The following is a 93511-nucleotide window of genomic DNA, read 5'->3' on the forward strand; positions in this document are numbered from 1 at the left end:
GTAGAGGCCGGTGCGCCGCAGCAGCTTCCCCGCGGCGATCCGATGCAGCCGGGCGACCCGGGAGATGGCGTGGCTGAGCGGGCCGCCGCGCGCGGCGGCGGGCAGTCTGTCGGGACAGGCGGGGGTGTCAGAGGTCGCGGGCGGGTCCGAGGTCATGTCAGCGAGTTTAGCTTGGTTGGCCAATAATCGACCCCGGGAATGGACCCGGGTGACTCGCGGTTGATTACTTGGCCGACCGCATAATGTGTCGGCCGTATGTTGCCATGCCCTTGTAGCCGCCCTCTTCACGACCGCTATGGAGCCCCTATGACCACCGCGTTCGACCCGATCGATCTGTCCGGTACGCAGCTCACCAACCGCATCGCCATGGCCCCGATGACCCGCAGCCGGGCCTTCGGCCCCGGTAACTCGCCCACCGACTCGATGGTGGAGTACTACGCGCAGCGGGCCTCCGCCGGGCTGATCATCACCGAGGGCACCCAGCCTTCCGTCGTCGGCCAGGGCTACCCCGACACCCCCGGACTGCACAGCACGGAGCAGATCGCGGCCTGGCGCAGGGTCACCGACGCCGTGCACGCCAAGGGCGGCAAGATCTTCGCGCAGATCATGCACGCCGGCCGGATCGGCCACCCGGTCCTGCTGCCGGACGGCCTCGTCCCGGTCGGCGCCTCCGCCGTCGCCGCGCCGGGGCAGGTCTTCACCCATGACGGACCCAAGGACTTCATCGCCCCGCGCGAGCTGACCTCCGACGAAGTACGGGAGACGATCGCGGACTTCGCCGCGGCGGCCCGCAACGCGGTCGAGGCCGGCTTCGACGGCGTCGAGCTGCACGGCGCCAACGGCTATCTGATCCACCAGTTCCTGGCCCCCAACTCCAATCTGCGCACCGACGAGTGGGGCGGCTCCGACGAGGCCCGGATCCGCTTCGCGGTCGAGGTGACCCGCGCGGTCGCCGCGGAGATCGGCGCCGAGCGGACCGCGATCCGGATCTCGCCCGGCAACCCCTACAACGGGGTGTCGGAGCCCGACCCGGAGCCCGTGTACACCTCTCTGGTCAAGCAGCTGGAGCCGATCGGCCTCGCCTATCTGCATCTGATCGAGAACAACCGCGAACTGACGGTCGCCCTGCGCAAGCTGTTCTCCGGGACGTTCATCCTCAACGCCGCGACCGACGGCTTCACCGGCGCCGGCGAGCTGGCGCTGATCGAGGACGGCACCGCCGATCTGCTCTCCTTCGGCGCGCTCTTCCTCGCCAACCCCGATCTGCCGGCCCGGCTCAAGACGGACGGCCCGTACAACACCCCCGACCCGGCGTCGTTCTTCGGCGGCGACGACAAGGGCTACCTCGACTACCCGGCCCTGGAGAGCTGACCGGGACCGGCCGACGGAAAGGGGCGCGGGGCCGGTCGTGACGACCGGCCCCGCGCCCCGCGCGTTCACGACGTATCAGCGCACCGGGGTGAAGTCCCTGGCCCCGATGAAGTCCGGCCGCGGCACCGGCGCCGCGAACGGCGCCACCGCCGCGTTCTCCACGCTGTTGAACACGATGAAGACATTGCTGCGCGGGTACGGCGTGATGTTGTCGCCCGAGCCGTGCATGCAGTTGCAGTCGAACCAGGTCGCCGAACCGGCCTTGCCCGTGAAGAGCTTGATCCCGTGCTGGCCGGCCAGAGCCGTCAGCGCCTCGTGCGAGGGCGTGCCGGCGTCCTGCATCTTCAGCGACTGCTTGTAGTTGTCCTGCGGGGTCTCGCCCGCGCAGCCCAGGAACGACTTGTGCGACCCGGGCATGATCATCAGGCCGCCGTTGGTGTCGAAGTTCTCGGTCAGCGCGATGGAGACCGATACGGTCCGCATGTTCGGCAGCCCGTCCTCCGCGTGCCAGGTCTCGAAGTCCGAGTGCCAGTAGAAGCCCGAGGCGCCGAAGCCCGGCTTGACGTTGATCCGGGACTGGTGCACATAGACCTCGGAGCCGAGGATCTGCCGTGCGCGTCCTACCACCCGCTCGTCGCGTACGAGTCCGGCGAAGATCTCGCTGATGCGGTGGACCTCGAAGACGGACCGTACGTCCTGGGACTTGGGCTCGATGATCGAGCGCTCGTCCGCCCGTACCGCCGGGTCGGTGATCAGCCGCTCCAGCTCGGCGCGGTAGAGCGCCACCTCGTCCGGGCCGATCAGCTGCTCGACCGAGAGGAAACCGTCCCGCTCGAAGCGTCCGAGATCGTCCGGCGCGATCGGGCCCGGCGCGCCGGGTGCGGACCAGACGACGGGGTCCTGTCGAGGAGTGGTCACCTCGCCGAGGCCGCGCGTGGGGTACAGATCGGCCCGTACGGGGGTGGTGGTCATGGTCAGCCCTCCTCTGTCAGCAGCGGGTAGACACCGTTCTCGTCGTGGTCCTCCCGCCCGGTCACCGGTGGATTGAAGACACAGACGCAGCGGAAGTCGGTCTTCGGGCGCAGCGTGTGGTGCTCGTGCCCGTTCAGCAGATACATCGTGCCGGGGGCGATCCAGTGGGTCTCACCGGTCTCGTCGTTGGTGAGCTCGGCCTCGCCCTCGACGCACAGCACGGCCTCGATGTGGTTGGCGTACCACATCGATGTCTCCGTACCCGCGTACAGGATGGTCTCGTGGAGGGAGAAGCCGACCTTCTCCTTGGCGAGCACGATGCGCTTGCTCTCCCAGGTGCCCGAGGCCGACTTCACATGGCGGTCGGTGTTCTCGATGTCCTTGAACGATCGGACGATCACGGTGCCTCCGGTGCCTTTCTCTCAGGTGGCGATGGGTTGGGGCGGGCCGTACGGGGTGTACGGGGGGACGAGTTCAGGCGGTCTCGCGGACCGCGCGTTCCACGGTGCGCAGACCCTCGTCCAGCTCCTCCGCGGTGATGGTGAGCGGCGGCAGCAGCTTGACGACCTCGCTCTGCGGGCCCGAGGTCTCCAGCAGCAGCCCCAGCTCGAAGGCGCGGGCGCAGACGGCGGACGCGCGGCTCTTGTCCTCGAACTCCAGGCCCCAGACCAGGCCGCGGCCCCGGACATCAGGGACATCGCCGCTGCTCTCGGCGCGGATCGCCAGCAGTGCCTGTTCCACCTGCTCACCGCGGGCGATGGTCTGCTTCTCCATCTGGCCGTCGGCCCAGTACGTGGTGAGCGCGGCGGCGGCGGTGACGAACGCCGGGTTGTTGCCCCGGAAGGTGCCGTTGTGCTCACCGGGCTCCCAGACGTCCAGCTCCGGGTTGAACAGGCAGAGCGACATGGGGAGCCCGTACCCGCTGATGGACTTCGAAAGCGTGACGATGTCCGGTGTGATGCCCGCCTCCTCGAACGAGAAGAAGGCGCCGGTACGGCCGCAGCCCATCTGGATGTCGTCGACGATCAGCAGCATGTCCTGGCGGTGGCAGAGATCGGCCAGCGCGCGCAGCCACTCGGGCCTGGCGACATTGATGCCGCCCTCGCCCTGGATGGTCTCGACGATGACGGCGGCGGGCTTGTTCAGCCCGGAGCCCTGGTCCTCCAGCAGCCGTTCGAACCAGAGGAAGTCGGGGGTCTGGCCGTCCAGATAGTTGTCGAACGGCATCGGGGTGCCGTGCACCAGCGGGATACCGGCCCCGGCGCGCTTGAACGCGTTGCCGGTGACGGCGAGCGAGCCCAGCGACATGCCGTGGAAGGCGTTGGTGAAGGAGACGATCGACTCGCGGCCCTTCACCTTGCGGGCGAGCTTGAGGGCGGACTCGACCGCGTTGGTGCCGGTGGGCCCGGGGAACATGACCTTGTACGGCAGGTCACGCGGCCGGAGCACCACGTTCTGGAAGGACTCCAGGAACGCGCGTTTCGCGGTCGTCGCCATGTCGAGGCCGTGGGTGATGCCGTCACGCTCGATGTAGTCGATCAGCGCGCGTTTCAGCACCGGGTTGTTGTGGCCGTAGTTGAGTGAGCCGGCGCCGGCGAAGAAGTCGAGGTAGCCATGACCGTCCTCGTCGGTGAGGCGGGCGCCCTGCGCGCGGTCGAACACGGCGGGCCAGCCGCGGCAGTAGCTGCGCACCTCGGACTCAAGGGTCTCGAAAACGCTCAGTGCGGGCGGGGTGATGGTCACGGGGATCTCCTGCCGATTCGGGTGTGCGAGTGCGGTGATGGGAGAGAGCGGGAGTGTGCTCGGGGCTCGGACGCTCCTGCGCGGCGTACGTGTCATGACATGGCGCGACATGGCTCAGCGCGCTTCAGCGTTGTTCAGCGCGGCGTGGATGTACGCGGGCGCGGCGGCGCGGGAGCCCTCGGCGGGCTCCCGCGCGGGCGTGCTCAGGGCGAGAGCGGTCCGATGCGGTAGAGCACCTCCGGCTGGTGCACCCCGTCGGGGAACAGTCCGCCGTCGAAGAGGACCTCGCGTTCGAGCACCGCGCCGTGACGTGCGGCGTACGCGGTGAACAGCCGGTCCGAGGCGGTGTTGTCGGGGGTCACGGTCGTCTCGACGGCCGTGATGCCCCGCTCCTCGGTGACCCGGGCGGTCAGCTCGTCGAGCAGGGTGCCGGCGAGGCCGCGGCCGCGGTGGCTCGCGTCGACGGCCACCTGCCAGACGACCAGCGCCTCGGGGCGCTCCGGCCGTACGTACCCCGTGACGAAGGCGATCGGGGATCCCGTCTCGTCACGGGCTACGAGGGAGGTGGCGGCGAAGTCACGACACCAGAGCAAGTAGCTGTACGAGGAGTTGAGGTCCAGGACCTCGGAGTCGCGGGCGATGCGCCAGATCGCGGCTCCGTCCTCCACTCGTGGGGCGTCGATCGTGAAGGATCGGGGGAATTCGCTTCGGGCGCCTGCAAGGTCTGCTTGTGCGGCGGTCATACGGATTGAATTTACCCAGCAAATTCAAAAGATGCATCTTGGCCAGGGGTTGGGTGAGACGCCGGGCTGTGTTATCGCGCGGGCAGGTGACACCGGGTGCGCCGCCCGGAAAACAGGGTAAAATGTAGCGATATGGTGGGGTGAAGCGGGCGGATTTGTGGACTCGGTCACATATCCGTAACGCTCGGGAGACCGCCCGGAATCACACCGGGGACCCTGATGAAATCTTGGTGTTTAGGGCAGGGAAATGGGGGCAGACGAATACGGGAAGCTGCTCGCAATAAAATATCTTCCCGTATTCGCGAATTAATGCCCTCTTCAATTTATGGATACCGCAACCACATATGATCCGAAGGCCGGGGCGGCCATGGGGCCGGCACCCGCGGGTCCGGTGTGCCTAGGACGCGGCCCGGCTCCGCCATGCCTCGTCGGCCGCCCGTACCGCCGCCTCCGGGTCCACCGCGCCGCCGGAGCCGTCGAGCGCCGCGCCCAGCGCCAGCAGCGAGGACCGCACCGCGCCCGGGGTCGCGTCGGCGCCGTAGTGGTTGACCCGGATCATCTCCGAGGCGAGCGCCCCGCCGCCCGCGACCAGCGGCAGCGCCGGATCGGCGGCCAGCGCCTTCGCCACCACATCGGCGGCGTCCACCCCGGCCGGGGTACGGAGCGTCGTGGCCACCGGAGCGGCCTCGGCGGCCTCGTGGACGTACGGCGTCAGCCCGCCGCCCAGTGCCAGCGCGCCCGCGCGGGTGGCCGCCGCCGCCGAGGCGTGCCGGGCCATGACGGTCTCCGGGCCGGCCGCCTCGATGCGCTCCACACACGCCTCCAGCGCCAGCATCTCCAGCTGGGCGGGCGCGTGCGGCAGCGCCCGGCGCTCGCCGTCGATCCAGCGCTCCTTCCAGTCGAGGAGCGAGAGGTACGAGCGGCGCGGGGCCCGGGGGTTGGCGGCGAACCGCTCCCAGGCGCGCCCGCTCACGGACACCGCGGAGACCCCGGCGGGGCCGCCCATCGCCTTCTGCGCGCCGATCACGCACAGATCCACCCCCCAGGCGTCGGTGAGCAGCGGCTCGGCGGCCACCGACGCCACGGCGTCCAGCATGAACAGCGCGCCATGGGCCCGTACCACCTCGCCGATCTCCGCGACCGGGTTGGTGTTGCCGGTCGCCGCCTCCGCGTGCACCAGCGAGACGAAGTCGATCTCGGGGTGGGCGGCCAGCGTCCGTTCGACCGCCTCCGCGGTCACGGCCGTATGGAACGGCACCTCCAGGTCCACGACCACCGCGCCGCAGTCGCGCAGCCAGTCCCCGAAGGTCTGCCCGTACGGCCCCGTGACGACGTTCAGCGCGGTGGAACCGGGCCCCGCGCCGCCGCGGATGCAGCCCTCCAGCGGCAGCAGCGCCTCGCCCTGCATGATCACGACATCGTTCTCGGTGGCGAGGAGCGAGGCCACGCGGCGCTCGATGGCGGCGAAGTGCGCGGCGGTCAGCGGGGGCAGGTCCAGCAGCGGGTGTGTCACGGCGGTGCTCTCTTCGGTGGGCCGCCCCGCGTGGGCGGGGCTTCGGGACGGGCGGGGGGCGGGGGCCGGACCGTTGTGCGGAACTCCCCGGTCGAGGGTACTCACGGCCTCGTACAGTGCTGCTCATGAGTGATCACACGGTGCTGCGGGTGAAGGGGCGGGTGCTCGTCGGCCCCGAGGAGGCCAGGGACGAGCTGTGGGTCGTGGACGGCAGGATCACCTACGAGCGGCCGGCCGGCGTCCGCGATGTCCTCACGGTCGAGGGCTGGGCGCTGCCCGGCCTGGTCGACGCCCACTGCCATGTCGGCCTCGACCACCACGGCGCGGTCGACGAGGCGACCAGCGAGAAGCAGGCGCTCGACGAGCGCGAGGCGGGCGCCCTGCTGCTCAGGGACGCCGGATCGCCCGCGGACACCCGCTGGATCGACGACCGCGAGGATCTGCCGAAGATCATCAGAGCGGGCCGCCATATCGCCCGCACCCGCCGCTACATCCGCAACTACGCCCATGAGATCGAGCCGGAGGACCTGGTCGCGTATGTCGCCAGGGAGGCCGGGCGCGGCGACGGCTGGGTGAAGCTCGTCGGTGACTGGATCGACCGCGACGCGGGCGATCTCACCGCCTGCTGGCCGCGCGCCGAGGTCGAGGAGGCCATCGCGGAGGCGCACCGGCTCGGGGCCAGGGTCACCGCGCACTGCTTCGCCGAGGCCGCCCTCCGCGATCTCGTCGAGGCGGGCATCGACTGCGTCGAGCACGCGACCGGGCTCACCGAGGACACCGTCCCGCTCTTCGCGGAGCGTGGCGTCGCGATCGTCCCGACGCTGGTCAACATCGCCACGTTCCCGCGGCTCGCGGCCGGCGGGCAGGACAAGTTCCCGCGCTGGTCGGCGCATATGAACCGGCTGTACGAGCGCCGCTACGACACCGTGCGCGCGGCCTACGACGCGGGCGTCCCGGTCTTCGTCGGCACGGACGCGGGCGGCGGTCTGGCCCATGGTCTGGTGGCGGGCGAGGTCGAGGAGCTGACGAAGGCCGGGATCCCCCCGCTGGCGGCGCTCTCGGCGACCACCTGGGGTGCGCGCGAGTGGCTGGGCCGCCCGTCGCTGGAGGAGGGCGCTCCCGGCGACCTGGTGGTGTACGGCGAGGATCCGCGCGCGGACGTACGGGTCCTGGCGGCGCCGCGGCGGATCGTGCTGAACGGACAGATCGTCGGCTGACCTGGGCGCGGTGACGGCCGGCCCGACCCGGCCCGACCCGGGCCGGCTCGATCCGGGCGGGGCGGCGCTCGGTTGACGGAGGCGTGACGCGGGGCGGCCGGTGTCGTTGAACTTCCTTACGCGCTCCCGGGCGGAGGGAGCGGCGTACCGCTCCTGCCCTCTGACGCGCCGTCACCGTGGGGGCCCGAGGAACTCATGTGCCACAAGAATCGAATATGAACCCGGAAACCCCACTTTGGAGTGAACTCACCCCAGGTGTCTGCCAGTTCACTCTCCGTGCGTAAAGATTCCGGTGTCTCGGTCGCCACCGCCCCGTGTCCCCGTTGGGCGGGCCGGCGACGCCAAATCTCTTGTGGGGGTTCCACATCTTGAACAGCAACACCTTCCGCATGCCCGCACGCCGTGCCGCCGCCCTGATGGCCGCCGGCGCACTGACGGCGGGCCCTCTGCTCCTCGCCGCTCCGGCGCGGGCCACCGAGGGCGCGGGCGACGGGCGGGCGACCGCGGTCGTGCTCAGGACCGGCCTCGACGTGTCCCTGCTCAACAAGACCCTCAACGTGCCCCTGCGGGCCGCCCTGAATGAGGTGTCGGCGCCCGCGAGCGCGGACAAGACGACGCTGAGCGTCCAGCTCGACGGGGTCGACCAGGGCAGGGCCGTCACCGTGCTGCGCGCCGACGTGGCCACCGCGAGGGCGACGGCCGACGCGCACAGGGCGGAGGGATACAGCAACCTCGCCCACGCGAAGGTGCATGTGCCCGGACTGCCGCTGCTCTCGCTCATCGAGATCCAGGAGGTCACCTCCAAGGCGGTCTGCGCGGCGGGGAAGCGGCCGGTCGCCGAGTCGGAACTGCTCGGCCAGGTGACCGTGCTCGGCAAGCGCGTCACGCTCTCCGCGGGCGGTCCCACCCGCGTCGAGGTGCCGGGTGTGGGCGAGGTGACGCTCGATCTGTCGAAGACGCACACCACGTCCCGCACGGCCGCGGCCAGCGCGCTCGAACTGCGGGTGTCGATCAACCCGCTCAAGCTGAATGTCGCCGAGGTCGAGGGCACCGTCACGCTCGCCGGGGCCACCTGCGAGTCGCCGAATGCGCCCGCGGCCACGGCGACGCCGGAACCGGAGAAGTCCGCGCCCGCGAAGGCCGATACGAAGCCGCAGACCGTGGCGGAGCCGGTCGAGGAGAACCTCGCGGAGACGGGCGGCAACTCCATGACGCCGTATCTGGCGGGCGGTGCGGTGGCGCTGCTCGGGGCGGGCGGCGGAGCGCTGCTGCTGGCGAGGGCGGCCCGCCGGCGCTGACCGCCGGACTTACTCGTCCAGGTCCGGGGGCCCGGGGGCGGTCCGGGGGCTGGGAGCGGGAGGCGCTTCCGGCCCCCGGGTCTTCGGCCGGGGCATCGGCGCCCGGGCGGCTACCCGATGGCCCGGGTGGCGGACCGCACCGACTCCGTGAGGTTCAGGAGGTCGGTGCTGTCCGCCCACTGGTCCACGCTGCCCGTCAGCGGCCGTCCCCGTAGCTCCGGATCCGTGACCGTCGCCGCCAGCGCCCGCGCGAACCGTTCGGCGTGCAGCACCTGGAACGGCCGGCTGTGATAGCTCCGGCACGCCGGATCCACCGGTTCGGCGAGCCCGGAGTCGTTCTGCAGCGCGGCCACCGTCTCGTACGCCTCGCACAGCCCGCGTTCCCGCTCCGGGTACTCCGCCGCCGCCAGCGCGCTCCGCAGCGACGGCAGCAGGCCGCCGGCCACGTCCAGCCGTCCGAACGCACTGCCCAGCCACTTGCCGTACGGCGCGTACCGCCGCTCCAGGAGCAGACACAGCCGCATGAGATCGCGCACCAGCCGGCCCGCGACCACCGCCGAGCCGCGTCAGCCGACCGCCATCAGCGCCTGGTCCAGGGCCTGAAGGAAACGGTTCGTCGTGGCCCGGTCGCGGACCGCGAGCCGCAGCCAGTCGTGGTCGAGCCCCGGGAACGTGTCCCCGCGCCGGGCGGCGAAGCCCAGCGTGCGCAGCCTGGCCCGCACCGCGTCCGCGCGCTTCACCCGTATCAGCACGAACGGCCCCTCCGCCGCCTCCACCGCCCGGACCTCCTCGAACTCCGCGAGCCCGGCCAGCAGATGCGCGCGTTCCACCGCGATCCGGCACGCCGCCCGCTCCGCCTCCGCGAGCGCGGCGGGGGACATGCACGCCTCCGCCGCCGCCAGCGCGGGCGTCGAGACGGGCCACAGCGGCTGCGCGCGCTCCAGCGCCGCGACCGTGCACGGCTCGGCCAGCACATAGCCGATCCGCAGGCCCGCCAGGCCCCAGGTCTTGGTGAGGCTGCGCAGCACGACCAGCCCCGGCACGTCCATACGCCCGGCCAGCGCCTCCGGCTCGCCCGGCACCGCGTCCATGAACGCCTCGTCCACCACCAGCGTCCGGCCGGGACGGGCCAGCTTCGCTATCGCCTCGGCCGGGTGGAGCACGGACGTCGGATTGGTCGGATTCCCGAGCACCACCAGATCCGCTTCGTCGGGCACGGCCTCCGGATCCAGCCGGAAGCCGTCCGCCGCGCGCAGCAGCACCCGCCGTACCTCATGCCCCGCGTCCCGCAGCGCCGCCTCCGGTTCGGTGAACTGCGGATGGACCACCACGGGCCGACGGGCCGGCAGCGCGCGGGCCAGCAGCACGAACGCCTCCGCCGCCCCCGCCGTCAGCAGCACCCGCTCCACCGGCAGTCCGTGCCGCGCCGCGACCGCCGCGCGGGCCGCCCGCCCGTCGGGATACGCGGCGAGCCCGGCCAGCGAGTCGGCGATGCACGCGCGCAGCCAGTCCGGGGGAGTGCCCGTACGGACGTTGACCGCGAGATCGATCAGCCCCGCGGCCCCGTCCCGTACTTCGGCGTCGCCGTGATGGCGCAGGTCGTGGCTGTCAGCGCGCGTAGACATGGCCGTCACGGGGGTCGTCGCCGGATATGGCGTCCGGCGTGTGCGACGGGGCCGACGACGGCCGCGAAAGCGACAGCCAGGGAAGCGACCGCGATCCCCGCTGCCGGGACGTCACTCCCCGGCTGTTCTCGATGGACTGGACGACGCGGATCACCGGGCTCCTCTCCCTTTCTCCCGCCACCGGTGTCCCGGGGCGTCACCACACGGTCCGCGCTCTGCCGCGAGGCCGCTGCTCTCTGTCTGCTCTGTCTGCTCTCTCTGCTCTCTGTCTACCGCCAACACCGACATCATTTCCGCCCGGGCCGGTTCCACTCCGACTGGCTCCTATCCGCCACGGCACAGGTGACCGACCCGGGGCCGGCGCCGGAGCCGGACTTCCGTTTCGGTACGAGGAGTTCGCCCCCGCCCGCGAGCGCGGCGGCCTCGGCGACGGACGGTGTCCCCAGCGCCGCCAGCGGCGCACCGGACGGATTCGGTACGGGGACCGCCGCCAGCAGCGCGGCCGGATACCCCCTCAGGGGGACGCCGAGCCGCGCCGCCGCCCCGGCGATCCCGGCCTCACCGGTCCTGCTCTCGACCGTCGCCAGCTCGACGACGGAGCGCGGCGAGAGCCCGGCGTCCCGCAGCGTGGTCCCGATCAGCCCGAGCACCTCCGCCAGGGCCACCCCGGAGCGCGCTCCGACCCCCACGACAAGCCTCGGCTCCAGGTCGCGCCTTGGGTGTTCCGGCTCGTGCCCCGGATGTGCGAAGTACCGCTCCGATCGGCTATGCAGGGGCCCATGGCGGTGTTCGTCGCGCTCGGCGCGTTCCTCATGACGCTGTTCGGCGGCTGGACGGCGCAGCGCGTCACCGACCGCCGCCATCTCGTGCTGGGCCTGGCCGGGGGGCTGATGCTCGGCGTGGTCGGACTGGATCTGCTGCCCGAGGCGATGCACGCCGCGGGCAGCGAGATCCTGGGAGTGCCCCAGGCACTGCTGCTGTTCGTCGGCGGCTTTCTCGTAGCCCATCTGGTGGAACGTTTGCTCGCCGTCCGCCGCGCGTCCCACGGCGGCGACCCGCACGGCCCGGGCCACCCGGCCGGCGAGCGGGTGCCCCAGGTGGGGCTGACGGCCGCGGCGGCCATGGTCGGCCACAGCCTGATGGACGGCATCGCGCTCGGCGCGGCCTTCCAGGTCGGCGGCGGCATGGGCACCGCCGTCGCCCTCGCCGTCATCGCCCATGACTTCGCCGACGGCTTCAACACGTACACGATCACCAGCCTGTACGGGAACGACCGGCGCAGGGCGGTCACGATGCTGGTCGCGGACGCGATCGCGCCGGTGCTCGGCGCCGCGTCCACCCTGCTGTTCACCCTCCCGGCCGAAGCGCTCGGCAGCTACCTCGGCTTCTTCGGCGGCGTCCTGCTCTATCTCGCCGCCGCCGAGATCCTGCCCGAGGCGCACCACGACCACCCGGCGCGCTCCACGCTGCTGTGCACGGTCCTCGGCGTGGGCTTCATCTGGGTGGTGGTCGGCGTCGCCGACTGAGCCGCGGCGCGCGTTCCCCCGGGGCCCGTCCGTCACGTCGTACATCGCTCCACGAGACATCTCTCCACGAACCGCCGCGCCAGCTCCGGCGCCGCCGCCCAGTGCGTATGCAGATAGCTCGCGTGCACGCCCTGCTGGACGAACCCCTCCACCCGGCGCTCCGGGTGCACCACCCCCCACGCCGGAGCCGCCCCGGCGCCCGGCTCCAGCACCGTCCGGTGGAACTCATGCCCCCGTACGCGCGTACCGGCCCGCGCCAGCGCGCTGTCGCCGACCGCCACCGCCTCCCGGTAGCCCAGCGTCAGCCGCCCCGACATCCGCGCGTCGGCCGCCAGCACCCCGCACATCGGCGCCCCGTCCAGGGAGCGCGCCAGATACAGCAGCCCGGCGCACTCCGCGGCCACCGGAGCGCCGGAGTGCGCCAGCTCCGCCACGGCCTTGCGCAGCGGCTCATTGGCGGACAGCTCCGGCGCGTACACCTCGGGGAAGCCGCCGCCGATCACCAGACCCCGGGTGCCTTCCGGGAGTTCCTCGTCACGCAGCGGATCGAACGGGACGACATCCGCGCCCGCGGCCGTCAGCAGCTCGGTGTGCTCCGCGTACGAGAAGGTGAAGGCGGACCCGCCGGCCACCGCGACCACCGGCCGGCCGGCGCCCGCCACGGGGGCTACCGGCTCGACCGCCGGCTCCCACGGCGTCACATCGAGCGCCGGCGCACTGCGCGCGAGCGCCAGCAGCGCCTCCAGATCGCACCCCGCCCGCACCCGCGCGGCCAGCTCCCGCATCGAGCCGACCGCCTCCGCGCGCCGCTCCGCGACCGGCACCAGACCCAGATGGCGCGAGGGAGCGGTGACCCCGTCGGCGCGCCGCAGCACCCCCATGACCGGTACGCCCGACTCGTCCAGCGCGTCGCGCAGCAGCCGTTCATGCCGGTCGGTGGCGACCTTGTTGAGGATCACCCCGCCGATCCGTACCTCCGGATCCCAGGAGGCGAAGCCATGCACCAGCGCCGCCACCGAACGCGACTGCGACGAGGCGTCCACCACCAGGACCACCGGCGCGCGCAGCAGCTTCGACACCTGTGCGGTGGAGGCCAGTTCGCCCTGGCCCGAGGCGCCGTCGTAGAGCCCCATCACGCCCTCGACGACCGCCAGGTCACAGCCCGCGGCGCCATGCGCGAACAGTGGCCCGATCAGACCGGGACCGCACATGTACGCGTCGAGATTGCGGCCGGGCCGGACGCGGTCGGCCGATCCCGCCGCGCCGGCCGCTCCGGAGGCGCCGGACGCCCCCGGCGACACGGCCAGCGCGTGATACCCCGGATCGATGTAGTCGGGCCCGACCTTGTGCGGGGACACGGCCAGACCGCGTTCCGAGAAGGCCGCCATCAGCCCCGTCGCGACCGTGGTCTTGCCGCTCCCGGAGGCGGGGGCGGCGATGACCAGCCGCGGGACGTTCACCACTCGATACCCCTCTGGCCCTTCTGGCCCGCGTCCATCGGATGCTTGACTTTTGTCATCTCCGTCACGAGATCCGCGAAGTCCAGCAGCTTCTCCGGGGCGTTGCGCCCGGTGATCACCACATGCTGGGTGCCGGGACGCTCCCGCAGCACCTCGATCACCTCGTCGGTGTCCACCCACCCCCAGTGCAGCGGATAGGCGAACTCGTCCAGCACGTACAGCTTGTGCGTCTCGGCCGCCAGATCGCGCTTGACCTGCTCCCAGCCCTCGCGCGCCGCCTCCTCGTTGGAGTACTGCGCGTCGCGCTGCACCCAGGACCAGCCCTCGCCCATCTTGTGCCAGGCGACCGGACCGCCCTCGCCGCTCGCCCCCAGCACCTTCAGCGCCCGCTCCTCGCCGACCTTCCACTTCGCTGATTTCACGAACTGGAACACCCCGACCGGCCACCCCTGCGTCCAGGCGCGCAGCGCGAGCCCGAACGCCGCCGTCGACTTGCCCTTGCCGGTGCCCGTGTGGACGAGGACGAGCGGACGGTTGCGGCGCTGGCGGGTGGTGAGCCCGTCGTCCGGTACGGATTCCGGCTGTCCCTGTGGCATTAAGCGGCCCTCCTGGGTCGTCCGTTGTGTGCCCGGTCCTGCTGTACATCCCGCTGTACGTCCCTGACCAGGCCGGCGATGCTGTCCGCGCGCAGTTCGTCGAGCGTGATGGCCGTGCCCTCCAGATCCGCCGCGAGCGACGCGGCCAGACCGAGCCGTACCGGACCCGACTCGCAGTCCACGACCACCGAGGCCGTCCCCTCCGAGGCGTGCAGCCGCGCCGCGCGCGCCGCCAGTGCCACCGGGTCCGCGCCGCCCGCCGTCCGTGCGCCGGTCGCCCGGCCGTCCGTCACCACGAGCAGCAGCGGACGCCGCGCCGGGTCCCGCATCCGCTCCACCCGCAGTACGTCATGCGCCTTGAGCAGCCCGGCGGCGAGCGGCGTACGCCCGCCCGTCGGCAGCGACTCCAGCCGGGCAGCCGCCGCGTCCACGGACGAGGTGGGCGGCAGCGCCACCTCCGCCTCCTTGCCCCGGAAGGTGATCAGTCCGACCTTGTCGCGCCGCTGGTACGCGTCCAGCAGCAGCGAGAGCACCGCCCCCTTCACCGCGCTCATCCGCCGCCTGGCCGCCATCGAACCGGACGCGTCGACCACGAACAGCACGAGGTTCCCCTCGCGCCCCTCCCGGGTCGCCTGCCGCAGATCGTCCTTGCGCACCACCAGACCGGGACCGCTGCGGCCCCGCGCCCGCTGGTGCGGCGCCGCCGCCTGTACGGTCGCCGCCAGATGCAGCTTGGTGAGCGCGCCCCTGGGCTGCCGGGACCCGGTCGTCCTGCCGTGCTCGGTACGGGCCCGGGAGCGCCGCCCGGCCGCCCCCTCGCCCAGACCCGGCACGCTCAGCGTCTTCGTACGGAACGGCTCGGCGGCCCGTACGGCGGACTGCTCACCGGCGCCGCCGCGCCGCGGCTGTCCCTGGGGCTCGGGCTCCGCTTCCACGGGCGTGTCGTCCTGACCGGACCCGGACTCGGGCGGCGTGTCGGGGCCCTCGGACCCTTCGGATCCCTCCGGACCGGACTGCGGCGGGATGCCACCGCCACCGCCGGGCCCGTCCGGACCCGGGTCGTCGTCCCCGCCGTCGCCGTCCTCGCCCTTGAACTCGTCCAGCGTGTCGTCGAGCTTGTCCTCGTCGAGCCCCGGCGCGTCGAAGGGGTTACGGCGCCGCCGGTGCGGCAGCGCGAGCAGCGCGGCCTGCCGTACGTCCTCGGCGAGCACGTCCGTACGCCCCGCCCACGCGGCCAGCGCGGTCGCGGTCCGCGCCATCACGATGTCCGCCCGCATCCCGTCCACCTCGAACGCGGCGCAGGTCGCGGCGATCCGGAGCAGCGCCGCGTCCCCGAGCCGCACCTCGGGCAGCAGCGCCCGCGCGGCGACGATCCGGGCCCGCAGCGCGGTCTCCTCCTCGGCCCAGCGCGCCGCGAACCCGGCCGGCTCGTCGTCGTACGCCAGCCGCCGCCGTACGACCTCCACCCGCTGCTCCGGCTCGCGCGAGGCCGCGACCTCCACGGTCAGCCCGAAGCGGTCCAGCAACTGCGGCCGCAGCTCGCCCTCCTCGGGATTCATCGTCCCGACGAGCAGGAAGCGCGCCGCGTGCCGTACGGAGACGCCCTCGCGCTCGACGTACGAGGCACCCATGGCGGCGGCGTCCAGCAGCAGGTCGACCAGGTGGTCATGGAGGAGGTTGACCTCGTCGACGTAGAGCACCCCTCGGTGCGCGTCGGCGAGCAGGCCGGGCTCGAAGGCCTTCACGCCCTCGGACAGCGCCCGTTCGATGTCCAGCGCGCCGACGAGCCGGTCCTCCGAGGCGCCCACGGGCAGCTCGACCATCCGGGCGGGCCGGGACGTACCGGGCGCCGTCTCGTGCGGCCCGTCCGGGCACCGCGGATCGGGCGCGGCGGGATCGCAGCTGAACCGGCACCCGGCGACGACCGGCACCTCCGGCAGGAGCGCCGAAAGGGCGCGTACGGCCGTGGACTTGGCGGTGCCCTTCTCACCCCGGACGAGAACACCGCCCACGGCGGGGCTCACCGCGTTGAGCAACAGGGCGAGCCGCAGATCGTCCATTCCCACCACGGCGGTGAACGGAAAAGGGGTGCTCATATGCTGATCGCTCCTTCGAAGATGGTCGTCATGGCGCTCCCGGCGGAATGAAGGGCAGCCCCACGGGCGCCCCCTCCTCGATCAGGCGCATCAGCGCGTCCGTGTCGGCGTGCTCCTCGATGAGGTCACCGAGCAGGTCGAGCTGTTCCTCCCGCAACGCGCCGAAGCTCGTGCCGGGCGCGGGGACGAAACGCCGGCCCGCGGTCCGCGCCACCTCCGTCAGGAACCGCCGCCGGAACGCGTCGCTCTCCAGCGCCCCGTGCCAGTGCGTGCCCGTGACGGCCCCCACGCGGCAGCCGTCCAGCGCCCGCCCGTCGGCGTCGGAGACAAACGCGTCGCCCCCTCGTACCTCGGCGACACCGTGATGGATCTCGTACCCCTCCACCGCCTCACCGAGGGCCAGGCCCACCGGTCTGGCCAGGGTCTTCTCACGGGCGAACCGCACGCGTACGGGCAGCAGTCCGAGGCCGGGCACCGCGCCCGCCCTGGACTCCACCTCGTCGTCGATGTGCTCGCCCAGGAGCTGGTAGCCGCCGCAGATCCCCAGCACGGGGCGCCCCTCGGCGGCCCGCCGGGCGAGCGCGTCGGCGAGCCCGCGCTCGCGCAGCCACGCCAGCGCCTTGACCGTGCCGCGGGTGCCGGGCACCACCACGAGATCGGCGTCGGCCAGCTCCTCGGGCCGGTCCACGAACCGCACGACGACCCCCGGCTCCGCCGCCAGCGCGTCCACATCGGTGAAGTTGGACATCAGCGGTACGGCGCAGACCGCGACCCGCAGCACGTCCTCGCCGTACGGGGGAGCCGCCGGCGACTCACGGACGGCACCGCGCACCGACACGCGCAGCCCGTCCTCCTCGTCGATGCCCAGACCGTGCCGGAACGGCAGTACGCCGAGCGTGGACCGTCCCGTGAGCCCGCGGAGCATCTCAAGACCCGGCTCCAGCAGCGAGACATCGCCCCGGAACTTGTTGACCAGATAGCCCGCGATCAGCTCCTGGTCCTCGGGGGACAGCAGCGCGGTCGTCCCGAAGAACGAGGCGAAGACGCCGCCGCGGTCGATGTCCCCGACCACCACCACCGGGAGCCGCGCGGCCCGCGCGATGCCCATGTTCACGATGTCGGTACGGCGGAGGTTGATCTCGGCGGGGCTGCCGGCCCCCTCGCAGATCACGGCGTCGTATGTGCCGCGCAGCTGCTCCAGACACTCCAGGACCGGCCCGAGCAGGGACTGCTGCCGCCCCCCGTGCAGCGTCTTCCCGGGGGACGCACCCCCAGACCCCCCGAAGAAACCCCTGGCACTCATCTCGCCCACGGGCCGCCCCATCAGCACCACTTGGCTGCTGCGGTCACCGCCCGGCTTCAGCAGGACCGGGTTCATCAGCGCCGTCGGCTCGACCCGGGCCGCCTGGGCCTGCATCGCCTGGGCCCGGCCGATCTCCGCGCCCTCGCGCGTCACGAACGAGTTCAGCGACATGTTCTGTCCCTTGAAGGGCGCGACCTTCACCCCACGGCGCACCAGCCAGCGGCAGATCCCCGCCGTGACCACGCTCTTGCCCGCGTCGGAGGTCGTGCCCGCTATCAGCAGCCCCCCGCCGCGCCCGCCCCGGCTCATCCGCGTCCCCTTCTCGAAGCCCCACGGCGTATCGCGCGGCGCGCGAAGCCGTATCCGAAACGGCCCGCCACACAGACCGCGAGCGCGGCCCCGGTCACCCGGCGCGACAGCCGCACGGCCCGCTCGATGTCCCCGACCTCGACCGACCGCCCCTCGCCGTTCAGTACGGGCCGGTGCTCCACCCGTCCGCCGTACGCGAGCGTCCCGCCCAGCCGTACGCCCAGCGCGCCGGCGAACGACGCCTCCACCGGGCCCGCGTTGGGGCTCGGATGCTTACGGGCGTCCCGCCGTACCGCCCGCAGGGCCGCGCGCGGCTCGCCGCCGACCCCGCCGGCCAGCGCACCGGCGAGTACGGCGGTCAGCCGGGCGCCCGGCCATCCCGCGACATCGTCGAGCCGGGCCGAGGCCCAGCCGAACCGGCGGTACCGGGGCGAGAGATGACCCACCATCGCGTCCAGCGTGTTCACGGCGCGGAACCCGGCGAGCCCCGGCACCCCCGCCACCGCCCCCCACACCAGCGCGCCCACGACCGCGTCGGAGGTGTTCTCGGCGACCGACTCCACGACGGCCCGCGCGATCTGCTGTCCGTCCAGCGCCTGCGGGTCACGGCCGCACAGATGCGGCAGCCGCTCCCTGGCCCGTTCGATGTCCCCGGCGGCGAGCGCCGCGCCGATGGCCCCTGCCTCCCGCCCCAGTGACGTGCCGCCGACCACGGCCCAGGTGGCGGCGGCGGTCAGCGTCACGGAGGCGGTGCGACGGTCCCGTACACCCCGGGCCGCCAGCGCCGCGAGCCCGACGGCTCCTCCGGCGCACACGGCGGTGTGCAGTGCGCCCCAGCCCCGGTGGTCACGCCAGAGCGTCCGCTCGACGGCCGTCGCCGCCCGGCCGAACGCCGCGACGGGATGGCCCCGGCGCGGATCGCCGAACAGCAGGTCGCCCAGGAGGCCCACGGCGGCGCCGTAGGCGAAAACACGCTCGGCGGCCGGACCCCGGCCGCGCACGACGGCCGAACGGCGGCCAGGCATGGCGAAATGTCCTCACTCAGGGTCCGCGCCCCGGCTCGACGTGATGCGGCGGCGAGAGTTCCTGGCTCCTGGAGACGGGGCTCGCAGTGACAGTGGCGGGACCGCGCCGGATTCGCACCGGCTTCCTCTTCTGCCGTCGTAAATGGCCCCGGAAGTCCACCACGCAGCGCGAACACCCGTCAACTCATCCCTGACCAGCGACGGGACAGTGTGCCGAGCCCCACACGGCACGCCCGCCCCGCGGACACCGAAGAACCCGCGGACACCGAAGAACCGGCCCCGGCGCGTGACGGACGCGCCGGGGCCGGCCCGGGTCGAGGTATTCCGGTCGTTCCGGTCGTTTCCCGTCGCCCGGTCAGGCGACGATCAGATAGATCCCGTACGCGACGGCCGCCACGCAGAGCGCGAAGCAGGTGTACGCGCCGACGCGCGCCAGCGCCACGGAGCCGGTCGCGCCCTGCGCGCTCGCCGACTCCTGCTTGGCGAGGCCCACGATGCCGAGGGTGAACAGGCCCACGAGAGCGACGGTGGCCACGAGGCTGACCCCGAAGACGGAACCGAGTGCTGCCCAGTCGATGTTCATGCGGTTTCTCTTCCTTGCGCCGTGGTGGTCGTTACACCGTGGCGGTTCGCGCGGGCTCGCCCGCGGGGTCCGTGGGGCCCGGGGCCGGGATGGTGGTCGACAGTTCCTGCGCGGCACCGGCCGTGGGCGGCGGGGTGACGGCCGCGATGGCGGTGGTGACGACGCCCGCCGGCTCGCCGGTCCCGGCGCCTTCCGTCATGCCGTCGGCCGCGGCCTCGTTCTCGTTCACATTGGTGTGGTCGACCGGACGGCGGCGCGAGGCGAGCCAGATCGCCCCGGAGATCGCGACCAGCAGGACGGCGACGACCGCGATGCCCCAAGTGCCCTGGCCGGTCAGGAACTCGGCCCCGGCGGCGACCAGGCCCGCGGCGGGCAGGGTCAGCCCCCAGGCGATGAACATCCGGCTGGCGGTCGACCAGCGGACCACACCGCCCTTGCGGCCGAGGCCCGCGCCCATCACGGCGCCGGAGCAGGACTGGGTGGTGGAGAGCGAGAAGCCCAGGTGCGAGGAGGCCAGGATGACGGTCGCGGCGCTGGTCTGGGCGGCGAAGCCCTGCTGCGGACGGAGATCGGTGAGGCCGGTGCCCATGGTGCGGATGATGCGCCAGCCGCCGAGATACGTACCGAGCGCGATCGCCATTCCGGCCGAGACGATGACCCACATCGGGGGGTTGGAGCCGGGGGCGAGGACGCCGCCGGTGACCAGCGCGAGGGTGATGACGCCCATGGTCTTCTGCGCGTCGTTGGTGCCGTGGGCGAGGGAGACGAGTCCGGCGGAGGCGATCTGCCCGGCGCGGTAGCCCTTGGCGGTCGCCTTGTCGTCCGTACGGCGGCCGATGCGGTACGTCAGCCTCGTCGCGAGCAGCGCCGCGAGACCGGCGACGACCGGCGCGGCGAGCGCCGGGATCAGCACCTTCGTGATGACGACGCCGCCGTTGACCCCGGAGGTGCCGACCGACATCAGGGTGGCGCCGATCAGGCCGCCGAAGAGTGCGTGGGAGGAGCTCGACGGAAGGCCGAGCAGCCAGGTGAAGAGATTCCACAGGATGGCGCCGACGAGCGCCGCGAAGATCACTTCGGTTCTGATGCCCTGTTCGTTGATGAGTCCGCCGGAGATCGTCTTGGCGACCTCCACGGACAGGAACGCGCCGACGAGATTCAGGACGGCGGACATGCCCACCGCGACCTTGGGCTTGAGAGCGCCGGTCGAGATGGTCGTCGCCATCGCGTTCGCGGTGTCGTGGAAACCGTTCGTGAAATCGAACACGAGAGCCGTCACGATCACGATCGCGAGCAGCAGCGTGATGTGTTCCATTGACCCAGGACCCAGGCAATCTTTTGACGTCGGTGGCCTCGGTGAACGTAAGGAGTCAGGGTGAACGGAAGGTGAACTGGGCTCGTCTTTGCGGTGTCCCCATGTGTGGAGAAATCGACCGCCTGTTCCGTGGGAGTGCCCTGGGCGCTGTCGCTCCCGCCTGACAGGATTCTCTTATGACTGATCAGCAGAGTCGGGACGCGATAGCCGAGGCCTGGTGTGAACTCATCACCACCGCCCGGAGAACAGCAGGTGAAGGGCTCGTCGTTGGTACATCGGGCAATGTGTCGGTACGGATCGGCGAGCTGATCCTCGTCACGCCGAGCGGGGTCCCGTATGACCAGCTCACTTCCGACGACACCGTCGGCGTCGACCTCGACGGACAGCAGGTCCTCGGCGATTTCACCGCAACGAGTGAGCTGCCGCTGCACCTCGCCGTTTACCGGAACACCTCCGCGACGGCCGTGGTCCACACCCACGCGGTGCACGCCACCGCCGTCTCCACCCTCGTCCCCGAACTGCCCCTGATCCACTACATGGCGGCGGCCCACGGCGGCCCCGTCCGGGTCGCGCCCTACGCGCTGTACGGCTCGGACGAACTGGCCGCCCATATGCTGCACGCCCTGCGCGACCGGAACGCCTGTCTGCTCCAGAACCACGGCACGGTCGCCTACGGCGACAGCCTCGCCCAGGCTTACGACCGCACGGCCCAGCTGGAGTGGATGTGCCGCCTCTGGCTCACCGCGAGCTCGCTCCCCGGTCGTACCCCGACGCTGCTGACCGAGGCTGAGCTGGATGAGGTCGGACAGAAGCTGAAGGGGTACGGGCAGCGGGGCTGACCAGCGCTTTCGGCGGGGCGTTCGGCAGGGCCCCGGCACTCCGACGGACGCCGCCGGCTGGCCGGGCGCGGCCGGGGTGACCACACTGGGAACGTGCGCCCCGCCAAAGCGACGGCAGCGGCCGTCTCCACACTGATCGGCGTCGGCGCGGCCGCGTTCGCGGCCGGCCGGTACGCCAGTGACGCCGCGCTCAAGACGCCGCCAGGCCGTCCGCTGCCGGGCGACCCCCGCCTCACCGTGCATGCCACGGCCGCCGGACAGATCACCCTGACCCGCTGTCTCGCCTCCCTGCGCCCCGGTACGTACGGGATCGAGGGCCCCGGCGTCCACGCGGTCGTCGGGCCCGTCCTGGACGATGTGGAGCACGCCGCGGACACCGTGGTGCGCCGGCTGGAGCGCGTCAGCCACGGCACGCTCGCCCCCGGCGCGCGCGTACGCCTCACCCCGCAGGTCCACAGCGGCGATCCCACCTCCGCTCTCGGCCTCGACCACAAGGACGTGATGATCCCGGGCGAACTCGGCGCCCTCCCCGCCTGGTTCGTGCCCGGGGTGCGCGACACCTGGGTGATCACCGCGCACGGCCTCGGCACCACCCGCGAACACCCCATGAACATCATGGAATTCCTCGCGGAACAGGAACTTCCGGTACTCGACCTCGCCTACCGCGGCGATCCCGGAGCGCCCCGCTCCCCGGACGGCCTCGGCCACCTCGGCGAGTCCGAATGGCGCGACCTCGACGCGGCGATCCGCTACGCGGTCCGGTACGGCGCCGAGCGCGTCGTGCTGCACGGCTGGTCCACCGGCGCCTCGATGGCCCTGGGCGCGGCGGCCGGCTCCGCGCTCCGCGCCCGGATCGCCGGGCTCGTGCTCGACTCGCCGGTGCTGGACTGGGAGGCCACCCTGCGGGCGCTGGCCACCGCCCACCGCGTCCCCGCGCCGCTGCTGCCGCTCGCGGTCCGGTCGGCCCAGGGCAGGGCCGGACTCGACGGCGACCGGCTGCGCCAGGCCGCCGACCCCGGCAACCTGAACATCCCGACGCTGATCTTCCACGGCCCCGACGACACCCTCGCGTCCTGGAACCCCTCCCGCGAACTCGCCGCCCACCGCTCCGGTCTGATCAGCCTGCACGCCGTCGCGCACGCCCCCCACGCCGCCATGTGGAACGCGGATCCGGCCGGCTACGAAGAGGTGCTCCGCCGCTTCCTCACCCCCCTGATGTAGCGCCTGACGGGGCTTGTGCGGCGCCGGACGCGGCGGGCGCGCCCCAGGGGTGCCGTGCCCAGGGGTGCCTTACGGGTGACTAACGGATCTTTCCGGCATGCGGCGCCGCGGTGGAATCCGATACGGCGCCCGACGCTCCGCTTCGCCTCCTTCACGCACACCTTGCGGCCCACCGGGTCCACGTGTCGCGGAGTGCTACATCAGCTGTCCTCTCCCTTTCCAGCAGGCATCTTCCTTCCCTTCCGTGCCCTCCGGCACCCCCGTGGAACGGGCCCCTTCCGCCCTTCCCGTACCGCTGGAACAGGTTCCGTTTGGGCTTTCGGGCGGTCACCGGGAAGACTGCCCCCGTGACGTCCCGAAAGCCTGATGAGCAATTGGCGCGCAACTCCAGACTCCGACTCGTCCGCCCGCGGCCGTTGACCACGGCCCGACGGGCTGTGACCGACGGGCGCAGCCGGCCGGCACCCCGGCCGCCCGAGGGCACTCCGCCCCCGGCGGAGCTGGCCCGTCAGGCGAGAGCGGTCCTCGCCGACGCGGTACGGATCGCCCGCTGGGCGGCCGGCGACCGGGACCCCGGCGCGGGTCCGCTCGACGCGGCGACGGCCGAACGGGCCGCCGAGGCGCTGGAGTTGACGCCCGACCAGGTGCGCGCGGGCTGGGACCGCGCGCGGCTGGCCGGACTCGTCGAGCTGCACGGCACCGCCGTACGGCCCGGCTGGCGGCTCCAGGCATGGGACCGCGACGACAGCGCCGTCCAGCGCGGCTGGGTGGCCCTCTTCGACGCCTGGTCGCTCGTGCACCCGGCCCCCGACGATGTCGCCGCCTCCACGGTCGCGGAGGTCGTCGAGGCCGTCCCCCAGGTACTCTCCCTTCTCCAGCTCTCCGCGGGCCCCGTGCTCGTACCGGCCCTGCTCGACCTTCTCCAGCAGCGGGTCGCGGAACTCCACGAGGAGCGCTGCGAGGTGCCCTACGGCCCGCGGCCCGCCCCCGTCGAGCCCCCGGCGCCCGAACCGCCGGCCGACGAACTCCTGCCTCCACTCCTCGACTGGGCCCTGGAAGGGCTGGCCGCCGTGGGCGCGCTGACCCTGGGGAAGGGTCAGGCGACCCTGACCCCGCTCGGCAACTGGGCGGTCTGGGTCAAGCTGGAGCAGATCTGCGTCGCCGCCCAGAGCCCCGCGGGCAATATCGAGCAGTCCGCCCAGCACATGCTGCGCGGCTGCGCCCGGCTCACCCCCGGCCCCGCCCGCGCCGAATACCGCGCCTGGCTCGCCGCCCGCACCGTCGGCAGCGCGGTCACCGAACTGCTCGCCGTCGCCCGGGGAGAGGACGCGCTGCTGCGCGGGCTCGCCTTCGAGGCGCTGCGCGTCGTCGGCGCCCCAGCCGAGGGGGAGGTACGGGCCGCGGCGACGGACTCCTCACTGCGCCCCTACGCCCTGCTCTGGCTGGCGGAGTACGAGGGCGCCGACCCGGAGGACGCCGCCGACGTCCTCACCCGCGAGGAGTCCACCTGGCTCTGGGTGGACACCGCGGCGGCCGTCGCCGACCACGGCGAGAGCGATCTGCTGGTCCGTCACCTGGACTCCGCCGTGCAGGGCAACGTGCCCGCGCTGCTCGACGAGGTCAGGGCCGTCGGCCACCCCCGTACCGTCCAGGTCCTGGTCGCCCTCGCCGCCGCGCACCCGGATCCGGCCCTCGCCAAGGCGGTCCGCCGGGCGGCCTTCCAGGTGCACACCGGAGGAGCCTGACCCGGCCGGCGGGCCACGCGCCGCACGACGGAGGCAGGGACCGGCCCCGCCGGCCCTGTCCCGCCCGCCGTGGCCGCGGTCCGCCACGACCTAGCCGCCCGCGCCCGGCGCGTACGTCCCGAAGCTCCATATGTTTCCCTCGGCGTCGCGGGCCATATAGTCCCGCGAGCCGTAGTCCTGGTCCGTGGGCACCATCAGGATCTCGACGCCGTGCTTCGCCGCCCGCGCGTGGTGCGCGTCGACGTCCTCGACGACCACGTAGACGCCCGCCGGGCCCGCGTCGCCCATTGCCTTGGCGAAGATGCCCGCCCGGCCCTTCGAGCCCAGCATCACCACGCCGTTGCCGGACGCCAGCTCGGCATGGAGGACCTCGCCGTCCTCGCCCTCGTACACCCTCAGCTCGGTGAACCCGAAGGCGTCCGTCAGTGTCCGGATGGCCGCCTTCGCGTCCCTGTACAGGATGGTCGGGTAGATGCTCGGTACTCCGGCGCTCGCTGCTCCGGTCATTTTGATCACTCCTTCGCGGGCTCGAATGTGACGCGGATCTCAGTCTCGCACCGGCCACTGACAATCGGCCTCGGATGCCGTTCCGGCCCCGCCCGGCCCGCATCCGAGGCCGAACGGGGGATGTGCCCCGCCGCCCCCGCCGTGTCGCGGGGCGCCCCCGCCCCGCCCGCGCGGCCCGTGGCTACGCTCGCGCCTGATCGAGGCCACGTCCTGGTGATCTACCAGTGGTACCGAGGGAGAACAGTGACGGCTCTGCCGACGACCACGGCGCCGGACCTGCTGCCCGGCGCGAGAACGGGCGGCGGTCCCCAGGACGACGCCGATTCCCCGCCCGCCGATTCCCCGCATGACGGCCTCCCGTCCGGCAGTGCCCGGCGCCCAGGCCCCCGGTCCGGCGGGCAGGGCCGTCCCCGGTACAGCCCGCGGCGCCGCGCCCGCCTCCTCCGCGCGGCCCTCTCCGCCGCACTCGCCGTCCCGCTGGTGACCGCCGCCCACCAGTCCAGGCACCCCTTCGACGACCGCCTCACCGTGCACACCACTGCGGCGCCCGGACCCCCCGCCGCCCAGGAGCCCGTCCTGCGCACCTCGGGCCCCCGCGTCGAGGCGCGCGACCCGCGCTCGGGCACGCTCCGCTGGGTCCATGAGCGCACCGGCAGCCGCCCGCTCGCCTTGGCCGCGGGGCCCGGCCACGCCTTCGCCCTCTGGAGCGACGGCCTGGTCACCGACACCGAGCGCGTCACCGGCTCCGCCGTCCGCTGGCACCGCGCCCTGCCCGGTCTCGCCGACTGGCTGGCCGCGGGATCCGGCCGCGCGGCGGGAGTCCTCCAGCCCCTCGCGCCCGGCGCGCGCATGCTCGCCGTCGTCACCCCGCAGCGCATCGCCGCCTTCCGGGCCGGCGACGGCGATCTGCGCTGGGTGCTGCCCGCCGCCCGCGGCTGCGCCTTCGATCCGGGCCGGTACGTCCGTACGGCCGGGATCCTGCTGGTCGCCCAGCCCTGCCCCGGACACACGAACTGGACCGCCGAATTGATGGCGGTCGACGACCTCGGCCGGATCGTGCCGGGCCGCACCCCGCTCCGTAACGATCTCCCGCACGATCCTCCGAACGATCCCCCGAGCGGTGTCTCGAAGGATCTCTCGGACGATGTCCCGGGGGACCGGCCAGAGAAAGCAGTTGCGCGACCCAGTTAGACTGGCCCGCATGGCATTTCTCCTTGTGCATTAGCCGGCGTCGAAGAATCTCCTCCGCCTGCCCTCTTCCGCCGTCCATACCGCCCTGGAGTCTTTCCGTGATCACCGCAACCGGCGTAGAGCTGCGCGCCGGCGCCCGTGTCCTCATCGAGTCCGCCTCATTCCGTATCGCCAAGGGCGACCGCATCGGTCTGGTCGGCCGCAACGGAGCCGGCAAGACCACGCTCACCAAGTGCCTCGCCGGCGAGGGCGTCCCCGCCGCGGGCACCATCACCCGCTCCGGCGAGGTGGGTTATCTGCCGCAGGACCCGCGCACCGGCGACCTCGACGTCCTCGCCCGGGACCGCATCCTGTCCGCGCGCGACCTCGACTCCGTACTGAAGAAGATGCGCGAGAACGAGGACCGGATGGCGAACGGTCAGGGCGCCACCCGCGAGAAGGCGATGCGGAAGTACGAGCGCCTGGAGACGGAGTTCCTCACCAAGGGCGGGTACGCCGCCGAGGCCGAGGCCGCCACCATCGCCGCCGCGCTCGGCCTGCCCGACCGGGTGCTCGGCCAGCCCCTCCATACGCTCTCCGGCGGTCAGCGCCGCCGTGTCGAGCTGGCGCGCATCCTCTTCTCGGACGCCGACACCCTGCTGCTCGACGAGCCCACGAACCACCTCGACGCGGACTCGATCGTCTGGCTGCGCGATTACCTCAAGACGTACCGCGGCGGCTTCATCGTCATCTCCCACGATGTCGAACTGGTCGAGACCGTCGTCAACAAGGTCTTCTACCTGGACGCCAACCGCTCGCACATCGACGTGTACAACATGGGCTGGAAGCTCTACCAGCAGCAGCGCGAGGCCGACGAGAAGCGCCGCAAGCGCGAGCGCGCCAACGCGGAGAAGAAGGCGTCCGCCCTGAACTCCCAGGCCGACAAGATGCGCGCCAAGGCCACCAAGACCGTCGCCGCGCAGAACATGGCCCGCCGCGCCGAGCGGCTGCTGTCCGGCCTTGAGGAAGTGCGCCAGTCCGACAAGGTCGCCAAGCTGCGCTTCCCCGAGCCCGCGCCCTGCGGCAAGACCCCGCTGACGGCCGAGGGACTGTCGAAGTCGTACGGCTCCCTGGAGATCTTCACCGATGTCGATCTCGCCATCGACAAGGGCTCCCGGGTCGTCATCCTCGGCCTCAACGGCGCGGGCAAGACCACGCTCCTGCGGCTGCTGGCCGGGGTCGAGAAGCCGGACACCGGCCAGGTGACCCCCGGTCACGGCCTCAAGCTCGGCTATTACGCGCAGGAGCACGAGACCCTCGACCCGGAGCGCTCCGTCCTGGAGAACATGCGCTCCTCGGCCCCCGACCTCGACTTGGTCCAGGTCCGCAAGACGCTGGGCTCCTTCCTCTTCTCCGGGGACGATGTCGACAAGCCGGCCGGGGTGCTCTCCGGTGGCGAGAAGACCCGGCTGGCCCTGGCCACCCTGGTCGTCTCCTCCGCGAACGTCCTGCTGCTCGACGAGCCGACGAACAACCTGGACCCGGCCAGCCGTGAGGAGATCCTCGGCGCGCTCCGTACGTACAAGGGAGCGGTCATCCTCGTCACCCACGACGAGGGCGCGGTCCACGCGCTGGAACCGGAGCGGATCATTCTGCTGCCCGACGGGGTCGAGGACCTCTGGGGAGCGGACTACGCGGACCTGGTCGCGCTCGCCTGAGTACCCCCTGCGAGTGGGGGTGCCCGGGGCCCGGTGATGAGCTGTCGCCACATGATCCACGCGCTTGATCGACTCCGTATGGATCATTTCGGCTCAACAGTGATCCCTCATCTGTGTGAGTGCGTCTCGTACCACGGCGTGGTGCGCGGCGGATCGGGCCGATCGCACCATGATCCGCGCCGTCTCCCGCGCGGTGGCCCTGACCTGGCACTTCGCCCGGAGCTTTGGGTAAAGGTGGCGATGATCGCGTAAGGAATACGCGATTCCGGTCGTGTTCCAAGCCTGGAGCCGGGTAAAGCTTGTCGTGCGGACCTTGCCGAATGGGTGGCCAGGAAGCCCGCGAGGGGTGATCATGAGAAGTCCAGAGCGCACTTCCCATGAGGAGGCACGGGTGGCCGAGACTCTGAAGAAGGGCAGCCGGGTAACCGGCGCCGCGCGCGACAAGCTCGCGGCAGACCTGAAGAAGAAATACGACAGCGGTGCGAGCATCCGGGCGCTGGCCGAGGAAACCGGCCGCTCCTACGGATTCGTCCACCGGATGCTCAGCGAGTCCGGAGTCAATCTGCGGGGACGCGGCGGAGCGACGCGAGGCAAGAAGGCCGCATCGGCCTGACGACCGAGCGCGACTCCTCCTGGCCACCGGTTCGGATGGTGGCCACCCGGGTCGATCGGACGATCGCCCAGGTGGTTACTGTGCAGTCACTTAGCTCAGCTTTCCCGACTGCCCGAACCGGAGGCGCCCCATGACTTCGCTCGAACCAGTACTCGACAAGGACGGCGTACGGCTCACCATCGAGGACGCGGTTGCCACGGTCACACTGGCCAACCCGGCGAAGCGCAACGCCCAGTCTCCCGCTCTGTGGCGGGCGTTGACGGAAGCCGGAAGGTCACTGCCGGGCAGCGTGCGGGTCGTTGTGCTGCGGGGCGAAGGGAAGTCCTTCTCCGCGGGACTCGACCGGCAGGCGTTCACCCCCGAGGGGTTCGACGGCGAGCCGTCCTTCCTCGATCTCGCGCGGGAGTCCGACCAGGACCTCGACGCGGCGATCGCCGAGTACCAGGACGGGTTCGTCTGGCTGCGCCGCCCCGACCTCGTCTCGATCGCCGCCGTTCAGGGGCATGCGATCGGGGCCGGCTTCCAGCTGGCTCTCGCCTGCGATCTGCGAGTCGTCGCGTCCGACGTGCAGTTCGCCATGCGCGAGACGAGCCTCGGCCTGGTCCCCGACCTCACCGGCACCCATCCGCTCGTCGGACTGGTCGGCTACGCCCGCGCGTTGGAGATCTGCGCCACGGGCCGGTTCGTGCAGGCCGAGGAGGCGGAGCGTACGGGGCTCGCCAATCTGGTGGTGCCCGCGGACGAACTCGACGCGGCGGTGAGCGATCTGGCGGGCGCGCTGCTGGCCGCGCCTCGGGACGCGCTGATCGAGACCAAGGCGCTCCTTCAGGGCGCGGCCGGTCGTACCTTCGAGGCCCAGCGTGCCGCCGAGCGCGCCGCGCAGGCGCGCCGGCTCCGCGACCTGGCGGGCCTCGCGGACTGAGGGTCCCGTACGCGCGCCCTCACGAGGTCTCGCGGATCGACGGCCTGCTCGCGCGCCCCCACGCGGTTTCGTCACGGTACTGGCTCAGCCCTTCCGACCCACTGCCGTGACCAGGACGGCCACCGAAGGCGCGCCCGGCAGCTCCGCCGTGAGTCTTGCCCGTACCGCCCGCGCCACCTCCAGCGGGCGGTGCCCGGCCGCCGTCGCCAACTCCAGCCGGACATGTCCCGGAGTGGTGACCACCGCGCCGCCCAGCGTTCTGGTCGGATACGCGACGCCCGGGACCGCTGCCGCCAGCAGCTCCGGCTCGCCCTCCGGGGCGGCGGCCCGTACGTCGGCCGGCCGTCCCTCGTCCGGCCCAGCGGGCGCGGCTCCGTCCCGCGGTCTCTCCAGGGCTTCTCCGGAGGGATCGAGCAGGGCCGTCACCCGTAGATCGACCTCCTCGACCCGTAGCCCCAGCCGCTCCGTCGCACAGGCGAACAACACCCCGCGCAACCGCTCCGCCACAGCGGGCAGCGGCTCGGCGGGGCCCGCCGCGAACTCCCCGTCGATCCGTAGCGGACCGGGCGGCAGAGCGCTGGGCGGGGGCGGTACGGCGGGGAGACCGGCTCCGTCCGGATCGGTCAGCGAGAGCCGCAGCCGGCCGAGCACGGCACCCGCCACCCCCGCCGCTGCCAGACGCAATTCGTCCGTCGCCGCGCGCTCCGACAGCCACGCGCCGTCCCGCGCCCCGCCCAGCGGAAGCAGCCTGCCCAGGCCGAGTCGTTGTCGTACGGCGGCCGCCCATCCGCCGGTGCCGAGCCCATCGGAACTGTGCGCAGTCGTCATTCCTCCAGCCTGCCGCATCCATGGGGCGGGACGGGGCAAGCGCACCTAGTGTGGGCAGCGGAGTCCACCACCGCCCGGGAAGGAACGAATGGCGATGTCAGACACCGCACCCCGTAACCAGTCCACGCCGTCAGGCAGAAAGCTGTCGGCCGACGAGGGGGGTAGTAGCCCCGTCACCAAGCGTGGCGGCGGACCCCCCGCATCCCGCGGCCGAACCACCATCGCCGACGGCGTGGTGGAGAAGATCGCCGGCCTCGCGGCCCGCGACGTTCTCGGCGTCCACGCCATGGGCAGCGGCATGTCCCGCACCTTCGGCGCCGTACGCGAACGGGTCCCCGGCAGTGCAAAGTCCGTCAGCCGGGGCGTGAAGGCCGAGGTCGGAGAGGTACAGACGGCGCTCGACCTGGAGATCGTCGTCGACTACGGCGTCTCGATCACCGAAGTCGCCGCCGCCGTACGGGAGAACGTCATCTCGTCGGTCGAGCGGATGACGGGACTGGAGGTCGTCGAGGTCAACATCGCGGTCATCGACGTGAAGTTGCCCGACGAGGAAGAGGACGAGGAGTCGGAAACACGGCTCCAGTAACGTCCGTACGCGGAGTTACGTACCGTACGCGACCGGCAGCGGAGTGGAAGAGGAGCGGCACATGAGCATGGCGGTGGTCGGCCTGTTGGCCGGTATGGCGCTCGGATTCGCCGGGTACTTCGGTGGCTTCGGGGCCTTTGTGCTGGTGGCCGCGCTGGGCGTGATCGGGTTCGTGGCCGGGCGCTTCCTGGATGGCGATCTCGAACCCGGCGATCTCTTCCGCAGTCGCGACCGCGACGACCGGCGGCGGTGACGTGCGTGGCCGTTGAGCGGGTGGCGGCCGGCGAGCGCGGGGCGACCACGATCGCCGACCGGGTCATCGCGAAGATCGCCGCACAGGCGGCCAGGGAGGCGCTGGACGCCGTACCGGAAGGCGGCGCCGCGCCGCACGCCACCGTCACGGTGCACCACGACAGCGCGCGCGTACGGATCGGTGTCGAGCTGGAGTATCCGACCGACATCGGCCGGCAGTGCGGGGCCGTACGTCTCCGCGTCGTCCAGCGGGTCAAGGCGTTGGCGGACATGGATGTGCCGGAGGTGGTGGTGCGGGTGGAGCGGCTGCACTCCGACCGGTCGCGTCTCGCGGCGCGGGGGAGGCTCCGATGAGCGGACCCGCGCCCGAGGGGCGAGCCGGGGGTACGGAGCGGGGCGGCGGCGTGGAGGAACGGGACCCGCCGGACCCCGCCACGCGCTACGAGCCCAGGCCCACGCTGTCGGACGACGACGGCGAACGGGCCGGACGCTTCTGGTCCACGCGCCGGATCCCCGCGGGGCTGGCCGCGCTGGTCGTTCTCGGCGCGGCGGGACTGCTGCTGTACGACGTCGCGGCGGTACGGGCCGGCCAGCACGCGATGTACTGGCGCCGCGCGCTCGCCGCGCAACTGGCCAGGCAGCCGCTCGACGAGCCCTGGGTGCTGGTGGCCGCGGGCGTCGCGATGGCGCTCGGCCTGTGGCTCCTCGCGCTCGCCCTCACCCCCGGCCTGCGCGGACTGCTGCCCATGCGGCGCCACTCCCCGCTGGTACGGGCCGGCATCGACCGCGACGCCGCCGCGCTGACGCTGCGCGACCGGGCCATGGAGGTCTCGGGCGTGCAGTCCGCGCGGGTACGGATGGGCCGTTCCAAGGTGAGGCTGCGGGCCGTCTCCCACTTCCGCGAACTCGACGAGGTACGGGACGACTTGGACACGGCGCTCAGAGCCGGCATCCGCGAACTGGGCCTCGACCGGGCGCCGGCGCTGACGATGCGTGTCCGCAGGCCCGTCAAGAAGAGGTGAGGTGACGGGGATGATCCGGGTCGTCAACCGCGTACTGCTGGCTCTGCTCGGTCTGGCGCTGCTCTGCGCGGGCGGCGCGGTGCTGGCGCGCGGGCTGGACTGGGCGGTGCCGTCCTGGTGGCCGTACAGCGGCCGGCACGATGTGCTGCTGAGCCGCGCCGACCGCGAGCGCTGGCGCGATCAGGGCTGGTGGTGGCCGGTCGTGATCGCGATCCTGGCGGTGCTGGTCGTGCTGGCTCTGTGGTGGTTCTTCGCCCAGCTGCGCCGGGCCAGGATGGCCGAGGTGCTGGTCGACAGCGGCGACGGCGAGGGCGCGTTGCTGCGGGCGCGGGCGCTGGAGAGCGCGATCGAGGACGACGCCGAGTCCCTGGACGGCGTGGCCCGCGCCCGCGTACGCCTGACGGGCCGCCGCACCGCCCCGTCGGCCCGCGTACGCCTCCTCATGGAGCCCCACGCGGCCCCGGGCGAGACGCTGAACCTGCTGATGGAGGAGGCGCTGGAGCGTGGGCGGAGGTCGGCGGGGCTGGGGGAGTTGGGGGCGGAGGTGCGGTTGCGGGCGGTGAGGCATGGGGCGGAGAGGGTGAGCTGACGGCGTGCGCCGTGGCCCGCTGCGCGGTGCGTTTTCCCCACCCCGCCCCTTCCCGAATCCGGGGCGCTTGAGGCCGGGCTTCGCCCGGGGCCCGGAGGTGTTGGCCCCCGGCCGGGGGGTGCCGTTCCGCTGCCCCGCCGTTGCCCGGAACCCGGGGCCATAGGACCGGGCGTCGCCCGTACTCGGGCGGCCGGGGCCGCGCCCACCGGCCCGGGGCCGGCGTTGGGCTTCGCCCTGCGACAGCGGTTGTACCGGCTTGCCCCCGCAACGCCTGGTAGCGGGTGAGGGACGCAGTCCCGGTTGGTCCCGCGCAGCGGAGCGCCGGGGCGGCCGGGGCCGCGCCCACCGGCCCGGGGCTCGCGTTGGGCTTCGCCCTGCGACAGCGGTTGTAGCGGCTCGCCCCCGGCAAGGCCGGGCAGCGGGTCCGGGGCGGAGCCCCGGTTTCGGGAAGGGGCGGGGTGGGGGAAACGCCCCGCGCAGCGGTCAACGGGCCCCGCCCCGCCCTAGAAGCCCCGCCGCGCCCCGCCATCCACCGGCACCATCACCCCCGTCAGATACGACGCCGCCGGCGACAGCAAAAACGCCGCCGTCCTGCCGAACTCCTCCGGCCTCCCATACCTCCGCAGCGGAATCCGCGACTCGTTCGCCGCCCGCGCCGCCTCCCCGTCGCCCGACAGCGCGTCGAGTTCACGGACCCGGTCCGTGTCGATACGGGACGGCAGCAGGCCAAGCACCCGGATCCCGCGCGGGCCGACCTCGTTCGCGAGGGACTTCGCGAAGCCGGCCAGGCCCGGGCGCAGGCCGTTGGAGATGGTGAGGCCGGGGACCGGCTCGTGGACCGAGGAGGAGAGGACGAGGCCGATGACACCGCCCTCGCCCAGCTCGGCCGCCGACGCGCGGGCGAGTCGTATCGCGCCGAGGAAGACGGACTCGAACGCCGTCCGCCACTGCTCGTCCGTGTTGTCCGCGGCGGACCCCGGCGCCGGGCCGCCCACGCTGATCAAGACGCCGTCGAAGCGGCCGAACCGCTCTTTGGCGGTGGCGATCAGACGTTCCGCCACCGCCGGATCGGCGTTGTCGGCGGCCAGCCCGTACGCGCCGGGGCCGATCTCCGCGGCCGTCTCCGCGACGCGCTTCTCGTCGCGGCCCGAGATGACGACCTTCGCCCCGTCCGCTGCGAGCGCCTCAGCCGCCGCGCGGCCCAGCCCCCGCGATCCACCGGTGACAACGTATACGCGGTCCTTCAGTCCCAGATCCATGGTCCTATCCTGCCGTGCCGGTCCCGGCGAGGGTCAAGGCGGTCACCACCAGCCCGAGATGGCTGAACGCCTGCGGATAGTTGCCGAGGTGCCGCCGCGCCACCGGGTCGTACTCCTCCGCCAGCAGCCCGACGTCATTGCGCAGCGCGAGCAGCCGCTCGAACAGCTCCGCCGCCTCCTCCGTACGCCCCGTCATATGGAGCGCGTCGGCCAGCCAGAACGAGCAGACCAGGAACGTTCCCTCGCCGCCCGGCAGCCCGTCCACCGAAGGGCCCGTCGTGGTGTAGCGCCGCAGGAAGCCGCCTTGCTCCAGCTCGGTCCGTACCGCGTCGACCGTGCCGATGACCCGGGGATCGTCCGGCGGCAGAAAACCGACCCGGGGGATCAGGAGCGTCGCCGCGTCCAGCTCGGCGGAGCCGTACGACTGCGTGAAGGTGTTGCGCTCCGGGTCGTAACCCCGTTCGCACACCTCCCGGTGCACCTCGTCCCGCATCGCGCGCCAGCGCGTCACGTCCCCGCGGAGCGACGGATCGTCCTCCAGCGTCTGGACGGCACGGTCGGCGGCGACCCATGCCATCACCTTGGAGTGCACGAAGTGCTGGCGCGGCCCGCGCACCTCCCACAGGCCCTCGTCCGGCTCGCGCCACTTCGACTCCAGGAAGCCCAGCAGGCTGAGCTGGAGGCTCCAGGCGTGCGGCTGCGCGGGGAGACCCGCGGTCCGTGCCACATTGAACGAGTCCATCACCTCGCCGTACACATCCAGCTGGAGCTGATCGACCGCGTTGTTGCCGGTACGGACCGGGGCGGAGCCCGCGTACCCCCGCAGCCACGGCAGTTCGCTCTCCGGCAGCCGGCGCTCGCCGCCGAGTCCGTACATGATCTGAAGATCGGCCGGGTCGCCCGCGACCGCGCGCAGCAGCCAGTCGCGCCAGGCCGCCGCCTCCTCCAGATAGCCGGCCGACAGCAGCGCCTCCAGCACCAGCGTGGAGTCACGCAGCCAGCAGTAGCGGTAGTCCCAGTTCCGTACGCCGCCCAGATCCTCCGGCAGGGAGGTGGTGGGCGCGGCGACGATCCCGCCGGTCGGGCCGTACGTGAGCGCCTTGAGCGTGATGAGGGAGCGCATGACGGCCGCGCGGTGCGGACCCTGGTAGCGGCAGCGCTCCGCCCAGCTCTTCCAGTCCTCCAGACTGCGCGCCAGCGCCCTGTGCGGATCGACACGCCTCGGGCGCGGCTTGTGCGAGGGGTGCCAGGTGAGGACGAACGCCACCTTCTCGCCCGCGCCGACGGTGAACGACGACCGTGTGCTGAAGTGCTGACCCCACGTCTTGACCGGGGGCTCGCTGCGCAGCCAGACGGAGTCGGGGCCCGCGACCGCCACCCGGTGGCCCTCCGCCCGGCGCATCCAGGGCACCACCGAGCCGAAGTCGAAGCGCAGCCGGATCGTGGCACTCATGTCCACCGACCCGCTGACCCCCTCCACGATCCGCATGATCTCGGGAGCCCTGTCGCGCTGTGGCATGAAGTCGACGACCTTGACGGTGCCGGTCCGGGTCTCCCACACGGATTCCAGCACGAGCGAGTCACCCACATAGGCGCGCCGCGTGCACTCGCGCCCGTCGGTGGGGGCGAGCCGCCAGTGGCCGTTCTCCTCGCCCCCGAGCAGCGCGGCGAAGCAGGCCGCCGAGTCGAAGCGAGGAAGGCACAGCCAGTCGATGGAGCCGTTCCGGCCGACCAGGGCGGCGGTCTGGAGATCGCCGATAAGTGCGTAGTCCTCGATGCGTTGGGTCACGCCAGGGCTGTTCCCGTACGGCGCGGGCGTTAAGCAGCGGTCTCAGACGGCCGCGGGCTCCTGCGCGGATTCGGCGTCGGCGGCGCTCCGCTCGGCCTTCGCCGCCGCGCGGTCGCGGAGCTCACGGCGTACGAGAATCACCCAGCCGACGGGTACGGCGGCCACGAACAGCCACCACTGGACCGCGTACGCCATATGGGGGCCGATCGAGCTGTCGTCGGGGTCCGGGATCTGCTCGGGACTGCCACCGGCCGGTTCGGGTGAGATCTGCTCGACATAGCCGCCGAGGACGGTACGGCCCAGCTCTTCCCGCTGCTGCGCGCTGTTGATCAGCATGACCTGGCGGGGCGGAAGATCCCGCAGGTCCTTGATACCGCTGGCCGCCGAGGTCTCGTCCGCCTTCAGCCGGCCGGTGATGGTGACCTCGCCCTTGGGCGCCGCCGGGATGTCGGGGAAGGCCCGCTGGTCGCCGCCGAAGGGGATCCAGCCGCGGTTCACGAGGAGCGCGCGGCCGTCCTTCAGGATGAAAGGGGTCAGAACGTGGAAGCCGACCTGGTCGTCGATCGAAGTCCTGCGGCGTACGACGACCTCGTGCGCGGGGTCGAACGTGCCGGTGGCGGTGACACGGCGCCAGTAGTCGTCACGCGGGACGGTGTGCCCGGGGGCCGTCAGATCCGTGACCGGGACGGGCTTCGCCGCGAGGTTGCCCGAGATCAGTGAGTTCTGGGCGACCTTGTGCTCATGGCGGTGGTACTGCCAGAAACCCAGCTCGATCATCGCGGGGATGAGGGCGAGGGCCAGGAGGGTGAGGATCACCCACTGCCGGGACAACAGGAAGCGGTACACGCCTTTGACGGTACCCGGCGCGGGCCGACGGATCTGACGGGGGGTGGCGGACCTGACGGGGGTGGTGGACCTGAGGGGGCTGGCTGACGGGAGAGGGAGGCGGACCCGGGCCCGGTCCGTCAGACGTGGTCGATGACCCCCGCCCTGCCGTCGGCGCGCGCGCAGTGCGCACCGCAGTACCAGTGGCCCTCGGCCTCGACGCCCTGTCCGATGATCTGGACCCGGCAGTGTTCACAGATGGGCGCCATGCGGTGGATGGCGCAGGAGAAGCAGTCGAAGACATGCACCGCGCCCTGCGCGTGCACCTCGAAGGACATCCCGTAATCGTTTCCGCAGACCTCGCAACGTGCCATGCGCCACAGAGTGGGACGGGGGGCGGTGGTACGCGAGCGGCCCGCTGGCGCGTCGCCCGCCAATCACCCGTCTGCGGGGGTGGAAGCGCGGACGGAGGTGGACGCGCGGACCGAGGCGGACGCGGGGACGGAGGCGGACGCGGGGACGGACGGCGCGGGCGAGGCGGGCGCCGGGACGGACGCGCCGGGCGCCGGGGCCACGTCCCGCAGCAGCTGGGTGAACGCGGCCTCGTCGATGACCGGCGTCCCGTACGACGCGGCCTTGACCGTCTTGGAGGTGGAGGACCCCGGGTCGTTGGTCACCAGCAGGCTGGTCAGCCGGGACACACTCGTCGCGACATGCAGCCCCGCCTCCACGGCCCGGTCCTCCAGCAGTTCGCGGTCGACGGAGGTGTCGCCGGAGAACGCCACCCGCATCCCCTGCACCAGCCGCTCGCCCGGCACATACCGGCCCGGGTTCGGATACGGGCACGCGGGCCGCTTGCGCGAGGGCCGCCAGCCCGTCTGCCGGTACGAGGACTGATAGCCGACCCGGGGCAGCGCCGGGGCGTCCGACCACTCCGTGAGCGGCCGGCACTCCAGCAGCGGCAGCCGTACGCCGTCCCTGGCCGCGGCGTGCAGACTCGGGCGGAACGCCTCGGCCAGCACGCGCGCGTCGTCGAGCGCGTGGTGCGCGCGCTGCTGTACGACGCCGAAGTGCGCGGCGAGCGACTCCAGCTTGTGGTTGGGCAGTGGCAGGCCCAGCTCCTTGGAGAGCGCGATGGTGCACAGCCGCTGCCGGGTGGGCGCGGTCCGCTCCGCGCGGGCGTACTCCCGGGCGATCATCGACCAGTCGAAGATCGCGTTGTGCGCCACGAGCACCCGCCCGTCGAGCCGCGCGGCCAGCTCACCGGCGATCTCGGGAAAGAGCGGGGCGCTCTCCAGGACATCGCTCGTCAGCCCATGGATCCACACGGGCCCCGGGTCGCGCTCCGGATTGACCAGCGTGTACCAGTGGTCCTCGACATTGCCCCGGGCGTCCAGGCGATAGACGGCAGCAGACACTATCCGGTCGTCGCGGGCGAGTCCGGTGGTCTCGACGTCGACGACCGCGTACCCCTCGGGGTAGGCGGTCGGCCATGTCGCTGCAGTCGTATGGTCGTCGAGCATGGTCACAGAGAATACGGGCCGCGACTGACAGTCCCACAGCCCGGTCGGCCGAGACCGGCCACGGGGGGCTTCCGAGCCGTCGTTCCGTCAAGACCCTTACGGTGAGAGGGGAAGAGCCGTGCAGGGGGCGGTGTCGGTGCTGACGGAGGCTTCTGCTACGTCGACCGGGCAGACGGGACAGGGGAAAGCACTCGGGGTTGCGTTCGACGCGTGTGCGCGGGGGACGGCGGGCCGTCATGAGAACCTCCCCGGGTGACCGACAGCACTCATATCCCGTCCCACAACGAGCCGCACGGCGATTCCCTCGGCGACCGCCTCAACTGGCTGCGCGCCGCGGTCCTCGGGGCCAATGACGGCATCGTCTCCACCGCGGGCATCGTGGTCGGTGTCGCGGGAGCGACGGACTCCCGCGCCACCCTGCTCACGGCGGGACTCGCCGGACTGCTGGCCGGATCGATGTCGATGGCCGCCGGGGAGTACGTCTCGGTGTCCACGCAACGCGACTCGGAGAAGGCGGCGCTGGCCCTGGAACGGCGCGAACTGCGCGAACAGCCGCGGGAAGAACTCGAAGAACTGACCGAACTGCTGGCGGCGCGCGGCCTGTCGGAGAAGGTCGCCCGCGAGGCCGCGGAACAGCTCACCCGGCGCGACGCCCTGCGCGCCCACGCGAGCGTGGAACTGGGCATCGACCCCGACGCCCTGACCAACCCCTGGCACGCGGCGGGAGCCAGCTTCCTCGCCTTCACCGCGGGCGCGCTGCTCCCGCTGCTCGCGATGGTGCTCACGCCGCTGTCCCTGCGGCTGCTGGTGACGGTCGTCTCCGTACTGGCGGCGCTGGCGCTGACCGGCTGGTGGAGCGCGAGACTGGGCGCGGCGACGGTGGGACCCGCGCTGCTGCGGAACGTGGGCGGGGGAGCGCTGGCGATGGGGGTCACGTACGCGGCGGGCGCGCTGTTGAGGGCGGCGGGGGTTTAATTCCGGACGAACTCGATCCGGCCGGGGGTGAAGGCATCCTCCCCGCGCACCGGGGTGCCGTTCGCCACTGTGATGACCAGGTTCTCCCGGGCGGCCAGTGGGGACAGGTCGATTGGGCCTTCTCGGTGGGTGCAGACCGACAGCCGGAGACGCTCCAGCTTCGGGAGTTCCGCCAGAGGATCGAGTCCTCCGGCCAAGGAGCAATCCGTCAAGTTGAGATCGGTGAGCGATTCCCAGTCGCTGATCCAGTCGAGACATTGGGCTCTCAGCCAGCGCAGATTGAGGGCCCACCACCTCGCGCTCGGTGTCCCGGCGTACGAGCAGCGGGTCCAGGGCCGCGTCGTACAACTCCTTGCGCGCTCGCGGCAGTCGTATCCGGCGGTCGCGGTTGAGTGCGCACAGCAGCGCGCACATCAGCGGATTGGTCGCCGGCCTGCCCAGGTCCCGCCGTCCCGTGACGGCCTGGATGAGGGACTGTTCGTACGTGTCGAGGACTGAGGCGTCCGGCGGGCACTCCTGGCGCGCCGCGTCGTGCCAGTGGGCGACGAAGGCGCGGATGTCGTCCCGTTCCATCGGAAGCAGTGAGTGCGCCGTGAAACCGTGGCCCGTCAGCCAGTCCTCGGGCACCGCCGAGGGGCGCGTCGTCGCCATGTACCGCGCCTCGGGGAAGGCCGCGATGAGTGATCTGAGCCAGGTCTCCGTACGGCTGCGCAGCCGCGTCGGGACCTCGTCCACGCCGTCCACCAGCACCAGCGCCCGGCCGCCGGTCAGCAGCCGCTCCGCCCATCCCGCCGGTGCGGAACCGTGCAGCGGCACGCCCGAGGCGCGCAAGAAGTCCTCCGGCAGGGGGAGTTCGTCGGCCGTCGTGAACGCGCGCAGTCGCAGGACGAACGGTAGAAAACTCCTCGCGCAGGCGCGCCGGGTCCAGTTCCAGGGCGAAGAGCCGGTCCGCGCCGATCTCGCCCGCCGCCGCGAAGGCGGACCGTACGGCCTCGACCGCCGCCGGCCGCTCGTTCTCCGGCAGCCGCGCGTGGGCATCCTTGAGCCGGCGGGCCAGCACCTTCGCCGGCCGGTCGGGTGACGCGGGTTTCGGCAGGGGGCGTACGGGGGCGTCCACGAGGCCCGCGCCCGGCTTCGGGGTCAGCAGCGACTTGGCGATCGCGCCCATGACCGTACCCGCGAGACGTGCCACCACAACTTCGGCTCCGGCGACAGCGCGCCCCGCGCGACGCGGCGCCGTCTGACCTCCTCCTCCTCGACGCACGAACGCGGGCCGCCCCGGAGGACGGCCCGCGCTCGGTACAGCGGTCGGTGCTCACGCACCCAGGTGCTTACTTGCGCACCGCCGCCAGGGCGTCGACAATGCCCGCCCCGTAGAAGCTGTTGTAGCCCTTGCCGCCCTCGCAGACGGCGTCGGCCTCTCCGTCACCGTCGATGTCGTACGGCGCCGGGCAGGCGGTGTCATCGGCCTGGACCGACAGGAGCGCCTTGATCGCCTGCGGCGAGGCGTGCGGGTGGGTCGACTTCAGCAGCGCCGCGACGCCCGCGACATGCGGGGAGGCCATCGACGTACCGGCCATGTAGCCGTAGTTTCCGCCCGGCAGCGGGCCGAGGATCAGGCCGCTGACCGCCGGCGGGGCCGGGGTCTGGTAGCGCGTGGAGTCGCCGCCCGGGGCCGCGATGTCGATGACACCGAGACCGTAGTTGGAGAACGAGGACTTCAGACCCTTGGCGCCGGTGGACGCGACGGTCACCACACCCGGCAGCTGGGTGGGGATGTCGAGGCACTCGGACGGGTCGATGACGCGGTCGCCCGGAGTGGTGTCGTTCGGGCTGGACGGGTCGGTGATCGAGTCGGACGCGAGATCGTAGTTCTCGTTGCCCGCGGCGGCGACGTTGACCGCGCCCTTCTTCTCCGCGTACCGCGTGGCCCGCGAGACCGCCTCGACCAGAGCCTTCTGGTCGGGGTCGTTCTTGCAGTTGAAGTACCACGGGTCGGTGTAATAGCTGTTGTTCGTCACATCGACGCCGTGCTCGGCGGCCCACACGAAGCCGCAGACGACGGCCTCGGTGTAGAAGAACCCGGCCGGCGTGGACACCTTGATGCCGGAGACCTTCACGCCCGGCGCGACACCGGTGACACCGATGCCGTTCTTGGCCGCGGCTATCTCACCGGCGACATGCGTGCCGTGCGGGCTCTCGCCCGTGCCCGGCCGCCAGGCGCCCTCGGTCGTGTCCGGCTTGCCGCCGACACAGTTCACCGAGGCCGCGCGGTCGAAGTTCGGCGCTATGTCCGGGTGGGTGTCGTCGACACCCGTGTCGATGACGGCGACAGTGACGTTCCTGCTGCCGAGCGTCTTCTCGTGCGCCTTGTCCGCCTTGATGGCGGGCAGGTCCCACTGCAACGGCTCCAGCGGGTCCTGGTCGGCGGCCTTGTTCGCCTTCGCCTTCGCGGTGGCGGCGGCGACCTCCTCGGCGGACAGCACCTTCGGGGCGCCGATGTCCGTCGTGGACTGCGCGGACAGCGGCGCGGTGCGGGTGGCACCGGCCGAGTCGACGCCCTTGACCTTGCGGACGGTCTTCGCGAACTCGGGGTTCTGCGAGGTGACGACTATGACGCCTATCTGGTCATAGGAGGTCACGACCGTGCCGCCCGCCTCGGCGATCGCCTTCTTGACCGACGAGACGGTGGAACGTCCACCGCGGGTGTTGACGACGTACGACAGCTTCGGGCCGTCCGTCGCGACCGCGGCGGCGGGGACACTGCCCGCCGCCGTCGCGGCCGTGGCCGTACCGGTCGGCAGGAAGCCGAGCGAGACGGTGAGCGCCAGACCTGCGGGCAGAGCGAGCGCGCGCCGCCGTCTGGATCCCAGATGAGCCATGGGTTCTCCACATCATCCGTGAAAGAACCGTCCCCGCGCAGGCGTGCGCGCGGACGGGTACATGACCAGTGAAGTTATCGCTGATCATCCCCGGTCTTCAATCACTTCCCGAATCATTTTTGGAAGAAACTGGAAGAAAAAGGCCGGTGTTGAACCGCGTCGCCACGCCCTCCGTGCCGTTGTCAGGGGGACCAGCACATCCGCACCCCCCGTGAGGTTTTCCCTGATGCCCCACCCCACCGCACCCGCGTCACGAGGAGATTCCGTGGCTTCCGATGCACCGCCGCCCAAGGGCGGTACGGACACCAGCCCCGCCCAGTCAACGCCGGACCGGTCCACGACGGCGCAGCCCACGACGGCCCAGTTCGTCGAGGTGCAGGAGAGCGCGGAATTCGGCGAACTGCGCCGTGCGTACCGCTCCTTCGCCTTCCCGCTGACCATCGCGTTCATCGCCTGGTACCTGCTGTACGTCCTGCTGTCCAACTACGCGGGCGGCTTCATGGGCACCAAGCTCTTCGGCAACATCAACGTGGCCCTGATCCTCGGCCTCGCGCAGTTCGTCACCACCTTCCTCATCGCCTGGTTCTACGCGCGGCACGCGTCGCGCAAGCTCGACCCGAAGGCGGACGTCATCAAGTCCCGTATGGAGGCCGACGCATGAGCCAGTCGCTCCCACACATGAGTCACCCGGTCCAGCAGCTCGCCGCCGCCGCGGACGCGAGCGAGCACCGGCCGCTGATCATCACGCTCTTCGGCCTCTTCGTCGTGGCGACGCTGTTCATCACCGTCTGGGCCGGCCGCCAGACCAAGAGCGCGTCCGACTTCTACGCGGGCGGCCGGCAGTTCACCGGTTTCCAGAACGGCCTCGCGGTCTCCGGCGACTACATGTCCGCCGCGTCCTTCCTGGGCATCGCGGGCGCCATCGCGCTCTTCGGATACGACGGCTTCCTGTACTCCATCGGCTTCCTGGTCGCCTGGCTGGTCGCGCTGCTGCTCGTCGCCGAGCCGCTGCGCAACTCCGGCCGGTACACGATGGGTGACGTCCTCGCGTACCGCATGCGCCAGCGTCCGGTCCGTACCGCCGCGGGCACGTCCACCATCGTGGTCTCGATCTTCTATCTGCTGGCGCAGATGGCCGGCGCGGGCGTGCTGGTCTCCCTGCTGCTCGGGATCACCAGCGACGCCGGGAAGATCGCCATCGTCGCGCTGGTCGGTCTGCTGATGATCGTGTACGTCACGATCGGCGGGATGAAGGGCACCACCTGGGTCCAGATGGTCAAGGCCGTGCTGCTCATCGCGGGCACCCTGCTGATCACCTTCCTGATCCTGTGGAAGTTCAGCTTCAACCTCTCCGACCTGCTGGGCACGGCGGCGAGCAACAGCGGCAAGGGCGCGGCCTTCCTGGAGCCCGGCCTCAAGTACGGCGCCACCGCGACCTCGAAGCTGGACTTCATCTCGCTGGGCATCGCGCTCGTGCTCGGTACGGCGGGGCTGCCGCACATCCTGATCCGCTTCTACACCGTGCCGACCGCCAAGGCCGCCCGCAAGTCGGTCATCTGGGCCATCGGCATCATCGGCGCCTTCTATCTGATGACCATCGTGCTCGGCTTCGGCGCCGCCGCCCTGCTCAAGCCCGGCGACATCATCGCCTCCAACAAGGCCGGCAATACGGCGGCGCCGCTGGCCGCCCTGGAGATCGGCGGCGGAGCCGACTCGACCGGGGGCGCGATCCTGCTCGCCGTGATCTCCGCGGTCGCGTTCGCCACCATCCTCGCGGTGGTCGCCGGGCTGACCCTGGCGTCCTCGTCGTCGTTCGCGCACGACATCTACGCCAATGTCATCCGCAAGGGAGAGGCGACCGAGAAGGAGGAGGTCCGCGCGGCCCGCTGGGCGACCGTCGCCATCGGCATCGTCTCGATCGCGCTCGGCGCCCTCGCCCGCGATCTGAATGTGGCCGGACTGGTCGCGCTCGCCTTCGCCGTCGCCGCCTCGGCCAATCTGCCGACGATCCTCTACAGCCTGTTCTGGAAGCGGTTCACCACCCAGGGCGCCCTGTGGTCGATTTATGGCGGTCTGGCCTCGTCCGTGCTGCTGGTGTTGTTCTCCCCCGTCGTCTCGGGCAAGCCGACCTCGATGTTCCCGGGTGTGGACTTCCACTTCTTCCCGCTGGAGAACCCGGGGCTGATCTCGATCCCGCTGGGCTTTCTGCTGGGCTGGCTGGGCACCGTGCTGTCGAAGGAGGAGCCGGACAAGGGCAAGTACGCCGAGCTGGAGGTCAAGTCCCTCACCGGCACGGGAGCGCACTGAATCCCGGGAGTGCGCTGAACCCTGGGAGTGCACTGAATCCTGTAGACGGTATACAGATCCATGGCCGCATCGTAGAGTCCTACGATGCGGCCATGCCGCTCCTCGTAACATGCAGGCCCTGTTGATGTCAGTGGTCTGACGTAGGCTCGATCGAGTCGGATCCGATCAGGGAGGGGGGCCTGAGTGCTCATCGACACCTTTGGCCGTGTCGCCACCGACCTGCGCGTCTCGCTCACGGACCGGTGCAATCTCAGGTGTACGTACTGCATGCCCGAAGAGGGGCTCCAGTGGCTCACCAAATCGGATCTGCTCAGCGACGACGAGATCGTCCGGCTGATCCATATCGCCGTGACGCGGCTGGGGATCACGGAAGTCCGCTTCACCGGCGGTGAGCCGCTGCTCAGGCCCGGTCTCGTCGGGATCGTGGAGCGGTGTGCGGCGCTGGAGCCACGCCCGCGGATGTCACTGACCACCAATGGCATCGGCCTCAAGCGGACGGCCGCCGCGCTGCGGGAGGCCGGTCTCGACCGGGTCAATGTCTCGCTCGACACGCTGCGCCCCGATGTTTTCAAGACCCTCACCCGCCGCGACCGGCACCAGGACGTGCTGGACGGTCTGCGCGCGGCCCATGACGCCGGGCTGACCCCGGTCAAGGTCAACGCCGTCCTGATGCCGGGGCTCAACGGCGACGAGGCGCCCGATCTGCTGGCCTGGGCCGTGGAGCACGGCTACGAGCTGCGCTTCATCGAGCAGATGCCCCTCGACGCCCAGCACGGCTGGAAGCGCGACGGCATGATAACGGCCGGTGACATCCTCGACTCGCTGCGTACGCGCTTCGGGCTGACCGAGGAGGGCGAGTCCGTACGGGGCTCGGCGCCCGCCGAGCGCTGGGTCGTCGACGGCGGTCCGCACCGCGTGGGCGTGATCGCGTCCGTCACCCGCCCGTTCTGCCAGGCCTGCGACCGTACGCGGCTGACCGCCGACGGACAGGTGCGTACGTGCCTGTTCGCCCAGGAGGAGACGGATCTGCGGGGCGCGCTGCGCTCCGACGCGCCCGACGACGAGATCGCCGCGCTCTGGAAGACAGCGATGTGGGGCAAGAAGGCCGGTTCCGGGCTGGACGATCCGGCGGCGTTCCTCCAGCCCGAGCGGCCGATGTCAGCGATCGGTGGCTGAGTTCCGCTCCCACTCGGTCAGCTCCACCACGTCCTTCAGAAAGCCGCGCATCCCCAGGAACGAGGAGAGATGCTCGCGGTGTTCGTCGCAGGCCAGCCAGGTCTTGCGGCGCTCGGGCGTGTGCAGCTTGGGGTTGTTCCAGGCGAGGACCCAGACGGCGGGCGCGCGGCACCCCTTGGCGGAACAGATCGGGGCCGCGTCGTCGGCGGGTCCCTCGGGAGAGCCGGGAGCGCCCGGAAAGCCTGGGGAGCCGGGGAAGCTGGGAGAGCCGGGGAAGTTCACCCGACCACCCTAGGACACATTCCGTAACCGGAAATGGCGACGCCGGGCAGCCACGGGGGGAGCTGCCCGGCGTCGGTCCGTCGCTCCGACGGGGGATGCGGAGCGCCCTTAAAGTATGTCACGGGCAACGGGGTGCCGTGCACCGGAACTTCACGATTGATCTGAGCTTTTCTTGAGCCTTGCGGAGCGTCACGGACCGCTTGGCCGGTCCCCCTCGGTCGCCGCGGCGCCGGTTTCCGCCACGACAGGTTCCGCAGGGGGCGCGATCATTGTACGGGCCGGCGGGGCGAGATGGGCCGAGGGAAGCGAAGTGCCGTTCTCCCGGCCGCCGTTGGCGATCACCACCGCCACGTACGGCAGCAGCACCCCCAGCACGAGCGTCACGATCGCGACCGGCCGCTGCACATTCCACAGGGCCACGGTCGCGATCACCGCGAGCGTCCGTACGGACATCGAGATCACATACCGGCGCTGCCGGCCGCGCACATCCTCGGCGAGTCCCTGCCGGGCCCCCGTGATCCGGAAGACCTCCGTGCCGCCCCGCTTCCGCACCACGTTCCCACCACCCGATTCTGTGCCGGACTCTCCCCGGACCGGACCCGCACAACGGTACGCCGGGACCCGGGCGCCCACGAGAGCGGGGGCACTCCCATCCTGGCCGATGTCCCCCGCGTCCCGCCACGTACGGCTGTGTCCGACATGCGCCGAATGGCGGAACACTTCAGACTGGCGATCACGCGCAGATCGCGCCGCGTGAGGAGGCGACCATGGGCTGGTTGTGGGTCATCATCGTGGGTCTGGTGCTCGGCCTGATCGCCCGGGCCATCATCCCGGGCAAGCAGCACATCCCGCTGTGGCTGACGATCCTGTTCGGCATGCTCGGCAGCTTCCTCGGCAACGCGGTCGCGGGCTGGATCGGTGTCGCGGAGACCAAGGGAGTGGACTGGACCCGGCATGTGCTCCAGTTGATCGGGGCCATCGTCATCGTCTACCTCGGCAGCCTGCTCTGGAACTCGATCCGCAGCGACAAGCGGGGCAGCAGGCAGAGAGCCTGAACCGGGCGCCGACCCGGACAGGGCGGGACGGTTACGGCCGGGCACGCGTGCGCGTTGCCCGGCCGCAGCCGTGTGCCGTAGGCGCTGTTCCACGAGCCGTACGGGTCCGGAGTTGTCAGCCGGAGGCGGAGACCTCCACCGCGGCCAGGTTCCTCTTGCCCCTGCGCAGCACCAGCCAGCGGCCGTGCAGCAGCTCCGAACGGTCCGGTACCGCGTCCGCGTCGGAGACCTTGACGTTGTTCACGTAGGCCCCGCCCTCCTTGACCGTACGGCGAGCCGCCGACTTGCTCGGCGCCAGACCCGTCTCGGCGAAGAGGTCGACCACCGACGCCGGCTCCGCGACCTCGGCACGCGGCAGCTCGGAGAGCGCCGCGCTCAGCGTCGCCTCGTCGAGTTCCGCCAGCTCACCCTGGCCGAACAGCGCCCGGGACGCCGCGACGACCGCCGCGCACTGCTCGGCGCCGTGGACGAGCGTCGTCAGCTCCTCCGCCAGCGCCCGCTGCGCCGCGCGGGCCTGCGGACGCTCCGCGGTCGCCCGCTCCAGCTCCTCCAGCTCCGCCTGGGTCTTGAAGCTGAGGATGCGGCTGTACGCGGAGATGTCACGGTCGTCCACGTTCAGCCAGAACTGGTAGAAGGCGTACGGCGTGGTCATCTCGGGGTCGAGCCACACCGCACCGCCCTCGGTCTTGCCGAACTTGGTGCCGTCCGCCTTCGTCATCAGCGGCGTCGCCAGCGCGTGCACGGTGGCGCCCGGCTCCAGGCGGTGGATCAGATCGAGACCGGCGGTGAGATTGCCCCACTGGTCGCTGCCGCCCTGCTGGAGGACACAGCCGTAGCGGCGGTACAGCTCCAGGAAGTCCATGCTCTGGAGCAGCTGGTAGCTGAACTCGGTGTAGCTGATGCCCTCGTCGGACTCCAGCCGGCGGGCGATGGAGTCCTTCGTGAGCATCTTGTTCACCCGGAAGTGCTTGCCGACGTCCCGCAGGAACTCGATCGCGGACATGCCCGCGGTCCAGTCCAGGTTGTTGACCATGGTCGCGGCGTTCGGACCCTCGAAGTCCAGGAACGGCTCGATCTGGGACCGCAGCCGCCGCACCCAGCCGGCGACCGTCTCCGGGTCGTTCAGCGTCCGCTCGGCGGTCGGCCGGGGATCACCGATCTGACCGGTGGCCCCGCCCACCAGCGCCAGCGGCCGGTGCCCAGCCCGCTGGAGCCTGCGTACGGTCAGCACCTGCACGAGGTGTCCGACATGCAGGCTGGGCGCCGTGGGATCGAAACCGCAATAGAACGTGACGGGACCGTCCGCGAGCGCCTTGCGCAAAGCGTCCTCGTCAGTGGACTGGGCGAACAGCCCGCGCCACTTCAGCTCGTCGACGATGTCCGTCGTGTCCGTCACGGTCGTTTCTCTCCTCGAACGGTTCACCGGTATGTACTACCGGGGGATGTACTACCGGCCAGTGTATGGGGGTCATACTCCGCGGCTGACCGAGCTCATATTGAAATCGGGGATACGCAGGGCGGGCATCGCGGCCCGGGTGAACCAGTCGCCCCACTCGCGCGGCAGCGTCTTCTCCGTACGCCCGGCCTCCGAGGCCCGCGACAGCAGATCGACCGGCGACTCGTTGAACCGGAAGTTGTTCACCTCGCCGACGACCTCGCCGTTCTCGACGAGATAGACGCCGTCCCTGGTCAGCCCGGTGAGCAGCAGCGTCGCCGGATCGACCTCGCGGATGTACCACAGACAGGTCAGCAGCAGCCCGCGCTCGGTGCCGGCGACCATCTCCTCCAGCGAGCGCTCGCCCCCGCCGTCCAGGATCAGATTGCCGATGCCGGGCGCGACCGGCAGCCCGGTCAGCCCGGCGCTGTGCCGGGTGGTGATCAGATGCGCCAGCTCGCCGTCCCGTACCCAGTCCGTCGCCGCCAGCGGCAGACCGTTGTCGAAGACGGAGGCGTCGTCCCCGGAGGAGTGCGCGATCACGAACGGCGCGGACTCCAGGCCCGGCTCGTGCGGGTCGCTGCGCAGGGTCAGCGGCAGCTCGGACAGCTTCTCGCCGACGCGGGTGCCGCCGCCGGGGCGGGAGAAGACCGTACGGCCCTCCGCAGCGTCCCGGGCGGTCGAGGACCACAGCTGGTAGATCAGCAGATCGGCCACGGCGGTCGGCGGCAGCAGCGTCTCGTACCGGCCAGCGGGCAGCTCGATCTTCCGCTCGGCCCAGGCCAGCCGCCGTGCCAGCTCGGCGTCGAGGGAGGCCGGGTCCACATCCTTGAAGTCGCGCGTGGACCGGCCGGCCCAGGCCGAACGGGTGCGGTCGGGCGACTTGGCGTTCAGCTCCAGCGTGCCGCTCGGCTGGTCGTGGCGCAGCCGTACGCCCGTGGACGTACCGAGATACGTCGAGGTCAGCTCATGGTTGGCGAACCCGTACAGCTCGCGTCCGCCGGCCCGGGCCTGGGCGAACGACTCACCGAGCGCGGGCGCGAAGTCCGCGAAGACGGCGGAGGTGGTCTCGGCGGGCGCGTCGGTGAAGTCCCCCGACACCTGACCCCCGCCGACCAGCGGCTGCGCGTCCTCGGCGGGCCCGGCCCCGCGCGCGGCGGCCTCGGCGGCCCGGACGAGCGGCTCAAGGTCGTCGGCGGTGACGGCGGAGCGCGATACGACACCGGACGCGGTGCCCTGCGAGCCGTCGACGGTCGCGATGACGGTCAGCGTCCTGCCCCGGGTGACCCCGTTGGTCGTCAGCGCGTTGCCCGCCCAGCGCAGATTGGCGGAGGACTGCTCGTCGGCGATGACCACGCAGCCATCGGCGGTGGACAGTTCGAGGGCGCGCTCGACGATCTCGTGCGGCTTGTTGACAGGGCTGGTGGTCATCGTCCGGCCTCCTGCGTGGTGTTGAGGATGTTGACGCCGCGGAACAGGGCGGAGGGGCAGCCGTGGGAGACCGCCGCCACCTGCCCCGGCTGGGCCTTGCCGCAGTTGAAGGCGCCACCCAGCACATACGTCTGCGGTCCGCCGACCGCCTCCATCGAGCCCCAGAAGTCCGTGGTCGTCGCCTGGTACGCGACATCGCGCAGCTGGCCCGCCAGCTTGCCGTTCTCGATACGGAAGAACCGCTGCCCGGTGAACTGGAAGTTGTAGCGCTGCATGTCGATCGACCACGACCGGTCGCCGACCACATAGATCCCGCGCTCCACCCCGCCGATCAGATCCTCCGTGCTCAGCCCGCCCGGATCCGGCCGCAGCGACACATTCGCCATGCGCTGGACGGGCACATGGCCCGGCGAGTCCGCGTACGCGCAGCCGTTGGAGCGGCCGAGGCCGGTGAGTTTCGCGATCCTGCGGTCCAGCTGGTAGCCGACGAGCGTGCCGTCCTTGACCAGGTCCCACGACTGCGCCTCGACGCCCTCGTCGTCGTAGCCGATGGTGGCGAGACCGTGCTCGGCGGTCCTGTCGCCCGTCACATTCATCACCGAGGAGCCGTACGCCAACTTCCCCAGCTGGTCGAACGTGGCGAACGAGGTCCCGGCGTACGCCGCCTCGTACCCCAGCGCGCGGTCCAGCTCGGTGGCGTGGCCGATCGACTCGTGGATCGTCAGCCACAGATTGGACGGGTCGACGACCAGGTCGTACGTGCCCGCCTCGACGCTCGGCGCGCGCATCTTCTCGGCGAGCAGCCCCGGGATGCGCTCCAGCTCGGCGTCCCAGTCCCAGCCCGTTCCGGTGAGGTACTCCCAGCCCCGGCCGACCGGCGGGGCGATCGTGCGCATCGAGTCGAACTCGCCGCTCTCGCCGTCGACCGCCACGGCGGTGAGCTGCGGATGGAGCCTGACGCGCTGCTGGGTGGTGACCGTACCCGCCGTGTCCGCGTAGAACTTGTTCTCATGGACGGTGACCAGCGAGGCGTCCACATGCGCGACGCCCTCGGCCCGCAGCAGCCGCCCGCTCCACTCCGCCAGGAGCCCGGTCTTCTCCTCGTCGGGTACCTCGAACGGGTCGATCTCGTACGCCGACACCCACGTCCTCTCGGCGTGCACCGGCTCCTCGGCCAGCTCGACGCGCTCGTCCGAACCGGCGGCGGAGATCACCTTCGCGGACAGTCTGGCCATCGCCACGGCCTGTCCCGCGACCCGCGCCGCCGCGTCCATGGAGAGATCGACCCCGGACGCGAAACCCCAGGCGCCCCCGTGCACCACCCGGACCGCGTAGCCGAGATCCGTGGTGTCCGACGAGCCGGCGGGCTTGCCGTCCCGCAACCGCAGGGCCGCGCCGCGCACCCGCTCGAAGCGGAAGTCGGCATGGTCGGCGCCGAGCGCCCGCGCCCTGGCGAGCGCGGCGTCGGCGAGCGCCCGCAGCGGCAGTGCCAGGAACGACTGATCTACCTCGTGGGGCACTTGCTGCCTCTCCTTCTCACGCTCCAGTACTGGTGGTACGGAGTGAACCATGCCGTGCGGGGCTCGAGGCGGGCCACCCGTTTCCGATGTCCTGAATGGGCGCGTAGCAGTAGGCTGATCACTTCCGGTGGCCAGGGGACGCCATTCGGTGAGTGCTGCTGACGGCCGCGGAGGCAGCGCGGTACCGCGTGCGGCATGGGGAGAGCGGCGTCACCATGGATGTCTTCGGAGTCCACCAGAACCTCATCAAGGACTACGGAGCCTTCACCCAATCCCTGGTGTCGGTACGGGACCGGGACATCCAGCGCCATCTCGACGCGGAGCGCGAGGGAAAGGTCCGCTGGCCCGACCCCCGTCTCTCCCTCAATCCGAGTTTCCGCAGCGGCGGTACCGTCGCCGAGCTCGTGGAGGAAGGGGTTCTGCACGTCGGGTGCAAACGCTACTTCCGCGAGAAGAAGGACGAGCATGACCCCGGGACCCGGACTCTGACCCTCCACCGCCACCAGCGCGAAGCGATCGAGGTGGCCGCCTCCCCCTCCCGCGATTCTTTCGTGCTCACCACCGGTACCGGATCCGGCAAGAGCCTCGCCTACATCATCCCCGTCGTGAACGAGGTGCTGCGCCACCCCAACCCCGAGGGGATCTCGGCGATCATCGTCTACCCCATGAACGCGCTCGCCAACAGCCAGCAGCACGAACTGGCCCGCTATCTGCGATGGGGCGTTCCGGATGCGCACCGGAAGGTGACCTTCGCTCGCTATACGGGCCAAGAAGACGCCGGGCAGAAGTCCGCGGTGTGGCGGACCAAGCCGGACATCCTCCTGACGAACTACGTCATGCTGGAATATCTGCTGACGCGACCCCATGAGCGGAAGGAGCTCATCGGCGCGGCACAAGGACTGCGGTTCCTGGCGCTCGACGAACTGCACACCTACCGCGGCAGACAGGGCGCGGATGTAGCGCTGCTGGTACGAAGGCTCCGGGATGCCTGCGACGCCCCCGGCCTTCAGTGCATCGGCACCTCCGCGACCATGGCCAGCGCCGCCACCTTCGAGGAAGCTCGGAAGAAAGTCGCCTCCGTCGCCACCCTGCTGTTCGGAGCCCCCGTACGGCCGGAGCGGGTGATCGGTGAGACGCTGGAGCGCGCCACGGATCCAGGGCCCTCGCAGAGCGGCACCTCGCGCGCACGGCGGTCCGCACTGGGCGAGGCGGTCCGGCGCGCGGCTCTGGACCCCGGGGCACTGTCGCGGGACTACGAGGTCCTGCGGACCGACCCCCTCGCCGTATGGGTGGAGGATTCCTTCGGGCTGGCGGAGGAGAACGAGAAGTCCGGCGGCAGGCTGGTCAGGCGTACGCCCGTGACCGTGCCTGAAGCGGCGGAGACCCTTTCCAGGGACAGTGGGCAGCGGGACGAGCTGTGCCGGGCGGCGATCGAATCGATCCTCAGAGCCGGCGCCGAGGCACGCCACCGGGTACACCGCCGTCCGCTGTTCGCCTTTCGGCTGCACCAGTTCCTGTCCAAGGGTGACACCGTCTACACCAGTCTCGAACCCGCTGGGCAGCGCCATCTGACCAGCCAGTACCAGGTCGTGGTCCCGCAGCAGCGGGAGAAGCCGCTGATCCCGCTGGCCTTCTGCCGGGACTGCGGGCACGAATATCTGGTCGTCACCCGGGAGAGGGGGGCAGCCGGGCCGCGCTTCGTCGCGCGCAGAGATCCGGAGGCCCCCGGCGAGGAGGACGACGGTTATCTTTACGTCAGCGAGGAACGGCCGTGGCCGACCGAGCCCGACGAGATCCTGGTCCGCCTCCCGGACAGCTGGGTCGAGACCGGCGAAGACGGGGCCCGGACCGTTGTGCAGGCCCGTGCGGGTGATCTGCCGCGCGAGGTACGGATCGCTCCCGACGGCAGGCTCCTCGCGGAACGGCCCACCGGGGTGGTGGAGCCCGCAGAGGCTACGGAAACCGGAGCCGACGGCCTACAGGCGTGGTGGATCGCCGCGCCGTTCCGCTTCTGCCTGCGCTGCCGGGTCAGCCACGAACAGTTGCGAGCCCGTGACTTCGCCAAGCTCGCCACCTTCGCCGCCGAGGGACGCAGCTCGGCGGTCTCCCTCATCAGCTCCAGCGTGGTGCGCTCGCTGCGCGCCCAAGCCGATATGGACGTGAAGGCGCGCAAACTCCTCACCTTCGTCGACAACCGGCAGGACGCGAGTCTCCAGGCAGGCCACTTCAATGACTTCGCCCAGGTCACCCAGGTCCGCGGCGCCCTCTACCAGGCGCTGGCCGCGACAGGGCCGAACGGCCTGCGGCACGATCTGCTGCCGCAGGCCGTCGAGGAGGCACTCGGCCTGCCCATGGACGTGTTCGCCCGCAACCCCGGCGCGAAATTCAGCCAGCGTGAGCTCGCCCGCTCGGCGCTCCGCGCGGTGCTGTCCTACCGGGTCCACGCGGACCTGGAACGCGGCTGGCGCATCACCATGCCCAACCTCACCCAGACCGGGCTGCTGCGTTTCGACTACACCGATCTGGCGGAGATCGCCGCCGACGAGGAGTGCTGGCACGGCCGGCACGAAGCACTGGTACGAGACGAACCCGCTCACCGTGAGTACCTCGCGAGGGTTCTGCTGGACGAGCTGCGCCGCTCGCTCGCCGTCGATGAACCGATGCTGACCCAGGAGGGCTTCGAGCAGGTTCAGCGCCAGTCGGACGGCCATCTGCTGGGCGTCTGGGCGCTGCCGCCCCGAGAGCCGCGCGTTCCCTCGCGGGTCGCTTTTCCGGGCAGCGGCCCGAAGGGGGCACCCTCCGGTGAGGCCATCTACCTCAGCGGCCTGGGCGCGTACGGACGTTTCCTCCGCCGCCCGGGCCAGTTCGCCGCGATCCCTGCTCTCCGGGGCAAGCGGATGTCCGTCGCCGATGCCGGCACGGTGATCCGCGATCTGCTGCGGGTACTGGAGACCTACGGCCTGGTGGCGATCGTCCGGGAGGAGCGCGACGGCTCGCTCGGCCACCAGGTCAGGGCCACCGCCCTGCGCTGGCTGCCGGGCGACGGGGCCACCCCCGAGCCCGACCCGCTGCGCAAGGTCAGCGACCCCGACGCCACGCCGTCCGTCAACACCTACTTCCGCGACCTCTACCGGGACACCGCGATGCAGCTCGTCGGTCTTGAGGCCAGGGAACACACCGCGCAGGTCCCCGCCGAGCTGCGGGAAAAGCGGGAAGAGGCATTCCGCGACGGAGAGCTGAGCCTGCTGTACTGCTCGCCGACGATGGAGCTCGGTGTGGACATCTCCACACTCAACGCGGTAGGCATGCGCAACGCCCCGCCCACCCCCGCCAACTACGCCCAGCGCTCGGGCCGGGCGGGACGTTCCGGACAGCCCGCACTCGTCACGACCTACTGTTCGACGGGTAGTGCCCACGATCAGTACTACTTCCGCCGTCCTCAGCTGATGGTCGCGGGCAGCGTCACCCCGCCCCGCCTCGACCTCGCCAATGAGGAACTGCTGCGGTCGCATGTCCACGCCGTCTGGCTGGCCGAGACAGGCGTCGCCCTCGGCTCCCGGATGACCGAGATCATCGACGCGGAGGCCCGGCCCACCGGCCCCGGCGAGCCGGTGCCCCTGCCGCTCACCGACACGATGCGCACGCAGCTCGACAGCGAAACCGCCCGCCGCCGGGCCATCGTCCGGTCCGCCGATGTCCTCCAGCCGCTGCTGGCCGGCCTGGAGAAGCCACCCACCTGGTGGTACGACGGCTGGATCGAGGACGTCGTCCGTGCCGCGCTGAGCCGGTTCGACCATGACTGCGATCGCTGGCGCCGCCTCTACCGGGCCGCCCTCGACGAACGCGAACAGCAGCACCGAGTCGCCGGTGATCTCTCCGTGGACCCCAAGTCCCGCCGCCGCGCCCAGGCCCGCCGAGCCGAGGCCGAGAATCAGCTGAAGCTGCTGCGCAACGAGGACAGCGAGGAATCCTTCAGCGACTTCTACAGCTACCGCTACTTCGCGTCCGAGGGATTCCTCCCCGGCTACTCGTTCCCGCGCCTCCCCCTGGCCGCCTACATCCCCGGGCAGCGGGGCGAAGGCCGGCTCGGCCAGCGGAACGGCGCGTACATCCAGCGTCCGCGCTTCATCGCGATCTCCGAATTCGGTCCCGGCGCGCTGATCTACCACGAGGGCCAGCGTTACTCCGTCGACCGCGTCCAGGTCCCGATGGGAGCCACTCCCGGACAGGTCGCCACCAGTGACGTCCGGATCTGCGGCGCGTGCGGTATGTGGTACGACCGCGCCCAGGGAGCCGACACCTGCGACGACTGCCTGATCCCGCTGACCCTGACCCTGAGCAGGACCATGGTCCTGAGCACGGTTCAGGCCTCCCCGGTGCGGCGTATCTCCTCCGACGAGGAGGAGCGCCTCAGATCCGGCTTCGAACTGCTGACGGGATACCAGTTCTCAGGGGCCGCCGGACGCCAGGACGCCACGGCCTCCGACGAGGCCGGGCCGATCCTCGACATCGGGTACGGGGACACCGCCTGGATCCGCGTCTTCAACCTCGGCCGCCGCAAGCGCAAGCACCGGGCCGACCGGGGGTTCTGGCTCGACCCTGTCCAGGGTCGCTGGCTCAGTGCCAAGAAGGCGGGCGAGATCCAGGAGGCGTCCGCCGAGGACGAGGTCCTGGCACCGTTCGCGTCCGCCGACCGGACGCTCCAGGTCATTCCGTACGTCGAGGACCGGAAGAACATTGCCGTGCTGCGCCTGGCCGAACCCGTCGAGAGCGAGACGATCGCCGTCACGCTCCGCCACGCCCTGGAACGAGGCATCGAGGCCCGCTACCAGCTGGAGGACTCCGAGCTGGACAGCCAGGATCTTCCCGATGACGAGGCGCGGGGCCGGATGCTCTTCGTCGAGGGAGCGGAAGGCGGCGCGGGCGTGCTGCGGCTCCTCCACGACGACCCGAACGCCTTCGCCGAGGTAGCCAGGGCCGCGCTGAAGATCATCCACTACGACCCGGACACCGGCCAGGACGAGGACCGGGCCGAAGGCGCCCCCGAGCGCTGCGAGCGCGGCTGCTACGACTGTCTCCTCTCCTACAACAACCAGCGGTTCCACACCCGGATCGACCGGCATTCCGCGGTCCCGCTGCTGCTCAGGCTCGCCAACGCCACCACCAAGGGCGACCGTGCTGTGACCCCCGCCACCTTGCGGGCGCAGACCCTGGCCGCCGCCACCGAGCCGGTAAGGGGACCCGTCGCGGAGTTTGTAGAGTGGCTGGGCCGGACGGGGCACCGGCTGCCCGACGAGACACAGCCCGACCAGACCGGGGCACCGGTCCGTCCCGACGTCGTCTACCGCCTGCCGGGCGCGGACGTCGCCGTCTACCTGGACACCTCCGGCGGCCCGTCGCTGGACCAGCGGGCCGAATTCCGGCTGATCGACGACGGCTGGCTCGTCATCCGGGCCGGAGCCGGTATCAAGGAGTGGGAGAACACCGTGCGCGTACATCCGGACGTCTTCGGCACCGGACGGAGTTTCCGATGACTTCCGGGACCACGACGACCTCCGCACGCCGCGCACCCGGCGACCTCGTCTCCGCCCGGGGCCGTGACTGGGTGGTCCAGCCCAGCCCCGCCGATGAAGCCGACGGCCTGGTGATCGCCCAGCCACTGGACGGCGACCGCGAATATCTCACCGCGCTCTTCCCGCACGAGATCAAGGACCCCGGCTTCGGCCCGCCCGAGGCCGTTCCCGGGGAGGTCGGCGACTTCGCGTCGGCCGGCCTCCTGCGCACCGCGCTGCGCATCGCGGCGACGCACGGCGCGGGCCCCTTCCGCAGCCTCGCCTCCATCTCCGTGCAGCCACGCCAGTATCAGCTCGTCCCGCTGATGATGGCGCTGCGCATGGACACCGTACGGCTGCTCATCGGGGACGATGTCGGCATCGGCAAGACCGTCGAGGCGGCACTCATCGCCAAGGAACTCATCGAGCAGGGCTCGGCGCGCAACATGGCCGTGCTCTGCTCGCCGTCACTTGCCGAGCAGTGGCAGCGAGAACTGCGGGAGAAGTTCGGCATGGACGCCGTACTCGTCCTTCCCTCCACGGCGGCCCGCTTGGAGAAGACCACAGAACAGGGTCAGTCGATCTTCGACCGTTACCCCTGCACCGTGGTCTCCACCGACTTCATCAAGCAGGAAGAACGCCGGGGCAATTTCAAGCGCACCTGCCCCGACATCCTGATCGTCGACGAGGCCCACAGCTGTGTCGGTACAGGCACCGGACACCAGCTGCGGTACGAGCTGCTCCGCGAACTCGCCGCGGACGCCGACCGGCACCTCGTCCTCGTCACCGCCACCCCGCACAGCGGTGACGTCCACGCCTTCGCCAAGCTCACCGGCCTGCTCGATCCGGCCCTCCAGAACCTCGACCCCACCCTCCCCGCCCACCGTGACCGGCTCGCCCGCCACTTCGTCCAGCGCCGCCGCCGTGACATCAAGCGCTACCTCGACGAGGAGACCCCCTTTCCCCGCGCGCGCATGGTGCGCGAGACCCCGTACCACCTGGACAAGGAGTACGCGGGCTTCGTCACCGATGTCCTGACCTACGCCCGTGAACAGGTCCGCCGCCCCGACGGCGCCCACCAGCAGCGGATGACTTGGGTCTCCGTGCTCGCGCTGCTGCGCTGTGTGCTCTCGTCGCCCGCCGCCGCGGCCGAAACCCTCCGCGTCAGGGCGGGCGTCGCCACTGCCCACACCGACGCGGAGATCGAAAGCTTTCACCGTGCTGTTCTCGACCTCACCGACGACGAGTCCGTCGACGGCCAGGACGGCGTCCCGGGATCGCTGCTCGACACCCCGGAGAACTCCGTCGGCGCCCGAAAACTGAAGTCGTTCGCCGCGCGCGCCGACCAGCTCTCAGGACCGGCACACGACGCCAAACTCCGTACCCTCGTCGATGAGGTGAAAGGCCTGCTCGTCGACGGCTACGACCCGATCGTCTTCTGCCGCTACATCCCCACCGCCGAGTACGTCGCCGGGCATCTCGCCAAAGCCCTGGGGCGCAGCGCCCACGTCGACGCGGTCACGGGCAAGCTCCACCCCGACGCCCGCCAGGCCCGTATCGACGAGCTCACGGCGAAGCACGGCAGGCATGTCCTGGTCGCCACCGACTGCCTCTCCGAAGGCGTCAACCTGCAGGACGACTTCGGCGCGATCCTCCACTACGACCTGTCCTGGAACCCGACCCGCCACGAACAGCGTGAAGGCCGGGTCGACCGGTTCGGACAGGCCCGCGAGAATGTCCGGGCCGTCACCCTCTTCGACACCGACACCGGGATCGACGGCCTTGTCCTGGACGTCCTCATCCGTAAACACCAGGCGATCGCCGAGCAGGTCGGCGTCGTCGTCCCCGTACCGGACGGCGGTGAGGGCGTCCTCAAGGCCCTCTCCAGCAGCCTCTTCCTCAGAGGCAAGGAAAACACCGAACAGCTCACCCTCGACATCGGCACCGAGGCGCTCTTCAGCCAGGCCAGGGAACGCCTCCACAAGGAGTGGGAGGACGCGGCCGACCGGGAGTCGAAGGTCCTCACCAAGTTCGCACAGAGCGGCCTGCGCCCCGAAGAGGTCCAGGCCGAGCTGAACGCCCTGCGACAGGCGCTCGGCGAGCCGGCGGACATCGCCGACTTCACCCGCGAGACCCTGAAGTCGCTGGGCTCCCCCGTACGCCCCGACCCGCACAGCACCGGCTTCACCGCTCCGGCGGGCCCATTGCCCCGGGGCCTGCGCCACGGCCTCGGGATCTACGAGGATCCCGACCAGGCCACCGGGCCGGGCGTCGCCCAGGCACCGGCCCGCGGCACGGCCAAGGGCAAGGCGAAGTCCAAGGCCAAGGCGGGGAAGGCGGTTGCCTCGAACGAGCTGGTCTTCCACCAGGACCTCCCGGTTCCTGCCGGGCAACACGCCTTGTTCCGCACGGATCCCGCGGTACGGGCCGTCGCCCGCTACGTCCTCGACTCCGCCCTGGACCGGAGCCTCAGTGAGATCGACCGCCCCGCCCGGCGGCTCGGCGTCATCCGCACCGCCGCCGTCGACCACCGCGTCGTGCTCCTGCTGGTCCGCTACCGCTTCCACCTCACCCTGCCCCCCCGCCGCCGAGCGGACCGCACCCCGGTCAAGCCCCGCGAACTGGTCGCCGAGGACGCCCAGTTGCTCGCCTGGCGCACGACAAATGACGGCACCCGGGAGTGGCTCACGGACGACGAAACGGCCGAACTGCTTCCGGCGAACCCCGACCGCAACACCATCCCCTCCATGCGCGACCAGCAGATCAGCCGCGCCCTCGAAGAACTGGACGAGGTGAAGGGCGACTTGGCCTCCCACGGCCACGATCTCGCCCGCCGCCTGGAAGCGGCGCACCTCCGCGTCCGCGAGGCCGCCGGCGAACGCGGCAGAGCACGCGGCGCGGCAGCCGCGCGTGGCATCACAGCCGAGCCCGCCGGTGAACCCGACCTGCTCGGTGTGTACGTGTACGTCAAGCGCCCCGGAGGCTCCAGGTGACCGCACTCGCCCTCGACCACCTTCCGGCGAGCACAGCGGTGCGCGTGGAAGGGGCCCTGCTCTCCCGCGAACTTCTCAACAAGATCGGTGGCACGGACCGTGAGCTCCCCGGCTCCACGCCCGCCGATTACGGCCTGCCACGCGGCGTCCGCGTCGAAGACGCCGCCAGCCGCAGGTGGGAATACCTCAAAGGGACCTACAGCTCCTTCCACGCACAGCTCGAAGAGCAGGGTGAGAACGTCGACCTGACGACGCTCACCTACCAGCAGTGGCTGAGCGTCCTTCTGGACGAACTGGGCTACACGGGCCGTACGGACATCCCGAAACGCCAGGGCGTCGATTTCGCCGGCCGGGACCCCAAGAGGTACTACCGCGTCAGCCACCGCTGGCAGGACCACCTCCCCGTCCACCTGCTGGGCTGGGACACCGACCTCGACCGGGGCATCGGAACCCATCGCGCCCCCCAGTCGATGGTCCAGGATCTCCTGAACGTCTCCGCCGAGCACCTGTGGGGACTGCTCTCCAACGGTCGGGTCCTGCGCGTGTTGCGCGACTCCACCACACTCGTCGGCTCCGCCTATGTCGAGTTCAATCTGGACGCCATCTTCGGCGGGGACCAGTTCGCGGACTTCCTCACGCTGTACGCGATGCTCCACTCCTCGCGCTTCGAACTCGTCGCGAAGCCGGAGAAGAAACGACGCGGTGTCGCCGCCGTCGCCTCGGCGGAGGGCGCGGCAGAGGCCGGCGAACTCTCCGACGGACAACCGGCCGACGGAGACGAAGGCACCCTCGACGACATCTTCCTCGCCGACGACATCGCGCCCCTCACCCCGGCGGACTGCCGCATCGAATGGTGGCGCACCTACTCCATCGAGACCGGCATCCGCTCCCGGGACCGGCTGCGCGACCAGGTGAAGGACGCCCTGTCGATCCTCGGCACCGGATTCCTCCAGGCGAACCCGATCCTCGGCGAGGCCCTCACCCGTGGCGGCAAGGCCGCACTCGACGACTTCCACCACGAACTGCTGCGTCTGGCCTACCAGCTGGTGTTCCTCTTCGTGGCCGAGGACCGCGAAGCACTGCTGCTCCAGCCCGGGGCGAACGCCTCCAAGGCGGAAACGCAGAGACTGGAACGGGCCCGCGCCCGCTACGCCCGCTACTTCTCCACGGCCAGGCTGCGCCGTATCGCCGTCAGAAGGAGCGGCGACCACCACACCGACCTGTGGGACGGTCTGTGCGTCGTGCTGGAAGCCCTCGGCAGGATCGGTGGCGAAGAGAATTTGGCCCTTCCCGAACTCGGCGGGCTGTACTTCCGCGCCGCCGACGACGAGAAGCAGATCACCTGGCTCCCGGGCAGAAGCGAGCCGCTGCGCACGGCGAAGCTCCCCAACGAGCACCTGCTCCAGGCAGTCCGGCTGCTGTCCCAGGTCTCCGACAAGCAGGGCCGCGTGACCCGTGTCGACTACCGGCACCTGGATGCCGACGAGCTCGGCAGCGTCTACGAGTCCCTGCTGGAGCTCATCCCACGCCACAACCCGCAGAAACTGGAGTTCTGGCTCCAGGACCTGGTGGCGGGCAACCAGCGGAAGACCACCGGCTCGTACTACACCCCTAAGGTGCTTATCGAGAAGCTCCTCGACAACGCTCTGGACCCGGTGATCGAGCGCTACGCGAAATCCGGCATCCCGAAAGATCTTCTCAAGATCCGCTTCGTCGACCCCTCCTGTGGCTCGGGCCACGTCCTGGTCGCGGCGGCCCGCCGCATCGCCCTGCGCTACGCCCAGCTCGCGGCGGACGGTGAACACGAGCCCGCGCCGGAACGGGTGCGCGAGGCGATGGGCAAGGTCGTGAAGTCCTGTGTCCACGGTGTCGACATCAACCCGCTGGCGACGGAGATCGCCAAGGTGTCGCTGTGGATGGAGTCCCTCAACCCGGGGGAACCGCTGGCCTACCTGGACGACCGGATCAAGGTCGGCAACGCGCTGCTGGGGACGACGCCGCTGCTCCTGGAGGCGGGAATCCCGCAGAAGGCGTTCAGCAAGTTGGAGGGCGACGAACAGAAGACGGTCAAGGACGCCCGGGACCGTAACGCCAGGGAACTGAGGGGCGTGGAGGTGTGGGTCCAGACCCAGATGGGCGAGCCCGCGACCCTGACGAGTACGGCGAAGGTGCGCGTCGCGGCTGAGGAGGCGGCAAGCGCGCCGATCGACGGCACGGGGCTCGCGGCGATACGTGAACTGGCGAGGAGGCACCGTGAGTTCGAGGCGAACGACGAACTTAAGCGGCTGAAGAAGGTCGCGGACGCGTGGTGCGCGGCGTTCATCTGGCCGAAGAGGGAGGACGCGCCGGTCCCCATCACGACGGCGACGCTGAAGAAGCTGGAGAAGGACGAGGAACTGCCGGGCATCCCGAAGCCGAGACCGAAGATGGGCGAGGAACCGGTCCCGGAGACGGAGGAGGAGCGGGAGTGGCGAGAAGACGCGGGGGAGCGGGAGCTGCGCGACATCGTCTCCCGTAACCGCTTCTTCCACTGGCACCTGGAATTCCCCCGTATCTTCCGCGTCGAGGACCGTGACGCGGCGGACGCGAACGCGGCGACGGGGTGGCAGGGCGGCTTCGACTGCGTACTGGGGAACCCGCCGTGGGAGCGGGTGAAGATCCAGAAAAAGGAGTGGTTCGCCGCGCAGAACCCGTACGTGGCGGATGCGGAGACCGCGAACGAGCGCGAGCGCCGGATCGGCGATCTACTGAAGACGGTGGACGAGCACGGCCAGCCGATCGAGGCGGACCGGAAGCTGCACCGGGCGTACCTGACGGCGCAGCGGGAGTCCAAGGGCACGACGAACATGCTCAGGGACTCGGACATCTTCCCGTTGACGGGGAAGGGCGACGTGAATACGTACGCGGTGTTCGCGGAGAAGGCGCGGACGCTGCTGTCGCCGAAGGGCATGGCGGGGCTGGTGCTGCCTACTGGGATTGCGACGGACAAGACGACGTCGGGATTCTTCTCGGACCTGGTGGAGCAGCGTCAGTTGGCGACGGTGTTGGATCTGGAGAACGAGGAGAAGCTTTTCGCAGATGTCCACAACCAGTACCGGTTCTGTCTATTCACGTTCGTCGGCCCCGCTGGCAAGCACGAGCTCGTCCGCCTGGCGTTCCGGGCCCGGCGACCGGACCAGTTGGATGCCCGTGAGTTCACTTTGGACGCGGAGGGGTTCCGGCGGATCAACCCGAACACGCGGACTGCTCCGGTGTGTGAGAGCCCGGCGCACTTGCGGGTGCTTCAAAGGATTCATGAGCGTGTGCCGCTCCTCTGGCGCAGAGAGCCGGGAGAACCCGAAGTCAACGACTGGGAACTGGGCCCGTTCCTTCGCATGCTGGACATGGCGACTGCTTCTAAGCTGTTCCGTTCGGCTGACCACCTTCGGAAAGACGATTGGGTCAGTACCGGCACCGTCTTCATGAAAGGCGACGAGCGGTATCTGCCACTCTACGAAGGGAAGTTTGCGCATCATTTCGACGGCCGTTTCGCTACCTATGAGGACGCGACCCAGGCCCAGATCAACAAGGGCACTCTGCCCCGGTTGGACCCTGAAGCTCACCAAGATCCGACGGCACTCCCGCTACCTCGGCATTGGGTGCATGAGGCTGAGGTAGACGCACGACTGGCGGAAGATCTGCCGAAGCAACGTGAGGAGTGGCCGCATGATTGGTTGCTCGGTTGGCGTGATATCTGCCGAGCGTCTGACCAGCGGACAGTTATTGCATCCGTTCTGCCTCGGACTGCTGTGGGGCACACAGAGCCGCTCTTCATGCCCACCAGCTTGGCAATGCCGATGGACGCATTTCTTGCCAACCTGTCGGCCTCCGTCCTGGACTTCGCGGCTCGACAGAAGGTCCAAGGGGCGCATCTCACATACACCTACCTGGAGCAGCTACCAGTCCTCGCTCCGGACACGTACGCCAAACCCGTTGTTTGGCTCGGCGGCGAGTCACCCGAGGGATGGCTCCGCTCCCGTGTCCTCGAACTGACCTATACCTCGTACGAGATGGCTCCCTGGGCCGAATACCTCAACGACGAGGGCGCCCCCTTCGTCTGGGACGAAGAGCGCCGTTTCCTCATGCGCGCCGAGCTGGATGCTGCGTACTTCCACCTCTACGGCATCGAGCGCAAAGACGTTGACCTCGTCCTGGACAGCTTCCGTGCCTTCCGTAATAAGAAGCCCGAGCTCTTCCAGCGGACCAAGGGCGCTATAACCCGCATCTATGAGGACATGGCGTCCGGTACCCCCTACGCCACGCCCCTCACCCCACCCCCCGGCAATGGCCCCCGCCACGCCCCCGGCGTAAGCCCGCTGACCCGCACGTCGCGACCCAAGCCCAAGCCGCCCGTTACCACCCCGGCAGTGCGGCCCCAGCGCCAGTCGCCGCAACGCGAGGGGCTTCCTCAGAGCGGACTCTTCGGGCGCGGAGAGATCGAGGGTGAGGTTCAGCTCGACCTCTTCGACTGACACGGCAATGCATGGTGGCCGTTCACCCGAGCACAACAGGTGGACGGCCGCCGCGCGTGGTCGGCCTCAGAGTTCGCCGGCGACCACGCCCGTACGGAACGCGATCCATTCCGAAGCGGTGAAGCGCAGCGGTTCGCTCCTCGGGTTCTTGGAGTCGCGTATCGCCCTACCGCCGTTCGGGAGTTCTGCGATCTCGACGCAGTCGTGCTCCGCACCGCTGGCAGAGGACTTGCGCCAAGAGGCGGCGGAGAGGTCGTAGGCGTACAGCTCGGCCTTCGGATCGGTCACTTTCTCTGGCCTTCTTCCATCTCGGCGATCCGTGCGAGCGAATCCTCCACCGAGAGCGCCGTAGCGCGGATGCGTTCGAAGGCTTTCGTGAAGGGCGCCGCGTCATCCCCCTCAACGTATGCCGCGCCGCCGACGTTTTCCAAGAGCACTACAGATGGCATGCGTGCAGGGAAAGTTGTGAGGCTGAAGCCGCCGAGGACGCCCGGATGCGAGGTGCAGTCCAGCGGCATCAGTTGAACGGTGACGTTGGGCATCCCTGCGGTGTCGAGTAGACGCCGCAACTGGTCACGCATGGTGTCGGGTCGTACCGCGAACCGCTGGTGAAGCGCCGCTTCATGGATGATCGCCCAGTATTCCAGCGGCGCACCGGGGCGTGTGAGGACCGACTGGCGGGCCAACCGGACCTCCGCCAGCGCGGCAACTTCTTCCGGAGTGCGGAACGTTGTGATGCCCGCGATGTTCTCGCGAGCGTATGCGGCAGTTTGTAGTAGGCCCGGGATCACCAAGGGTGACCACGCAGAGATGGTCTCGGCGTCCGATTCGAGAGAGATGTAGTCCGCGTAGGACGGCGAGACGATCCCGCTGTACGTCTGCCGCCAGCCCTTCTTTCCGGCGTCTTTGGCCAGGTTGTCCAGTGCTGTGTAGACCTCTTGGTCGGACACCCCGTACACCTTGAGCAGGGCGGCGAGGTCATTGGGGCGGATGGCCAGTGCCGCGTTTTCGATCTTCGACATTTTCGGGGCCTTCCAGCCCATGGCCCCAGCGGCGTCGTCAAGTGTCAGACCGGCGTCATTACGAAGCCTGCGCAGGGTCGATCCCAGACGTCTGCGTCGGATGGTCGGAACGAGCGGAGAGTTGGGCATGCCCGAAGTTTGGCACTGGATATCGGTGGGGGGCCGCCAACTTCCCAAGCTCGCCACTCGATCGGGTGGAAAGGTTGCAATGGGTTATGGAAAGGATGCACCCTCTCTTTGGTCGCTCAGAGCGCTCGGGCGGCATCAGCGTGTTACCTCGCTCGGCGCCACAACGCGCCGCCTACGGCTGGAGGCTCCATGAACCTCAACCCGCCCCACACCTTCACCCCCATCCCCACCGCCGCCCTCGGCCACTACCTCACCCCCGTTCCCGCCGGCTTTTCCCTTCACCTGTCCGCCTCCCCGCGCAACCTCCGCGCCGTACGCGGGCTCACGGAGGCGACGCTTCTCAAGGCGGGCGTCAGCCCCAACGGCGTCGACTGTGCCCAACTCGTCCTCGCTGAGCTCTACAGCAACGCCGTCCACGCCTGCGGCGACTACGTGCCGCTCGTCGCCGAGGTGGAGGTGGGCATGGCGGGGGTCTGGGTCAGGCTGCACGACCCGGATCGGAGTCGTATGCCCTGGCGTGCGGACGTTCCTCTGGATGACCCGGAGGCCGAGTCGGGGCGCGGGCTCCGGATCGTGGATGTGCTCGCGCCTGGTTGGGAGGTGCTGCCCACCCCCATTGGCAAACAGGTCCGCTGCCTGCTGCCGCTTGACTGATTCCGGCCCCCAACTGCCCGCAGTCTCGTCCCAATTGCCGCATCGACGTGCGATTTCGTCGATTGTCAGTCCCCCGGAGTAGTCTCCTGTTCACGCGGTGTTGACGTTGAACGGGCCGCGCCGTTCCGAGCGTTGGGGAGATGGTGGATGGTCGGGCGCGAGTTGTCGCCGGCGGATCACCAGGACAAAGAGATCCGGGCGGTCCTCAAGGGGCTCGTCGCTGCCGGTTGGTCGCTCCGTAAGGAAGGGCACTGGGGGCGTCTCTACTGCCCCTGTGCCGAGGGGGGCTGCCTCACCATCCCCATTCCGGGCACGGCGCAGAATCCGGGGCGCGCGGCGCGCAGGCTCGCGCGCCGCGCCACGCTGTGCCCGCTCCCCGAAGGGGACCCGCGCCGTGCCCCGGGAGGCGGTGTTGTCGTTTGACAACGCGTTGATGGAGGGTAATTCTGCCTTGGGGGACTGCGAACCCCGGCGCGGAGGCTTGTGAAGGCACGAACAAGGGGGCGAAGGCGCGATGGACTACGAGTTTCTCTTCATCGTGGACGGAGTCAGTGTGGACGACGACGTAGCGGTCGGCGTCATCTTCGACGAGTTCGACGGGCTGCTCACCCGCCACCGCAGCAAGCACCTGCTCGACGTGGCGGCGGAGGGTGACAGCGCGATCGACGCGGCGCACCGCCTGGTTGTCAGACTTCACCGGGAGCTGCCCGCTCTGCGCCTGCTCAGACTGGACCCGGATCTGGTCGGTGTCTCGGACATCGCGGAGCGGGCCGGACGGAGCAGGCAGAACGTTCTCCAATGGGTGAACGGGGAGCGGCTTCAGGCCGCGCCGGCGTTCCCCGAGCCGGAGGGCACGGTCGGACGCTCCCTCGTATGGCGCTGGGCCGAGGTCAATGCCTGGCTGGCGGACATTGGGGAGAAGAGCGGAGACGCGGGGGCGACCCGGGAGGACGCCCTGTACATCGACTTCATGTTGCCGCGCTGGCGCCAGGTGCTCGATGACGGGTTGCCGATCGTGCGTACCGTGCACGCCACGAAGGTGGACGACGACCGTACGGGAGACCGCGACGCTGTCGCCCAACTGCTGGAAGGCACGCTCTCCGCGCCTGGCGTACTGGAGCGGATTTCCGCCTTTCCCCGGGCAGAACGGCAACGGCTCACCGTGATCTGCGCCGTGCTTTCCGACCGGCTGACCACGGTGGCCGCACGGATAGCACGCGACGAGACCTGGGTGATCCTCGCGTACCAGGGGGAGGAGAGCGGGCTGTATCTCACGCCCGTCACCGCTCGCAGGGTGCCGGGTTCGCGGCCCGTCTCAGCGCTGGGGCTGGGCCCCGAGGCGACGGTGGGGGATCTGTTGCTGGTCATCGCGAACGGCAGCGTTTCACCGACCACACCCGTGACCGTCGCCTGACGGCGGCACACGTCGTTCCGTTCCGCATATTGCCGTTGAACCGCCTCGACTTGAGCCCGAACGGAATCTGCCCACGCGTACCGTACGAAAGGAAGTCGTGCCGACCGCATTCGAGATCAGCGCCCGAGCGGTTCATCGAGCCGCCACCGTCCTGGACGAGCATCTCCAGGACGGCCTGCCCTTCCGGGAGCTCCGGCCGTTGATCCATCAGGCCGAGCCCTCGCTCGTCACCGACTGGGCCGCGCTCGGGCCGCTGGTGAAGACGGATATCGACAAGAACCTCAGCTACACCGCCACCGCGCTGACCAAGGCGGGCTGGCTGTCCCGGGCCAACCGGATCTGGCGGCTGACCGGGCTGGGCCGGCAGGCGCTCGTGGACTATCCCGACCCGGTGACCTTCCTCGCCGAGGCGCAGACCCGCTACGGCTACTGGCGCGAGCGGCGCGGCTCCTTCGACGCCGCGGCCAAGATTCTCTCCGAGCTGCCCGACGAGCGGTGGATCAGCGTCGAGGACCTCGCCGGGGAGTTCGACGTCGACGCCGAGGCGCTCGCCGCGTCCTTTCAGGGGACTCGCCCCGACGGCTGGCATCTGGCTCTCTCGGACGAGGGGGTGGCAGGCCCGGATCTGCTGTTGCCGCCCTCGGACATCGAGGCCTGGCGCCGGCTGCTGGAGCGGGACGAGCTGGATGACGAGGAGGGCTCCAGCCTCGACGTCGTACGGGCCCGGTCCGGCGCGCGACTCACCGCCGAGGAGCTCACCGCGCTGGTGCTGGGGGAGGAACCGGGACAGGAGAGTGTGCCCCAACGGCCCCGCAGGGTGTGGGTCATTCGGGGGAGGGGCCATGACGGGGCCAGTCTGATCAAGACGCTCTGGCGGGAGCAGGGCGTCGTGACCCTGTCCGCCGACCGGCTGCCCGCCCTCGCCCAGGGCACCGGACCGCAGCGCGTCCGCAAGGTCGTCGACGAGGCGTACTCAGGTGCGACAGCCGCTCGACGTGACCGGCAGGCCGAAGAGCTCTACACCTTCCTCTCCCGGATACAGGAGGGGGACATCGTGGTGTGCACCGACGGCCCCCACGCCTATCTGGGGGTGGTACGTGGGCCCGCCGTCCACTCCGCTCCCAGCGATGACGCGGCCCACTTCACGCGGTCCGTCGACTGGCGGAACCTGAGTGAACCCCTCGACTTCGTCGGTGATCTGCCCGCCGAACTGATGGCCCGAGTGGTCGACGGTGATGCCCGTATCATCGATGTCAGCGAGTTCGCCACCCGGCTCGAACCACTGGTCGGGCCGGAGCCGGACCGTACCGCACCCGCTCCGGACATCGAGGCCGAACTCCCCGATGTCACCCAGGAACTGGCCGACCGACTCACCTTGTCCGACCCGGGCTGGCTCCAGGACGCGGTGGAACTCCTCCGTGGCAAGCCGCAGTTGATCTTCCACGGGCCGCCCGGCACGGGAAAGACCTACACCGCTCTCGCGCTCGCCCGGCATCTGACCGGGGGCAGCCCGAGCAACGTACGCCTGGTGCAGTTCCATCCGGCGTACAGCTACGAAGACTTCTTCGAAGGTTTCCGGCCCCGGACGCCGAAGAAGTCGGCATCCGACCCCATCCTCCCGGAGCGGGAGGGACCCGCCTCGACCGGCATCGTCTTCGATCTGGTCAAGGGACCTCTGCGCAGGCTCGCGGACACGGCGGAGGAGCGACCCGCCGAGGTTTTCGTGCTGGTCATCGACGAGATCAACCGGGGCAACCTCGCCAAGGTCTTCGGGGAGATGTACTTCCTGCTGGAGTACCGGAAGGAGTTCGTCCATCTCCTCTACGGATCGGATGAAGGACGCGGATTCCGGCTGCCGCCCAACCTCTACATCATCGGCACGATGAACACGGTCGACCGCACCGTGGCGCTGATGGACGCGGCCATGCGCCGGCGCTTCTCCTTCCTGGAGCTCCACCCCGACGAGACACCCCTCAAGGGGCTGCTGAGCTCCTGGCTCGACGCGAACAGCCTGCCTCAGCTCGGAGCACAGCTTCTCGATGAGCTCAACCGCCGTATCGCCGCGGGACCCGGCGCCGACCGTGACTTCAGGGTCGGCCATTCGTATCTGATGCAGTCGATAGCGCAGGGTGGTGACCGGGCCCTCGATCTGCTCTGGCGTACCCAGATCATTCCTCTGCTCACTGAGCACCACTACGGCGAATCGATCGACATCCAGGAGACCTACGGCCTCGACGCCATCAGGAAACACCTCGGCATCAACCCGTCGTCCGGGACCGCGGCCCCCGCACCTGACGCGTCGGCCGCCGACGTATGAGCGACGAACCGCCCATCTCGCTGAGGGAGGCGGACGACTGGTCCAGCCGTCCGCTGACCGAGGAACAGGCGCGGACGCTTGACGCCTCGGAGCTCGTGGACGTACGCCCGGGGCGCGTCACCGGGGAATGGCGGCTCAGGGCCAGAAACCAGGTGGGTGCCGTCCGGCTGGGGCGCGGTCGCGGCCATGTACGGTTGTCTATCGCTCCGAAGATGCCGGTGGACCGGCTGATGTACCTCCTCGGCTATGCCCCGGACCGTCTTCTCTGGGACGAGGAGAGACAGCAGATCGACGTGGCTGCCCGCCCCGACCTGCTGCCGGCCGTGGCCCACGCGTTTTCCCGGGCGTCCCGGCGGGCGCTGCGCGCCGGGGTCCTGTTCGGCTACCGGGAGATCGAGGACACCCTCCCCGTGCTGCGCGGCCGGCTGAGAGGCGCAGCCCAGCTCGGGCGCCGTCCCGGGCTGGCGCTACCGCTGGAAGTGACCTACGACGATCACACCGCCGACATCCCGGAGAACCGGCTGCTGCTCGGCGCGGTCCGGCGGATGCTTCGGGTGCCTGGCGTGATCCCGGTGCACCGTCGCGAGTTGCAGGGGTTCGCCGCCCAGCTCGACGGGGTGACTCCGCCGGTGCCCGGCGCACCTCTGCCCGTATGGTCACCGACCCGCCTCAATCTGCGCTACCGGCCCGCTCTGTCCCTCGCCACGCTCATTCTCAGAGGGTCTTCGTACGAACTTGAGGACGGGCGGACCATCAGCGTGGACGGTCTGCTGTTCCGGATGTGGCAGGTGTACGAGGACTTCCTCTGCGGTGCGCTCGGCGAGGCCCTGGAACGGACCGTGGGAGGCAGGGCGGAACCCCGTGATCGTGACCACCACCTCGACACGGGGAAAGGCCACGTCCTCAAGCCGGACCTCGTCCACTACCTGCCGGGTGCCGACGGCGTCCCCGTACCGTCCGTCGTGGTGGACGCGAAGTACAAAAGCGGCCCGGCCCGGGACGACCTCTACCAGATGCTCGCCTACTGCGTACGGCTCGGACTCACGCAGGGGCACCTGGTCTACGCGTCCGGCCAGGAGGACGTGATACGGGTACCGGTGGCCGGGGGTGAGATCCGTCTGCACCGCCATGCCCTGGACCTGGGGGTGCCCCATCAGGAGCTGAAGTCCCGGATCGACGGGCTGGCCGAGCTGATCATACGGAGTCGCGCGGAAGCCGAGTCGGGGCGGGTCGGCACCGCCTGATCCGATCGCGACGGGTCGGCAAGAGCTCCGGACGCCGATCAGTGAGCAGAACCGATGCGGGGCGGCCGCCCCGCCACGTAGTGCTGCGCCGTGACGAATCCCATTCCGTGTCGTTAGGGAAACGTACTTCCGGGAAATGTGCTTCCTTGAATGGGAGCCGGGTGACTGGGGAGAGGTCTGTGGGGCAGAGGCGGCACCAGCTCGCGAAGCCGGACGACATGTTCGACCGGGACTGGGAGTGGAGTGAGCTGACCGCCTTCGCGGCCGATGCCGGGCCCGAGGCCACCTTGGGTGTGGTGTCCGGTCGCCGCCGACAGGGGAAGTCCTTCCTGCTCGACGCGCTCGCGCGGGCCGGCGGTGGCTTCTACTTCTGCGCGTACGAGGCGACGGAAGCCGAGTCGCTGCGCCGCTTCGGCGAGGAGCTGGCCGCGTACACCCGGAGCGTCGCGCCGCTGCGGTTCGACCGCTGGGAGGCGGCCGTCGACGCGCTGCTCGCGCTCGGCCGTGAGCGGCCACTTCCCGTGGTGATCGATGAATTCCCCTATCTCGCCCGTCACTCGCCGTCCCTGCCCTCTGTGCTTCAGGTCGCCTACGGGCCCCGTCGTCCGGAGCGTCTGGAGTCCCGTACCCGCCTTCTCCTGTGCGGCAGCTCGCTCGCATTCATGGGCGGGTTGCTCAGCGGTACATCGCCGCTGCGCGGCCGGGCGAGCCTGGAACTGGTTGTGCACCCGCTCGACTTCCGTAAGGCGGCCGAATTCTGGGGCATCGGCGATCCCCGGCTCGCCGTACTCGTCCATTCGGTCGTCGGCGGTACGCCAGCCTATCGGCGGGAGTTCGTACGGGACGACACCCCGTCCGGCATCGAGGATTTCGACGCCTGGATCTGCCGTACCGTGCTCTCGCCCCGCTCGCCCCTCTATCGGGAGGCGCGCTACCTGCTGGCCGACGAGTCCGATCTGCGCGACCGGGCGATCTATCACTCCGTGCTCTCCGCGATCGCCCAGGGCCACCGCACATCGGGCCGTATCGCGAGCTTCCTCGCCCGGCCCACGGGCGATATCACGCACCCGTTGACCGTGCTCCAGGACTGCTGACTCGTGCAACGGCAGACGGACGCGTTCCGCAAGAACCGCAGCATGTACCAGGTCGCCGAACCGCTGATCAACTTCGACCATGCCATCGTCCGGCCGAAGATTGCCATGCTGTGGCCGAAGCTGCCTGGCTGAGCAGCGGGCCGGGCTTCTTCCCCGCCGTGGTCGGTCCGCACTTCGAGCAGCTCTGCCGGGACTGGGTCGCCCACTTCGCGGCGCCCGAGACGCTCGGCGGTTTGCCGATCGACGTGTCGTACGGCACCGTCTCCGACCCGGCGAACCGAGCCTCGTACGAAGTCGATGTCGTGGTCCAGGGCGCTGTCGGCCAGGACAACGGGGTGTTGCTGGCGCTCGGCGAGTGCAAGTGGGGTCAGGTCATGGGGGTCGGACATCTCGAACGGCTGCGAGGAATCCGGGATCTGCTGGCCGGGCGCGGCACGGATGTGTCGCAGGTCCGGCTCGTCTGCTTCAGCGGAGCGGGGTTCACCCCCGAGCTGTGGGCTGCTGAGGAGCGTGGCGAGGCTGTGCTCGTAGGGCTGGACCGGCTGTACGGCGGGGAGTGAGCCCGTGCAGCGTTCGGCCGAGGCCCCTTTCTGTAGGGATCCCACAGGGTCCTCACCGAGGCGCTGTCAGGGGTCGATTCTCCGCGACGGGCACGGTACCGATAGGTTTTCGACGTACCAGACAGCTGGAAGACCGCTAGGGAAAGGCTGATCCGTTGAGCCGCTCGGTTCTCGTTACCGGAGGAAACCGGGGCATCGGCCTCGCCATCGCCCGCGCCTTCGCCGAAAACGGTGACAAGGTCGCCATCACATACCGGTCCGGCGAGCCGCCGCGGGCCCTGACGGAGCTGGGCTGCCTGGCGGTCCGCTGTGACATCACCGACAGCGAGCAGGTGGAGCAGGCCTACAAGGAGATCGAGGAGAAGCACGGTCCCGTGGAGGTGCTGGTGGCCAACGCCGGTATCACCAAGGACCAGTTGCTGATGCGGATGTCCGAGGAGGACTTCGCCTCCGTGCTCGACACCAACCTCACCGGCACCTTCCGTGTCGTCAAGCGCGCCAACCGCGCCATGCTGCGCGCCAAGAAGGGCCGGGTCGTCCTGATCTCCTCGGTGGTCGGGCTGCTCGGCTCGGCGGGGCAGGCCAACTACGCGGCGTCCAAGGCCGGTCTGGTCGGCTTCGCCCGCTCCCTCGCCCGCGAACTGGGCTCGCGGAACATCACCTTCAATGTCGTCGCGCCCGGTTTCGTCGACACCGACATGACGAAGGTGCTCACCGACGAGCAGCGCGCGGGCATCGTCTCGCAGGTACCGCTCGGCCGCTATGCGCAGCCGGAGGAGATCGCCGCGACGGTGCGGTTCCTCGCCTCCGACGACGCCTCGTACATCACTGGAGCCGTCATTCCCGTTGACGGCGGATTGGGCATGGGTCACTGATCACATGAGTGGAATCCTCGCCGGCAAGCGCATTCTCGTCACGGGTGTACTCACCGAGTCCTCCATCGCCTTCCACGCCGCCAAGGTGGCGCAGGAGGAGGGCGCGGAGGTCATCCTCACCGGCTTCGGCCGGCTCACGCTCGTCGAGCGCATCGCCAAGCGGCTGCCCAAGCCCGCCCCGGTCATCGAGCTGGACGTCACCAACCAGGAGCACCTGGACGGGCTGGCCGACCGGATCCGTGAGTACCAGGGCGAAGGCGGTGCCGGCCTCGACGGCATCGTGCACTCGATCGCCTTCGGTCCGCAGGGCGCCTTCAACTTCCTTGAGGGCACATGGGAGGACGTCGGCACCGCGGTGCAGGTCTCCGCGTACTCGCTGAAGTCGCTGACGATGGCCTGTCTGCCGCTGATGGGGCGTGGCGGCTCGGTCGTCGGGCTGACCTTCGACGCGCAGGTGGCCTGGCCCAAGTACGACTGGATGGGTGTCGCCAAGGCGGCGCTCGAATCCACCAACCGGTATCTCGCCCGCGACCTGGGTGCGCGGAACGTCCGCTGCAACCTGATCTCGGCCGGTCCGATCAAGTCGATGGCCGCGAAGTCCATTCCGGGCTTCGAGGAGCTCGCGGACGTGTGGAACCACCGCGCCCCGATCGGCTGGGACCTCTCCGACCCGGAGCCGGCCGGCCGCGGTGTCGTCGGTCTGCTGTCGGACTTCTTCCCGAAGACGACGGGCGAGATCGTCCATGTCGACGGTGGCGTGCACATGATGGGCGCCTGACGCCCGTACTCGTACGCGTACGCCGGAAGCCGCGCGACCGTCCAGGAGACGGCGCGCGGCTTTCGTGCGTGACGGGCCCCGGACGGGTCCGTATCCGTCCGAGTCGAAAAGAGCGGCGACGCACCGCACACTGAGCGAACCGGGGTCATCCGGTCATCGTGGGGGTGGAGGTGTGTGCGTATGCGCCCGCTGCGTCGCCGTACGTCGGCGCTCACGACAGCCGCTCTGCTCACGACGGGACTCGCGGTCTCCCTGACGGGCGTGCCGGGCGCCGGAGCCGTCGCGAGCCGAGGCGACCCCGACCGCTTCCACGCCTCTTGCCGTACGGCCATAGAGGGCTCGCGCGCCACCGCGTCCTGCCACAACCCGTATCCCCAGACCGACCGGATCCGGCTGCATGTGGAGTGCGCGCGCTGGTGGGACATCGACGCCGACAGCGCGCCCGTGGACGTCGGGCCGGCCGGGTACGCGGAGCTGACGGACCGGTGCTGGAAGGAGATACGCGAGGTGTGGGTCACCCATGAGCGGCCCTGAGGGACTCCTCCGGTACCGGGCGTGACTCAGACCCGTTCCCCCAGACAGCCGAGGCCATGGCTCGCGGCCTCGGCCCCCGCCGTCTCCACATCGCCCGCCCGGATCGCCGCCACCAGCCGCGCGTGGTCCATATGGTTCTCCGGCCGCAGCTCCCGCCCCACGTTGTCGCGGAGCTGGTCGCGCACCAGCTGGCCCAGATCCGCGTAGACCGCGGTCAGCACATCGTTGTGCGAGGCCGCGACGACCGCCATGTGCAGGCTCGCGTCGGCCATGACGAACACCTCCGCGTCGCCCGAGGCCCACGCCTCCTCGCGCCGGGCGAGCAGCGTGTCCAGCTGCCGCAGGTCCCGGTCCGTACGGCGCTCCGCCGCCATCCGCGCGGCCGACGACTCCAGCGTGGAGCGCAGCTCGACGACATGCCGGGGATCGGCGGTCGCGAACCTGCGGTGCATCACCCCCGCCAGCTCGCTGGTCGCGACGACATACGTCCCCGAGCCCTGCCGGATGTCCAGCAGACCGTTGTGGGCGAGCGCGCGCACCGCCTCACGGACGGTGTTACGGGCCACGCCGAGCAGCTCGACCAGCTCGGGTTCGGTGGGGATACGTGAGCCCACCGGCCATTCGCCCGAGGTGATCTGATTCCGCAGCTCGGTGATCACTTGGTCGGAGAGCGCGGAGCGGCGGGGGGAGTTCAGCGGCATGGTGCTCCTCGTTGTGGACAACCAATCATCCCATGATTCTATGATGGCTCCATGTCCGACGAGCCGCAGACACAGATACAGCAGATACGACTGTCACCGCCGGCGCCCTCCGGGGCACCGGCGCTCACGAGATCCCTGAGCCGGACACCGTCCGCGTCCGCCGACTCACCGGGTACGCGGCTCGGGCCCGGGGTCTGGCTCACCCGGCTGCTCGTCGTCGGACTCGTGCTCGCCGCCCTCAATCTCCGCCCCGCCATCACCAGCCTCGGCGCGCTGCTCGAAGAGGTGCGGGACGGGCTGCACATGAGCGGCAGCGTCGCGGGGGTCCTCACCTCCGTACCACCGTTCTGCTTCGCTCTCTTCGGCTTCGCGGCGCCCCGGCTGGCCCGGCGCTTCGGGCCCGGCGCGGTCGTCTGCGCGGGCATGGTGGCGATCATGGCGGGGCTGCTGATCCGCCCCTTCGCGGGCGGCACGGTCGGCTTCCTCGCCGCGAGCGCGGTCGCGCTCATGGGGATCGCGGTCAGCAATGTGCTGATGCCGGTGATCGTCAAGCGGTACTTCCCCGACCGCGTCGGCACGATGACCGGGCTGTACTCGATGGCCCTGGCGCTCGGCACCGCCGCCGCGGCCGCCGTGACCGTGCCCATGACCGAGGCGCTGGGTGGCAGTTGGCGGACGGGGCTCGGGGTGTGGGCCGTACTCGCCGCCCTCGCGGTAGTGCCCTGGCTGGGTCTGGTACGGGATCGCAGCGCCGGGCCGTCGTCGCCCTCACCGTCGCATGCGGCCCCTGTCTCCGCCCCCGCCCCGGCTTCGGGGCTGAGGCTCGGGCGCAGCCGTACCGCCTGGGGGCTCGCCTGTTTCTTCGGCCTCCAGGCCACCGGCGCGTACATCACCATGGGCTGGATGCCGCAGATCTTCCGCGACGCGGGGCTCTCGGCGGGCACGGCCGGGCTGCTGCTCGCCGTGACCATGGTGATGGGGGTACCGCTGGCCTTCGTGATCCCGCGGACGGCCGCGCGCATGAAGAACCAGGGCCCGATCGTCATCGCCCTGGGGCTCTGCGGACTCAGCGCCTACGCGGGCCTGTACTTCGCCCCGGCCGAGGGCGCCTGGCTCTGGGCCGTACTGCTGGGCATCTCGAACTGCTCCTTCCCGCTCGCCCTCACCATGATCGGCATGCGCTCCAGGACGGGCGCGGGCGTCGTACGCCTCTCCGCCTTCGCCCAGAGCACCGGCTACCTGATCTCGATCCCGGGCCCGCTGCTGGTGGGCGTGCTGTACCAGCACACCGGCGGCCCGGAGCTGCCGATCGCGCTGATGGCGACGTTCCTGCTGCCGCAGATGCTGGCGGGCGTCGTGGCGGGCAGGGACCGGACGATAGAGGACGAGGCGCGGATGCGAGACTGACCGTATGCCAGTCCTTGACCCGAACCCCCAGAACGGCCAGCGGAAGCTGCTCCTCGTCTTCGGCACGATCATCGGCATCATGGTGATCATCGGAGTCATCGCCTCCATTGCCAGTCCGTAGTTTGGGGCTCGGTTCGCCTCTGGGGTGGGGCTGGCACCACCGTCCCCTAGGGGGCCAGGGTCAGGGTCCAGTGGGTGGGTCACCGGATGGGATCCGGGGGCCATGATCCGTAGGTTTGAGGTACCTCGACAACCGCAGACCTACGGAGGCGGCCATGCCGGCCCGAACCCGCTCCCGGTCCCACCCGTCCGCCGCCTCCTCCTCCGACAGCGTCGAGATCCGGCTGCCGTGGTGGTCCGTGGCGCTGCCCGCCGTCGCTTTCGTCGTGCTGTTCCTGCTGATGGCGGATCCTGGACAGGCGCATGCCGCGACGGACGACCCCACGGTGGGACGGATTCTGGAGCACATTCATCTGACCTTGGGCCGGTAGTACGGGACGGTCGCCGGGCGCGTTCACCCGTGCTGGGGCCGTGCGTCAACACCCTGCGCCCGATGGCGCGTTTCATGCGAAGCTGGGATGCATGAGCGTCGATACAGCCCGCAGGATCGTCCTACTCCGGCACGCGAAGGCCGACTGGCCGGACGTGTCCGACCACGAACGGCCGCTCGCTGATCGCGGCCGCGCGGATGCTTCCGTGGCCGGCCGCCGGCTGGCCGGGACGGGGATCCCCGTCGACCTGGCTCTCTGCTCGACCTCGCTCAGGACGCGCGAGACCTGGAAGCTGGCCGTGCAGGAGCTGCCGCAGCGTCCCAGGACCAGCTACGAGGAGCGGCTCTACGACGCCACCCTCGGTGATCTTCTCGCGCTGCTGAACGAGACGCCCGACGAGGTGAACGATCTGCTACTCGTCGGTCACAACCCGGGTATGCACTCCCTGGCCGACGCGCTCTCGGGCGCGGGAGAGGGCGACACCATCGGCCGGATGACCAGGACCGGATTCCCGACCGCGTCCTTCGCCGTGATCGTCTTCAACGGCAGCTGGAAGTCGGTGGAGCACGGCGTGGGCAAGCTGGTCGATTTCTGGAGCCCGCACGACTGACCTGGATGAAGGCCCCACCGGAGGCCGGAAGAAGGTTCCGGCGGAGGCCGGAGAAAGGCCCCGGCACGCTCACCGCGCGCCGGGGCCTTCCCGCGTCGAGATTCACCTCGTACGGTCAGCCGTCCTCGCCGTCCGCCGCCTCGACCTCTTCCCGGGTGATGCCCAGCAGGTAGAGCACGGTGTCCAGGAACGGCACGTTCACCGCCGTGTGGGCGGCCTCGCGGACGACGGGCTTGGCGTTGAAGGCCACGCCCAGCCCCGCCGCGTTCAGCATGTCGAGATCGTTCGCGCCGTCGCCGATCGCGACGGTCTGCGCCAGCGGCACCCCCGCCTCGGCGGCGAAGCGGCGCAGCAGCCGGGCCTTGCCCGCGCGGTCCACTATCTCGCCCACCACGCGTCCGGTGAGCCTGCCGTCCACGATCTCCAGCGTGTTGGCGGCGGCGAAATCCAGCCCGAGCTGCTCCTGGAGGGCATCGGTGACCTGGGTGAATCCGCCGGAGACGACCCCGACTTGGTAGCCGAGCCGCTTGAGCGTACGGATCAGGGTGCGGGCGCCGGGGGTGAGCCGGACCTCGGCCCGTACCTTCTCCACCACCGACGCGTCCAGCCCGGCCAGCAGCGCCACCCGGGCGTGCAGGGACTGCTCGAAGTCCAGCTCCCCGAGCATGGCCCTGGCGGTCACCTCGGCGACCTCGGCCTCGCAGCCGGCATGGGCCGCGAAGAGTTCGATGACCTCGTCCTGGATCAGGGTCGAGTCGACATCCATCACCACCAGCCGCTGGGCCCGGCGGTGCAGTCCGGCCGAGACGACGGCGACATCGACGCCGATCTCGGATCCGGTGGTGGCCAGCGCGGTGCGCAGCGGTTCGGTCTCCACCCCGGACACCGCGAACTCCACGGCGGTGACCGGGTATTTCGCCAGCCGGAAGATCCGGTCGATATTGCCGCCGGTCCCGGTGATACTGGCCGCTATCACCGCCGTCGACTCCGCGGTCAGCGGGTTGCCGAGCACGGTGACATGGGAACGGCCACTGCCGCGCGGCCGGTTGTCACCGGTGCCCGAGATGATCTCGGCCTGGAGCTTGAGCGATTCCGTCCAGCTGTGCACGGTCGCGCGCAGTTCGCCCTCGCTCGTGCCGCCCGCCGTCGGCGCGGTGATCAGCGCGCACAGCACGATCCGGCCACGGGTGACGACCTGCTCGATGTCGATCACATCGACGGAGTAGGCGGCGAGGGTGTCGAAAAGCCCGGCGGTGATCCCGGGGCGGTCCTTCCCGAAGATCTTGACGAGAAGCGTGGGGACGTCTGCGGTCCGAGGGGGCTGCGATGCGCTCATGGTGCTTCCACCGTATCCGGCGGACCGCCGGTGCGCGCTGCCTGTCCCGCGTACCGGACAGCGCCCGGGAGGGGACCGCCGATGGGTCTGTGCCGGTGGCGTGAAGTCGGCGTACGGCCGGTGTCCGCACGGCGTACGGGGGCTGAAGGCGGACCTGCCACCGAACGGCGCGGCCGGCCCGTCGACCCCCTCGGCTCCCGTCGCCACCCTGGCCGTGGCCGGTGGTCCCGCTGGCTTTGTCCCGGTTGTGGGTTTTTCCCGCGCCCTCCTTGTGGGCCGTTACGAGCTTGTGCCGGTATCGCACGAGGCCCGGCTTTCAAACCTGGCTGCGCGCCTGAAATAGTTCCCCACGATGTTCGCCATCCCTAGACTCCCTGCGACGGGGGAAATCGGGGGACAACAAGTGGGGCATGGAGTGCCGGAACTCGTACTGGAATTGAACGGAAGGACCTGGACGCTCGACCCGTCCAGGACATACACCCTCGGACGTGATCCCCAGGGCGACCTGGCGATCGACGACGCCAGGGTTTCGTGGCGGCATGCCACCATCAGCTGGGGGGGCCGCGGTTGGGTCATCGAGGACCACGGCAGTACCAACGGCACGTATGTGCGGGGTCAGCGCATTCAGCAGATGGAGATCGGTCCCGGCTCCGCCGTCCATCTCGGCAACGCCACCGACGGGCCCCGGCTGAGCCTCACCGGCGCGGCGGCACAGCAGGCCCCGGCTCAGCAGGCGCCCCAGCAGCAGGGCGGCCCCGGTTGGGCACACCAACAGCACCAGCAACCCCATAACCAGCAGCCCCAGCGGCAGGACTGGCAGCAGCCCCCGTACCAGGGACAGCCTCAGCCCCAAGCCCAGCACAAGGCGCAGGTTCAACACCAGGCACAACACCAGCCACAGGCACCGCAGCAGGGGCACATACCTCCGCAGCAGCACGGTCAAGTACCGCACCAGCGGGGCGCGGGGGCCCCGTCGGCGTACGGCGACCGCAGCCCGACCACCTTCCACCAGTTCTCCCTCGGCCACGTCATGCGCATCGGCCGCGCGCTGGAGAACGAACTGGTCGTCTCCGACCTCCAGGTCTCCCGTCTGCACGCCGAGTTCACGGCGACGCCCGACGGCCGCTTCGAGATCCGTGATCTCGGATCCCACAACGGCACCTACGTCAACGGCCAGCCGATCGCCAAGTCCGGCACCGTACTGCTCGGTCCGAACGACATCGTCGGCGTCGGCCACTCCACCTTCCGCCTCGTCGGTGACCGGCTCGAAGAGTTCGTCGACACCGGTGAGGTCTCCTTCTCCGCCCGTCATCTCACGGTGACGGTCGACGGCGGCAAGCAGATCCTCAAGGACGTCTCCTTCGGCGTCCCCGAGAAGTCGCTGATCGCGGTCATCGGCCCCTCGGGCTCCGGCAAGTCCACCCTGCTCAAGGCGCTCACCGGCTACCGCCCCGCCGACCAGGGCGATGTCCTCTACGACAACCGGAATCTGTACAAGCAGTTCGCCGAGCTGCGCCAGCGCATCGGTCTGGTCCCGCAGGACGACATCCTGCACAAGGAACTGACCGTGAAGAAGGCGCTCAAGTACGCCGCCAAGCTCCGCTTCCCCGGTGACACCGCAGAGGCCGAGCGCGAGGCCAGGATCGGCGAGGTCCTGGGCGAGCTGAAGCTCGACATCCACAAGGACAAGAAGATCACCTCGCTCTCCGGCGGCCAGCGCAAGCGCGTCTCCGTCGCCCTGGAGCTGCTCACCAAGCCGTCGCTGATCTTCCTGGACGAGCCGACCTCCGGCCTCGACCCGGGCATGGACCGCGATGTCATGCAGCTGCTGCGCGGCCTCGCCGACGACGGCCGTACGGTCCTGGTCGTCACCCACTCCGTGGCCGAACTGGCGAGCTGCGACAAGCTGCTCGTGATGGCGCCCGGCGGCTCGGTGGCGTACTTCGGCCCGCCCGAGGAAGCGCTCAACTTCTTCGGCTACAGCACCTGGGCCGATGTCTTCTCGGCCTTCGAGAACTACCGCGACTACGACTGGGCGGGCCGCTGGCGCGGCTCGCAGCACTACCAGATGTACGCGGCCGACATCGACGCCGTCGCCGCGCAGTCCGTGGCCATGCCGACGGCGCAGCAGATGCGCCCGCCGAAGCCGCAGAGCTGGGGATCGCAGCTGTGGACGCTGATCCGCCGCTATGTCTCGGTGATCGCGTCCGACAAGGGCTTCATGGGGCTGATGGTGGTCCTGCCCGCCGTGCTCGGTGTGGTCAGCGTCGTCATCCCGGCGAAGTTCGGCCTCGGCCCGCCCGAGGCGCCCGCCAGGTTCAACGGCGCCGCGGGCACGATCCTGCTGATCCTCACGGTCGGGATGTGCTTCACGGGCGCCGCCAACTCCGTCCGTGAGCTGATCAAGGAACGGGTGATCTACGAACGGGAACGGGCCACCGGCCTCTCCCGCTCCGCCTATCTGATGTCCAAGGTCATCACACTCGGAGTGATCACCGCCTTCCAGGGCGTGATCATCTGCGGTATCGGCTTCGCGCCCCGCGCGCTGCCCGCGGAGGGCCTGATCCTGCCGCCGGCCGTCGAGATGTGCCTCGTGGTGATCGCGCTCGGCTTCACCTCGATGATGTTCGGCCTGGTCATCTCCTCGCTGGTGAAGACCGCCGAGAAGACGATGCCGCTGCTGGTCATGTTCGCGATCGTCCAGGTCGTCTTCACCGGCATCCTCTTCCAGGTCTACGACTCACCCGGCCTGGAGCAGTTCGCCTGGCTGATGCCGTCGCGCTGGGCCATCGCGGGCGCGGGCACCACGCTCAACCTCTCCACACTGATGGCGCCCTGGGACCAGGACAACCCCACCAACCTGGACCCGCTGTGGGAGCACGCGGCGAGCCAGTGGGTCATCGACATCTCGGTCCTGCTGCTCATCGGCGTCGTCTGCGGTATCGCGGTCTCGCGTCTGCTGCGCCGCCACGAGCCGGAGGTCATGCGCAACTAGGTCCTGTCCGCCCGCGTAGATCGGCCGGACAGGACCTAGTGCCCCTCCCGGCACCAGCCACGCGGACCGCGTACGCGTACGCCGAAGGGCGGCACCCCCTGTGCGGGGTGCCGCCCTCCGGCGTTCTGCGTGTGGTGCGCCTCAGCGCGCCGGGCCCGGACGGGCTCAGTAGGCGCTGTTGACGTTGTCCATCGAGCCGTACTTGTCCGCGGCGTAGTTGGCCGCGGCCACGATGTTGGCGACCGGGTCGTAGATGTCGAACGGCGTGCCCTTGACGTGGTACGCCTTGAACGTCGGCGGGATGACCTGGAGCAGGCCCTTCGACGGGATGCCGTTCTGGGCGTTGATGTCCCAGAGGTTGATCGCCTTCGGGTTACCGCTGGACTCACGGAGAATGTTGCGGTGCAGACCCTCGTACGAGCCGGGGATCTTGTGCTTCTTCATGATGTCCAGCGACTCCCGGATCCAGCCGTCCAGGTTGTTCTTGTAGACGGGCTTACGGACGGTGGAGCGGTTGGCGGCTTCGTCGGCGCGCTTCTTCGCGTCGGCCTTCGCCTTCGCGACGGCCTTCTTCTCGGCCTCGGCCTTCTTCTGCGCGGCCGCTTCGGCCTTCGTCTTCTCCGACGCCGTCTTCTGGACCACGGCCTGGACCTTGGCCGCGGTGTCGGGGGCGCCGAACTGCTTGGCGATGATCGCGCTCACGGCGGGGGTCCGGCCGTTGTCCGTCGCCGACGTCGACACCGTGGAGGTGACGGGGGACTGGACGGGGGCCTGGGACTCGGCGGCGACAGCCGTGCCGGGAACCAGGGAGAACGTGACCGCGGCGACTCCGGCGGCGGCGACGCCGGCCATGGAAGTCTTCTGGGCCTTGTTCAGACGACTGAGACCAGGGGTGCGTGACGAGAACATAGAGACGAACCTCTTCGAGTAGCGGGAGTCGCGGAGGCCGGACGGCCAGCCTGCTCGGCGGCGACGTCGGCAATTCTTAGCGGTCGCAAAATGCTCTGGCAAAGGTGTGACGTACGACCCCGCATAGTGGAGCGGGGCGCCGCAAAGGCACCCCGCTCCCGGTTTGCTCCCGGTTTATCCCGAGCTCACACACCCCTTTTCTGTCGACTAGTGGAGTTCGTAAGTGATGTACGTCCTATGCCCGGGCTCACATCGAGCGCAGGGCAACCTGACTGGGTGTTGCTTCAGCAACGCAAACCGTGAACGGTCTCCTCCGGGAGGAAGATGGACGTCCCCGAACTCGTGCCAGAGGTAGAGCCCGTCCAGCGCCTCCTCGTATCCCCTGGCCAGAGCCGCCCGCCCGGCGATCGCCGCCAGCATCAGCAGATGCGAGGCCTCGGGCTCGTGCAGCCCGGTCAGCAGCCCGTCCACCACCCGCACCCCGCGCCGGGGCGTGATCACCAGATCCGTCCAGCCGGAGGCCGCCCGCACCACCCCGTCCGGCCCCGCAGCGGACTCCAGGGCCCGCACGGCCGTCGTCCCGACCGCGATGATCCTGCCCCTGTCCGCCGCCACCGCGTTCACCAGCTGGGCCGTGCTCCGCGGCACCTCGAAGCGCTCCGGGTACGGCGGCTCGTGCGCCTCCGCCGACGCCACCCCCGTATGCAGCGTGATCGGCGCGAACCGCACACCCCGGCTCTTCAGCTCCGCGACCAGCCGCGCCGTGAAGGGCCGCCCCGCACTCGGCATCTCCGCGGAGCCGGCGCCGTCGGGCGAGGGCCGCGCGAAGAGCGTCTGATACGCGGAGAGCGGCTGGTCCCGGTCCGTATACCCGTACCGGATCGGCCGGCCGTGGCGGCCCAGCAGCGCCGGTACGTCCGCGCACGAGACCCGCGTCCACCACAGCCGGGATCCCCCGGGGGCCAGTGGCGCGTCCAGTACGAGGTGCTCCCCGCCCGGCAGCCGGACCACCGCTCCCGCCGGGCCCCCGGCGCGTGGCAGCGTGGTCCCCGCGCCGCTGTCCCGCCGTGGCGTACGCAGCTCGACCGCCCACCGCCCGTCGTCACCCCGCGTCGAGAAGTGCACGACGACCGGTTCCCCGCCCGGATCGGGGCCCAGTCGCCCGCTGACGGCCGCCGGCAGCGTCGCCGACGTATTGACGACGAGCACGTCCCCGGCCCGCAGCTGCCCCGGCAGCTCCCGGAAGGCGTGGTGCGTGACGCTCGTCCCCCGGGAGACCAGCAGCCGTACGTCGTCCCTGCCCGACCCGCGCTGCTCCGCCGGGACCCGCGCCGACAGCTCCTCGGGCACCCGCAGCGCCGGCAGGACGCTCACTTCGGCTCCAGTAGCGAGGGGGCCGCGTACCGGCCGCTCACCGGGCGCCGCTCCAGCAGCCGCAGGAAGCCGGGGACCACCGACGCCGGCTCGGGGCGCGGGTCCGGGTCGTCCGGCACGGCCGCCGCGTACAGATCCGTCCCCATGTCGCCCGGATCCACCGTCCACACCCGCAGCTCCGGCTCCTCGACCGCGAGCACGGCGGCGAGATGGTCCAGCGCCGCCTTGGACGCGCCGTACCCGCCCCAGGTCTCGTACGCCTCGGCCGCCGCGTCGGAACTCACCGCGATCACCGCGCCCGCCGCACTGGCCCGCAGCAGCGGCAGCGCCTCCTGGACCAGCCCCAGCGCCGCCACCACATTGGTCTCCAGCGCCGTCCGCAGCCCGTCGAGCGGCAGCGCGTCCAGCCGTACGAGCGGCTCGGCGCCCAGCGCGCTGGCGTTGCTCACCACCAGATCGAGCGCCCCCAGCTCCGCCGCCGCGGCCACCAGCTCCGCGCGGTGCCCGGCGTCCGTGACATCCCCGGCGAACGCCGCCACCCGGGTCCCGTGCGTCCTGACCTCGGTGGCCGTCTCGTCCAGTACGCGCCCGGTCCTGGCGTCCAGCACCAGATCCCAGCCGCGCCGGGCCAGCGCGTCGGCCAGCGCGCGCCCCAGCCCCTTGGAAGCCCCTGTGATGATCGCTACCGGCATGATGTCCGCTCCTTCTCGCTCACGCGCCCGCTCCCGCCTGACGGGCCCAACGTAGGAAGGGGACGGCCCCGGACGCCTCGTACGCGGGCCCGGTCTCACCAGGGCACTTCGGCCTAGTTCCGGCGCCGGAGGACCTAGGCCATCGGCCCTGGCAGGAGCGGATCCCGGGGCCGATACGGTGCGCTCCGCCCGCCGGTACGGTGAAGCCATGAGCCACCGACCCCGCTCCGGCCTCGCCGCCGTGAGCACCGCACTCCTCGCGATGAGCAGGCATCTGGAGGTGCGCGACGTCCTCAAGACGATCGTCGTCTCGGCCCGCGAACTGCTCGACGCCGAGTACGCGGCGCTCGGTGTGCCGGACGATCACGGCGGCTTCGCCCAGTTCGTCGTGGACGGCGTCAGTGACGAGCAGTGGAAGGCCATCGGCCCGCTGCCGCGCCAGCACGGGATCCTCGCTGCGATGCTCCACGAGGAGAAGGCCGAGCGGCTCGCCGACGTACGCAAGGACCCGCGCTTCGAGGGCTGGCCCTCCGCCCACCCCGATATGTCGGACTTCCTGGGGCTGCCGGTCAGGGACGGCGACGAGACCATCGCCGCGCTCTTCCTCGCCAACAAGCGCTGTCCGAAACCGGACGGGGGCTGCGGATTCACCGAGGAGGACGAGGAACTCCTCTCGATCCTCGCCCAGCACGCCGCGATCGCCCTCACCAACGCCCGTCTGTACGAGCGCAGCCGCGAACTCACCATCGCCGAGGAGCGCTCGCGCCTCGCCCACGAACTCCACGACGCCGTCAGCCAGAAGCTCTTCTCGCTGCGGCTGACGGCCCAGGCGGCGGCGGCCCTGGTGGACCGCGATCCCGATCGGGCCAAGGGCGAGCTCCAGCAGGTCGCCGCGCTCGCCGCGGAGGCCGCGGACGAACTGCGCGCCGCGGTCGTCGAGCTGCGCCCCGCCGCCCTTGACGAGGACGGCCTGGTCAATACCCTCCGTACCCAGATCCAGGTCCTGGACCGGGCCCACTCCGCCCGGGTGACCTTCGACACCCGTGGGATGCGGGCGCTGCCCGCCGCCCAGGAGGAGGCGCTGCTGCGGGTGGCGCAGGAGGCGCTGCACAACGCGCTGCGCCACTCCGGCGGCGACCGCGTCGAGGTCACCCTCGCCCGCCGCGGCCAGGGCGCGGTCCTCGGCATCACCGACAACGGCACGGGCTTCGAACCCCGCGCGGTGCGCCGGGCCGGCCGCCATCTGGGGCTCGTCTCGATGCGCGACCGGGCGAGCGGCGTGGGCGGCAGACTCAGGGTGATATCGGCGCCCGGCCAGGGCACCACGATCGAGATGGAGGTGCCCGGTGGCTGAAAAGGAAAAGGGCGGCGCGGAGCGCTTCGTTGGAAGGGCGGTGGTGGGTGACGGGCGGGCTATCCGGGTCCTGCTGGTGGACGATCACCAGGTGGTCAGGCGCGGACTGCGGACGTTCCTGGAGATCCAGGACGACATCGAGGTCGTGGGCGAGGCGTCCGACGGCGCCGAGGGGATCGCCCGCGCCGAGGAACTCCGCCCCGATGTCGTGCTGATGGACATCAAGATGCCCGGCACCGACGGCATCGAGGCGCTGCGCAAGCTCCGTGAACTCGACAATCCGGCCAGGGTCCTGATCGTCACCAGCTTCACCGAACAGCGCACGGTGGTCCCCGCGCTGCGCGCCGGCGCCTCCGGTTACGTATACAAGGACGTCGATCCCGAGGCGCTGGCCGGCGCGATCCGTTCCGTACACGCCGGGCATGTGCTGCTCCAGCCGGAGGTCGCGGGCGCGCTGCTGGCCCAGGACGAGCCGGGCAGCGGCCAGGGCAGGGGCACATCACTCACCGACCGCGAGCGCGAGGTGCTCACTCTGATCGCCGACGGGCGCTCCAACCGGGAGATCGCCCGTGCGCTGGTGCTCTCCGAGAAGACCGTCAAGACGCATGTCTCGAACATCCTGATGAAGCTGGACCTCTCGGACCGTACGCAGGCGGCCCTGTGGGCCGTGCGACACGGGGTTACGGGCTGAGAAGGCATACGGCCCGCAGAATCGGACGATCGCACTCCGGTCTGAGTATTCATACCGTCGGGTGTATGTCACCCACACGGCGCATCCTGATCGTCTTTCGCGCGTTCTTCATGGCGTGCGGCGGCGTACCGCCGCTGTTGTTGATCACACGATTAAGGAACATCCCATGAAGGTTGCCAAGAAGGCCGCCCTGGTCATCGTCACCGCCGGTCTCGCGGCGGGTGCCACCGCCGGAGCCGCGTCCGCCACCGAGGGCGGCGCCCACGCCACCGGCGTGGCGCAGCACTCCCCGGGTGTCGGCTCCGGCAACGCGGTCCAGGTCCCGGTGCACATCCCGGTGAACCTCACCGGCAACACGGTGAACGTGATCGGCCTGCTGAACCCGGCGCTCGGCAACGCCTCGGTCAACCACTGACGCGTCGCGTCACGCGCCGCCGAGGCCCGGTGACCCCCTGGCGGGTGGGTTCCCCGGGCCTCGGCGGCCTTTTTCGTACGAGGACTCGCGTACGGCGTCGAGTGACCGCCCGTCCCGCCCGCGCACACGAAACCTCAGCGCCTCAGGAAACGGGCGGCATCCCCCGCTCCCGCTCCTCGACATACGCGTTGTACGACGCCACCAGCGCCCGCCGCGCACACCGCTCCACCGGCCGCAGCGCCTCGCCCCGCGCCGCCATCTCCGACGCGCTCACCGCGCCGCCGTGCCCGTGCTCGTACGCGAGCGAGACCAGCAGCCCGATCCGCTGCGCCAGTTCGAGCACCCGTACCGCCCGCGGCGGATAGCCGGGCGCCAGCACCTCGCGCCCCCGCTCCGACCGTGCCCGGTACGCGTCGAGCGCCGCCTCGGCCACCGGCCCCGACGCCGCCACATCCAGCCGCGAGAGCACCTCCGTCGCCTCCCGCAGCGCCTCGGCCAGTTCGCGTTCCGCCTCGCCGAGCGAGGGCACATCCGCCGGCGGTGCCTCCCGTACCGGCAGACAGTGCCAGAGGACCTCGACATGCTGGTCCCCGTCCGGGCCCGCCGCGGAGACCTCGGGGATCAGTCCGTACGGAGCCCCGGCGGCGATCACCGCCTCCTCGGCCTCCAGCGCGCGGGCATTGAACTCCGGCGGGCCGCTGAGCCCCAGCGGATGGCCCGGCGCCGGCAGCGCGATCCGGTACCCGGTCACCCCGAGCGCCCGCAGCCGGCCCAGCGCCAGCGTGAGCCCGACAGGACCGGCCTCACCGGGCAGTCCTTCCACCCGGTGTACGGCGTCGTCGCCGACCACGGCGAGCACGGCGTCGTCCGGCGATACAAACCCGGCCAACAGGGCATTTCCCCATGCGGCCAGCAGTCCTGAGCGTGGTTGCGAAAGCATGGCACCAGCGTAGGGAACGGACCTCACGGCCGGACCCCTCGACGGGTGGCGTAGGTTTTCCTTGGGGGCCGCGCCTACAGGCGCACCCGAAACCTCAAGACGATTGCATGGGGAGACAACGCGCTCATGAGCGATGTACTGGAGCTGGTGGACGTATCCGTGGTCCGCGACGGACGCGCTCTGGTGGACGATGTCTCCTGGTCGGTCAAGGAGGGAGAGCGCTGGGTGATCCTCGGCCCCAACGGTGCCGGCAAGACCACCCTGCTCAATCTCGCCTCCAGCTATCTCTTCCCGACCTCCGGCGCGGTACGGATCCTCGGCGAGCGGCTCGGCAAGGTCGATGTCTTCGACCTCCGCCCCCGGATCGGCATCGCGGGCATCGCCATGGCCGAGAAGCTGCCCAAGCGCCAGACGGTCCTTGAGACCGTCCTCACCGCCGCGTACGGCATGACCGCGACCTGGCACGAGGACTACGACGAGGTCGACGAGCAGCGCGCCCGCGCCTTCCTCGACCGCCTCGGCATGACCGAATACCTGGACCGCAAGTTCGGCACGCTCTCCGAGGGCGAGCGCAAGCGCACCCTGATCGCCCGCGCGATGATGACCGACCCCGAACTGCTGCTCCTGGACGAGCCCGCCGCCGGCCTCGACCTCGGCGGGCGCGAGGACCTGGTGCGCAGACTCGGCCGCCTCGCCCGCGATCCGTACGCCCCCTCCATGATCATGGTCACCCACCATGTCGAGGAGATCGCGCCGGGCTTCACCCATGTCCTCATGATCCGCCAGGGCAAGGTGCTCGCCGCCGGCCCCGTGGAGACCGAGCTCACCTCGCGCAACCTCTCGCACTGCTTCGGCCTCCCGCTCGTCATCGAGCGCAACGGCGACCGCTGGACCGCGCAGGGCCTGCCCCTCGGCTGACGTTCATCCGGTCAACGGCTGTCAGCTGACCGGATATCACCCCTGTCGGGACAGGGACCCGCGCCCCTACCATGACCATGTGGAAATCGACGCATGGGTGTGGTGGCTGATCGGCGCTGTCGGACTGGGCATTCCGCTCGTGATAACGGCGATGCCCGAATTCGGCATGTTCTCGGCCGGAGCGGTCGCCGGAGCCGTCACCGCGGCGCTCGGCGGCGGAGTCGTGGCCCAAGTCCTCGTATTCGTCGTGGTGTCCGTCGCCCTCGTCGCCGTCGTACGTCCCTACGCGGCCCGGCAGCGCGGCGCGAGCCCCGGCTCGGCCACCGGCATCGACGCGCTGAAAGGCCGTCAAGCCGTCGTGCTGGAACGGGTGGACGGCAGAGGTGGCCGGATCAAGCTGGCCGGTGAGGTCTGGTCGGCCCGCGCCTACGACGAGCGAGCCGCGTTCGAACCCGGTCAACAGGTCGATGTGGTCGAGATCGACGGAGCCACCGCCGTGGTGATGTGAGCCAACCCGGCCGAACGGTAAGCACATACGTCCGCGGTCTGAGAAACTGGATCATCAGAACATCCGGCAGCGAAGGGCCCGAGGAACGCGATGCCATCAATCATCATCGTCCTGGTCATCCTGGTGGTGCTTGTATTCATCGCCCTGATCAAGACGATCCAGGTCATCCCGCAGGCAAGCGCCGCCATCGTGGAGCGGTTCGGCCGCTACACACGAACTCTCAATGCGGGCCTGAACATTGTCGTCCCGTTCATCGACTCGATCCGTAACCGGATCGACCTCCGTGAACAGGTCGTCCCCTTCCCGCCCCAACCGGTGATCACCCAGGACAACCTGGTGGTCAACATCGACACCGTCATCTACTACCAGGTGACCGACGCCCGCGCCGCGACCTACGAAGTCGCCAGCTATATCCAGGCGATCGAGCAGCTCACTGTCACCACCCTGCGCAACATCATCGGTGGCATGGACCTGGAGCGGACCCTCACCTCCCGCGAGGAGATCAACGCGGCCCTGCGCGGCGTCCTCGACGAGGCCACCGGCAAGTGGGGCATCCGCGTCAACCGCGTCGAGCTGAAGGCGATCGAGCCGCCGACCTCCATCCAGGACTCGATGGAGAAGCAGATGCGCGCCGACCGTGACAAGCGCGCCGCGATCCTCACCGCGGAGGGCATCCGCCAGTCGCAGATCCTCACCGCCGAGGGCGAGAAGCAGTCCGCGATCCTGCGCGCCGAAGGTGAGGCCAAGGCCGCCGCCCTGCGCGCCGAGGGCGAGGCCCAGGCGATCCGTACGGTCTTCGAGTCGATCCACGCGGGCGACCCCGACCAGAAGCTGCTCGCGTACCAGTACCTCCAGATGCTCCCCAAGATCGCCGAAGGCGACGCCAACAAGCTCTGGATCGTGCCCAGCGAGATCGGCGACGCCCTCAAGGGGCTCAGCGGCGCCTTCGACAACCTGGGCGGTGGCATGCCGGGCTTCAACACCGGCAAGGAGCGCCGGCAGGACACCCCGCTGGACTGAGCGGTCCGCCCCTTCGTGCATGATCGGTGCATCCAGCACCGATCACCGAAGGGCAGCGCACCGTGACCTCCTGGGAGATGCTCGCCGTATTCGTCGCGGGCATCAGCGCCGGAACCATCAACACCATCGTCGGTTCCGGCACGTTGATCACCTTCCCCGTCCTGCTCGCGACGGGCCTCCCGCCGGTCACCGCCACCGTCTCCAACGCCCTTGGCCTGATACCCGGTTCCATCAGCGGAGCCATCGGCTACCGCGCGGAACTCACCGGCCAGCGCCGCCGCGTACTGCGCCTGAGCGTCGCCGCGCTGATCGGCGGGCTCGCCGGGGCCGGACTGCTGCTGACGCTGCCCTCGACGGCCTTCGAGACGATCGTGCCCGTCCTGGTCACCGTCGCCCTCGTCCTGGTGATCCTCCAGCCCAGGCTGGCCAGATCAGTCCAAGCCCGCCGTGCCCGGAAGGGCACCAGCGCCCGCCCCAACGGCGGCCCGCTCCTGTTCACCGGACTGCTGCTCGCCAGCGTCTACGGCGGCTACTTCACAGCGGCCCAGGGGATCATCTATCTCTCCCTGATGGGCATGCTGCTCGACGACACCCTGCAACGGCTGAACGCGGTGAAGAACATCCTCGCCGCCGTCGTCAACACCGTCGCCGCGCTCTTCTTCCTCTTCGTCGCGGAGTTCGACTGGACAGCGGTCGTCCTCATCGCCGTCGGCTCGGCGATCGGCGGCCAGCTCGGGGCCAAGGCCGGCCGCAAGCTGCCCCCCGCGGCGCTGCGCGGGCTGGTCGTGGCGGTCGGGGTGGTCGCCATCGTCCAGCTGCTGGTCCGCCGGTACGGCTGACGGGCGGCGCGGGGAGTACGGGCCGCCGACAGCCGGAAGCCCGCTCCTCATGGGGGAGCGGGCTCCTCTCGTACGCCTGACGCGTCACGCGTTACGCGGCGGACTGGACCGAGGCCAGCCAGTGCGGCAGCTCCGAACGCTCACCGGCCCGCAGGGACAGCAGCATCGCGTCCGCCGGGGACGGTACGAACGGCTGGTACAGCAGCGGCATCCCCGCCTGCTCCGGCGTACGGTCGGCCTTGCGGTGGTTGTCCTCGGCGCAGGAAGCGACCGTATTCAGCCAGCTGTCCGCACCACCCCGGGACCGCGGCACCACATGGTCCACCGTCGTCGCGCGCCTGCCGCAGTACGCGCACCGGTGCTGGTCCCGGACCAGTACCCCCCGCCTCGACCACGGAGCCTGTCTTCGGAACGGCACCCGTACATACCGGCAGAGCCTGATCACCCGCGGCACCGGCAGCTCCACCGCGGCCGCACGTACACGGAGATCGGGATGAGCGTGCTCGACAACGGCCTTGTCCTGCAGCACCAGCACCACCGCACGGTTGAGAGTCACCGTCGACAGCGGCTCGAAGCTCGCATTCAGTACCAGCGTGTCCCGCATCCCGCCCACCTCCCGTGTGCCGGCCCGAGCCCCATCGGGAGGCGTCGGGCCTGGATCAACTCTGGCCGGGCACGCCGAGAGGGACAACACAATAAAAAATGCCCTGCCCTGATCTCTCCAAGACCAGGGCAGGGCAAACAAAAGGCAAACGGTCAAAGGGCGGCCGGGGCGGCGTACTCGCCGATGAGCTGCGCACGTGCCAGCGTATGGAACCGCAAATTGAAGCCGACGACCGCGGGCGACGCGTCGCCGTCGGGCCCCAGCCGCTCACTGTCCACCGCGTACACCGTGAACACATAACGGTGCGCCGGATCCCCGGGCGGCGGCGCCGCGCCACCGAAGTCCCGCGACCCGTAGTCGTTGCGCGCCTGCACCGCGCCCTCGGGAAGCCCGTCGAACGCCCCGGTGCCCGCACCCACGGGAAGCTCCGTGACCGACGCCGGGATGTCGAAGACCACCCAGTGCCAGAATCCGCTGCCGGTCGGTGCGTCCGGATCGAAGCACGTCACGGCGAAGCTCCGGGTCTCCGCCGGGAAGCCCTCCCACCGCAGATGCGGCGAGGTGTTCCCGGCGGCGTGGACCTGGGCGTCCTTGAGCGTCGCTCCGGGCGCGATGTCCTCGCTCACCACGGTGAACGACGGCACCTGCGGATGGAAGTCATGAGGGAGCGGAGCCCTCTTGCCCTCGGTCACGTCTGAACCTCCGAATCGGCTGTCCTGCCTGGCTGCTCAACAGCCCGACAGCTCGGCTGCCTTGCGGGGCCGAGCCTAGTAGTGCTTGGTCAGGTTGGTGTTGCTGTGGGTATGTCGCGGTGGCAGGTGGGGCAGGCGCCGGTCCAGGTTGCGAGGAGGGTCTGTAGTTCGC

84 protein-coding genes, 4 pseudogenes and 1 riboswitch (1 of these 89 cut by a window edge) are annotated in these 93511 nt (G+C 70.5%); of the genes and pseudogenes, 46 read left to right on the forward strand and 42 right to left on the reverse strand.

Going from position 1 to position 93511, the window contains the following annotated elements; translation table 11 throughout:
• A protein-coding gene (locus IF11_RS0123750) for a MarR family winged helix-turn-helix transcriptional regulator (RefSeq protein WP_030353733.1) crosses the window boundary here: on the reverse strand, window positions 1–156 show its start. Its footprint begins 399 nt before the window's first position; only the first 156 of its 555 coding nucleotides appear in the window; the start codon lies at window positions 154–156; its stop codon lies off the left edge, out of view.
• A 150-nt stretch (window positions 157–306) separates the two neighbouring features.
• Here IF11_RS0123750 and IF11_RS0123755 point away from each other — a divergent pair, with 150 nt between their 5' ends.
• Window positions 307–1371, forward strand: coding sequence for an alkene reductase (locus IF11_RS0123755; RefSeq protein WP_030353734.1), 1065 nt, complete (start codon window positions 307–309; stop codon window positions 1369–1371).
• A gap of 75 nt (window positions 1372–1446) precedes the next feature.
• Here the strand turns inward: IF11_RS0123755 and thpD are convergent, their stop codons facing one another.
• The 5 genes from thpD to IF11_RS0123780 all read right to left on the reverse strand — a co-directional run bounded on the left by thpD (window position 1447) and on the right by IF11_RS0123780 (window position 6342).
• The gene (gene thpD, locus IF11_RS0123760; RefSeq protein WP_030353735.1) at window positions 1447–2343 is read right to left on the reverse strand and encodes an ectoine hydroxylase; all 897 of its coding nucleotides are present in this window, start codon (window positions 2341–2343) and stop codon (window positions 1447–1449) included.
• 2 nt (window positions 2344–2345) lie between these two features.
• The gene (locus tag IF11_RS0123765) at window positions 2346–2744 is read right to left on the reverse strand and encodes an ectoine synthase (protein ID WP_030353736.1); all 399 of its coding nucleotides are present in this window, start codon (window positions 2742–2744) and stop codon (window positions 2346–2348) included.
• 73 nt (window positions 2745–2817) lie between these two features.
• On the reverse strand, window positions 2818–4086 hold the full coding sequence (ectB, locus tag IF11_RS0123770; protein ID WP_030353737.1) for a diaminobutyrate--2-oxoglutarate transaminase: 1269 nt from the start codon (window positions 4084–4086) through the stop codon (window positions 2818–2820).
• A 203-nt stretch (window positions 4087–4289) separates the two neighbouring features.
• Window positions 4290–4829 carry a diaminobutyrate acetyltransferase gene (gene ectA, locus IF11_RS0123775; protein WP_078490878.1) on the reverse strand — a complete coding sequence of 180 codons (540 nt, stop codon included), beginning with the start codon at window positions 4827–4829 and terminating at the stop codon, window positions 4290–4292.
• A gap of 397 nt (window positions 4830–5226) precedes the next feature.
• Window positions 5227–6342 (reverse strand): pyridoxal-phosphate-dependent aminotransferase family protein, encoded by a 1116-nt coding sequence (locus IF11_RS0123780; RefSeq protein WP_030353739.1) that lies wholly within the window; start codon window positions 6340–6342, stop codon window positions 5227–5229.
• A gap of 125 nt (window positions 6343–6467) precedes the next feature.
• Between IF11_RS0123780 and IF11_RS0123785 the strand changes: the two genes are divergently transcribed.
• Entirely contained in the window at window positions 6468–7559 is a 1092-nt protein-coding gene (locus IF11_RS0123785; RefSeq protein ID WP_030353740.1) for an amidohydrolase family protein, read from the forward strand.
• Window positions 7560–7927: 368 nt separating this feature from the next.
• Window positions 7928–8857, forward strand: coding sequence for an SCO1860 family LAETG-anchored protein (locus IF11_RS0123790; RefSeq protein ID WP_030353741.1), 930 nt, complete (start codon window positions 7928–7930; stop codon window positions 8855–8857).
• 110 nt (window positions 8858–8967) lie between these two features.
• Here IF11_RS0123790 and IF11_RS0123795 read toward each other — a convergent pair.
• The 3 genes and pseudogenes from IF11_RS0123795 to IF11_RS42240 all read right to left on the reverse strand — a co-directional run.
• Window positions 8968–9420 (reverse strand): annotated as a pseudogene (locus IF11_RS0123795) (DUF4037 domain-containing protein); the annotation flags it as partial.
• A 3-nt stretch (window positions 9421–9423) separates the two neighbouring features.
• Window positions 9424–10482, reverse strand: coding sequence for an Rv2231c family histidinol phosphate aminotransferase CobC (cobC, locus tag IF11_RS0123800; protein WP_030353743.1), 1059 nt, complete (start codon window positions 10480–10482; stop codon window positions 9424–9426).
• Between the two features lie 293 nt (window positions 10483–10775).
• Window positions 10776–11183: pseudogene (locus tag IF11_RS42240) on the reverse strand (cobalamin biosynthesis protein); the annotation flags it as partial.
• A 78-nt stretch (window positions 11184–11261) separates the two neighbouring features.
• Here IF11_RS42240 and IF11_RS0123815 point away from each other — a divergent pair.
• Window positions 11262–12008 carry a ZIP family metal transporter gene (locus IF11_RS0123815; protein WP_030353744.1) on the forward strand — a complete coding sequence of 249 codons (747 nt, stop codon included), beginning with the start codon at window positions 11262–11264 and terminating at the stop codon, window positions 12006–12008.
• Between the two features lie 32 nt (window positions 12009–12040).
• Here IF11_RS0123815 and IF11_RS0123820 read toward each other — a convergent pair whose 3' ends face one another.
• From IF11_RS0123820 to IF11_RS0123850, 7 genes are all read right to left on the reverse strand, one after another.
• Window positions 12041–13471 carry a cobyrinic acid a,c-diamide synthase CobB gene (locus IF11_RS0123820; RefSeq protein WP_030353745.1) on the reverse strand — a complete coding sequence of 477 codons (1431 nt, stop codon included), beginning with the start codon at window positions 13469–13471 and terminating at the stop codon, window positions 12041–12043.
• Window positions 13465–14064, reverse strand: coding sequence for a cob(I)yrinic acid a,c-diamide adenosyltransferase (gene cobO / locus IF11_RS0123825; protein ID WP_030353746.1), 600 nt, complete (start codon window positions 14062–14064; stop codon window positions 13465–13467). The genes IF11_RS0123820 and cobO overlap by 7 nt, the downstream gene beginning before the upstream one ends.
• On the reverse strand, window positions 14064–16160 hold the full coding sequence (locus tag IF11_RS0123830) for a putative cobaltochelatase (protein ID WP_051746154.1): 2097 nt from the start codon (window positions 16158–16160) through the stop codon (window positions 14064–14066). Before IF11_RS0123830 ends, cobO begins: the two co-directional genes overlap by 1 nt.
• Window positions 16161–16188: 28 nt before the next feature.
• Complete coding sequence (locus IF11_RS0123835; protein ID WP_030353748.1) at window positions 16189–17772, reverse strand: cobyric acid synthase; 1584 nt, start codon at window positions 17770–17772, stop codon at window positions 16189–16191.
• Window positions 17769–18797, reverse strand: coding sequence for a cobalamin biosynthesis protein (locus tag IF11_RS0123840; RefSeq protein WP_051746155.1), 1029 nt, complete (start codon window positions 18795–18797; stop codon window positions 17769–17771). The genes IF11_RS0123835 and IF11_RS0123840 overlap by 4 nt, the downstream gene beginning before the upstream one ends.
• Window positions 18798–18830: 33 nt before the next feature.
• A riboswitch (cobalamin riboswitch) is annotated at window positions 18831–18973 on the reverse strand.
• 179 nt (window positions 18974–19152) lie between these two features.
• Window positions 19153–19380 carry a hypothetical protein gene (locus tag IF11_RS0123845; protein ID WP_030353750.1) on the reverse strand — a complete coding sequence of 76 codons (228 nt, stop codon included), beginning with the start codon at window positions 19378–19380 and terminating at the stop codon, window positions 19153–19155.
• A 31-nt stretch (window positions 19381–19411) separates the two neighbouring features.
• Window positions 19412–20695 (reverse strand): inorganic phosphate transporter, encoded by a 1284-nt coding sequence (locus tag IF11_RS0123850; protein WP_030353751.1) that lies wholly within the window; start codon window positions 20693–20695, stop codon window positions 19412–19414.
• Between the two features lie 176 nt (window positions 20696–20871).
• Between IF11_RS0123850 and IF11_RS0123855 the strand changes: the two genes are divergently transcribed.
• The 3 genes from IF11_RS0123855 (at window position 20872) to IF11_RS0123865 (ending at window position 24500) form a co-directional block, all read left to right on the forward strand.
• Window positions 20872–21534, forward strand: coding sequence for a class II aldolase/adducin family protein (locus IF11_RS0123855; protein WP_030353752.1), 663 nt, complete (start codon window positions 20872–20874; stop codon window positions 21532–21534).
• 93 nt (window positions 21535–21627) lie between these two features.
• A complete protein-coding gene (locus tag IF11_RS0123860) occupies window positions 21628–22755 on the forward strand; it encodes an alpha/beta hydrolase (protein WP_030353753.1) in 1128 nt (375 codons plus the stop codon).
• 437 nt (window positions 22756–23192) lie between these two features.
• Complete coding sequence (locus tag IF11_RS0123865) at window positions 23193–24500, forward strand: hypothetical protein (RefSeq protein WP_030353754.1); 1308 nt, start codon at window positions 23193–23195, stop codon at window positions 24498–24500.
• Window positions 24501–24590: 90 nt separating this feature from the next.
• Here IF11_RS0123865 and IF11_RS0123870 read toward each other — a convergent pair whose 3' ends face one another.
• Entirely contained in the window at window positions 24591–25007 is a 417-nt protein-coding gene (locus tag IF11_RS0123870; protein ID WP_030353755.1) for a VOC family protein, read from the reverse strand.
• A 243-nt stretch (window positions 25008–25250) separates the two neighbouring features.
• Here IF11_RS0123870 and IF11_RS41635 point away from each other — a divergent pair, with 243 nt between their 5' ends.
• The 4 genes from IF11_RS41635 (at window position 25251) to IF11_RS0123890 (ending at window position 29430) form a co-directional block, all read left to right on the forward strand.
• Entirely contained in the window at window positions 25251–26198 is a 948-nt protein-coding gene (locus IF11_RS41635) for a hypothetical protein (protein ID WP_078490879.1), read from the forward strand.
• Window positions 26199–26296: 98 nt separating this feature from the next.
• Window positions 26297–27895, forward strand: coding sequence for an ABC-F family ATP-binding cassette domain-containing protein (locus tag IF11_RS0123880; protein ID WP_030353757.1), 1599 nt, complete (start codon window positions 26297–26299; stop codon window positions 27893–27895).
• 391 nt (window positions 27896–28286) lie between these two features.
• Window positions 28287–28508 carry a helix-turn-helix domain-containing protein gene (locus IF11_RS0123885; RefSeq protein ID WP_030353758.1) on the forward strand — a complete coding sequence of 74 codons (222 nt, stop codon included), beginning with the start codon at window positions 28287–28289 and terminating at the stop codon, window positions 28506–28508.
• A gap of 130 nt (window positions 28509–28638) precedes the next feature.
• Entirely contained in the window at window positions 28639–29430 is a 792-nt protein-coding gene (locus IF11_RS0123890; RefSeq protein ID WP_030353759.1) for an enoyl-CoA hydratase/isomerase family protein, read from the forward strand.
• 84 nt (window positions 29431–29514) lie between these two features.
• Here the strand turns inward: IF11_RS0123890 and IF11_RS0123895 are convergent, their stop codons facing one another.
• On the reverse strand, window positions 29515–30258 hold the full coding sequence (locus IF11_RS0123895) for a hypothetical protein (RefSeq protein WP_030353760.1): 744 nt from the start codon (window positions 30256–30258) through the stop codon (window positions 29515–29517).
• A gap of 94 nt (window positions 30259–30352) precedes the next feature.
• Here IF11_RS0123895 and IF11_RS0123900 point away from each other — a divergent pair, with 94 nt between their 5' ends.
• The 5 genes from IF11_RS0123900 to amaP all read left to right on the forward strand — a co-directional run bounded on the left by IF11_RS0123900 (window position 30353) and on the right by amaP (window position 32707).
• On the forward strand, window positions 30353–30844 hold the full coding sequence (locus IF11_RS0123900) for an Asp23/Gls24 family envelope stress response protein (protein ID WP_030353761.1): 492 nt from the start codon (window positions 30353–30355) through the stop codon (window positions 30842–30844).
• Window positions 30845–30905: 61 nt separating this feature from the next.
• On the forward strand, window positions 30906–31097 hold the full coding sequence (locus IF11_RS0123905) for a hypothetical protein (RefSeq protein ID WP_030353762.1): 192 nt from the start codon (window positions 30906–30908) through the stop codon (window positions 31095–31097).
• Window positions 31094–31450 (forward strand): Asp23/Gls24 family envelope stress response protein, encoded by a 357-nt coding sequence (locus tag IF11_RS0123910; RefSeq protein ID WP_030353763.1) that lies wholly within the window; start codon window positions 31094–31096, stop codon window positions 31448–31450. Before IF11_RS0123905 ends, IF11_RS0123910 begins: the two co-directional genes overlap by 4 nt.
• Complete coding sequence (locus tag IF11_RS0123915) at window positions 31447–32118, forward strand: DUF6286 domain-containing protein (RefSeq protein WP_030353764.1); 672 nt, start codon at window positions 31447–31449, stop codon at window positions 32116–32118. The genes IF11_RS0123910 and IF11_RS0123915 overlap by 4 nt, the downstream gene beginning before the upstream one ends.
• Before the next feature lie 10 nt (window positions 32119–32128).
• On the forward strand, window positions 32129–32707 hold the full coding sequence (gene amaP, locus IF11_RS0123920; RefSeq protein WP_030353765.1) for an alkaline shock response membrane anchor protein AmaP: 579 nt from the start codon (window positions 32129–32131) through the stop codon (window positions 32705–32707).
• A 503-nt stretch (window positions 32708–33210) separates the two neighbouring features.
• Here the strand turns inward: amaP and IF11_RS0123925 are convergent.
• From IF11_RS0123925 to IF11_RS0123945, 5 genes are all read right to left on the reverse strand, one after another.
• On the reverse strand, window positions 33211–33966 hold the full coding sequence (locus IF11_RS0123925) for an SDR family oxidoreductase (protein WP_030353766.1): 756 nt from the start codon (window positions 33964–33966) through the stop codon (window positions 33211–33213).
• 4 nt (window positions 33967–33970) lie between these two features.
• Complete coding sequence (locus IF11_RS0123930) at window positions 33971–35755, reverse strand: glycoside hydrolase family 15 protein (protein ID WP_030353767.1); 1785 nt, start codon at window positions 35753–35755, stop codon at window positions 33971–33973.
• Between the two features lie 42 nt (window positions 35756–35797).
• Window positions 35798–36601 carry an SURF1 family cytochrome oxidase biogenesis protein gene (locus IF11_RS0123935; protein ID WP_030353768.1) on the reverse strand — a complete coding sequence of 268 codons (804 nt, stop codon included), beginning with the start codon at window positions 36599–36601 and terminating at the stop codon, window positions 35798–35800.
• 119 nt (window positions 36602–36720) lie between these two features.
• Window positions 36721–36954 (reverse strand): hypothetical protein, encoded by a 234-nt coding sequence (locus IF11_RS0123940; protein WP_078490880.1) that lies wholly within the window; start codon window positions 36952–36954, stop codon window positions 36721–36723.
• A gap of 63 nt (window positions 36955–37017) precedes the next feature.
• A complete protein-coding gene (locus IF11_RS0123945) occupies window positions 37018–38109 on the reverse strand; it encodes a DEDDh family exonuclease (RefSeq protein ID WP_078490881.1) in 1092 nt (363 codons plus the stop codon).
• Between the two features lie 246 nt (window positions 38110–38355).
• Here IF11_RS0123945 and IF11_RS0123950 point away from each other — a divergent pair, with 246 nt between their 5' ends.
• Window positions 38356–39078, forward strand: coding sequence for a VIT1/CCC1 transporter family protein (locus IF11_RS0123950; protein WP_030353771.1), 723 nt, complete (start codon window positions 38356–38358; stop codon window positions 39076–39078).
• Here the strand turns inward: IF11_RS0123950 and IF11_RS0123955 are convergent.
• From IF11_RS0123955 to IF11_RS0123970, 4 genes and pseudogenes are all read right to left on the reverse strand, one after another.
• A complete protein-coding gene (locus IF11_RS0123955; protein ID WP_030353772.1) occupies window positions 39075–39275 on the reverse strand; it encodes a hypothetical protein in 201 nt (66 codons plus the stop codon). The two genes, IF11_RS0123950 and IF11_RS0123955, sit on opposite strands and share 4 nt — an antisense overlap.
• 388 nt (window positions 39276–39663) lie before the next feature.
• Window positions 39664–40116: pseudogene (locus IF11_RS43420) on the reverse strand (NACHT domain-containing protein); the annotation flags it as partial.
• Window positions 40013–40246 (reverse strand): annotated as a pseudogene (locus tag IF11_RS43425) (hypothetical protein); the annotation flags it as partial. The pseudogenes IF11_RS43425 and IF11_RS43420, both read right to left, overlap by 104 nt.
• Before the next feature lie 163 nt (window positions 40247–40409).
• Complete coding sequence (locus IF11_RS0123970) at window positions 40410–41960, reverse strand: S8 family peptidase (RefSeq protein ID WP_030353775.1); 1551 nt, start codon at window positions 41958–41960, stop codon at window positions 40410–40412.
• 265 nt (window positions 41961–42225) lie between these two features.
• On the opposite strand from IF11_RS0123970, the gene IF11_RS0123975 reads away from it, so the two are divergent.
• The 3 genes from IF11_RS0123975 (at window position 42226) to moaA (ending at window position 45443) form a co-directional block, all read left to right on the forward strand.
• Window positions 42226–42621, forward strand: coding sequence for a DUF485 domain-containing protein (locus IF11_RS0123975; protein ID WP_030353776.1), 396 nt, complete (start codon window positions 42226–42228; stop codon window positions 42619–42621).
• Window positions 42618–44267, forward strand: a complete 1650-nt coding sequence (locus tag IF11_RS0123980; protein ID WP_407706466.1) for a solute symporter family protein — start codon at window positions 42618–42620, stop codon at window positions 44265–44267. Before IF11_RS0123975 ends, IF11_RS0123980 begins: the two co-directional genes overlap by 4 nt.
• 183 nt (window positions 44268–44450) lie before the next feature.
• Window positions 44451–45443, forward strand: coding sequence for a GTP 3',8-cyclase MoaA (gene moaA, locus IF11_RS0123985; protein ID WP_030353778.1), 993 nt, complete (start codon window positions 44451–44453; stop codon window positions 45441–45443).
• Here moaA and IF11_RS36900 read toward each other — a convergent pair.
• Both IF11_RS36900 and IF11_RS0123995 read right to left on the reverse strand, forming a co-directional pair.
• Complete coding sequence (locus IF11_RS36900; protein ID WP_051746168.1) at window positions 45426–45632, reverse strand: hypothetical protein; 207 nt, start codon at window positions 45630–45632, stop codon at window positions 45426–45428. The genes moaA and IF11_RS36900 overlap by 18 nt on opposite strands.
• A 282-nt stretch (window positions 45633–45914) precedes the next feature.
• Window positions 45915–46277 carry a DUF3099 domain-containing protein gene (locus IF11_RS0123995; RefSeq protein WP_051746169.1) on the reverse strand — a complete coding sequence of 121 codons (363 nt, stop codon included), beginning with the start codon at window positions 46275–46277 and terminating at the stop codon, window positions 45915–45917.
• A 215-nt stretch (window positions 46278–46492) separates the two neighbouring features.
• Here IF11_RS0123995 and IF11_RS0124000 point away from each other — a divergent pair, with 215 nt between their 5' ends.
• Complete coding sequence (locus tag IF11_RS0124000; RefSeq protein WP_030353781.1) at window positions 46493–46780, forward strand: GlsB/YeaQ/YmgE family stress response membrane protein; 288 nt, start codon at window positions 46493–46495, stop codon at window positions 46778–46780.
• 115 nt (window positions 46781–46895) lie between these two features.
• Here IF11_RS0124000 and tyrS read toward each other — a convergent pair whose 3' ends face one another.
• From tyrS to IF11_RS0124015, 3 genes are all read right to left on the reverse strand, one after another.
• Entirely contained in the window at window positions 46896–48176 is a 1281-nt protein-coding gene (tyrS, locus tag IF11_RS0124005; RefSeq protein WP_030353782.1) for a tyrosine--tRNA ligase, read from the reverse strand.
• A 72-nt stretch (window positions 48177–48248) separates the two neighbouring features.
• Entirely contained in the window at window positions 48249–49646 is a 1398-nt protein-coding gene (locus IF11_RS0124010) for a TldD/PmbA family protein (protein ID WP_030353783.1), read from the reverse strand.
• Complete coding sequence (locus IF11_RS0124015; protein ID WP_030353784.1) at window positions 49643–51166, reverse strand: TldD/PmbA family protein; 1524 nt, start codon at window positions 51164–51166, stop codon at window positions 49643–49645. Before IF11_RS0124015 ends, IF11_RS0124010 begins: the two co-directional genes overlap by 4 nt.
• 215 nt (window positions 51167–51381) lie before the next feature.
• Between IF11_RS0124015 and IF11_RS0124020 the strand changes: the two genes are divergently transcribed.
• From IF11_RS0124020 to IF11_RS0124030, 3 genes are read left to right on the forward strand one after another with little or no spacing between them, the layout of a single operon-like run.
• The gene (locus IF11_RS0124020; RefSeq protein WP_030353785.1) at window positions 51382–56700 is read left to right on the forward strand and encodes a DEAD/DEAH box helicase; all 5319 of its coding nucleotides are present in this window, start codon (window positions 51382–51384) and stop codon (window positions 56698–56700) included.
• Complete coding sequence (locus IF11_RS0124025; protein ID WP_030353786.1) at window positions 56697–59711, forward strand: helicase-related protein; 3015 nt, start codon at window positions 56697–56699, stop codon at window positions 59709–59711. Before IF11_RS0124020 ends, IF11_RS0124025 begins: the two co-directional genes overlap by 4 nt.
• On the forward strand, window positions 59708–64222 hold the full coding sequence (locus IF11_RS0124030) for an Eco57I restriction-modification methylase domain-containing protein (RefSeq protein ID WP_051746156.1): 4515 nt from the start codon (window positions 59708–59710) through the stop codon (window positions 64220–64222). Before IF11_RS0124025 ends, IF11_RS0124030 begins: the two co-directional genes overlap by 4 nt.
• A gap of 66 nt (window positions 64223–64288) precedes the next feature.
• On the opposite strand, the gene IF11_RS0124035 is transcribed toward IF11_RS0124030, so the two are convergent.
• A complete protein-coding gene (locus IF11_RS0124035; RefSeq protein ID WP_030353788.1) occupies window positions 64289–64510 on the reverse strand; it encodes a DUF397 domain-containing protein in 222 nt (73 codons plus the stop codon).
• Window positions 64507–65373, reverse strand: coding sequence for a helix-turn-helix domain-containing protein (locus IF11_RS0124040; RefSeq protein ID WP_030353789.1), 867 nt, complete (start codon window positions 65371–65373; stop codon window positions 64507–64509). Before IF11_RS0124040 ends, IF11_RS0124035 begins: the two co-directional genes overlap by 4 nt.
• A 189-nt stretch (window positions 65374–65562) precedes the next feature.
• Between IF11_RS0124040 and IF11_RS41005 the strand changes: the two genes are divergently transcribed.
• The 10 genes from IF11_RS41005 to IF11_RS0124080 all read left to right on the forward strand — a co-directional run bounded on the left by IF11_RS41005 (window position 65563) and on the right by IF11_RS0124080 (window position 74843).
• The gene (locus IF11_RS41005) at window positions 65563–66027 is read left to right on the forward strand and encodes an ATP-binding protein (RefSeq protein ID WP_030353790.1); all 465 of its coding nucleotides are present in this window, start codon (window positions 65563–65565) and stop codon (window positions 66025–66027) included.
• A 514-nt stretch (window positions 66028–66541) separates the two neighbouring features.
• Window positions 66542–67441 carry a helix-turn-helix transcriptional regulator gene (locus IF11_RS0124050; RefSeq protein WP_030353791.1) on the forward strand — a complete coding sequence of 300 codons (900 nt, stop codon included), beginning with the start codon at window positions 66542–66544 and terminating at the stop codon, window positions 67439–67441.
• Window positions 67442–67538: 97 nt separating this feature from the next.
• Window positions 67539–69758: an McrB family protein gene (locus tag IF11_RS0124055; protein ID WP_051746157.1), complete on the forward strand. Its 2220-nt coding sequence runs from the start codon at window positions 67539–67541 to the stop codon at window positions 69756–69758.
• The gene (locus tag IF11_RS0124060) at window positions 69755–71002 is read left to right on the forward strand and encodes an McrC family protein (protein WP_051746158.1); all 1248 of its coding nucleotides are present in this window, start codon (window positions 69755–69757) and stop codon (window positions 71000–71002) included. The genes IF11_RS0124055 and IF11_RS0124060 overlap by 4 nt, the downstream gene beginning before the upstream one ends.
• 179 nt (window positions 71003–71181) lie before the next feature.
• A complete protein-coding gene (locus tag IF11_RS42975) occupies window positions 71182–72096 on the forward strand; it encodes an AAA family ATPase (protein WP_338119908.1) in 915 nt (304 codons plus the stop codon).
• 3 nt (window positions 72097–72099) lie between these two features.
• Window positions 72100–72228, forward strand: coding sequence for a hypothetical protein (locus IF11_RS42980; RefSeq protein ID WP_338119909.1), 129 nt, complete (start codon window positions 72100–72102; stop codon window positions 72226–72228).
• Window positions 72207–72656 carry a hypothetical protein gene (locus IF11_RS42985; protein WP_338119910.1) on the forward strand — a complete coding sequence of 150 codons (450 nt, stop codon included), beginning with the start codon at window positions 72207–72209 and terminating at the stop codon, window positions 72654–72656. Before IF11_RS42980 ends, IF11_RS42985 begins: the two co-directional genes overlap by 22 nt.
• Window positions 72657–72811: 155 nt before the next feature.
• Entirely contained in the window at window positions 72812–73531 is a 720-nt protein-coding gene (gene fabG / locus IF11_RS0124070) for a 3-oxoacyl-[acyl-carrier-protein] reductase (RefSeq protein WP_030353794.1), read from the forward strand.
• Window positions 73532–73535: 4 nt separating this feature from the next.
• Window positions 73536–74309: an enoyl-ACP reductase FabI gene (gene fabI, locus IF11_RS0124075; RefSeq protein ID WP_030353795.1), complete on the forward strand. Its 774-nt coding sequence runs from the start codon at window positions 73536–73538 to the stop codon at window positions 74307–74309.
• A gap of 180 nt (window positions 74310–74489) precedes the next feature.
• A complete protein-coding gene (locus IF11_RS0124080) occupies window positions 74490–74843 on the forward strand; it encodes a hypothetical protein (RefSeq protein WP_030353796.1) in 354 nt (117 codons plus the stop codon).
• Between the two features lie 26 nt (window positions 74844–74869).
• Here IF11_RS0124080 and IF11_RS0124085 read toward each other — a convergent pair whose 3' ends face one another.
• Window positions 74870–75544: a FadR/GntR family transcriptional regulator gene (locus tag IF11_RS0124085; protein WP_030353797.1), complete on the reverse strand. Its 675-nt coding sequence runs from the start codon at window positions 75542–75544 to the stop codon at window positions 74870–74872.
• 51 nt (window positions 75545–75595) lie between these two features.
• Here IF11_RS0124085 and IF11_RS0124090 point away from each other — a divergent pair, with 51 nt between their 5' ends.
• From IF11_RS0124090 to IF11_RS0124105, 4 genes are all read left to right on the forward strand, one after another.
• Window positions 75596–76951: a CynX/NimT family MFS transporter gene (locus tag IF11_RS0124090; protein WP_037728385.1), complete on the forward strand. Its 1356-nt coding sequence runs from the start codon at window positions 75596–75598 to the stop codon at window positions 76949–76951.
• Window positions 76952–76955: 4 nt separating this feature from the next.
• Window positions 76956–77072, forward strand: coding sequence for an SGM_5486 family transporter-associated protein (locus IF11_RS42740; RefSeq protein WP_276311292.1), 117 nt, complete (start codon window positions 76956–76958; stop codon window positions 77070–77072).
• 154 nt (window positions 77073–77226) lie between these two features.
• Window positions 77227–77442 (forward strand): hypothetical protein, encoded by a 216-nt coding sequence (locus IF11_RS0124100; RefSeq protein WP_030353799.1) that lies wholly within the window; start codon window positions 77227–77229, stop codon window positions 77440–77442.
• Window positions 77443–77533: 91 nt separating this feature from the next.
• On the forward strand, window positions 77534–78052 hold the full coding sequence (locus IF11_RS0124105; RefSeq protein WP_030353800.1) for a SixA phosphatase family protein: 519 nt from the start codon (window positions 77534–77536) through the stop codon (window positions 78050–78052).
• Window positions 78053–78167: 115 nt separating this feature from the next.
• Here the strand turns inward: IF11_RS0124105 and serB are convergent, their stop codons facing one another.
• The gene (serB, locus tag IF11_RS0124110; protein ID WP_030353801.1) at window positions 78168–79388 is read right to left on the reverse strand and encodes a phosphoserine phosphatase SerB; all 1221 of its coding nucleotides are present in this window, start codon (window positions 79386–79388) and stop codon (window positions 78168–78170) included.
• 403 nt (window positions 79389–79791) lie between these two features.
• Here serB and IF11_RS0124115 point away from each other — a divergent pair, with 403 nt between their 5' ends.
• Window positions 79792–82383, forward strand: coding sequence for an ABC transporter ATP-binding protein/permease (locus tag IF11_RS0124115; RefSeq protein WP_240627660.1), 2592 nt, complete (start codon window positions 79792–79794; stop codon window positions 82381–82383).
• 165 nt (window positions 82384–82548) lie between these two features.
• On the opposite strand, the gene IF11_RS0124120 is transcribed toward IF11_RS0124115, so the two are convergent.
• The 3 genes from IF11_RS0124120 to IF11_RS0124130 all read right to left on the reverse strand — a co-directional run bounded on the left by IF11_RS0124120 (window position 82549) and on the right by IF11_RS0124130 (window position 85358).
• Window positions 82549–83292, reverse strand: coding sequence for a transglycosylase SLT domain-containing protein (locus tag IF11_RS0124120; RefSeq protein WP_030353803.1), 744 nt, complete (start codon window positions 83290–83292; stop codon window positions 82549–82551).
• Between the two features lie 207 nt (window positions 83293–83499).
• A complete protein-coding gene (locus tag IF11_RS36910; RefSeq protein WP_106979240.1) occupies window positions 83500–84666 on the reverse strand; it encodes an S-adenosylmethionine:tRNA ribosyltransferase-isomerase in 1167 nt (388 codons plus the stop codon).
• Window positions 84663–85358 (reverse strand): SDR family NAD(P)-dependent oxidoreductase, encoded by a 696-nt coding sequence (locus tag IF11_RS0124130; RefSeq protein WP_030353804.1) that lies wholly within the window; start codon window positions 85356–85358, stop codon window positions 84663–84665. Before IF11_RS0124130 ends, IF11_RS36910 begins: the two co-directional genes overlap by 4 nt.
• A gap of 208 nt (window positions 85359–85566) precedes the next feature.
• Here IF11_RS0124130 and IF11_RS0124135 point away from each other — a divergent pair, with 208 nt between their 5' ends.
• The 3 genes from IF11_RS0124135 (at window position 85567) to IF11_RS0124145 (ending at window position 87818) form a co-directional block, all read left to right on the forward strand.
• A complete protein-coding gene (locus IF11_RS0124135; protein ID WP_030353805.1) occupies window positions 85567–86712 on the forward strand; it encodes a GAF domain-containing sensor histidine kinase in 1146 nt (381 codons plus the stop codon).
• Between the two features lie 43 nt (window positions 86713–86755).
• Window positions 86756–87403, forward strand: coding sequence for a response regulator (locus tag IF11_RS0124140; RefSeq protein ID WP_030353806.1), 648 nt, complete (start codon window positions 86756–86758; stop codon window positions 87401–87403).
• A gap of 166 nt (window positions 87404–87569) precedes the next feature.
• On the forward strand, window positions 87570–87818 hold the full coding sequence (locus IF11_RS0124145; protein ID WP_030353807.1) for a chaplin: 249 nt from the start codon (window positions 87570–87572) through the stop codon (window positions 87816–87818).
• A 142-nt stretch (window positions 87819–87960) separates the two neighbouring features.
• On the opposite strand, the gene IF11_RS0124150 is transcribed toward IF11_RS0124145, so the two are convergent.
• The gene (locus IF11_RS0124150; protein WP_078490884.1) at window positions 87961–88758 is read right to left on the reverse strand and encodes a hypothetical protein; all 798 of its coding nucleotides are present in this window, start codon (window positions 88756–88758) and stop codon (window positions 87961–87963) included.
• Window positions 88759–88884: 126 nt separating this feature from the next.
• Here IF11_RS0124150 and IF11_RS0124155 point away from each other — a divergent pair, with 126 nt between their 5' ends.
• The 4 genes from IF11_RS0124155 to IF11_RS0124170 all read left to right on the forward strand — a co-directional run bounded on the left by IF11_RS0124155 (window position 88885) and on the right by IF11_RS0124170 (window position 92043).
• Window positions 88885–89676 (forward strand): ABC transporter ATP-binding protein, encoded by a 792-nt coding sequence (locus IF11_RS0124155; protein WP_030353809.1) that lies wholly within the window; start codon window positions 88885–88887, stop codon window positions 89674–89676.
• 79 nt (window positions 89677–89755) lie between these two features.
• The gene (locus IF11_RS0124160; protein WP_030353810.1) at window positions 89756–90184 is read left to right on the forward strand and encodes an NfeD family protein; all 429 of its coding nucleotides are present in this window, start codon (window positions 89756–89758) and stop codon (window positions 90182–90184) included.
• Window positions 90185–90274: 90 nt separating this feature from the next.
• Window positions 90275–91204 (forward strand): SPFH domain-containing protein, encoded by a 930-nt coding sequence (locus IF11_RS0124165; RefSeq protein WP_030353811.1) that lies wholly within the window; start codon window positions 90275–90277, stop codon window positions 91202–91204.
• 62 nt (window positions 91205–91266) lie between these two features.
• Entirely contained in the window at window positions 91267–92043 is a 777-nt protein-coding gene (locus tag IF11_RS0124170) for a sulfite exporter TauE/SafE family protein (RefSeq protein WP_030353812.1), read from the forward strand.
• A gap of 91 nt (window positions 92044–92134) precedes the next feature.
• On the opposite strand, the gene IF11_RS0124175 is transcribed toward IF11_RS0124170, so the two are convergent.
• Both IF11_RS0124175 and IF11_RS0124180 read right to left on the reverse strand, forming a co-directional pair.
• Complete coding sequence (locus tag IF11_RS0124175) at window positions 92135–92647, reverse strand: HNH endonuclease (protein ID WP_030353813.1); 513 nt, start codon at window positions 92645–92647, stop codon at window positions 92135–92137.
• 152 nt (window positions 92648–92799) lie between these two features.
• A complete protein-coding gene (locus IF11_RS0124180; protein WP_030353814.1) occupies window positions 92800–93339 on the reverse strand; it encodes a YbhB/YbcL family Raf kinase inhibitor-like protein in 540 nt (179 codons plus the stop codon).
• Between the last annotated feature and the right edge of the window lie 172 nt (window positions 93340–93511).

The organism is Streptomyces scopuliridis RB72, assembly GCF_000718095.1.
In the GTDB taxonomy this organism is placed as follows: domain Bacteria; phylum Actinomycetota; class Actinomycetes; order Streptomycetales; family Streptomycetaceae; genus Streptomyces; species Streptomyces scopuliridis.

What these genes read in the sequence shown, in the direction of transcription:
- IF11_RS0124050 (WP_030353791.1), top strand. Translation starts at nt 66,542, where the DNA reads ATGGACTACGAGTTTCTCTTCATCGTGGACGGAGTCAGTGTGGACGAC.
- IF11_RS0124145 (WP_030353807.1), top strand. Translation starts at nt 87,570, where the DNA reads ATGAAGGTTGCCAAGAAGGCCGCCCTGGTCATCGTCACCGCCGGTCTC.
- IF11_RS42740 (WP_276311292.1), top strand. Translation starts at nt 76,956, where the DNA reads ATGCCAGTCCTTGACCCGAACCCCCAGAACGGCCAGCGGAAGCTGCTC.
- IF11_RS0123905 (WP_030353762.1), top strand. Translation starts at nt 30,906, where the DNA reads ATGAGCATGGCGGTGGTCGGCCTGTTGGCCGGTATGGCGCTCGGATTC.
- IF11_RS0124175 (WP_030353813.1), bottom strand. Translation starts at nt 92,647, where the DNA reads ATGCGGGACACGCTGGTACTGAATGCGAGCTTCGAGCCGCTGTCGACG.
- cobO (WP_030353746.1), bottom strand. Translation starts at nt 14,064, where the DNA reads ATGCCACAGGGACAGCCGGAATCCGTACCGGACGACGGGCTCACCACC.
- IF11_RS0123915 (WP_030353764.1), top strand. Translation starts at nt 31,447, where the DNA reads ATGAGCGGACCCGCGCCCGAGGGGCGAGCCGGGGGTACGGAGCGGGGC.
- fabI (WP_030353795.1), top strand. Translation starts at nt 73,536, where the DNA reads ATGAGTGGAATCCTCGCCGGCAAGCGCATTCTCGTCACGGGTGTACTC.
- IF11_RS0124105 (WP_030353800.1), top strand. Translation starts at nt 77,534, where the DNA reads ATGAGCGTCGATACAGCCCGCAGGATCGTCCTACTCCGGCACGCGAAG.
- IF11_RS0124020 (WP_030353785.1), top strand. Translation starts at nt 51,382, where the DNA reads ATGGATGTCTTCGGAGTCCACCAGAACCTCATCAAGGACTACGGAGCC.
- IF11_RS0124000 (WP_030353781.1), top strand. Translation starts at nt 46,493, where the DNA reads ATGGGCTGGTTGTGGGTCATCATCGTGGGTCTGGTGCTCGGCCTGATC.
- IF11_RS0124025 (WP_030353786.1), top strand. Translation starts at nt 56,697, where the DNA reads ATGACTTCCGGGACCACGACGACCTCCGCACGCCGCGCACCCGGCGAC.
- IF11_RS0123755 (WP_030353734.1), top strand. Translation starts at nt 307, where the DNA reads ATGACCACCGCGTTCGACCCGATCGATCTGTCCGGTACGCAGCTCACC.
- serB (WP_030353801.1), bottom strand. Translation starts at nt 79,388, where the DNA reads ATGAGCGCATCGCAGCCCCCTCGGACCGCAGACGTCCCCACGCTTCTC.
- IF11_RS0124085 (WP_030353797.1), bottom strand. Translation starts at nt 75,544, where the DNA reads ATGCCGCTGAACTCCCCCCGCCGCTCCGCGCTCTCCGACCAAGTGATC.
- IF11_RS0123835 (WP_030353748.1), bottom strand. Translation starts at nt 17,772, where the DNA reads ATGAGCCGGGGCGGGCGCGGCGGGGGGCTGCTGATAGCGGGCACGACC.
- IF11_RS0124080 (WP_030353796.1), top strand. Translation starts at nt 74,490, where the DNA reads ATGCGCCCGCTGCGTCGCCGTACGTCGGCGCTCACGACAGCCGCTCTG.
- IF11_RS0123830 (WP_051746154.1), bottom strand. Translation starts at nt 16,160, where the DNA reads ATGAGCACCCCTTTTCCGTTCACCGCCGTGGTGGGAATGGACGATCTG.
- IF11_RS0123840 (WP_051746155.1), bottom strand. Translation starts at nt 18,797, where the DNA reads ATGCCTGGCCGCCGTTCGGCCGTCGTGCGCGGCCGGGGTCCGGCCGCC.
- IF11_RS0124040 (WP_030353789.1), bottom strand. Translation starts at nt 65,373, where the DNA reads ATGCCCAACTCTCCGCTCGTTCCGACCATCCGACGCAGACGTCTGGGA.
- IF11_RS0124135 (WP_030353805.1), top strand. Translation starts at nt 85,567, where the DNA reads ATGAGCCACCGACCCCGCTCCGGCCTCGCCGCCGTGAGCACCGCACTC.
- IF11_RS0123925 (WP_030353766.1), bottom strand. Translation starts at nt 33,966, where the DNA reads ATGGATCTGGGACTGAAGGACCGCGTATACGTTGTCACCGGTGGATCG.
- IF11_RS0123870 (WP_030353755.1), bottom strand. Translation starts at nt 25,007, where the DNA reads ATGACCGGAGCAGCGAGCGCCGGAGTACCGAGCATCTACCCGACCATC.
- IF11_RS0124150 (WP_078490884.1), bottom strand. Translation starts at nt 88,758, where the DNA reads ATGCTTTCGCAACCACGCTCAGGACTGCTGGCCGCATGGGGAAATGCC.
- IF11_RS0123940 (WP_078490880.1), bottom strand. Translation starts at nt 36,954, where the DNA reads ATGGCACGTTGCGAGGTCTGCGGAAACGATTACGGGATGTCCTTCGAG.
- IF11_RS0123895 (WP_030353760.1), bottom strand. Translation starts at nt 30,258, where the DNA reads ATGACGACTGCGCACAGTTCCGATGGGCTCGGCACCGGCGGATGGGCG.
- IF11_RS0124090 (WP_037728385.1), top strand. Translation starts at nt 75,596, where the DNA reads ATGTCCGACGAGCCGCAGACACAGATACAGCAGATACGACTGTCACCG.
- IF11_RS0124130 (WP_030353804.1), bottom strand. Translation starts at nt 85,358, where the DNA reads ATGCCGGTAGCGATCATCACAGGGGCTTCCAAGGGGCTGGGGCGCGCG.
- IF11_RS0124060 (WP_051746158.1), top strand. Translation starts at nt 69,755, where the DNA reads ATGAGCGACGAACCGCCCATCTCGCTGAGGGAGGCGGACGACTGGTCC.
- IF11_RS0123785 (WP_030353740.1), top strand. Translation starts at nt 6,468, where the DNA reads ATGAGTGATCACACGGTGCTGCGGGTGAAGGGGCGGGTGCTCGTCGGC.
- IF11_RS0124010 (WP_030353783.1), bottom strand. Translation starts at nt 49,646, where the DNA reads ATGACCACCAGCCCTGTCAACAAGCCGCACGAGATCGTCGAGCGCGCC.
- IF11_RS0124155 (WP_030353809.1), top strand. Translation starts at nt 88,885, where the DNA reads ATGAGCGATGTACTGGAGCTGGTGGACGTATCCGTGGTCCGCGACGGA.
- cobC (WP_030353743.1), bottom strand. Translation starts at nt 10,482, where the DNA reads ATGTCTACGCGCGCTGACAGCCACGACCTGCGCCATCACGGCGACGCC.
- IF11_RS41005 (WP_030353790.1), top strand. Translation starts at nt 65,563, where the DNA reads ATGAACCTCAACCCGCCCCACACCTTCACCCCCATCCCCACCGCCGCC.
- thpD (WP_030353735.1), bottom strand. Translation starts at nt 2,343, where the DNA reads ATGACCACCACCCCCGTACGGGCCGATCTGTACCCCACGCGCGGCCTC.
- IF11_RS0123980 (WP_407706466.1), top strand. Translation starts at nt 42,618, where the DNA reads ATGAGCCAGTCGCTCCCACACATGAGTCACCCGGTCCAGCAGCTCGCC.
- IF11_RS0123900 (WP_030353761.1), top strand. Translation starts at nt 30,353, where the DNA reads ATGTCAGACACCGCACCCCGTAACCAGTCCACGCCGTCAGGCAGAAAG.
- IF11_RS0123970 (WP_030353775.1), bottom strand. Translation starts at nt 41,960, where the DNA reads ATGGCTCATCTGGGATCCAGACGGCGGCGCGCGCTCGCTCTGCCCGCA.
- IF11_RS0124165 (WP_030353811.1), top strand. Translation starts at nt 90,275, where the DNA reads ATGCCATCAATCATCATCGTCCTGGTCATCCTGGTGGTGCTTGTATTC.
- IF11_RS0123845 (WP_030353750.1), bottom strand. Translation starts at nt 19,380, where the DNA reads ATGAACATCGACTGGGCAGCACTCGGTTCCGTCTTCGGGGTCAGCCTC.
- ectA (WP_078490878.1), bottom strand. Translation starts at nt 4,829, where the DNA reads ATGACCGCCGCACAAGCAGACCTTGCAGGCGCCCGAAGCGAATTCCCC.
- IF11_RS0123855 (WP_030353752.1), top strand. Translation starts at nt 20,872, where the DNA reads ATGACTGATCAGCAGAGTCGGGACGCGATAGCCGAGGCCTGGTGTGAA.
- IF11_RS0124120 (WP_030353803.1), bottom strand. Translation starts at nt 83,292, where the DNA reads ATGTTCTCGTCACGCACCCCTGGTCTCAGTCGTCTGAACAAGGCCCAG.
- IF11_RS0123850 (WP_030353751.1), bottom strand. Translation starts at nt 20,695, where the DNA reads ATGGAACACATCACGCTGCTGCTCGCGATCGTGATCGTGACGGCTCTC.
- amaP (WP_030353765.1), top strand. Translation starts at nt 32,129, where the DNA reads ATGATCCGGGTCGTCAACCGCGTACTGCTGGCTCTGCTCGGTCTGGCG.
- IF11_RS0123815 (WP_030353744.1), top strand. Translation starts at nt 11,262, where the DNA reads ATGGCGGTGTTCGTCGCGCTCGGCGCGTTCCTCATGACGCTGTTCGGC.
- IF11_RS0124100 (WP_030353799.1), top strand. Translation starts at nt 77,227, where the DNA reads ATGCCGGCCCGAACCCGCTCCCGGTCCCACCCGTCCGCCGCCTCCTCC.
- IF11_RS0123890 (WP_030353759.1), top strand. Translation starts at nt 28,639, where the DNA reads ATGACTTCGCTCGAACCAGTACTCGACAAGGACGGCGTACGGCTCACC.